Genomic DNA, 110,313 nt, shown 5'->3' on the forward strand with positions numbered 1-110,313 from the left:
CGGGCCGGCAGTGTGGATGACGAGATCGACGCCCAGGTAACCCAGGCCCTGCGCAAGATCCGGCGACTGCGCATCGACGCGCACACCGCGCGCATTGCCGCCCAGCGACTGCGCGAACGCCGTCGCCCGCTCCAGGTCGCGTCCACCGACCAGCAGCTCGATGCCTGCATCCGCTGCCAACGCGCGGCAGATGCGCGCACCGAAGTTGCCGTAGCCGCCGAGCACCAGCGCCTTCATGCCAGGCTCGCCCCCGCGACGTGGCCGCGCGTGAACGCCTCCTCGAAGATCGAGTAGCCCGACCAGTCCGCGTGCGCGAACGACAGGCGCCCCGCGATGACGCTGCCGCGATGCGCATCGTCCGGTGCCGTGCGTTGCGAGCCGATCTCCGCCAGCAGCCCGGGCCGAGGAATCGACATGGCATGGCCGTAGCGCGTGATCTCGATGCGCGAGGCGAGCGAGGGCAGGTCGGGGTGGGGCACCGACAGCTCGGCGAGCAGGTCGTCGCGCCAGCCGGTCCAGGGGCGCTCCAGCAGCAGCTTGCGGCCGTCGGCGGTGTCGTAGCGGCTCGGGCCCAACGGCCGGTACCAGCTCAGCACGGTGCCGCGCGGCGTGGGGTCGAGCGTCTGATGGCGCGCATCGACATACCCGAGGCCGCGCGTGCCGTAGATCACGTTGTCCCAGCTCGGCGCAGCGCCCATGCGGTCGGCCAGCGGGCCGCGCAGGTGAACGTTGGCGACGAGCCACGGCGCATAGCGCACATGCGCGGCGGCGTGCTTCAGCACCTCGGGTGTGTTCTCGACCACGCGCGCGGCAATGAACACCGGCAGCGCGACGATGCAGCGCTCGGCCTGCCAGCGCACCAGCGATTTCGATGCGGCATCCCACGCATCGACCTCAACCCCGCCGCGCAATTCGGCGATGCGCGTGACGACCTGTCCCGTGCGCAGGCGCTCGCCGAGCGGCGCGGCCAGTTGCCTGGTTAACCAGCCGTTGCCTTCTGACCAGGTGAGCACGCCATCGCGCTCGGGGTTCGCATCATTGGCGCTGCCGCTCGGATCGCCGGGCGCATGAAAGCCGTGCCGGCTAGCGAAGTAGTGGATGCCGGCCCACGCCGACACCTGCTCGATGCCCGCGCCGTAGTCGTCGCGGCAGCAGTAGTCGAGGTACCAGCGCAGCTGCGCATCGCTGAAGCCCTCGCTGTCGAGCCAGCGCGAAAAAGCGATGGCATCGAGCGCCAGCAGTTCGGGCGTGACCGCGACCTTGAGCGTCGGAATGGCGAAGTGCGCCGCGTGCTGCAGCGCATCGATGCGCTGCGAGAACTTGCGGTACTGCGCCTGCGTGTCGGCGCCCACGCCATGCACGGGGAGCAGGCCGTCCTGCCATTCGCCGTGGAAGAACAGGCGCTCCTGCGGGCTGTGGCAAAGGGTGCGCTCGTCGTATTCCCAACGGCCCGCCACGCGCTGGCGAAGGCCCAGTTCCTCCAGCAGGTCCTGCACCTCGCGCGCATCGTCGCCGGGCACCGGCAGGTAGTGCGCGCCGAGCGGGCAGGCGATGCCGTTGACCATGCCGCCGCGCGCATTGCCGCCGGCACTGTCTTCGAGTTCGAGCAGGGTGAAGTCGTCGATGCCCGCGAGCCGGAGGGCCCGCGCGGCGGCAAGACCCGCGACACCGCCACCGGCGATCACCACGCGCGTGCGCTTGACGGTCGCGGGCGCCTGGCTCTTGAGTGCGCCGTCGCGCATGGCATGGCCGCGCGCGACATCGATGCCGGTGAAGCCGCCTTCGATGGGCGGCGGCACCTCGCACCCGGCCAGCGCCAGGGCGCCCGCCGCACCCGCCACGCCGAGAAAGTCGCGCCGTTGCATGGTGTCGAAGCTAGTGCGCCATGACCTTGCCCCACTCCTGCTCATAGGTGGTGACGAGGGTCTGGTTCGACAGGCGGTTCACCTCGGCCGGCACGCGCGCCATGTCGAGCGGGAAGTCGAACATCAGAGGCAGCGTCGAGGGCGAGAGGAACCGCAGCCCCGAGGGCAGCGCATAGGGCATCCGGTAGGGCCGGCGGCTCGCGATGATGTAGCCCCATTCGCCGAAGCTCGGCACGTGCGCGTGGTAGGGCGTCGCGCGCAGGCCGACAGACTCGATGGTCGTCGCCACGGTCCAGTAGCTCTTGCGCGCCACCAGCGGCGAGGTGGTCTGGACCACCGCGTACCCGCTGGCCGAAAGGCGCTTTTCGAGCAGCGAATAGAAGCTGTTGGTGTAGAGCTTGCCGATCGCGAAGTTGGTCGGATCGGGAAAGTCGACCACGATCACATCGAACATGTCGCCGGGCTGTTGCAACCACTGGAAGGCATCGGTATTGACGATCTTCACCTTGGGCGACGACAGCGAATGTCCGTTGAGGGCCGCCAGCGTTTCATGCCCGGTGAAGAGCTGGGTCATGTTCGGGTCGAGCTCCACCAGCGTGACCGATTCGACTGAGGGGTACTTCAGGATCTCTCGCACCGCCATGCCGTCGCCGCCGCCGAGCACCGCGACCTTCTTGGGCGCGCCCTGCGCGGCCATCACCGGATGCACCAGCGCTTCGTGATAGCGGTATTCGTCGCGCTCCGAGAACTGCAGGTTGCCGTTCAGGAACAGGCGATGCCCGAGCTGCCCGCGCGTGACCACGATGCGCTGATAGGGCGAGGTGGCGCTGAACACGATGCGGTCTTGATAGAACTTGTCTTCGGCCAGCGTGGTGATGTGGTCGGCCCCCACGAAGGCGCCGATCAGCGCGGCCAGCGCGAGAAAGCAGGCCAGTGCGTGCGCGCCGACACGGCGCAATTCATGGCGAAAGAGCCACAGCGCCCACACCGCGACCGCCGCATTCATGACGCCGAACAGCAGGCCGGTGCGAATCATGCCGAGCTGCGGCACGAGGATGAGCGGAAACGCCACCGACACCGCGAGCGCGCCGAGGTAGTCGAAGGTCAGCACCTGCGACACCAGGTCCTTGAGCACGATGTTGCGCTTCAGGATGCGCATGACCAGCGGGATCTCGAGCCCGACCAGCGTGCCGACGACCATCACGAGCCCGTAGAGCAGCAGGCGGAACGCGCCCGGCACGTAGGCGTTGGCCAGGAACAGGATCGCCGGCAGCGCACCGCCGATCAGCGCCACGAGCAGCTCGATGCGAAGGAAGTGCGCCGGCAGCTGGCGGTCGAAATAGCGCGAGAGCCAGGAGCCCACGCCCATCGCGAACAGGTAGGTGCCGATGATGGTGCTGAACTGCAGCACCGAGTCGCCGAGCAGGTAGGAGCTCAGCGCCGCCGCGCTCAGTTCGTAGACCAGCCCGCAGGCCGCGACCACGAACACGCTGGCGAGCAGGGCGATCTCGACGGGCTGCGGCCCGCGCGCATCGGCTGGGCGCGCGGACACTTCCGCTGGACTGACGGGAGCGTCCATGAATCAGGCGGCCGCCGCCGGGCCGCCCCAAGGCGAGCCGCGCCTCCCCCTCGGGGGGTGGCGAATGACACGTAGCGAAGCGAAGTGCAAAGCCGGGGGGCTAATGAATTGCTGCGGCGACGATGATGCAGATGCCCAGACTCATCGCGGCGACGACCAGGCCCAGTGCCACGTTCTGCTTCTCGACGATCTCGCCCCACAGGTCATAGGGCGTGATCTTGTCGATGATCAGGAAGCAGAGCCAGAAAATCACCACGCCGATCAGCGCGTACACGAGCGATCCGAGGACCACGCCCGGTTTCAGCCATTCAAATCCCATGGGGACCTCCAGTCGTAGTAGTAAGAGACATCACGCGAATCCTTGTCATTTGTGGCCGCCGCCGCTCGAGGAGCCGCCGTACGAGCCGCCCGAGCTGCGGTAGCCGCTCGAGGAACCACCGCGGCCGCTGCAGGTGCTCAGGATGATCAGCAGGATGATGATCACCACGATGATCAGGATGATCGTGCCGCAGCCCATGCCCGAGGCGGCGCTCACCGGCAGCGCGTCGCCGCGCTTGAACATGTCCTTCTTGGCATCGAGCTTGAACGCGGTCGCGACCACGCCGCTGTCCAGCTTGATGCCCGAGGACCAGGTGAGCTCGTTGGCCGAGCGCTCCATCGACAGCAGCGCCGGGCCACTGGCGAAGTCGCGGTTGAAGGTTTTTTGCCCGCGCTCGACCTGCCAGTAGAACTCGCCCGCCACGTAGGTGGTCTCGGCGTTGTAGGCGTACTGCTGCTGGTAGCGCTTGCTCAAGTAAGTGGCGGTGCTGCCGTTCTCGGCCATCACCGGCGCGCCGGTGGTCGGCTTGACCATGCTCCAGCCGTCCTCGGCATCCACCAGGAAGCTGAAGCCGCGCTTCTTGTTGTAGAGCAGGTACTCGTCCCAGCCGAAGTACTCGTCGTCGCCGGGCTCCACGCCCATGCGGTGCTGGAAGCCCACCACCTGCCATTGCGCGCCCTGCAGCTGGCCCATGGTGCCGAGCGCGATGAGCGGGCGCACCGGCTCGTCCTGCGCCGCATGCTTGAGCTCGCCGCCGATGCCCTGCGACAGGTCGATGATGCTGTTGCACGAGCGGCAGGTGATGCTCTTGCTGTCGGCCAGGTTGACGGTGACCGGCGAGCCGCAATTGGGGCAGTTGAAGCTGCGGCCCTTTTCGTCCTTCGCCGATTCGTCCCGCAGGCCGGAGAGCTGCAGGTCTTCCAGCTGCACCGAGCGGCCGAGGTACGCGCTGGGCGTGGCGGTGCCGTAGTCGATGCTGAGCACCAGCCCCTTGTCGCTGCGCAGCTCGACCATCGCGAACGGCCGGCCGAGATCGGGCAGGTGCGGCAGCTCGCCCTGCGCGGAAGTCAGCGCAACCTGCTCGTTCGAGGTGACGGTGTAGCTCTGGCCCGCGAAGGCGCTGGTGGCGCCCACGCGCAGGTCGACCGGCGGCGGCGCGGTGCGCTGCAGGTCGAAGGGCAGCGCGAAGACGTAGGCGCCGTTGTCCTCGCTGAGGATGGCGGTGCGCTCGTCGTCGAGCGCGGCGATCCATTCGGTCCAGCGGCCACCGGGGTAGGTGTATTGCAGCCGGCCGATCAGGGTGAAGGGCTTGTCCTGGATGCGGCCGGTGGCGAAGAGCTGCAACGGGCTGAAGTCGTCGAACAGCTCCGCCATCTTGCCGGTGCGCGCGAGCGTCTCGCCCTGACGCACGACGGTGCTCTGGCAGTAAGGGCAAACCGCGTGCGTCGATTGCGCCGAGCGGAATTCGACCGGTGCGCCGCAGCCGGGGCAGGGCGCGCGGTAGTAGCGTTGGTTGCCGGTTTCCTCAGCCATGGCACCCCACGAAGGCGACGGCTGTTGCTACGGCTGCAGCTGCGGGAAATGCCGTGGAACCGATCACACCGGGCCACAGGCATCGCCCCCTGCAAGGGGGAAGGAGAAGCGACACGAAGTGCGCGAAGCCTGGGGGTTAAACCAGCTTCTTGAGCAGGTCTGCCTTCTTGGCGTCGAACTCTTCTTGCGTAAGGATGCCCTTGGTCTTGAGCTCGCCGAGTTTCTCGAGCGTGGTCATCACGTCGGCCGGGCTCACCACGGCCACGGCGGGTTGCGAAGCTGCTGCCGTATTGGCCGCAGCCGCGGCCGCCGCGTTGGGGCTCAGGCCCTGTGCGAGGTTCTGCGCCAGCACCTGGCCGAGCGCCACGCCGGCGCCCAGGCCCATCGCATCGCCCACGACGCCGCCGCCGTTGGCTGCGCCTTCGGCGAACTTCGGAATCGCCTGTGCCGTCTGGTACTGCATGAACTTGCCCATGTCGTTGCCGACCATGCCCATGCCGATCTTCTGGTCGAGGATCTTCTGCAGCTCTTCGGGCAGCGAGACGTTCTGGACCGTGATGTTCTCGAGCTTGATGCCGATCTTCTCGAACTCGGGCACGAGCTGCGCGGCGAGCGCCTGCGCGAACTGGATCTGGTTGGCCGCGAGGTCGAGGAAAGGCACGCCGCTGGAAGCAATCGCGTTGCTGATGTTCTGCAGCACGAGGCCGCGCAGCTGGCCGTCCAGGTCGGCCACGCTGTAGATGTCGCGCGTGCCGGAGATCTCGGTGTGGAACAGCTTGGCGTCGCCGATGCGGAAGCTGTAGTTGCCGAAGGCCCGCAGGCGCACGGCGCCGAAGTCCTTGTCGCGGATGGTGATCGGCTGGGGCGTGCCCCACTTCTGGTCGACCTGCTGGCGGGTGCTGAAGAAGTAGACGTCGCTCTTGAAGGGAGATTCGAAGAGCTTGTCCCAGTTCTTCAGGTACGTGAGCACGGGCAGCGTCTGCGTCGTGAGCTTGTACATGCCGGGGCCGAACACGTCGGCCACCTTGCCTTCGTTGACGAACACGGCCACCTGCGATTCGCGAACGGTGAGCGAGGCGCCGTTCTGGATTTCCATCTCGGCCATCGGGAAGCGCCAGGCCAGCGTGCCATCGCCGGTCTCGGTCCACTGGATGATGTCGATGAACTGTTTCTTGATGAAATCCATCAGGGCCATGGTTGCTCCTCGTCTTCAGGTGTTTTGTCCGGACCGAGCATATTGCCACATCGTCTTGACAAAGCCCCGTGCTTTTGGTCATGCCGCACCCTGGCCATGCGGCGTATGGCTGGCACAACCGAGGTCTACAATCGGCGCCCCCAGAAGAAGCGCCACCAGGAGCTACGGCACATGTCAGATTCGACCCCCTCGACCTCATCGACTCCCACGCCCGAAGACAAGCGCGCAGAACTGCGCCGTGCCGCCCTCGAGTACCACGAGTTTCCCGTTCCCGGCAAGATCGCCATCGCGGCGACCAAGCAGATGGTCAACCAGCGCGACCTGTCGCTGGCCTACTCGCCCGGCGTGGCCGCGCCCTGCGAGGAAATCGTCAAGGACCCGGCCAACGCCTTCAAGTACACCTCGCGCGGCAATCTCGTGGGCGTCATCAGCAACGGCACCGCGGTGCTCGGCCTGGGCGACATCGGCCCGCTGGCTTCCAAGCCGGTGATGGAAGGCAAGGGCGTTCTCTTCAAGAAATTTGCCGGTGTCGACGTGTTCGACATCGAGATCGACGAGAAGGACCCGGTCAAGCTGGTCGAGATCATCGCCGCGCTGGAGCCGACCTTCGGCGCCATCAACCTGGAAGACATCAAGGCCCCGGACTGCTTCTACGTCGAGCGCGAGCTGCGCAAGCGCATGAAGATCCCGGTGTTCCACGACGACCAGCACGGCACGGCCATCACGGTGGCGGCCGCCATGCTCAACGGCCTGAAGGTGGCCGGCAAGAACATCGCCGAGGTCAAGCTGGTCGCCTCGGGCGCGGGCGCCGCGGCGCTGGCCTGCCTGAACCTGCTGCTCAAGGTGGGCCTCAGGCGCGAGAACGTGTTCGTCACCGACCTGGCCGGCGTGGTCTACGAAGGCCGCACCGAGCTGATGGACGACGACAAGCGCCAGTACATGCAGAAGACCGACATGCGCAAGCTGGCGGAAGTGATCGTCGGCGCCGACGTGTTCCTGGGCCTCTCGGCCGGCGGCGTGCTCAAGCCCGAGATGGTCGCCAAGATGGCGCCGCGCCCCGTGATCTTCGCGCTGGCCAACCCCAACCCCGAGATCAACCCCGAAGACGCCCGCGCGGTGCGCGACGACGTGATCATGGCCACGGGCCGCACCGATTACCCGAACCAGGTCAACAACGTCCTGTGCTTCCCGTACATCTTCCGCGGCGCGCTCGACTCGGGCGCGACCACGATCACCGACGAGATGGAAATCGCCGCGGTGCACGCCATTGCCGACCTGGCGCAGGCCGAGCAGAGCGAGCGCGTCGCTGCCGCCTACGTCGGTGAAAAGCTGTCCTTCGGCCCCGAATACCTGATTCCGAAGCCCTTCGATCCGCGTCTCATGATGAAGATCGCGCCGGCGGTGGCCAAGGCTGCCGAGGAAAGCGGCGTGGCGCTGCGTCCCATCAAGGACATGGACGCCTACCGCGACAAGCTGCAGAACTTCGTCTATGCCTCGGGCACGACGATGAAGCCGATCTTCGAAGCAGCCCGCCGCGCCTCGAAGAAGCGCGTGGCGTACTGCGAAGGCGAGGAAGAACGCGTGCTGCGCGCCGCGCAGATCGTGGTCGACGAAGGCATCGCGCGCCCCACGCTCATCGGCCGTCCGGCCGTCATTGCCCAGCGCATCGAGAAGTTTGGCCTCCGCCTGAAGGAAGAGCTCGACTACGACATCGTCAACGTCGAGCAGGACCACCGCTACCGTGATTTCTGGCAGACCTACCACCGCATGACCGAGCGCAAGGGCCAGACGGTGCAGACCGCCAAGATCGAAATGCGCCGCCGCCTCACGCTGATCGGCGCGATGCTGCTGCACAAGGACGAGGTCGACGGCATGATCTGCGGCACCTGGGGCACCACGCTCATTCACCTGCACTACATCGACCAGGTGATCGGCAAGCGCCCCGGCGGCTGCGAAAGCACCCCGCAGGACGTGCCGGTTTACGCCTGCATGAACGGCCTCTTGCTGCCCGACCGCCAGGTGTTCCTGGTCGACACGCACGTCAACTACGACCCCTCGCCCGAGGAACTGGCCGAGATCACGACGATGGCGGCCGAGGAAATGATGCGCTTCGGCCTGAAGCCGAAGGCAGCGCTGCTGTCGCATTCGAACTTCGGCACCAGCAACGAACCCAGCGCCATCAAGATGCGCAAGACGCTCGACCTCTTGCGCGTTCAGGCGCCCTGGCTCGAAGTGGACGGCGAAATGCACGGCGACGTGGCGCTGGACAGCAAGCAGCGCGCGGTCGTCATGCCGCACAGCGCGCTGGCCGGCGACGCCAATCTGTTGGTTTTTCCGAACATCGACGCTGCCAATATTTCGTACAACCTGCTCAAGACGGCGGCGGGCGGCAACATCGCGATCGGGCCGGTGCTGCTCGGCGCGGCCAAACCTGTGCACATTCTCACGGCCAGCGCGACCGTTCGCCGCATCGTGAACATGACAGCCTTGACAGTGGCTGACGCAAACGCCGAGAGATAGGCCATTTGGCGAGAGTGGTCGCCAACTTAAGACGCCACGTTCGCCCCTCTGGACTGCTCAAACTTTGAGCAGTCGCTTGCTATTTTCGCCAGCGTGGTGCACACTCGCGGGCTTGAATTTGCGGGTTAACCCCAAGGTTGAGCGCAATTCGAAACCCCCCGCTCTTTTCTCCTGTGGTGTCCCATGGCGGCTTACGCCTCGATCACGTCCTCTGTCTCAAAGTTTGCGCTCACCAGCCTGATGCTGTTGGCGTTGACGACGGGGGCCGAGGCCCGCGGATGGTTCGGCGCAGGAAAAACGTCCGCTGAGGAATCGATTGCACTGACCGATCTCCCGGTCCAGGGCCAGCGAACCTATCAGGCCATCTTGAACGGTGGCCCCTTCCGGTACGAAAAGGACGGCACTGTATTTGGCAATCGCGAGCGTCTCCTGCCGCCGGCACGGCGCGGCCACTACCGGGAGTACACGGTGACGACACCGGGCGCTCGCAACCGGGGTGCCCAGCGAATCGTCTGCGGTGGCGAGCAGCGCACGACGCCCGAGGCCTGCTGGTACACGGCAGACCACTATGCAAGTTTCAGACGGATTGCGCCATGAGCGATGAAAACGACCTGAGCGGCGCCCCGAAGCGCCCCGAAGAAATGATGATGACTATGGAAAGACCAGCGGAGATGACCTTATCCCTTCGTGCCGTACGCCCGAACATCGTGCAATCGATCCGCGCGTTCCGCGTGAACGACCTGCAGGACGCCGCCAACGCGGCCGGCCAGCACTTCCTGTACGCCAACCTGGGCAACGCCCAGACCAAGCAGGACGTGCTCGACCTGATCGCCCAGCAGTTCACCTTCCCGGCGCACTTCGGCAAGAACTTCGACGCGCTGTACGACTGCATGACCGATCCGTTGCATAAATCGGGCCCGCAGCCAGGTTTTGTCATCGTGCTCGAGCAGATCCCGGCCAACGCCAAGTTCGACAAGGAAGCGCGCGAGCAGCTGCTCGACATCTTCCGGGACGCTTCGGATTACTGGGGCGACCGCAAGGTCCCCTTCCGGTGCTTCTATTCTTTTCTGTAGCCCGTTCTGCATCTACCAGCCAAGCAGAACGGGCGAACGAGGCTCAGCCGAACGCTGAAACCCTCGATGGCATCGAAGTGAATCCCAACGCAGCCGCAGCAACGGCCGCCGCCAGCACCGAGCCGGCCGGCGAAAAAATGCCGACCGACAAACTGGTCGACGTGTCGCCCCTGGCGTTGCGCATGAGCAGCCCCTTCAACGCAGGGTACTGGCTGGCCGCAGCGTAACCACTGCAGTCCACCCAAAGAAAAAGCCCGTCGTCGACGGGCTTTTTTCATGGGGGAACGGCCTGGGCCAGTGCGACGTATTCAGCCACCGGCACCTCCTCGGCGCGTCGCTGGGGATCGAACTCCCCCTCGAAACCGTGTTCCTCCAGCCACTTGCCCAGCGTGTGGCGCAGGATCTTGCGACGCTGGCTGAAGGCCACCTGCACGATCTCGCCGAGCCGCGCGGCATCGACCGCCGGCGGCTGCGCCAAAGGCACCATCCGCACCACGGCGCTGTCCACGCGCGGCGGCGGATCGAAGCTCTCGGGCGGTACAAACAACACGTTCTCCATGTCGTAGCGCCACTGCAGCATCACGCTCAGCCGGCTGTAGTCCGAGGTGGCGGGCCTGGCCACCATGCGGTCGATCACTTCCTTTTGCAGCATGAAGTGCTGGTCGGTGATCAGGTGGGCAAAGCCCAGCAGGTGGAACAGGATCGGCGTGGAGATGTTGTAGGGCAGGTTGCCCACCACGCGCAGCGGCTTCGGCTCGGCCTTGGCCGCGAGTTCGGCGAAATCCACCTTCAACACATCGGACTCGATGACGTCCAGTTGCGGGTGCTCCCGCAGGCGCTTGGCCAGGTCGCGATCGAGCTCGATGACCGTCAGCCGCCCGAGCCGCTCGACCAGCGGCTGCGTGAGCGCCGCAAGCCCCGGGCCGATCTCGACCATCGCATCGCCGGGCTGCGGCGCGATCTCATGCACGATCGCATCGATGATCCCGCCGTCGGACAGAAAGTGCTGCCCGAACCGCTTCCTGGCGATGTGTGCCATGGATCAGGACTGCGGCGGGTCGCGGTATTCCACGTAGGCGCGTGCGCGCACTTCCTGCACCCAGGTGGTGAAGGCTTCCTCGACGCGCTGCTCGCGCAGCACGGCGCGCGCGGCTTCGCGCTGCTCCGACTGGGTCAGCTTGGAGTCGCGACGGCCGATCACCTGGATCAGGTGCACGCCAAAGCGCGAGACGACCGGGTCGCTGATCTGGCCCGGCGACAGCCGGTCCATGGCTTCCTCGAACTCGGGCACGAACTGGCCGGGGCGCGACCAGCCGAGGTCGCCGCCTTCCTTGGCGCTGGCGTCCTGCGAGTTGTCGCGCGCAAGGCCGGCGAAGTCGGCCGTGCCGGCCTGCACGCGGCGCTTGAATTCCGCCAGCTGCGCCACCGCCTGCGCCGTGGTGCGCTTGGGGTCGTTGAGCAGCAGGATGTGGCGCACCTGGGTCTGCGTCACGGTCGCGTCGAGCGAACCGATCTGCGCCTTGGCCAGGACCTTGAGCACGTGGAAACCGGCGCTGGAACGCACCGGTCCCGCAATGCCGTTCACCGCCGTCGATTGCACGGCGTCGACGAACAGCGGCGGATAGCGGTCGGCGCTGCGCATGCCGATGGCGCCGCCGTTGGCGCGGTCGGGCGAATCGGAGTTCTCGCGCACCAGCTTCTCGAAGTCCTCGCCGGAGCGGGCGCGCTCGGCGAGGCCCTGTGCCTTCTTCTGCGCTGCGGCCACCTGGGCATCGGTGGCGTTCTCGGGCAGGGCGACGAGCACCTGCGCGAGGTTGAGGTTCTGCAAGGCCGCGTTCTTGGTGTTCGAGTTGCGCTGGTCGCGCAGGTACTCGTCGGCCTCGGTGTCGCTGATCTTGACCTTCGACTCGACTTCGCGGTCTCGCAGGCGGGTGAGCAGCAGCTGGTCGCGCAGGTCGTTGCGGAAGTCCGCCAGCGCGATGCCTTCGGCGGCCACGCGGCGGCGCAGCTCGACCAGGCTGATTTCGTTCTGGCGCGCCACGGTCTGCTCGGCCTGGTCGATCGCCACGTCGTCGACCTTGATGCCGCTTTCCTTGGCCAGCTGAAGCTGCGCGCGCTCGACGATCAGGCGCTCGAGCACGAGGCGCGTGAGCTCGCCGCGCGGCACGCGTTCGGCGTCGGGGTTCTCCTTGATGAGGCGCGTCACCCGCGACTGCACGTCGGTGTTGGTGATCGGCTCGGAATTGACCAGCGCGACGATGAATTCAGCCGCCCGCTGCACGGGCGCCGCCGATGGCGAGGCCGGGGCGCGCTGCACCGAAGGGGGCCCCAGGCGCGGACCGGCGCGCATGATGTCCGTGATGCCGCTGCCAGAGCGAAAGCCCTGCGCACCCGACGTTGCGGCCATTGCCGCGAGGCAGCCCAGGGTGATGATGGAACGGATGTGTTTCATGGCGTTGCTCAGTCAGTCGTCTCAGTCGTAATTGGTGAAGCGGCTCGGCGCCTCGCCAGGTTGGCGCAGGGGTTCGTAGCGCTGGATGTTCTGCCGCAGGGCCTGCATCGGGCTGGAGCCGATGCTGGAGAAGCCGACGAATTCGAGCTGGAACATGATGCGGGTGTTCGCCGTCACCTGGCCGGTGGTGATGCGCTGCAGCACCACGCGTCCGATCCAGCAGCAGCCGTCGTACTCGAGGCCGAGCACGCCGTCCGTGAGTTTCTTGTCCTGCAGGTCGTAGTTGAGACGGCCCACCGCATACCAGCGGCCACCGCCCTGACCCTTGCCGGGGCCCAGGTTCTTGCCCTTGTCGCCCCACAGGTCGTTGAGCGGCCATTGCCAGCCCACGTCGATCGACTTGTTGCCGTCGTTCACCGCCGTGGTGTTCGGGTTGGCCAGCAGCGCCGCCTGATAGGCCGCGCTCGGCGCCTGGTAGCGGAACGCCACGCTGAGGTTGTGGTACGGCTCGGGGTTGTAGCGCGCGCTGAGCGCAGCGCGGGTCGACTTGCGCGTGTCGGGGTTGTACTGCACGAGCGCATCCGTGCTCCACTTGGGCGTCCAGTTGATCTGGCCGCCGACGAGGAAGTCGCTCGCGCGGTCGGTCACCGGCAGGCCGCCGGGCAGCGTGACCTTCTGGTCGGCAAAGCGCAGCCGCTGCGCGATGCCGATGCGCGCGGCCTCGACGCCGGTGTCCGGGTCGATCAGGCGCGAACTCACGCCCAGCGTGAGCGCGTTGGTGTCGGAAATACGGTCGCCGCCCGAGAACGCGTTCTCGGTGTAGATCGTCGCGAAGCTGAAGTCGTTGGCGGCCGAGTCGTAGTTCGGCAGCATGCTCTGGTTGCGGTACGGCGTGTAGACGTAGTAGGCGCGCGGCTCCAGCGTCTGGCGGAAGGCGCGGCCGAAGTAGCTGGCGTCGCGCTCGAAGATCAGGCCGCTGTCCAGGCTGAAGGTCGGCACTGTCCGGTTGGACGACGTGCCAAAAAAGTACAGTGCATCCTTGTTGTAGGGCACGCCGTTGACGTACTGCGTATTGCCGATCGTGATCTTGGGGATATCTGTCTGCGGCAGGTAATAGTTGTACGCCGCCGTGTTCAACTGCAGCTTCGGAATGACGAACGTACTCGGCGTGATGAACGGCCGGCTGATCGCGAGGTTCGCCATGGCGCGGTCCCCATCGGGCTGCGACTGCTGGGTGAGGTCGAAACCGGGCTGCCCGCTCAGGATCGAGTTCACGCGGAACCGCGTGTAGTCGAGGTTCAGCGCAACGTCGAAGCCGTGCCAGTCGTACTTGTTGTAGTTGGCCGTGATCTGCGGCATGCGGTCGTACGACGGGACGATCGGCGACAGGTTGTACTGCAGCGTCTGGTAGCGCAGCGTGCGGATCGCACCGCTCCAGTCGTCCTTGCTCCAGTTGAGCGATGCCTCGTTGGGCAGCTGGCGCTGCGCCAGCGTCGGCGTGCGCGTGAAGTCGCGCCAGTAGTCGTTGTCGCTGACGCGGTTGATGTTGATGTTGGCCGACAGCGAATCCAGGCCGAGCGCCTTGGCGTCGAAGTCCTGGTGGTGGTTCGCCCAGATGCCCCAGCGCTTGGTGCTGCCGGGTGCCCGGGTCAGGTCCTTGGCCTGGATTTCTCCCTTGGCCAATTGCTCGAGCTGCGAGGCGCGCAGTTCGTTGTAGCGCTGGCCCACCAGGCGGTCGGCGCCCATCAGGTCCAGGCGGATGCTGCCGCTGTAGTCCTTCTCCAGGTACCGGAACTCGGTGCCCAGGTTGAGGCCCCGCTTGCTCATGATCGTCGGCGTGATCGTGGCGTCGCGGTTGGGCGCGATGTTCCAGTAGTACGGCTGCGAGATCTCGATGCCGTTGGTGTTGTCCACGCCGATGGTGGGCGGCAGGAGGCCGCTCTTGCGCGCGTTCGACAGCGGGAAGCTCACGCTCGGGATCGGCGGCGTGCTGATGCCCATGAAACTCAAGCGCGCGTTGGTGGCCACGCCCTCGTTCTCTTCGGTGTCGGTGGTGATCGTGGCCGCGGTCAGCAACCAGGCCGGCATCCAGCCCGGAAAGTCTTCGCGGCGGCAGGTGGTGTAGGTGGCGCGCCGCGCGACCGAGATGTTGGAGTCGACGAAATCGATGCGCTCCGCTTCGCCATGGCCACCGTTGGCCAGGAACCGGTAGCGCACGTTGTTGAAGAAGCCTTCGAAGGTCTCCAGCTTGAGTTCCAGCTCGGGCCCTTCGTACACGTTGCCGGCCTGGTTGACCCGCACGTTGCCCTTGGCCTTTGCGCGGTCGTCGGGCAGGTAGTACTCGAGCCGGTCGGCGGTGATGGCGACCGGGCCGCGCCGCAGCGTCGCGTTGCCTTCGACCACGGTCTCGAGGTCGGGGCGGCCGGACATGCGGTCGCCGGTGACCAGGCTGGGCAGCTGGCCGCGCTCGGCGGGCGGAATGATTTCGGTGAGCAGCGGGGTGCGCTTGAGCGTGAGCGGGCCGTCGAGGCCGCCGGCAGACTGCGCGAAGGCGCCATGCGCCTGGAGCAGCGCCAGCGACAGCATGGCCAGCTTCAGCGGCGGGCCGGCACGTCGCAGGGCAACACGTCGGCTCATCAAGCCTCCCGCCAGGCCGTTCCGAGGAAAGCCTGCGGCTCCCCCGAGGAGAGCAGCGAGCGCACAAGGTGCCAAGCGTGAGGGCTTTGGGTCGTAGGCATCGGTTCGGAACGAAAGATCGTCGGGGGAGACGGCGCGGCAGGCCGGCGGGTTGCAGGGGCCGGCAGCAACCTCTGCTCGATCGGTGGCCGACCGGAGGAGGTTGCCGCGCCAGGCGGATTTGTAGAATCGATTATCCATGACAGCACCCCCGCCCCCGGCCGCATTGGCCCCACGCCCCGCCGAGACCATTCTCTGGACAGATCCGCAGCGGGCCGAAGTGTTCCGGGGCTGGCTGTCGGGCATTGCCGCCGCGCAGCATCTCCTGCCCGACACGGTGCGCCTCGCCTCGGCCGATGCGAGCTTTCGCCGCTACTTCCGCGTCGACACAACCGTCCCCGGCACGCCGACACGCATCGTGATGGACGCCCCGCCGGACAAGGAGAACAGCGATCCCTTCGTGCAGGTGGCCGGGCTCATGGCCAAGGCCGGCGTGACCGCGCCGCAGGTGCTCGAATGGGACCGCCCGAACGGCTTCCTGCTGCTGGACGACCTGGGCCGCCAGACCATGCTCGAGGTCATCGATCCGGCCCAGCCCGACGCCAGCCGCCCGCTCTACGACCAGGCCATCGACGCGCTGATCCGCTGGCAGCTGGCCTCCCAATCCGGCGTGCTGCCGCCCTACGACCGGGCGCTGCTCGAGCGTGAACTGGCGCTCTTTCCCGAGTGGTACATCGGCCGCCACCGCGGCGTCGCCATCGAAGGCAAGCTGAAAGAGCGGCTCGAACGCAGCTTCAAGCTGATCGTCGAGAGCAACCTGGCCTCGCCCAGCGTCTACGTGCACCGCGACTTCATGCCGCGCAACCTCATGATCGGCAACGGCACGGCGCTCGGCGTGCTTGACTTCCAGGACGCCGTCTACGGCCCCATCACCTACGACATCGCCAGCCTGATGCGCGACGCCTTCCTCAGCTGGGACGAGGAATTCGTGCTCGACATCACCGTGCGCTACTGGCAGGCGGCGCGCAAGGCCGGGCTGCCGGTCGATGAGGATTTCGGCGCCTTCTACCGGGCGGTCGAATGGATGGGTCTGCAGCGCCACCTGAAGGTCGCCGGCATCTTCGCGCGCCTCACGCTGCGCGACGGCAAGCCCCGCTACCTGGCCGACACGCCGCGCTTCATCGCCTACATCCGCGCCACCGCCAGCCGTTACATGGAGCTCACGCCGCTGCTGCGGGTGATCGACGAGGTCGAGGGCACCTCCGCGCTCACGGGCTTTGCCTACGGCCGGGTCTGAAGCCAAGCTTTTTAAAAAAACCGGCCGTGACCCTTTCGCCACGGCTGGATTCTTTGCTCTTTATTTCATAGCATGCCCCGCTTCCACTGTTCCGTGCCGTTGAGCACCGGCGCCGCTTTCGCGCTGCCGCCCGGTGCTGCGCGCCATGTGCAGGTGCTGCGGATGCAGCCCGGCGACGTGCTGACCCTGTTCGACGGCGCGGGCGGCGAATACGAGGCCACGATCGAGCGCATGGGCCGCAGCGACGTCTCGGTGACGGTCGGCACCCATCACGCCATCGAGCGCGAGGCAACGCGCGCGGTGCACCTGGCCGTCGGCATGCCGGCCAACGAGCGCATGGACTGGCTGGTCGAGAAAGCCACGGAGCTGGGCGTCGCGAGCATCCAGCCGCTGGCCACGGCCCATGGCGTGCTGCGTCTTTCAGGCGAGCGCGCCGAGAAGAAGCGGGCGCACTGGGAAGCCATCGCCATCGCGGCGTGCGAGCAGTGCGGCCGCAATCGCGTGCCGGTGATTCATCCGGTGCGGTCGTTCTCTGGCAATTCGGGGTGGATCGACGCGCAGCAGCAAGAGGGCACCGCGGCCCGCTTCGTGTTGAGCCTGGCCGAGGGCACGCAAGGCATTGCCGCAGCCGCTGCGGCACACGCCCCCGGCAACCGCGACGTGCGCGTGTTGAGCGGCCCCGAAGGCGGCCTCAGCGCCGCCGAGGAGCAGGAGGCCATCGCACGTGGCTTCGCGCCGGTCACGCTCGGGTTGCGCGTGCTGCGTGCCGAGACCGCGGCGCTCGCAGCGCTGGTGTCGCTCGGCGGCTCCTGAGAAGAAGCGGGTGTTTTCCGCGACGCGCGCGCGGAAAGGCTGCGGAAGAATGGTCGCTTCGCCCATTCATCACGACCAAGAAGGACCTTCCGCCCATGTCCCGTTCGCTCCGTCTCGCGCCTCTCGCCTCTCTTGTTCTGGCCGCGCTGTGCGCCGCGCATGGCGTTCAAGCCCAGAGCAACGCCGTCGCCCCCACGCCGACGCAGGTCAGCCCTGAGGTCGACAGGACCTACACCCAGCTGATGGCATCGCCCGCGATCCAGAAGCTGCTGGACGCGGTCAAGGCCGACCACGAGCGGGCGGTCGAAGACTTGAAGATGCTGACCGAGATCGAAGCGCCGCCGTTCAAGGAACAGAAGCGCGCCGAGGCTTTTCTCGCACGCATGAAGGCCCTGGGCCTGACAGACGCGAAGATCGATGCCGAAGGCAACGTGGTCGGCCTGCGCAAGGGCACGGGCAACGGCCCGAAGCTGCTCATCTCCGCGCACCTGGACACGGTGTTCCCCTCAGGCACCGACGTGAAAGTGAAGGAGCGCGACGGCCGGCTCCATGCGCCGGGCATTGGAGACGACACGCGCGGCCTCACGGTGCTGTTGTCTTGGCTCAAGGTGCTCAACGACAACAAGATCCAGACCGTGGGCGACCTCCTGATCGTCGGCAACGTCGGCGAAGAAGAACTGGGCAACCTGCGCGGCATCAAGGCGATCTTTCGCGACCACCTGGACATCGACGGCATGGTCGGGCTGGAGCCCTCGCCGGACGGCCATGTGCTGGTGCTCGGCACTGCGAGCCATCGCTACGAGGTCACCTTCAAGGGCCCGGGCGGCCACAGCTTCGGCGCGTTCGGCCAGGTGCCCAGCGCGATCCACGGCATGGGCCGCGCGATTGCGAAGATCGCCGAGGTGCGCACGCCGAGCTTTCCCAAGACCACCTTCACCGTCGGCACCGTGGGCGGCGGCACGTCGGTCAACACCATCGCGCCCGATGCGCGCATGGCCATCGACATCCGATCGGACGACATGGCTTCGCTGCTGGAGACCGAAAAGAAAATCCTCGCGGCCATCGACGAGGCGGTGGTCGAGGAAAACAAGCGCTGGAACGTGACGACGCTGAGCGCGAGCCGCAAGCTGATCGGCGACCGGCCCGGCGGCCGCACCCCGACCGACTCGGTGATCGTCGAGGCGGCCACGCGCTCGAACACCGCCTTCGGCCAGAAGACGCTGCTGCGCGGCGGCAGCACCGACGCCAACGTGCCGATCTCGCTGGGCATCCCGGCCATCATCATCGGGGGCGGCGGAAAGTCCTCCGGTTCCCATGCGCTGAGTGAGTCGATCGACGTGACAGATGCATGGAAAGGCGCGCAGAATTCGCTCGTGACGGTGCTCGGGCTCGTGGGCGTGCAGGGGATCACTCCCGCACTGCTGCCCAAACGCCCGGCACGCATCAAGTAATTTGTCACGTTGCAAGTTCGAAAAGTGGGGCTCCACTTACGGCTTGCGGTCCGTCGCACGGAAAATGCGTCGGTTCTGTCACACACCAAGGAAATGACCATGGGATTGCTCGATTCAGTACTCGGTCAAGTGCTAGGAGGCGCTGCGCAACAGCAGCAACCGCAAGGCGGAGGCATCGGGGGATTGGGAGATCTCGGCGGCCTCGCCGGCGCACTGGGCGGCCTGCTCGCCAACAACGGCGGCCAAGGCGGCCTGGGCGGTCTGGTCTCCAAGTTCGAGCAGGCAGGCATGGGCGATGTCATCGGCTCGTGGATCGGCAAGGGGGACAACCAGCCGGTCTCAGGCGACCAACTGCAAAACGCACTGGGCAGCGACACCATCGCCAGCATCGCCTCCAAGCTCGGCATCAACGCGCAAACGCTGCTGCCCATGCTCGCCACCATGCTGCCCGCGCTCATCGACCAGCTCACGCCCCAAGGCAAGGTGCCGGACCAAGGTCTCGGCAACCATGACGACCTGCTGGGTTCGCTCAGCGGCTTGCTGCAGGGCAAGCAGTCCTGAACGAGGCCTGCCTCATCGGATTCCGGCGCCCGCGAGGGCGCTTTTTTTTGGCTGGCTCTTATCGACTCCTGGCTGGCGCTTGGGCCGCGAATCCCGTAGAACCCCCGCCATGAACCGCAACCTCTGGCTCCTGGCCATCTGTCAGGGCCTCTTCCTGACCAACAACGTCACCTTCATCGCCATCAACGGACTGGTGGGCCTGGGCATTGCGCCGCGCGGCTGGATGGCGACACTGCCGGTGATGGGCTATGTGGTGGGCGGTGCGCTCACCACCGGGCTGGTGGCGCGCACGCAGCAGCGCTTCGGGCGCCGCGGGTCGTTCCAGATCGGGCTGGCCGTGGCGCTGGCGTCCGCGCTGCTGTGCGCGTACGCGGCGATTTCCAGGAACTTCTGGCTGCTGTGCTTCGCCACCGTGGTGGCCGGCTACTACAACGCCAACGCCAATCTCTACCGTTTTGCGGCGGCCGAACTCGCGGCGCCGGAATGGCGCGAGAAGGCGGTGTCGCTGGTGATGGCCGGCGGCCTCATCGGTGCGGTGGCCGGACCGAACCTCGCGTCCGCCACGCGCGAGCTCTTCGCCGTGCCGTTCGCAGGCGCCTACATCGCGCTCGCGGCGGTGGCGCTGCTCTCGATGGCGGTGATGCGCTTCATCGACTTTCCCGCCCCACTGACCCGCCAGCAGGCCCTGGGCGGACGGCCGCTCTCCGAAATCATGCGGCAGCCCGTGTTCATCGTCGCCGCGGCAGCGGGCGCCCTGGGCTTCGGCGTGATGAACCTGCTGATGGCCGCCACGCCGATCGCGATGCAGATCTGCAGCCTGCCGTTTTCCGATGCCGCGCTGGTGCTCGAATGGCATGTGATCGGCATGTTCGCGCCCGGCTTCTTCACCGGCCACCTGATCCGCCGCTTCGGCGCGCTGCCCGTGATGGGCGTGGGGCTCGCGCTGAACTTCGGCTGCATCGCCGTCGCCCTGTCGGGGGTCGAATTGCACCACTTCCTCGTGGCGCTGTGCCTGCTGGGCGTGGGCTGGAATTTCCTCTTCACCGGCAGCACGACGCTTTCGCTCACCGCCTACACCGCCGAGGAGCGCGACCGGGCCCAGGGCGCGCTCAACTTCTGCGTGTTCGCGACGCTGGCGCTGACCTCGTTCGCCTCGGGCGTGCTGGTCACGACCCAAGGCTGGCAGCTTTTGAACTACGGCTCACTGGTGCCGGTGGTGCTGACCGGCGCGGCGCTGCTGTGGCTGGCACAGACGCGGCGACGCTCGTCCGCGGTCTGACGCCGTTCGATCAGGCCGATGGGAACCGCTTGTCGAGCCAGCGCTGCAGCGCGGCGAACACCGGCTCGGCGTCCAGCTCGTTGAAGATCTCGTGGTACAGGGTCTCGAAGCACTGCGCTTCGAGCATTCCGCTGGGCGCAGCGGCAGCAGCGAAAGCGCGGCTCGCGGCGGGCTTCACGAGCCGGTCGTCACCCGCATAGATCAGCAGCGTGAGCACCGGCCAGCGCGCCGCCGCCTGTTGCACCGTGGTGGCGCCTTCGTGCGCCAGGAAACGCGCAAGCCGGCTGCCGATGCGGTCGTGCGTGAGCGGATCGTCGCGATAGGCCTGCACCACGGCGCGGTCGTGCGAAAGAAAGTTGTCGTCCAGCCCATTGCCCACCCGCAGATTGGGCGCGATGCGCGGCAGCACCGCGAGCAGCGCCTTCTGGAACCCGCTCAGGCCCGGATCGAGCCCCGGCGACGAGAGCACCAGGCCGTCGACAGGCCGCACGCCACGCGCCACCAGGCTCGCCGCGACCAGCCCACCGAGGCTGTGGCCCAGCAGCACGATCGGCACCCCGGGGTTCTCGCGGCGTGCATCGTCGATCACCAGTGCGAGGTCGTCGACCAGCCGCAGTTCGCTCGGCAATCCGCCGCGCGCACCGGTCGATTCGCCATGGCCGAAATGGTCGTGCGCCCAGACCGCGAAGCCCCATTCGTGCAGCCGCTTCGCGAGCCCGTGATAGCGCCCCGCATGCTCGCCCAACCCGTGCACCACGACCACCACGGCGCGCGGCGTTCCGGCAACGGGCAACCGGCGCAGAGCCAGCGTCTCGCCACCTGGCGCAGACAGCGGAACGCGCTGCGGCAGCGGCAGCGCGTCGCTCATGGGTGCGACCTTGGCGCTGCGGGCCTTCCCGCCGAGCGGGAGCGAACTTGCCTCGGGCGGCCGGGCGCGGCGCTCAAGCGGCCACCGGCTCCGCGGCGGCGGCGCGGTGCGCGACCGGCAGGGCGGCGATCACCTCGGCCACGGCGGCCGTCAGCTTCTTGGCGTAGGGCACATGCAGGAACTCGTTGGGCCCGTGCGCATTGCTCCTCGGGCCAAGCACGCCGCAGACCATCATCTGTGCCTTCGGAAAACCGGCGCTCAGCATGTTCATCAGCGGGATCGTGCCGCCCTGGCCGATGTAGCCGCAGGACGCGCCGAAATGGGCCCGCGAGGCCTTGTTGAGCGCATCCTCGAACCACGGCGTGATCGTCGGTGCGTTCCAGCCGGTGGCGCCGCCGTTGCTCTCGAAGGTGACGCGCGCCTGGTAGGGCGCGTTGTCTTCCAGCAGCGTCTTGAGGTTCTGCACCGCCTCGGCCGCATCGACCAGCGGCGGCAGGCGCAGCGAGAGCTTGAAGGCGGTGTAGGGGCGCAGCACGTTGCCCGCGTCCTTCAACGCCGGAAAGCCTTCGGCACCGGTGACCGACAGCGTGGGTTTCCAGGTGCGGTTGAGCAGCGCCTCCACCGGATCGGTGGTGGTCGGCAGCGCGAACATCGTCGAGCCGCCGCAGTCGTAGTGCGCCCACGGAAAACGCTTGTAGACCTCCTCGCCGAGGATCGCGGCGGTGGCCTTGGCCTGTGCGAGGCGGTCGGCCGGCACTTCGCAGTGGAAGCTCGCGGGCAGGAGGCGGCCGGTGGCGCTGTCTTCGAGGCGGTCGAGCACCTGCCGCATGATGCGGAAGCTCGAGGGCACGAGGCCGGAGGCGTCGCCCGAGTGAATGCCTTCGGTCAGCACCTCGACCTTGAGCGTGCCGCTGGCCATGCCGCGCAGCGACGTGGTGAGCCACAGCTGGTCGTAATTGCCGGCGCCGGAGTCCAGGCAGATCACCAGCTCGACATTGCCCAGGCGCGGACGCAGCGCGTCGACATACGGCAGCAAGTCGTAGGAGCCGCTTTCCTCGCAGGTCTCGATCAGCCCGACGATGCGCGGATGCGCCACGCCCTGCGCCTTGAGCGCCTGCAGCGCGGCAACGCTCGCGTACACCGCGTAGCCGTCATCGGCGCCGCCGCGGCCGTAGAGCAGGCCGTTCTCGTACTTGGGCGTCCAGGGGCCGAGGTCGTTGCGCCAGCCGGTGAATTCGGGTTGCTTGTCCAGGTGGCCGTACATCAGCACGGTCTCGCCCATGTCGGTGCCGGTGGCCGGCACTTCGAAGAACAGCACCGGGGTGCGGCCTTCGAGGCGAACGATCTCCAGCTTCAGGCCTTCGACCTTCTGGGCCTCGACCCAGGCGGCCGCATTGCGCAGCACGGTCTCCAGGTAGCCGTGGGCCGACCAGTCCTTGTCGAAGCCGGGTGACTTGGCGGGGATGGCGATGTAGTCGGTGAGTTGCCTGACGATGTCGCCGTCCCACTGGGCGGTGACATCGGAGAGGGCGCGCGTCGCGTCGAGCGTGCCGGCAGGCATTTCGCGGTGCAGGGGGGCGTTCATCGGTGGGTTCTCCGCGGGGACGAAAAAATCGCATTTTGCGCCTCGCAGCGACCGCGCGTAGAGTGCGGGCGATCTCAACCCGGAGCGCAATGTGAGCAAGGCAACATCGACTCGGAGCAAGACGAACATCAAGGTCGGCATCGGCGGCTGGACCTACGAACCCTGGCGCGACAACTTCTATCCCAAGGGCCTCGCGCAGGCCAAGGAGTTGAACTACGCGAGCCGCCACGTGAGCGCCATCGAGATCAACGGCACCTACTACAGCACCTTCAAGCCCGAGACCTTCCGCAAGTGGCGCGACGACACGCCGGAAGACTTCGTGTTCTCTATGAAAGCCTCGCGCTTCACGACCAACCGCAAGGTGCTGGCGACCGCGGGCGAATCGATCAAGCGCTTCATCGACAGCGGCGTGAGCGAACTCGGCGACAAGCTCGGGCCGATCGTCTGGCAGTTCATGCCGACCAAGCAGTTCGACGCGGAAGACTTCGAGGCGTTTCTCGCGCTGCTGCCGAAGAAGGAAGGCAGCCGCGTGCTGCGCCACGTGATGGACGTGCGGCACGAGAGCTTCATCACACCCGCGTACAAGGCGCTCGCCAGGAAGCACAAGGTCTCGACCGTGTTCACCGACGCGGACAAGTTTCCGTCGTTCGAGGAGCCCGAAGGCGACGTCGCCTATGCGCGGCTCATGATGGCCGACGCGAAGCTCAAGACGGGTTATGGGCCGAAGGCGCTCGATACCTGGGCCGAGCGCGCACAGGACTGGACCGAATCGCCGAAGAAGCGCGACGTGTTCGTCTACTTCATCAATGGCGCAAAAGAAAGAGCACCGGCCGCGGCCGGTGCATTGCTGGAGCGCCTGGGGTGGAAGCCCCCCGAGGGGGCTTAGGCTGCCGCTTGCAGGGCAGGCTTGGCGCCGAAGCTGATCTCGCCGGAAAGCTGGCCGCCTTCCTCGATCACGATCTTGCCGTAGCGGATCTTGCCGGTGACCTTGCCGGTCGAATGAATCACGAGCTTCTCGCGCACCGTGAGGTTGCCGTCGAAGATGCCGCGGATTTCTGCGATGTCGATTTCGGCCGAACCCTTGAACTCGCCCTGTTCGGCGATCTGCATCAGACGCGAGTCCATGGTCGCTTCGACCAGGCCTTCGACCACGAGCGTGTCGCAATCGGTGATCTCGACGCCCTTGAGCTTGATGTTCGGGCCGACGGTGAGCTTGCTGCCGCCTTCCTTGACGGCGGGTGCTGCTGCCGCTGCGGCGAGGCCACCTTGCTGCGCGGTCAACGAGGAAGGATTGACGGGCGTGCCCGACAGATTGGTGCCCGAACCGACCAGCGGTGCGGGGCGGGATGTCAACGAGTCGGTGTCACGATCGCGCTTGCCGAAGAAGGGGGACTGTGTAGCCAATGGGGAGCTCCTCAAGAAAGGGACTATCGTAAGAACGCACTTACGGCGTGCCGCACTTCATTGCGCAAGAGGCGTAACCGAATAAGACCATGCGCCTCGACAATGGCCTGACAGTAGACCCGAAACGACGGAAGATGACGACCCCCTTGCAAAGCACCGCCACGTCCCCCATTCACCTGGCCGCTGATTCGGCGGTGGGCGACGCCCGCTTCGGCAAGCCGGCCGACGGCTGGCGGCGCGCGTTGTTCTCGGTGATCTTCGAGTCCGAATCGCGGCTGGGCCGCCTGTTCGACCTGATCCTCATCGCCGTGATCGTGACCAGCGTGGCGGTGGTGATCCTCGACAGCGTGCAGGCGATCCACCTGCGCGCGGGCCATGTGTTCGGCGTGCTCGAATGGGTCTTCACCGGGCTCTTCACGCTCGAATACATCGGGCGGCTGGCCTGCGTGAAGCGGCCCCTGCGCTATGCCACCAGCTTCTATGGCGTGATCGACCTGCTCGCGCTGCTGCCGACCTTTCTCGTGGCGCTTGCGCCGGAGTTCGCCTACCTGATCGACGTGCGCATCCTGCGGCTCCTGCGCGTGTTCCGGATCTTCAAGCTGTCGCGTTATTCGGCGGAGTACCGCGCGCTGGTCTCGGCCGTCGCGGCGAGCCGCCGGAAGATCACCGTGTTCGTCGGCTTCGTGATGCTGGTGGTGCTGGTGATGGGCACGCTGATGTACGTGGTCGAAGGGCCGGTGCACGGCTTCACGAGCATTCCGGTGGCGATCTACTGGGCCATCTCGACGATGGCCACGGTGGGTTTCGGCGACCTCGTGCCCAAGACCGACCTGGGCCGCGCGATCGCCTCGGTGATGATGCTGCTGGGCTGGGGCGTGCTCGCCGTGCCCACCGGCATCGTGACGGCCGAGATGGCGCGCCGCGGACCCGACGACGACGTGGTGCCCATGGCCGGGCGCGGCATCCTCGCGATGACGCCGCCGCCTGCCATGCCGCCGCGACGGCTTACGCCGGCTGCCAGACGACGCGCCCTTGCGCAGCATCGTCGAGGCGGACGATGAAGGCGTTCGCCTCGGGCTCGGGGAGCGTGAAGGCGAAGCGCACGTCGTCAGCGTGCTGCACGGCTTCGAGCACCGCACCGACAGCCGCCATCTCGCGCCGCACCAGTCCTTCAAGCGCGTAGGGTACGGCGCAGCGCAGGCTGCGTTGCCGCACCAGCGGCACGAGCGTGGCGCCGAGCAGGGCCTGCGCGATGGCATCGGTGTAGGCGCGGACGAGGCCGCCGGCGCCCAGCTTCACGCCGCCGAAATAGCGCACCACGGTCGCGAGCGAGCCTTCGATCTGTTGATGGCGCAGCACTTCCAGCATGGGGCGACCGGCCGTGCCGCCGGGTTCGCCGTCGTCGTTGGCAGCCGATTGACCGCCCGCCATCAGGGCCCAGCACACGTGCGCAGCCGCGGGATGTTCGGCGCGCAGCGATGCGACGACGGCCAATGCCGTTGCGCGGTCCGCCACCGGCTGCACGCAGCCGATGAACCGGCTCTTCTTGATGACCAGTTCGCTGTGAACCGGTTGCGCCAGCGTGAAGCTCATTGGTGCACCCTTGGCGCTGCGCGCCTTGCCGCCAAGCGGGAGCGAGCTTGCTGGGGGCGGCCCGGCGCGGCGTGCATGCGACGCAGCCCTCCCTCAGCCGCCCCGCTCGAACTTGAAGACCGCCGTGCTGGCGCGCGCGTTCGGCAGCCAGCGCACGTCGCGCCCATCCTGCAGGCCGAAGGCATCGAGCACGCGCAGGTTGTTCTTGCCGGCCAGCACCTCGAAGTCCTTGAACGTGCCCACGCGGATGTTGGGTGTGTCATACCACTGGTAGGGCAGGCGGCGTGTCACCGGCATGCGGCCGCGCGCCACACTCAGGCGATTGGGCCAGTGCGCGAAATTGGGGAAGGCGACGATGCCGATGCGGCCGACGCGCGCGGTCTCGCGCAGCATCACCTCGGCATTGCGCAGGTGCTGCAAGGTGTCGATCTGCAGCACCACGTCGAAGGAGGCGTCGTCGAACATCGCGAGGCCTTCGTCCAGGTTCAGCTGGATCACGTCGACGCCGCGGCGGATGCACTGCAGCACGTTGCCGTCGGCGATTTCCACGCCGTAGCCGGTGCAGCCGCGCTCACGCTGGAGCAGGTCGAGCAGGGCGCCGTCGCCGCAGCCGAGGTCGAGCACGCGCGACCCTTCGGGCACGAGCGCGGCGATCAGTTTCTGGTTGTCGAGGTCGCTCATTGGAATTCCTTCGCGACGCGCTCGAAATACGAGCGCACCACGCCGATGTAGCGCACGTCGTCGAGCAGGAAGGCGTCGTGGCCGTGCGGCGCGTCGATCTCGGCGTAGCTCACGTTGCGGCGGTTGTCGAGCAGCGCCTTCACCAGTTCGCGGCTGCGCGCGGGCGAGAAGCGCCAGTCGGTCTTGAAGCTCACGAGCAGGAACTTGGCCGTGGCCTTCGCGAGCGCGGTGCTGAGCTGGCCGCCGTAGCTGCGCGCGGGGTCGAAGTAATCGAGCGCGCGGGTGATCAAGAGGTAGGTGTTGGCGTCGAAGTACTCGCTGAACTTGTCGCCCTGGTAGCGCAGGTAGCTCTCGATCTGGAACTCGACGTCCTGCGTCGAGTAGCGATAGTCCAGCCCCGCTGCCTCGCCTTCGACGGCGCTGCGCAGGATGCGCCCGAACTTCTCGTTCATCACGTCGTCGCTCAGGTACGTGATGTGGCCGATCATCCGCGCGATGCGAAGGCCCCGCTTGGGGATCACGCCGTGTTCGTAGAAATGGCCGCCGTGGAAATCAGGGTCGGTCACGATGGCACGGCGCGCCACTTCGTTGAAGGCGATGTTCTCGGCCGTGAGGTTGGGGGCGCTGGCCACCACCACGGCGTGGCGCACGCGGTCGGGGTACTGCAGCGTCCACGAGAGCGCCTGCATGCCGCCGAGGCTGCCGCCCATCACGGCCGCGAGCGTCCGGATGCCCAGCGCATCGAGCAGCACGGCTTGCGCATCGACCCAGTCTTCGACCGTGACCACCGGGAAGTCGGCACCGTAGACGCGGCCGGTCGCGGGGTTGACGTGCATCGGGCCGGTCGAGCCGAAGCAGGAGCCGAGGTTGTTGACGCCGATCACGAAGAAGCGGTCGGTGTCGACCGGCTTGCCAGGGCCGACCATGTTGTCCCACCAACCCTCGGAGCGGGCCTGGCCTTCGTAGACACCCGCGACGTGGTGCGAGGCATTCAGCGCATGGCAGACCAGCACCGCGTTGCTTCGGTCGGCATTGAGAGTGCCGTAGGTTTCGTAGGCGAGCGTGTAGTCGCTGATCGATGCACCGCTGCGCAGGGCCAGCGGGCCTGCGAACTGCATCGACTGCGGAGAGACGACCAAAGGAGGTGACGACATGAATGAAAAAACCCGGCCTCGCCAAAAACGAGCCGGGTTCCGGTAGCCGTCTTTAGCTGAATTTATAAAGCGCCCGCAAGCTGTAGCAAATCGGCGCAGGGGGCAGTATATCGCCCCGTCGGATTACCAGCCGACGATCATCACGATGCCCAGCACCAGGAAGATCGCCGCCGAAATGCCGTGCACGAGCTTGATCGGCACGCGCCGCATGATCTTGTCGCCGAGCCACACGACCGGCGCATTGGCCAGCATCATCCCGAGCGTGGTGCCGACGACCACCCACACGTAGTCCTGCGTGAAGCGGGCGGCGAGCATGACGGTGGCGATCTGGGTCTTGTCGCCCATCTCGGCCAGGAAGAACGCGATCAGCGTGGTGCCGAAGACGCCGAAGTGCGAGGCGCCGGGGGCGTCGTCATCGTCGAGCTTGTCGGGAATCAGCATCCAGACGGCCATCGCGATGAACGAGCCGCCGAGGATCCAGCGCAGCACCTCGGGGCCGAGCCAGCGCGTGATGTAGTTGCCGACGGCACCTGCCAGGGCATGGTTGACGATGGTGGCGGCGAAGATGCCGAGGACGATCGGCCAGGGTTTTCTGAACCGGGCGGCCAGAAGAAGGGCCAGGAGCTGGGTCTTGTCGCCCATTTCCGCGAGCGCGACGACGCCCGTTGCTACGAGAAAAGCTTCCATGATGAACGTGGGGTTCCTTGGGCCGAAGGACGCAATTGACCGTGCAACACCTTCGGCCATATTCCCGAAGTTGCACGGTCAAAGGTCTCGCCAGGTGTGTTCACTGCACGCGCCATGTCCTGTGGGGCAGGACAAGTCTGTTGACGCGGGCCCTTCTCGAAAAACGGAAGGCGGCTACTCCCCAATGACGGGGCGGATTGTACCTGTAACGCCAATCACCTCATTCTGTTCAGTAAGCGTGCGCTAGCTTTCGAAGCTTTTGACAAGTGCTACTCCAAGAAGCAATTTCTCGCTTGCTTTTTGGATATTTCACCCATAATGCACGAGCCTCCCTCTTCATTTTGGTCGGGGGGTAGTTCGGTGATCGGTCAGTTTCGCGCGACTCGACGGCTCTCGTTTGAGTGATGCTTTCGGGACTCCATCGCTTTTCTTGATGTGTTTATAGGAGTCCCTTGATGGGCAACAAACTGTACGTCGGCAACCTGCCTTACTCGGTGCGCGACGGTGATCTCGAACAGGCATTCGGGCAGTTCGGCGCAGTGACCAGCGCCAAAGTCATGATGGAACGCGACACCGGTCGCTCGAAGGGCTTCGGCTTCGTCGAGATGGGCAGTGACGCCGAAGCGCAAGCTGCCATCAACGGCATGAATGGCCAGCCCCTGGGCGGCCGCAGCGTCGTCGTCAACGAAGCACGTCCGATGGAAGCACGTCCCCCGCGCAGCGGTGGTGGCGGCTACGGCGGCGGCGGTGGTGGTTATGGCGGCGGTGGTGGCGGAGGCTACGGCGGCGGCGGTGGCGGCTACGGTGGTGGTGGCGATCGCAGCGGCGGCGGCGGCCGTTCCGGTGGTGGCGGCTACGGTGGTGGCGGTGGCCGCTCCGGTGGCGGCGGCGGCGGTGGTGGCGATGGCGGTTTCCGCAGCCCCTACGGCGCAGGCCCCCGTGGCGGTGGCGGCGGTGGTCGCTCCGGCGGTGGCGGTGGCTACGGCGGCGGTGGCAACAGCGGCTACTGAACCCTGCGCGCACAAAGACAAAAGGCTCCTGAAGGAGCCTTTTTCATTGGGGAATCGCCAACCTGGCTTCAGCTTTCGCCGCTGCGTTTCTTGCGTTCGCGGCCTTGCACGGCGCGATCGAGCAGGGCGTTGGGCAGCATGCGCATGATCTTGGCGATCACGCCCATCTGCCAGGGAATCACGCGATAGCTCGTACCCGCCTCGATGGCGCGCAGCGCCTGGTCGGCAAAGTCCTCGGCCTTCATGAGGAAAGGCATGCCGTAGCGGTTGCCCTGCGTGAGCGGCGTGTCGATATAGCCCGGACAGAGCGTGACGACTTCGACGCCGCTCTTGTGCAGCTCGCCGCGCAGGCTCTCGCAGTACGCGACCACGCCGGCCTTGCTCGCGCAGTACGCGCCGTGCCCCGGCAGTCCGCGGATGGCCGCGACGCTCGCGATGCCGACCAGCCGCCCGCTGCCGCGCCGCCGCATCGCCGCCACGAACGGATGGAAAGTGGCCATCAAGCCGACGTTGTTGGTCGCAAAGGTCCGCGCCATCACGTCGATGTCTTCGCGCTCCGCGGTGTCGATGCCCACGCTGATGCCCGCATTGGCGATCACCACGTCGGGCAGGCCCTGGCGTTCGATGCAGGCGGTGCCGGCGGCCACGATGCTGTCCGTCTGCGCCACGTCGGCGCTATAGATCTGGTAGCGGCTCGTGTCCAGTTGACGCCCCGTTGCCCAGGCTTCGATCTCCCCGGTACGCCGGGCAACCAGCGCCAGGCGGTAGCCCGCGTCGTAGAAACTCGCCGCCAGCGCCTGGCCGATGCCGCTCGATGCGCCGGTGATGAAAACCAGCGGGGACGACGGGGTGTTCATGCGTGAGTTTTTTCTTTTCTTCTTCAGCGCGGCTTGCCGCCCGGGGTGGTGGCCGACGGCACCAGCAGCCCGCGCACCCGGCCGGTCAGGTTGGCCACGCCGCTCAGGTTGTCGTAGTCGAGGTTGTCGGCGGTGAACTGGTCGGTGCCGCGGATCAGCGTGACCGGCTGGTTCGACGTCACCCGCTCGGTGTCGAGGTAGGCATGCAGGAATTCGCCGCGGAACTCCAGGCGCGGCGTGGGCTTGCCATTGGCGCCCACGGATGGGTCGCGAATGACGACCGCGTTGCCGAACAGCTGGATCTCGCTGCCGTCCGAATTCGAGATCCCTCGATTGGCCGTCGAGCGTGTCGTGTAGCCCTGCGGCGAGACGGAACGCATGTTCACATCGTCGACTTCGACAGTGTCGGTGTCCGGGTAGTGCCGGCCTTCCTTGCCGTGCAGTTCGCTGCGCAGGTCGCCGTTGGGCAGGAAGTTCTTGATCACGAAGTCGCGCATGAAATAGTCGGGCTCGTGCGTGGGCGCCGCCTTGGCGGTGGGCTCCAGCAGCTTGGGCGCGTTGCGCACCAACCAGTAGGTGCCGAGCGCCACGCCCGCCGTCAAGATGATCGGCAGGTAGATCGTCGCGCGGTCGAGCACGTCGCGCACTCGGTCCCATGCGCTTTTCAATTGATTCATGGGTTCGGGCCTCGCGCGGCGTCGAGCAGGTGGCGGTACTGGCCGCAGGCCGTGAGCAGCAGGTCGCAGAATTCGCGCGCCGCGCCTTCGCCGCCGCGCGCCTGGGTGACGTAGCGCGCGATGCCGCGCACTTCGACGTGCGCATTGGCCGGCGCCGCGGCAAAACCGACACGGGTGAGCACTGGAAGGTCGGGCCAGTCGTCGCCGATGGCTGCGGCCTGCGCCCAGGTGAAGCCGAGTTGCTCGAGCATGGCTTCGGCCGCGGGCAATTTGTCCTCTGTGCCGTAGCGCACATGCTCGATGCCGAGCGCCTCGAGCCGCACGCGCAGCGGCTTGGAATCGCGCCCCGTGATCACGGCCGGCACGATGCCCGCAAGGCGCAGCAGCTTGAGGCCGTAACCGTCCAGGATGCTGAAGCGCTTGAGCGTTTCGCCGTGCTCGGTGAAGTAGACGCCGCCGTCGGTCAGCACGCCATCGATGTCGAAGAAGACGATGCGGACATCCTGTGCGGCGAGCAATGTTTCGGCCTGGAACGCGAGCGGCATCAGATGACCTTCGCGCGCATCAGGTCGTTGATGCTCAGCGCGCCGACGAGGAGGCCCGCCGCGTCGACCACCAGCACGCTGGTGATGCGGTGGTTTTCCATCAGCTCGGCCGCCTCGACGGCCAGTGCATCGGCGCGCAGCGTGCGGGGACCACGGTGCATGACGTCGGCGGCCGTGAGGGCGCGCAGGTCGGCGCCGGTCTCGACCTTCCGGCGCAGGTCGCCGTCGGTAAAGATGCCGATCGCGCGGCCCTCGGCATCGACCACCGCCGTGGCGCCGAGCCCCTTGGAGCTCATCTCGCGCATCAGCTCGCTCAGCGACGCAGTGGGTGCGACGCGCGGCACCTCGGTGCCCGAGCGCATCACGTCGCTCACATGCGTGAGCAGCTTGCGTCCCAGCGCGCCGCCCGGATGCGAGCGCGCGAAGTCCTCGGAGCCGAAGCCGCGCGCATCGAGCAGCGCCACGGCCAGCGCGTCGCCCATCGCCATCTGGGCGGTGGTGCTCGCGGTGGGGGCGAGGTTGAGAGGACAGGCTTCCTTGGAGACGCCCGCGTCGAGCACGATGTCGGCATGGCGCCCGAGCGTCGAATCGGCGCGGCCGGTGATGGCGATCAGCGGAACGCCCTGGCGCTTGACCACGGGCAGGATCACGGTCAGTTCCTCGACCTCGCCGCTGTTGGAGATGGCCAGCACCAGGTCGACCGCCTTGATCATGCCCAGGTCGCCATGGCTGGCCTCGGCCGGATGCACGAACATCGCCGGCGTGCCGGTGGAGGCGAGGGTGGCGGCGATCTTGCGGCCGACGTGGCCGCTCTTGCCCATGCCCATCACGACCACGCGGCCGCGCACTTCGAGGATCTTGCGCACGGCGTCGACGAAGCTGGGGCCGACGCGGGTCTTCAGACCGAGGACGGCTTCGGCTTCGATGTCGAAGGTCAGTCGTGCCCGAGCGAGGATGGCTTCGGGGTCGACCACGGGGGCCGGGGCGGGGCGGGAACTCATTGCCGGATTTTACGGGGCAGAGTGTTGCCCCCACGCTCGGCACTGCGTGTCCTCGCTGCCCCCGGGGGGGGCCGCTCGCGCCTTGGGGCGGCCCGGCGGCGCTCGCATCGTTTCCTTCAGACCGCGCGCGCACGGCTCTTGCTCTAGCATCGGCGCCCATGTCTTCCTTCGATCTCACGCTGTTGTACCTGCTGGCCGCGGTGATCGGCGTGGTGGTCTGCCGGTCGCTCAAGCTGCCGCCGATGCTGGGGTACCTCTCGGCCGGCGTGCTGATCGGACCGCATGCACTGGCGTTGGCGCAGAACTCCGAAGGCATCCGGCACCTGGGCGAATTCGGCGTGGTGTTCCTCATGTTCGTGATCGGGCTCGAGTTCAGCCTGCCCAAGCTGCGGGCGATGCGCAAGCACGTGTTCGGGCTGGGCCTGCTGCAGGTGCTGCTGACGATGGCGATCGCCACGGCCGGCGCCCTCGTCATCGCCACGCAACTGCCGCCGGCCTGGCGCCTGGGTTGGCAGACGGCACTGGCGCTCTCGGGCGCACTCACCATGAGCAGTACCGCCATCGTGGTCAAGCTGATGGCCGAGCGGCTCGAACTCGAGAGCGAACACGGCAAGCGCGTGATGGGCGTGCTGCTGTTCCAGGACTTGGCGGTGGTGCCGCTGCTGGTGCTGATTCCCGCACTCGGCGCACCGCCCGAGGCATTGGCCAAGGCGCTCGGTCTCGCGCTGGTGAAGGCGACCGTGCTGATCGGCCTGCTGCTCTACGGCGGCCCGCGCGTGATGCGCTGGTGGCTCACGCTCGTCGCCCGGCGGCGCAGCGAGGAGCTCTTCATCCTGAACGTGTTGCTGATCACGCTGGGCCTGGCCTGGCTCACGGAGCTGGCCGGCCTGAGCCTCGCGCTGGGCGCATTCATCGCCGGCATGCTGGTCTCGGAGACCGAATACAAGCACCAGGTCGAGACCGACATCCGCCCGTTCCACGACGTGCTGCTGGGGCTCTTCTTCATCACGGTGGGCATGTCGCTCGACTGGCACATCGTGGTCGACCGCTGGCTGCTGGTGGCCGTGCTGCTGCTGGTGCCGCTCTTCTTCAAGCTGGCGCTGGTGACGGTGCTGGCGCGGGTGCTGGGGGCGACCTCGGGCGTGTCGCTGCGCACCGGCCTCTATCTTGCGCAGGCCGGCGAGTTCGGCTTCGTGCTGCTGACGCTCGCGCAAGACCGCAGCCTGCTGCCGCCCTGGCTCGCGAACCCGGTGCTGGCCTCGATGGTGCTGTCGATGCTCGCGACGCCGTTCATCATCATGTACAGCAACGCCATCGTGCGGAAGCTGGTGGCCAGCGACTGGCTGCAGCAGTCGCTGCAGATGACGAGCATCGCGCGCAAGACCATCAACACCGCCAGGCACGTGATCATCTGCGGGTACGGGCGCTGCGGGCAGAACCTGGCGCGCATCCTGGAGCGCGAAGGCATTCCGTACATGGCGCTGGACCTCGACCCCGACCGCGTGCGCCAGGCCGCCGCCGCCGGCGACTCGGTGGTGTTCGGCGACGCGGCGCGGCTGCAGGCGCTGATGGCCGCCGGCCTCGCGCGCGCCAGCGCGGTGGTCGTGACGTATCTCGACGTGCCTGGTGCGATGAAGGTGCTCGCCAACACCCGGGCCCACGCAGCCCATGTGCCGGTGATCGTGCGCACCCAGGACGACCACGACCTCGAGAAATTGCAGGCCGCCGGCGCAACCGAGGTGGTGCCCGAGGCCATCGAAGGTTCGCTGATGCTCGCGAGCCATGCGCTGGCGCTGGTCGGCGTGCCGATGCGGCGCGTGATCCGCGTGGTGCAGGACCAGCGCGACGCGCGCTACAACCTGCTGCGCGGCTACTTCCACGGCGCCGATGACGACACCTCCGACGAGATCGACCACGAGCGGCTCAACAGCTTCACTCTGACCCCCGGCTCTCGTGCCATCGGCCACACCCTCGAGCAACTGGCGCTGGACACGCTGGGCGTGCGCGTCGCCACCCTGCGCCGCCAAGACGGCCAGGCCCGCGTGCCCACCGGCGAGACTGTGCTGACGGATGGCGACACGCTGGTGCTCTCCGGCAAACCCACGGCCCTGGCCATCGCGATCGAGCGTCTTCAAAAGGGCTGACGTCCCCCTTCAGGAATACCGGGGAAACCGGCTTCGCCGGGTCTCAGGCATTGCTCCCGGTAGAAAGTGGGCAAAGCGGACACGGAAGTGCCGCGCCACCTGGAGGCGAACTCGGTACCCGAGCTAATTGACCAGGGTGGGGTTGCGCTTTTCTTCTTCGATGCGCTGCTGGCGCCGCACCGCTTCGCACTGCGCATGGGCCTTGAACTCGGGCTTGAGGCATTGCGTCGCCATGCACTGGGCCTTGGCGATGAAGTTGCGGTCGCCGCACAGGGCCTGCGGCTCGGACGGAGCGGCTGGGGCCGGTGGCGGCGGTGCCGCCGCGGCAGCAGGTGCTGGCGCTTCCGGGGTCGCGGCCTGGGGTACGGCGGTCGCCTGCTTGCGCGGCTTGGCGGCAGGCTTAAGCGCGGCCACCGGCGCAGCGGGCGTCGCTTCCGCCGCGGGGACCTCCGCGGCCGGCGCCTCCGGTGTCGCAGCGGGCTCGGCAGGCGGAGGCTCGGCGGCTGGCGGTGCGGCGACGGCCGGCGTCGGTGCAGGCGCAGCGGCAGGCGGCGGAGGTGCCTCGACCGGCTCGGCCGCCTTGCGCGAGCCATAGCCATACCACCCGGCGACGACCATCACCACCGCGACCACCAGCAGGCCCAGCCAGAGCACGAAGCCGCGCGGACGCAGCGGCGGTTCGGGGGGCTCGGGCGGCCGGGGCACCTTGACCCGCGAGCGCTTCCGCTCGGACCGTCCACCGGAGGGAGATGCCGACGCGGCCGCCTGGCCGGACGCCAGGATCACGGTGCGCTCATCCCCAGGCGCAGCAGCGGGCGCCTTGCCGAAAAAGCTGCGCGAGGACGGCGCAGGCTCGGGCAGATCGAACAGCGGCGCCGGAATCGTCGGCGCCCGCAACTGGGCTGGTGCGGTGGTGGCCCATTCGCGGTCGGCCTGGCCGTCCGGGCTGGGGGGAGGAGGAATACGGCTGGCCGTTGCGGACAGCGTCGTGCCACAGCTCTTGCAGAAATTCGCGCTCTCACGGTTTTCCGTGCTGCAGACCGGACAGATCGAGGCCATGGCTTACTTACTGACTACTCTCGGGATCGAAAACAAAACTTGCTGCGGGTGCGGCCTGCGGATCGGATCTGGCGGCGGGTTCGGTCGCCTTCAGGTCACCGCCACACGCTTGGAACGGTGCGCCATGCGCTTGGCGATCACGGCGCCGAGCGCCATCGCGATCTCCAGTGCCATGTTGGGCTGGCGGTTCGACATTTCGGCAAAGCGGATCGCCGTGAGGCGCCAGACCCGTCCCGCGCCGGTCACGACCACATTGGCCGCGTGCGGCTGGCGCGAGAAGAAAGCGCCTTCGCCCACCACCGAGCCGGGCGTGAGCACGGCAAGGCGCATCTGTTCCTTGCTGCTGACGCGGTGCACGCTGATGGCGCCGCTTTCCACGAAGAACACGGAGCGATCGGGCGTGTTCTGCTCGATCAGCACGTCGCCGACGGCGGTGTCGATGGGCTGCAGGTAACCTGCCACCGTGTCCCATTGCTGGACGGTGAACGTCAACGCAAAAGCGTCGGAGCTCGTGTTTTCCGCGATGGCGCGGCTCAGGTTCTGGATGGACATTTTTTCTTCGACCCCCGCATGTGGGTTGAAGTATCGCGAAGGCCACGCGTTTCGGCTACAAGTGTTTACGTTTCGCCGGGCGACGCGTCGCCATGTGTCGCTATTTCCCGATACAGAAGCGCGAAAAGATGACACCCAGCAGATCGTCGGCGCCGAACTCCCCGGTGATCTCGTTCAGGGCGTTCTGCGCCAGGCGCAGCTCCTCGGCCAGCAGATCGAGCAGCTGGGCCTGAGCCGCAAGGTGGCTCGCGGCCAGCGCGAGGTGCATCTCGACCCGGCCGAGTGCCTGCACATGGCGCGCCCGCGCGAGGTAAACGCCTTCGGGCACCGACTGCCAGCCGGCCATCGCCAGCAACTGGTCGCGCAGGACCTCGATGCCGAGCCCGGTCTTCGCCGACAGCGCGATGCCCCGGGCAGGGGCAACGGACGTCGGCGCGGCGTCCTGCTTGTTCCAGACATCGAGCACCGGCACGCTCGCGGGCAGCTTGCCTTGGAGCCCGCGCAGGATCTCGGCGTCGGCGGCCGCGTAGTCCGGCTGGTCGGCACGCGTCAGGTCGTGCAGGAACAGCACGGCATCGGCGCTTTCGATCTGGCCCCAGGCGCGTGCTACCCCGATCTGTTCGACCTCGTCGCTGCTTTCGCGCAGGCCCGCGGTGTCGGCCACATGCAGCGGAACGCCGTGGATCTGGATCGTCTGCGAGACCACGTCGCGCGTGGTGCCTGCCACCGCGCTCACGATGGCGAGCTCGGCGCCGGCCAGGGCATTGAGCAGGGAGCTCTTGCCCGCATTCGGCTGGCCCGCGATGACGACCTTGATGCCTTCGCGCAGCAGGGCGCCCTGTTTGGCGCGCTGCTGAACGGCGGCGAGTTGCGACTGCAGCTTCGCGAGTTGCCCGGCGGCATCGGCCTTTTGCAGGAAATCGATTTCCTCTTCCGGGAAGTCGAGCGTCGCCTCGACCAGCATCCGCAGGTGGATCAGCGCATCGCGCAGCGTGTGGATCTCGCGCGAGAACTCGCCCGAGAGCGAACGCCCGGCACTGCGCGCGGCGGCCTCGGTGCTGGCGTCGATGAGGTCGGCGATGGCCTCGGCCTGGGCCAGGTCGATCTTGCCGTTGAGGAAGGCGCGCTGGCTGAATTCACCCGGCTCCGCCACACGGAGACCGGCAAGGCGCGGACGCCCGGTCACCGGATCGGCTTCCGCGGCGGCTTCGAGGCAGCGCGCCAGCAGCAACTGCAGCACGACCGTGCCGCCGTGGGCTTGCAGCTCGAGCACGTCTTCGCCGGTAAAGGAGTTCGGCGAAGGAAAGTGGATCGCCAGCCCGTGATCGACCGGCTCGCCATCGGCATCCCGGAACGGCAGATACGTCGCTTCGCGCGGCTTGAGCGCGCGCCCGCAGATCGCATCGATCAACGGCGCCAGCCGGGCGCCGGACACCCGCACGATGCCCACCGCCCCGCGCCCCGAGGCGGTGGCGATGGCGACGATGGGATCGGTGGTGCGGGCAAAGGTCATGGCAAGAGCGCGATTCTTTCAGCAAAAAGGAAAAAGGGCCGCGGATGCGGCCCTTTGCGGTGGCGCCGAAGCACCGGCGCGTATGCGGCTTACTTGCCCAGCACGCCCAGCCGCTTGTTGATGAACCACTGCTGCGCGATCGACAGCACGTTGTTCGTGATCCAGTACAGCACCAGGCCGGCCGGGAAGAAGATGAACATCACGCTGAACGCGAGCGGCATGATCCACATCAGCTTGGCCTGCATCGGATCGGGCGGCGTCGGGTTGAGCCAGGTCTGGAACAGCGACGTGGCCGTCATCACGACCGGCAGGATGTACCAGGGGTCCGGTGCCGAGAGGTCGGTGATCCAGCCGATCCACGGGGCGTGGCGCATTTCGACCGACGACAGCAGCACCCAGTAGAGCGCGATGAACACCGGGATCTGGATCACGATGGGGAAGCAGCCGCCCATCGGATTGACCTTCTCGGTCTTGTAGATCCGCATCATTTCCTGCTGCATCTCTTGCGGCTTGTCTTTGAGCCGCTCGCGCATTTCCATGATCTTGGGGTTGATGGCCTTCATCTTGGCCATGCTGGCGTAGGCCTTGGCATTGAGCCAATAGAAGGCCGCCTTCAGCAGCACCACCAGCGCCACGATTGCCCAGCCCCAGTTGCCCAGGAAGCCGTGCAGCTGGATCAGCAGCCAGTACAGCGGCTTGGAGATGATCGCGAAGATGCCGTAGTCCTTCACCAGGTCCAGGCCCGGGGCGAGGGCTTCGAGCTTCTTTTCTTCCTGGGGACCGGCGAACAGCACGCTGCTCACGGTCTGCGTGGCGCCCGGGGCGATCTTCGGCAGCGTGGCCACCATGGCGACGGTGAAGAGGTTGTCGCCCAGATCCTTCACGCGGAATTCGCGGCGCAGTTGCTCGCTGGCGGGGTCGCCCTTGAGGAGCCAGGCCGACGCGAAGTAGTGCTGCACCATCGCGATCCAGCCGTCGTTGGCGGGCGGCGGCGGTTCGATCTTGCCCTTGGCGATGTCCTTGAAGTCGAGCTTGTGGAACTTCTTCTCGTTGGTGTACGCGGCGGGACCGGTGAAGGTGTTGGTGCCGAACATCGTGCCGGCGGCCACCGTGCCGTGGCGCAGGAGCTGCATGTAGAGCTGCGCGTCGCGCGGCTGGTCGCTCACGTTGGCGACTTCGTGGCGCACGCCGATGGCGTAGTCGCCGCGGTGGAACACGTAGGTCTTGGTGTACTTCAGGCCGCCGACGGGGGCGCTCTCGAAGCTCACTTCCAGCGTGTTCTGGCCGTTGGCCATTTCGCGCGGACCGGCCTTCGGCGTCATCGGCGTCAGGTGGTTGGGGAAGCGGTCACCGGAATCGACCTGGTTCAGGAGACCGGTCTGCGCCACGTAGCGGGTGGCGGGCGAGCCGTTTTCGAACAGCACGACGCGCTTGGTGCGATCTTCCTCGTCGTACTTCTGCAGTTCGAGGTGGTTGACCGTGCCGCCTTCGCTGTCGATGGTGGCCTTGAACAGGTCGGTGGTCACGACGACCTGCTCGCGGGGAGCGGCCGCCGCCGCCTGCGTGGGCACGGCGCCAGCGTTGCCGGTGGTGCCGGACGCGGTTGGTACGCCGTTGCTGGCTGCGGGCGTGGTGCCGGCCGGGGCGGTGGCCACGGCAGCCGGCTTGGTCGACGGCAGGAAGGTCGGCTTGTTGCCGTTGAAGACCTGCCATTGGTCCCACAGCAGTACCAGCGAGAACCCAAAAATCACCCACAGGATCGTGCGGCGGATATCGTTCATGACGAAGACTTCTTGTCGGAGGAGAGAAGAGACGAAAACAGCGAGCCTGACTTGTCAGTGCGACACGGTGATTTCGGTGGAACCGGATCGTGGCCGCCCTGGCACCAGGGCTGGCAGCGCGCGATGCGGTGCAGAGTGAGGTAGCTGCCCTTGAGCGCACCGTGCACCTCCAGCGCCTCGATCGAATACACCGAGCAGGTCGGCGTGAAGCGGCACGACTGGCCGAGCCAGGGGCTCAGCAGCAGGCGGTAGCCCTTCACGAGGCCGATCAGCAGGCGTTTCATGAGGAGGAGGACGGGGAAGAAGAAGGTGCCGACGAGCGCACGGCCCGCGCCAGCAGTTGCTGGAGTTCGGCGCGAACGGCGCCTTTCAGCTTGTCCGAGGACGCGCTCACGAATTCCTTGCGGTCGAAACCCGCCCGCAGCCGCACCACGTGCGCGGCACGGGGCAGGGCCACATCGGGCGCGGCGCTCACGGTATAGATCTGGCGCTTGATGGCGTTGCGCGTGACGGCGCGGCGCGCCCAGCGTTTGGGCACCATGGCACCCAGCCAGACATCGTCGGACGCGAACAGCGGAGCCGCGCTCGATGCGAGATCGAGCGCACAGCGATGCAATGCGAAATGAGCAGTGCGCGCCACGGTGGCACCTGCGAGGACGGCCTGGAATTGCGCGCGGGTCTTGAGCCGCTGCATGGAAACCGAGCCGGACACGCCGTGTGCGCTAGCTGAGGGAGCTGGCGCTGGCGGGTCGGCTGCTGGCAACGGCAGGTGGGTTGCCGTCAGACGGCCAGGCGCTTGCGGCCCTTGGCGCGGCGTGCGTTGATGACGGCACGGCCGCCGCGGGTCTTCATGCGGACCAGAAAGCCGTGGGTACGGGCGCGGCGGACTTTGGATGCTTGGTATGTGCGTTTCATGATGGTTCCTGATTCCCTGATTTCCGCATGCGAAAAGCAGCGGGCGCTGGGGAGCGTGTTTCGGATGGCCCCCGAAAGACGCAATGAGGTTTTCAGGGAAACCCGCAATTATCGCAAACATTCGGCCCCGGAACAATCTTCGACTGGATTTGCGGGCCTTTCGCAGCCGTCCACAGCGTGTGGATAAGGTTTTGACAAGTTAGAATGCCCGGCGCCTTCCAGCAGAGAATATCCACAATACCTATACCAAGAAATGCCCGAGGGATTCACCACTTTTCAAAGCGCCCATGTCGACTGACGGCATCGGCGAAAGCCTCTGGCAGGCCTGCGTCGACCAGCTCGCGCAGGAGCTGTCCGAGCAGCAGTTCAACACCTGGATCAAGCCCCTGACAGCGCAGGTCGCCGACGACCTGTCGCGCATGACGGTGTTCGTGGCGAACCGCTTCAAGCTCGACTGGATTCGTGCCCAGTACGCCGGCAAGATCGCCGCCATGGCCGAGAAGATGTACGGTCAGCCGGTGGCCGTCGAGTTAGCGCTTGCTCCTCGCGAAGCGCCCGTGCGCTCTGCACCCGTGGCCGTGATGACCGAGACCGATGTGCCGCGCGACGTGGCCGGTCCTGGCGAAGAGCCGGCCGCTGCCGGCTTCAAGAACCGCCTCAATTCGGGCCTCACTTTCGACACCCTCGTCGAAGGCACGGCCAACCGCATGGCGCGCGCCGCCGCGATGCACGTGGCCGGGATGCCGGGCCACTTGTACAACCCGCTTTTCATCTACGGCGGTGTCGGTCTGGGCAAGACCCACCTGATGCACGCTGTGGGTAACCGGCTCCTGGCCGACCGCCCCGATTCCAAAGTTCTCTACATCCACGCCGAGCAATTCGTGTCGGATGTGGTCAAAGCCTATCAGCGCAAGACTTTCGATGAGTTCAAGGAGCGGTACCACTCGCTCGACCTGCTGCTGATCGACGATGTGCAGTTCTTCGCCAACAAGGACCGCACGCAGGAAGAATTCTTCAACGCGTTCGAGGCCCTGCTCGCCAAGAAATCGCACATCGTGATGACCAGCGACACCTACCCGAAGGGCCTGGCGGACATCCACGAGCGGCTGGTTTCGCGCTTCGATTCGGGCCTCACGGTGGCCATCGAGCCGCCCGAGCTTGAAATGCGCGTGGCCATTCTTATCAACAAGGCGCGCGCCGAATCGGCCGAAATGCCGGAAGAAGTGGCCTTCTTCGTCGCCAAGAACGTGCGCTCCAACGTGCGCGAACTCGAAGGGGCGTTGCGCAAGATCCTGGCCTACTCGCGCTTCAACCAGAAGGAGATCTCGATCGCCCTGGCGCGCGAGGCGCTGCGCGACCTGCTGTCGATCCAGAACCGGCAGATCTCGGTCGAGAATATCCAGAAGACGGTGGCCGACTACTACAAGATCAAGGTCGCCGACATGTACAGCAAGAAACGCCCGGCCAGCATTGCGCGGCCGCGGCAGATCGCGATGTACCTGGCCAAGGAGCTCACGCAGAAGAGCCTGCCGGAAATCGGCGAGCTGTTCGGCGGGCGCGATCACACGACGGTGCTGCATGCGGTGCGCAAGATCTCGGGCGAGCGCCAGCAGCTCACCGAGCTCAACCAGCAGCTGCACGTCCTCGAACAGACGCTCAAGGGCTGAAGCCGAATGTCATCCGGAATGCCCGTCGCGACAGCGGAGAATGGCGTCTTACAAGCTGATTCAAAGAGATAGAGAAGAGGAAGAAGACATGATCGTTTTGAAGGCAACCCAAGACAAGGTTCTTGCAGCGCTGCAGTCGGTGTCGGGCATCGTCGAGCGGCGCCACACGCTGCCGATCCTGGCGAACGTGCTGATCCGCAAGACCGGCGGCCAGCTCCAGCTGACCACCAGCGACCTCGAGATCCAGATCCGCACCACGGCCGAGCTGGGCGGCGACGAAGGCAACTTCACCACCACCATCGGTGCGCGCAAGCTCATCGACATCCTGCGCACCATGCCGGCCGACCAGACCGTGAGCCTGGAGTCGAGCGCCAGCAAGCTCGTGCTCAAGGGTGGCAAGAGCCGCTTCACGCTGCAGTCGCTGCCCGCCGAAGACTTTCCGCTGGTGCAGGAAGCCGCCAATTTCGGCCCCGTGTTCAGCGTGCCGCAAAAGACGCTGAAGGACCTGCTCTCGCAGGTTTCGTTCGCGATGGCCGTGCATGACATCCGCTACTACCTGAACGGCATCCTCTTCGTGGCCGAAGGCAAGCAGTTGAGCCTGGTGGCCACCGACGGCCACCGCCTGGCGTTCTCTTCGGCCATGCTCGACGTCGAAGTGCCGCGCCAGGAAGTGATCCTGCCGCGCAAGACCGTGCTCGAAATGCAGCGCCTCTTGTCCGACGCCGAAGGCGCCATCGAGATGCAGTTCGCGAACAACCAGGCCAAGTTCAGCTTCGGCGGCATGGAGTTCGTCACCAAGCTGGTCGAGGGCAAGTTCCCCGATTACAACCGCGTGATTCCGAAGAACCACAAGAACACCGTCACGCTCGGCCGCGCGCCGCTTCTGGCCAGCCTGCAGCGCACCGCCATCCTGACCAGCGAGAAGTTCAAGGGCGTGCGCCTGAACATCGAGCCCGGCACGCTGCGCATTGCCTCGAACAATGCCGAGCAGGAAGAAGCCCAGGACGAACTCGACATCGACTACGGCGGCGACGCCATCGAGATCGGCTTCAACGTCACCTACCTGATCGACGCGCTGTCGAACATGGATCAGGACATGGTCAAGCTGGACCTTGCCGACTCCAACAGCTCGGCCTTGTTAACCATCCCCGAGAACGCATCTTTCAAGTACGTCGTGATGCCGATGCGTATCTAGCAGACAGACCACAAAGCGCCTTGCGCAGACAACCCGCGGCCCTCCGCGGGTTTGCGCTTTCAAGAGGCGGCGAAATGAGTTCTTGAGAGCCCGAAAAATCACGTCAATGCCGTGAGAGAGATAGAGGAATATCGAATGAGTGCAGAAGAAAACAAGCCCGAAGTCCCGCACACCGAGCCGGTCTACACGCCTGAAGTCCAGATCGTCGCGCCCGAGGTCATCCTGGCCGACACCAGCTACGGCGAAGGCTCGATCACGATCCTGGAAGGGCTTGAAGCCGTGCGCAAGCGCCCCGGCATGTACATCGGCGACACCTCCGACGGCACGGGCCTGCACCACCTGGTGTTCGAAGTGGTGGACAACTCCATCGACGAAGCGCTCGCGGGCCATTGCGACGACATCGTCGTCACGATCCACAGCGACAACTCCATCTCCGTCACCGACAACGGCCGCGGCATCCCGACCGGCGTGAAGATGGACGACAAGCACGAGCCCAAGCGCTCGGCCGCCGAAATCGCGCTCACCGAACTGCACGCCGGCGGCAAGTTCAACCAGAACAGCTACAAGGTCTCGGGCGGCCTGCACGGCGTGGGCGTGTCCTGCGTGAACGCGCTGAGCGTGAAGCTGCGCCTGATCGTGCGCCGCGAAGGCAAGATCCACGAGCTCGAATTCAGCCGCGGTTTCGTGCAGAACCGCCTGCTCGAAACCGTGAACGGCGTCGAGGTCTCGCCCATGAAGATCATCGGCGACACCGACAAGCGCGGCACCGAAGTTCACTTCCTGCCCGACACGGAAATCTTCAAGGAAAACAACGATTTCCACTACGAGATCCTCTCCAAGCGCCTGCGCGAGCTGAGCTTCCTGAACAACGGCGTGCGCATCCGCCTGCTGGACGAGCGCACCGGCAAGGAAGACGACTTCTCGGGCGCCGGTGGCGTGCGCGGCTTCGTGGAATTCATCAACAAGGGCAAGACCGTCCTGCATCCGAACTCGTTCTATGCGGCGGGCGAGAAGCCGGCCGACACCTACGGCGGCATCCCCGGCACCCACATCGGCGTGGAAGTGGCGATGCAGTGGAACAGCGGCTACAACGAGCAGGTGCTCTGCTTCACCAACAACATCCCGCAGCGTGACGGCGGCACCCACTTGACGGGCCTGCGCGCAGCAATGACGCGGGTCATCAACAAGTACATCGAAGAAAACGAGTTCGCGAAAAAGGCGAAGGTCGAGGTCACCGGCGATGACATGCGCGAAGGCCTGTGCTGCGTGCTGAGCGTGAAGGTGCCCGAGCCCAAGTTCTCCAGCCAGACCAAGGACAAGCTCGTGTCCAGCGAAGTGCGCGCGCCGGTGGAAGACATCGTCGGCCGCCTGCTCACCGACTACCTGCAGGAGCGCCCGAACGACGCCAAGATCATCTGCGGAAAGATCGTCGAAGCCGCCCGTGCCCGCGAAGCGGCGCGCAAGGCCCGCGAAATGACGCGCCGCAAGGGCGTGCTCGACGGCATGGGCCTGCCCGGCAAGCTGGCCGACTGCCAGGAAAAGGACCCCGCCTTGTGCGAGGTCTACCTGGTGGAGGGTGACTCCGCCGGCGGCTCCGCCAAGCAGGGCCGCGACCGGAAGTTCCAGGCCATCCTGCCGCTGCGCGGCAAGATCCTGAACGTCGAAAAAGCGCGCTACGAGAAGCTGCTCACCAGCAACGAAATTCTCACGATGATCACAGCGCTCGGCACCGGCATCGGCCGCGCCGGCGCGACCACCGCGGGCGGCGGCGCGGACGACTTCAACGTCGCCAAGCTGCGCTACCACCGCATCATCATCATGACCGACGCCGACGTCGACGGCGCCCACATCCGCACGCTGCTGCTCACCTTCTTCTACCGGCAGATGCCGGAGCTGGTCGAGCGCGGCCACATCTACATCGCGCAGCCGCCGCTCTACAAGGTGAAGGTCGGCAAGGAAGAGCAGTACCTGAAGGACGGTCCCGCGCTCGACGCGTTCCTCCTGAAGGTGGCGCTGAAGGACGCGCGCATCGAGACCGGCGGCGCAAGTTCGACCACGCTCACCGGCGACACCCTGGCCGAACTGGCGCGCAAGCACCAGGTGGCCGAGGCGGTGATTGCGCGCCTGCGCAACTTCATGGACGCCGAGGCCCTGCGCGCCATCGCCGACGGCGTGGCGCTCGACCTGGACACCACGCCCGCCGCCGAAGCTTCGGCCGTGGCGCTGCAGGCCAAGCTGCGCGAGCTCAACACGACCGGCGTGCCGGCCGAGGTGAGCAACGAGTTCGACGCCCGCACCGACAAGCCGCTGCTGCGCATCAGCCGCCGCCACCACGGCAACATCAAGAGCAGCGTGATCACGCAGGACTTCGTGCACGGCGCCGACTACGCGGCGCTGGCCGAAGCGGCCAACACCTTCCGCGGCTTGCTCAGCACCGAAGGCGCGCTGGTCAAGCGCGGCGAGGGCGAACGCGCCAAGGAAGAAAAGGTCGACGACTTCCGCCAGGCCATGAAGTGGCTGATCAGCGAAGCCGAACGCGCCACCTCGCGCCAGCGCTACAAGGGCCTGGGCGAAATGAACCCCGAGCAGCTGTGGGAAACCACGATGGACCCGACCGTGCGGCGCCTCTTGCGCGTGCAGATCGACGACGCGATCGAGGCGGATCGCGTGTTCACGATGCTGATGGGCGACGAAGTGGAGCCGCGCCGCGAGTTCATCGAGCAGAACGCGCTGCGGGCGGCGAATATCGACGTCTGACGACGACGCCGGCTCGCCGGGTACGGCGCCACTGTGGCGCCGTTACTTTGCCGAAGCAGCGAGCAGCCTCGATATCCACTGCGCAGGGATCGCACCGGGGACCCTGGTGCCGTCATTGAAGATCAGCATCGGCGTGCCTTCGGCCTTGTATCGGCGCCCGAGCTCCATGCCGCGCTGCAAACCGCCCGTGTCGCAACTCTCCGGTGCGTTGGCGGGTGCAATGCCGGCTTCGACCCAGTCGATCCACGCCTTCGACTTTTCCTTGCTGCACCAGATACCGCGCGACTTGCCCTGCGAGTCCGCGCCGAGCACGGGGTAGAGAAACACGTAGACCGTGACGTCGCCGATGGCCTTGAGGTCCTTGTCGACTCGCTTGCAATGGCCGCAGTTCGGATCCGAAAAGACCGCCAGCCTGCGTTTGCCGCTGCCATGCACGATCTTGATCGCGTCGCCCAGGGGCAGCTTGTCGAAATCGAAGCCCTCGATTTTTTCAAAACGCCCTTCGGGCGAACTGTCGTTGGGACCGGCATGGCAAGCGCTCGCCAATGCGAGCGCGCCCAGCGAGCCGAGAACGAGGAGAGGGCGGCGTGAGAGCTTCATGGGCGATAGAGATGGGTAAATAGATCAACGTGATGACAGGCCAGCGTCATGCCAGTTCGGCGCACGGCTTCGCCACAGCACTCGAAGCTGGCCCGGGCCACAGCGCGAGACCGCCTGCCAGGCTCCATGCCTGCGCATGGCCAAGACGACGCAGCGCCTTGGCCGCCTGCGAACTGCGGTTGCCGCTTCGGCAGTAGAACAGCACCGGGGTTCCGGCCGGCAACGACAGCCAGCCGGGCAGCGCGTTGAGCAGGCCCGACAGCGGCACGGCCTCGCAGCGCACATGCGCACCGAACGCCGGCGCATCGCCCAGGCGCTGCTCATAGGGTTCGCGCACGTCCACCAGCACGAGGTCGCGATGCGCCTGTAGCAACTGCTGCACTTCCACGGCATCCATTTCGCTGCGGCCGCAGCCGCTGTCGCCGTCGATCCGTGCTCCGCACGCCAGTGTCTGGTACTCGGTCAGCGCGAGGTTCTTCTCGAGGTCGGCCTTTGCGGCGGCGAACTGCCGGGCGTCTATGTGTCCATGCAGCACCTGGGCCAGCAGCGGCTGGACAGCGCACTCGCCGGCCATGGTGCTCGCGAAGCGGTTGTCGTAGTCATGCCCCGGCAGCAGCAGCGTGCCGGTCCCCACGGTCTGCGCCAGCGTCTTCAGTGAAGGGCCGAACGCCAGCGGCGCGCTTTGGGCGAAGTCGCTGCGCCCGAGGGCCCCGGGCATCACGGTGTCGCCGACGAAGGCCAGGCGCAGGTTCATCTGTGCATCGCGCAGCAAGTAGGCGGTCGAGTCCGCCGTGTGTCCCGGGACGGCCAGCCGGGTCAGCGTCTGCGCCCCGAGATGCAGCGCGTCTACACCCGAAGGCCAGCCGAGTGCATCGACTTCGTCCGGCACAAGAAGCCGAGGGGGCAGGGCAGCGCGCAGCGCGGGGCCCGATGAGACGTGATCGCCGTGGCTGTGCGTATCGAGCACGGCAACCAGCGTGCAGGCCTGGCACAGAAGCAGCTGCGCGATGCGATCCGTCAACTCCGGCAACGGATCGATGACCACGCAGCGCCGGGTATCCGCATCGCCCAGCAGGTAGCAGCACGCACCGTCCACCACAAAGCGCGTCAGGCCGTCGAACCCGTCGCCCGGCCAGGCGTGTTCGGTGGTGGTGTTCATGCAGCTGGCGCGCAGCGACGCACCGCAGACGCCGATGCGCGCGCAGGCTTCGTCGATGAACGCCGCGTCGCTGGCGGGGCCGAACGACAGGCGCACGGCCGAGGTCGTTTGCCACGCCGGCAGTCCCATGGCCTCGAGCACATAGCTCGGCAGTGCCTTGGACGCGCCGCAGGCCGAGCCCCCGCTCACGCGCACATCGGCCGCGTCGAACAGATCCAGCAGGAGCTTCGAATTGAGGCCCGGCACTGAGAAATTGAGCGTCGTGGGCAGGCACAGCTCGGGCGGCGCGTTGAACACCACCCCGGGGAAGGCATCCTCCAGCGCCACGGCGATGCGGTCGCGGTAGGCCGCAAGCGTGCCGCGATCCTGAAAGGTCCGCCCCTCTTCGAGCGCCGCCAGCACCGCACCAAGTGCAGCGATGCCCGACATGTTCTCGGTGCCCGAGCGCAATGCGCCCTCCTGGCCACCGCCTGCCATCAGCGGCGTGAACGGCGCACCGTCGCGCACGTACAGCAGGCCGATGCCCTTGGGGGCGTAGAGCTTGTGTCCGGAGAAGGGGGCGTAGTCGATGCGATGCGTGCCCAGCCGCAGCGGCAGCTTGCCCAGCGCCTGCACGCTGTCGACCATCCAGAGGGCAGGGCTTGCGGACAGCACCTCTGCAATGCCGTCGAGGTCGCTGATGACGCCGGTCTCGTTGTTGGCGGCCATGGTGCAGACCAAGCCGGCGCGGCCGGCATGGGCGCGCAGCCACGCCAGGTCGTGACGGCCATCGCGTCCGACCGGAATGGGCAGCACCTGCAGATCCAGGCCCAGCAGCGCGTTCCAGTGCCTGATCGCCTCCGGCACCGCCTTGTGCTCGGTCGCGCCGTAGAGGAGGCAGTCGACGTCCTTGCGCCCGCGCAGGGCGGTCAGCGCCGAGAGCACGGCCGTCTGGATGCCTTCGGTCGCCCCGCTGACAAAGAGCAACTGCCCCGTGGGCGCGCCAAGCACGCGGCGGGCCCGGGCCCGCACCGCGTCCATCAGGGCCCGCGCCTTCAGGCCCGTGTTGTGGACGCTGCTGGGGTTGCCGAATTCGCTGGCCATCGCCGCAAGGGCCGCGGCGCGTGCTTCAGGCAACACCGGCGTCGTGGCATTGGTGTCGAGATAGATGTCCATTCGGGGATTCGCAGTCGGAGGAGACGGGCGGCAACAGCGCCGCCCACCCGAAGGAGTCTGACGATCCGGGCCTGGAACGCGGTTGCCTTTTGGCCGGCCAATTCCAATAGGATTGGAATCAATTTCTACAGATGGATGAATTTGTGAAACTGGATTCCATAGACCTCAAGATTCTCGACATCCTTCAGCGCGATGCCGAACAGCAGGTGGCGCAGATCGCCGAGCAGGTGGGCCTGTCCGCCACGCCCTGCTGGCGGCGCATCCAGCGCATGAAGGAGGCGGGTGTCATCACGCGCCAGGTGGCCCTGCTCGATCCGCAAAAGATCAATGTGGGCGTGACGGTGTTCGTGTCGGTGCGCACCAGCACGCACACGCAGGAATGGTTCGACCGCTTCACGGCCACGGTCGACGCCATTGCGGAAGTGGTCGAGTTCTACCGGATGAGCGGCGACGTGGACTACCTCCTGCGCGTGGTGGTGCCCGACATCGCCGCCTACGACGCCGTCTACAAGCGATTGATCGCGGGGACCAACCTTCACGACGTCAGCTCGAGCTTTGCGATGCAGGAGCTGAAGCAGACGACCGCCTTGCCGCTCGGTTATGTGCTGTAGGTCGCCATGCACCGCGGCAGGTGCGGGGCATGCACCCGTGCGGGTCGGGTTCAAGACCGTTGCGTCTCAGGGTTTCCGTGAGGTGGGAGGGCGAAACTGGCCGCGATGCCCGTCACACAGCCGTCATCAGCTATTAAAACAATAGCGTTCAACTTCGATTCGAGGATCGTTCCTCGTAAACGCTATATCTAGCCCGACTCTTGCTAAGCAAAATCCTCGACGGATTTCACGTCATGCAAGATCGAGGACAACAAGCAATGAACCCTACGCGTCTCCGGCGGCCCCTGGCCGCTTTGGTACTGGGCGGTACAGCAGCATTCCTCGGCGCCGTTTTGCCGGCCCACGCTTTCTCGAACCCGCCCATCCAGGTGGCGCAGGGCATCGAGTACATGTGCGGCGGTGCAGCCAAGGGCGAAGCCGACTTCATGGAAATGGTGGCGCCGCGCTGGGCCGCGACGATCGAGCTGGGCGTGAGCGACGGCAAGGGCGCGCAGTTCGCGGGCTTCCCGGCCAAGGCCTCGGTCCAGATCCGCCAGAAATACACCGGCCAGGCGGTGATGGACGTGACGACGCAAGCACCCTACATGCTCGCGCGCCTCGATCCGGGTGCCTACGACGTGAACGTCACGCTGGGCGGGCTCACGCTCACCCAGTCGCTGATCGTGATTGCCGGCGTGCCGGCCCGCGCCTCGTTCCTCTGGCCGTCGAACTTCGACATGGCCTCGGTCACGCCGCCGATGCCGCAGACGCAGGCACTGGCGCAGACCTCCGCGGCCCGCTGAGCGAGCCGCCCCCCGCATCACGGCCGCATTCGCGGCCTGTGGTCAGCCTTTTCTAAGTCGTGCGCCGCACATTGGCGGCGTGGCTTTTGCCATCACGACCAGGAAAGGATTCAAGACCATGACCTCCCGTTTTTCCTCTTCTTCGCGCACGCGGCCGCTGGCGGCCTTCGTGTTGTGCGGCGCCGCCCTGCTCGGGGCGCTGTCGTCGGCGCAAGCGGCGGTGAATCCGCCGATCTACATGACGCACGGCGTCGAATACATGAGCGGCGGCATCGGCAGCGACGAGGCGCAGCTGATGGAGACGGTGTCGCCGCGCTGGCCCGCCACCTTCGAATTCGCGGTCAAGGACCACAAGGGCAGCGCCGACTTCGCCGCCGGCGTGCACGTCACGGTGCGCGACAGCAGCGGCGTCGCACTGCTCGACAACGTGGTGTCGGGCGGCCCCTTCATGGTGGCGCGGCTGGAGCCGGGCACCTATGAAGTCGAGGCGCGCATCGGCGGCCAGACGCTCAAGCAATCGCTCACTGTGCCGCACGGCGCTTCGGCCAAGGCCATCTTCGAATGGCCGGCGGGCACCGACATGGCGTCGGCCGGCACGCGCACGGTGCAGTGACGCGGCGGCGCCGGCTGCCGGATCGATTCGCCAAAGCCGTGAAATTCTGATGCTCGTCAAGCCACGGTGCCCGCTATCCGGGCGTCGTGCGCTATAGAAAAAATAGCGAGCGCGGCGCCTTCGGGCATCTTGAATGCGCGGCATGCGCCTTGCAGGTGGTGTATCCCGGGCAATGCCCGAACCCATTGCCCCGATGCCGATCCGCCCCCTGAGCGCCTTGACCGCGCTGTTGCACGTCTACATCGCGCTGCGCCTCGTGCCTGCGCTGGCCACGCTCACGCCCGCGTGGCCGCTGGCGCTGGTGCTGCTGGTGGTGTCGGCGCTCACGATCCCGCTGCCTTTCGTCTCGCGCCGTATTGCGTCCAATGCCTCGATGGGCGAGGTGCTCAAGTGGGTCGGCCTGATCAGCATGGGCTGGTTCTCGTCGATGTTCGTGCTGACGCTGCTGCGCGATGCCGGCCTGCTGCTCGCCTGGCTGGCGGGCGCGCTGGGCTTTGTGCAGGTGCGCTGGAATGCGCTCTTGCCGTGGAGCGCGCTGGCGGTGCTGGCAATGGCTACGGGCACTTCGCTCGTGGGCTTCATCAACGCGCGCCGCACCGCGGGCGTGAAGCGCGTCGAGGTGCCGATCCGCGGGCTGCCGACGGCGCTCGAGGGCTTCACGATCGCTCAACTCAGCGACATCCACGTCGGGCCGACGATCCGCAGCGCCTACATCCAGCGCATCGTCGACGCGGTGAACCGGCTGGGCGCCGACGCCATCGCGATCACTGGCGACCTCGTGGACGGCACGGTGCCCGAGCTGCGCGAACACATCGCGCCGCTCGCGGGACTGCGCGCGCGCCACGGCACCTTCGTGGTCACGGGCAACCACGAGTACTACGCGGGCGCTCACGCCTGGATCGACGAGCTGCGCCGGCTCGGCCTCAAGGTGCTGCTCAACGAGCACGTGGTGTTGCAGACCCGCAATGTGCGCGGCGCGCAGACCGATGAAGAACTCTTCGAAAGCGCGCTGGTGCTGGCCGGCGTGACCGACTTCACCGCCGGGCACTTCGATGCGGCGCATGCGAGCGACCCGCACCTGGCGCTGTTCGATGCACCGCCGCTGGTGCACACGCGTGTGCTGCTGGCGCACCAGCCGCGCAGCGCGACGGTGGCGGCCGCGGCGGGCTACCAGTTGCAGCTGTCGGGCCACACGCACGGCGGCCAGTTCTTTCCGTGGAACCTGTTCGTGCCGATGCAGCAGCCCTTCACGGCGGGCCTGCACCGGCTGCACGACATGTGGATCTATGTGAGCCGGGGCACCGGCTACTGGGGACCGCCGAAGCGCTTTGGCGCGCCTTCGGAAATCACGCTCTTGACGTTGGTGCCCGCCGCGCGGGCCTGAAGGCGCCGCGCTTCTTTCCCATCAGGATTGCAGTTGAGCCAGCCGCCGTGCGTTCGACGTGGCTGCGGCGTGAATCGGCTTGAGCCCTTCGCGCGCGATGCGGACGGCAACGCCGGAGAGCTGGCTGGCCGCGTTCGCTGTGCGGGCCGCGGTCTGCACGAAGGCATCGCTGCGCGCCGCCGCCTGCGCGGGGGTGACGCTGCCGGCCATCGAGAAGAAGGCCGTCGTGCCCTGGAGCCATTGCTGCAGCGCCTTGTTGGCCAGCGAGAAATGGCTGCTGTGCCACTGCTTGACCATCGCGATGCCCGATTCGCTCGCCGCGGCGAGCTTCTCGTGCCCCATCAGCTGGAATTCCGCGAGATCGTCCGCGGTGGGGGTGAGGCCGGCTTTGGCGATGCGCTCGGTCCGCATGCGGATCACCGAGCCGGAGGACAGCAGCATCTCGTTGGTCTTGAGGGCCAGGTCGAGCCACTGCATGAGCGGATGGGCCAGACGGGCGGTGGAACTGAGAGATGACATGTGGGGCCGATGCGTGAGGGGAGGAGAACCCACTATAGGCCTCGACCGTTTCGATTGCCGCAGTGCAACAACCATTGATCTGCATTCTTGTTGAACAAGTCCTACCTTGGGATGTGGAAATTACGTGCCGAGCCCCCGGCGGGTGCCATGGAAAGTAAATATGTAGCTTTCTCTCGCAATCCGCATCGGACGCTCACAACATGAAAAAATCGAATCCTTGCGCTCCCCTCCGGGCCGCCGTGTTCGCAGGCCTCCTGGGCTTGCTGGGCACGGCGGCCCACGCTTTTGGCGACGACACCCGTGGCTTCTACATCGACGGTGGCCACGCGCGGCACGGCGAAAAAGGCGATACCAACTCGGTCAGCGTCGGCATGACGGTGCCGTGGTCGTTCAGCGAACGGGCACCGGGAAGCCCGCTTTCCTCGTACCTCGACTTCTACGTGAGCAACTGGCATGCGCGTCCCTTGGACGACGGCCCGCGCAATTTCGTCCAGATCGGCGCGATCTACACCTTGCGCTACCGCTTCGGCGACGGCGCATCGCCCTGGTTCGCCGAAGGCGGCGTCGGCGCGACCTTGATGGACCACGTCTACCGCACGCCCGACCGCAGCTTCAGCACGGCCTTCCAGTTCACCGAGGTGCTCGGCATCGGGCGCAGCTTCGGCGACAACGGTGCGCACGAGATCTCGCTGCGGGTGCAGCACGTTTCGAACGGCGGCATCAAGAAGCCCAACCCGGGCGAGACCTTCCTGCGCCTGCGCTACACGTATCACTTCTGAGAGCTAGGGTAGACGACGGCGACGGCGCGCGCGCATCTCCATGACCAGGTAGGCGCCCAGCGCAACCGCCAGCGGCAGCAGGTAATAAAGCCCCCGGTACGCCAGCAGCGCCCCCAGCAGCGTGGCTTCGGGCACCTGGTACGACAGCAGCGCGACGAACACCGCCTCCAGCACGCCGAGCCCCGCCGGCACATGCGTGACGACGCCGGCCACCGCCGCCACCAGCAGCACCGCGAGCACGTGCGGATAGCCGACCTGGCCCTGCAGCAGCAGCCAGATCACGCCGCCCATCAGCGACCAGTTCAGGCACGACATCGCCAGCTGCAGCAGCGCCATCGCGAGCCCCGGCGTCTTGAACGCATGGCCGCGCACGCGCCACACGCGCCCCGCCGAGAAAGCGCACAGCGCCAAGTAACCCGCCGACACCGCCAGCAGCACCGCGCCGAGCACGCGCAGGCCGCCGCTCCCGATCTTCCATTCCGGCGGCAGCGCCATCGGCCAGAAGCAGAAGGCCGCGCCGGCCACCACCAGATAGCCGAGCCAGTTGGTCAGCATGCTGAAGCCCAGCACGCGGGTGATGGTCTCGCCGCCCAGGCCCAGGCGCGAATAGAGCCGGTAGCGAAAGGCCACGCCGCCGACCAGCGAGCCGAAATTCAGGTTGAAGGCGTAGCTGATGAAGGTCACGCCCATCACGGTGCCGGCGCCGAGCTTGTGCCGCGTGAGGTGCCGGCCGAGCAGGTCGTAGGTGCTGTAGAGCACGAAACTGCAGGCGGCCAGCGCGCCGGCCGCCAGGAGCGTGGTCGCGGGCAGCGCGCGGATCGCCTCGAGCACCTCGCCCCAGTCGATGGCGCGCGCCTGGTTCACCAGCAGCCAGGCGACGAGCCCGAAGAAGCCCCACACGACCACCCTGCGGGCCCAGGGCCACCAGGACTGGCGAGCGAGTGCCATCGTGGTCATGAGCTCATGCCGCTTCCGTCGGCGTGGCGCCGCCGGCGTGCTCGTTGTTCTTCTCGTTTTTCTGCCGTTCGGCAAGATCCGTTGCCTCCGCGGGCGTCAGGCGCGGCGCGTGGCGCGGCAGGCGGTCCAGCCACGCGGGATACCAGCGCAAGAAGTGAAAGATGAAGAAGCTGCGCACCAGCCGCCATCCGCTCCACTCGCTCGCGAGGTCCGCCGTGTCGATCTGCTTGCAGCTGTGCTGCATGAGCTGGTCCATGCGCTGCCACAGCACCTCGTTGAAGGCCTTGTCGCGCACGATGACGTTGGCTTCGAGATTGAGCGACAGGCTCAGCGGATCGAGGTTGCTCGAGCCCACCGTGCTCCAGCGATCGTCCATCAGCGCGACCTTGCCGTGCAGCGGCCGGTCGCAGTACTCGTAGATGCGCACGCCCGCGTGCAGCAGGTGGTGGTACAGCATGCTCGCGGCCGTCTTCACGATCGGCATGTCGGGCTCGCCCTGCAGGATGAGCCGCACGTCCACGCCGCGGCGCGCCGCGCGCCGCAACTCCTTGATGAGCCGGTAGCCCGGAAAGAAGTACGCGTTGGCGATCACGATGCGCCCGCGCGCCGAGCGGATTGCGGCGCGGTAGTGGCGCTCGATGTCGTTGGTGTGGCGGCGGTTGTCGCGCGTGACGAACATCGCGTCGGCTTCGCCCGCCGTGCGCTGGCGCACCGATGGCGCCTGCTTCAGCCGCCGCCGGAACCAGCCCGCGCCCTTGCCGCCGACGGCGATGGCGCGCAGCACGAACTGGTGGATCTCCGCCACGATCGGGCCCGCGAGCTCCACCGCGTAGTCCTGCTTGGCCTTCGGACCGAAGTCGAGCAGGTGGTCCGCGGAATAGTTGATGCCGCCGACAAAACCGCGCTCCCCATCGACCACCACGATCTTGCGGTGCATGCGGCGGAACACGTTCAGCCGCTGTCCCAGGAAGCGCTGGCCGGGGTCGAACACCCGCACCTTGACACCCACCGAGGTCAGCCCCTCGATGAATTCGCGCGAGAGATCGGGCGAGCCGAAGCCGTCGATCATCAGGTCGACCTTGGCGCCACGCTGCGCCGCTTCGCGCAGCGCCGCATGCAGCGCCAAGCCCACCTTGTCCTCGAACAGGATGAAGGTCTCGACGATCACTTCGCGCTGCGCTCCGCGGATCGCGTCGAACACGCGCGGAAAGAATTCCTCGCCGTTCTCGAGCAGCTCGATGCGATTCCCGCCGACCCAATGGTTGCCGTTGCTCATGGTGCAGCCCGCTTCAGAGATCGATGTCCGCCACCAGCGGGGCGTGGTCCGAGAGGTGCGACCACGGCCTGCGCGGCAGCACCACCGGCGCGTGCACGCCGGCATTGCGCACGTAGATGCGGTCCAGCGCCAGCACCGGGAAGCGCGAGGGAAACGTCCTCGCGGCCCGGCCGTTGGCATGCACGAACACCTCGCGCAGCGCGGCGCCTTTTTCCAGCACCTCGTGCGCGCGGCCGCGCCAGTCGTTGAAGTCGCCCGCGACGATCAGCGGCGCATCGGCCGGCACTTCGTCGCGCACGATGTGGCAGAGCAGTTCGAGCTGCTGCTGGCGGTGCGCCTCGGCCAACCCCAGGTGCGCGCAGATCACATGCACGTCGATCGTGCGGCCCGGCAGGCGCAGCACGCAGTGCAAGAGGCCGCGCTTCTCGGGGCCGCTCACCGACACGTCGTGGTTGCGGAAATGCACGATCGGAAACTTCGACAGCACCGCGTTGCCGTGATGGCCCTTCGGGTACACGGCGTTGCGGCCGTAGGCGAACTGCGGCCACATGGTGTCGGCCAGGAATTCGTAGTGCGGTGCCTCCGGCCAGTTGCTCACCTTGCGCGAATGGCGCGAGTGCGTGCCCAGCACTTCCTGCAGGAACACCACGTCGGCGCCGACTGTCCGCACGGCTTCCCGCAACTCGGGAAGGATGAACTTGCGGTTGAGCGCGGTGAAGCCCTTGTGGGTGTTCACCGTCATGACCTTCAGCGAGGTCGGTGCGGGCGCGGCGGCAGCGGTTGGAATCGGGGAGGAAGACATCGGTTCTGGCGTTGTACGTGGCCGCGCCGGGCCCGCCTGTAGGAACGCGCCACCTTCTTCCGTGCCTTTCGCGCGCGGGCGGCGGGCTCCTACAGCCGGGACTGCCCCACCCCGACACGCCCGGCGCGAAGGGCCTCCTACGGTGATTTCAGGGCTGCGAGAAGGCGGCCCAAGGTTCTCCATCCATCACTCTCGAGAGACAAGCAAAAGGAACTCACCATGAAGCAGCAGACCACTATTTTTCGGGGCACGGTGCTCGCCGTGCTGATGGCCGCGGCCGGCGGCGCGATGGCCCAGGCGACGTCCATTCCCGCGCAGCCCGATCCGTCGGTCGGCGGGCAGGCCAGCACGATGACGCCGGCTGGCGTGGCCAATCCGCCGCAGCGCCCAGACAACTCGATGCCCGCCTCCCGCGAGGCCGTGAAGGCCGAGGCGCGCGCGCAGAACCGCAACAACGCCAACAGCATGGTGCCCAAGGGCGAGGCGACGACCACGGTCAACCACCAGCCCAATGCCATGCCACGGCCGACCGGGGAGCAGTCCCGCGCCGAAGTCAGCCAGCAGGCGCGCAAGGTCAAGCCGCAGTTCGGGCAGAAGGGCGAGCGTCCGGAAGTGCCGACCAATCCGACCGAGAAGACCGGTACGCCGCAGTAACGCGCTCGTCCGGCAAGAAAAAGCCCGCAAAGCTCGAAGCGCTGCGGGCTTTTTTTCATGACCTGCCGTCACCGGCGGGTTGGCGACTCAGCTCTTGGCGGGCGCCGTGTCATGCGGGCCACCGTGGCCGCCATGCCCGCGGTGGAAACGGCCACCGGCATGCACCGTTTCGGCATCGAAGGTCTTCTGCTGCTCGGGCGTCAGCGCGGCATAGAAGGCCTTGGTGGCCTCGGCGCGCTTGGCGAACATCGCGCTGCGTTCGGCATGGCGGGCCTGCATGCGTTCCAGGCGCTCGGGCGTGGTCAGCTTGGCGAACTCGGCGCGGTCCATGCGCTGCGGACGGGCACCGGCCGGCGGCTGGTTGGCCGTGGTGTAGGTGGTCCACGCGCTTTCCTGCGCGGCGGTCAGCTTGAGCTTGTCCTTCAGCGCGGCCAGGCGCTTGGCACGGTGCTCCTTCATGCGCTCCATACGCTGGGCCGGGTCCATGCGCTTGTGCTGCGCCTTGGGGGCGGCGGTGGTGTCGGCCTGGGCCACGGCAGCGGCGGGCGCCGCGGGGGTGGTGGTTGCGGCCGGCGCTTGTGCGAAGGCACCCGAAGAGGCGAGGGCGGCGGAGCCCAGCAGGCTCGCCCAGACGATGCGTTGGCGAAGAGAAATCATGAAAAGTGCTTCCTTTCGAAGAAGCCCGCCGCCGATGGGCAGCAGGTGAAGCGAAGTGTGGAAGACCTCTGTATCGCCTCCGTTAGCCCGAAGTGAGCTTGCGTAAAGAATGGTGAATCGCACCCTCGCGCACAGCGGCTCAGCCGAGCTGGCCATTCTGGAAGTCGTGCACCGCCTGCTTCACTTCCTCCTGCGTGTTCATCACGAACGGTCCGTACTGCGCGATCGGTTCGTGCAGCGGCCGGCCCGCGATGAGCAGCGCGCGCGCCGGGCTGTGGTTGGTGGCGCCCGCGCGCAGCACCACGCCGTCGCTGCCCGCATCGTTGGCAAGGATCGCCATGCGGCGTGTCGGCACTTCGCTGCCCGCGATCCAGAGCGACTCGCGGAACACGTAGACCAGCGCGTTGTGGTCCGCCGGCAGCGGCTGCGCGAACTCGGCGCCCGGCGGCAGCGTGACGTCCAGGTAAAGCGGCTCGGTGTGCGCGCGCAGCACCGCGCCTTCGATGCCGTGGCTCGTGCCGGCGATCACGCGCACGTGCACGCCTTCGGCGGTGGTGTATTCGGGAATTTCTTCGCTCTGGATGTCGCGGTACCAGGGCTCGCGCATCTTGTCCTTGGCGGGCAGGTTGAGCCAGAGCTGAAAGCCTTCCATGAGGCCTTCCTCCTGCTCGGGCAGTTCGCTGTGCACGAGGCCGCGGCCGGCGGTCATCCATTGCACGCCGCCGTTCTCGAGCAGCCCTTCGTGGCCGGCGCTGTCGCGGTGTCGCATGCGGCCCGCGATCATGTAGGTGACGGTTTCGAAGCCGCGGTGCGGATGGTTCGGAAAGCCGCCGATGTAGTCGCCCGGGTTGTCGCTGCCGAAGGCATCGAGCATCAGGTACGGATCGAGCCGTTTCTGCAACGGCTGCTGCAGCACGCGGGTGAGTTTGACGCCGTCGCCGTCGCTGGTGGAGACACCGGCCACGATGTGGTCGAGGCCGCGGGGCGCGACAACGGGTTCGGTGGGGTGGTTGGCGTTTTTCTTCATGCGGCCCATGGTGTCACTAACCCGCTGACCGCACCACCGGTGGGGATGAGCGCGGGCTCCGCGAGAAGATCGGGGACGCAAGGCCCGCCGCCTGCTTACGTGCGCTCTTCTCCGAACCAGTTGCCATGAAAGCCGACCGGCACGCGGTGCGGCAGCGACGCCGTGCAGACCGGTCCCTTGGCGATCGCGCACGCATCGAAGATCACGAGATCGCTGGTGTTGGTCGCGCCGCGCCACACGGTCGCGAGCAGCCAGCCGTCGCCTTCTTCCGCATCGGGCGAACGGGGCACGAAGACGCCTTCCGACACCACGTCGGGCGCAGGGAACATGTACATGTCGCGCCCGGCCTCGGTCTTGGGCCTCGTGAGGTCGATGTGCAGCAGGCCCGCATAGAGGCGCGGCGACCCGCCGGGCGCCGCTTCGGCGTGGCACGCATACCAGCCGTGGCGGTAGGGCAGGCCGGCGAAGCGATCGTCCATGCGCGGGAATTCGCCCGGGATTTCCGCGAGCCGCGTCCGTGTGAACTCATGCGACGGGTTCGACAGGTCGAACTGCCAGCGCACCAGCCAGCTCGGCGACGGCACGTCGCTGGCGGGCGAGCCGTCGGGCTTCGGAAAAAGGGGCGGCGTGTCGAACTGGAACACGTCGGCAAACAGGCTGCCGTCGGCCTCCCAGGCGTTCATGACGTGGAACGCATAGCAGCTCGGGCCTCGCCACCAGACGATGTCGGCCGTGCTGCCGTCGCGCGGCATCAGGCCGACGCGGGTGCCGTGTTCGGGCTCCCAGGCGTAGGGCGGTCGGCCGCTCTGGGCACGCTCCAGGCTGGCGGTGAGCGGCATGACGGGGAACATCACGTAGCGGTCGGTCGCCATGAAGTCGTGGACCATGCTGGCGTAGGGCGCCTCGAAATGCTCGAAGCGCGTGACGCGGCCCTCGGGCGAGATCACACCGAAGCTCATGCCGTTCGAGAGGCGCGTCGGCGTGCCATAGCCAAAGAACAGCAGCTCGCCGGTGCGCGGATCGGTCTTCGGGTGGGCGGTGAAACTGCCGCTCAGGGCGCCGTCGAAATCGGTGGCGCCCAGGGTGGCGAGCGTGGGCAATTCGAAGCCGATCGGCAGATGCGCCTCCTCGAGCGCGAGCAGGCGGCCGGCATGGGCGATCACGTTGGTGTTGCCGGTGCCGTCGTGCTTCGGCGGAGGTCCGTCGCCGACCGTCGCCTTCTGGAAGCTGCTGGTCAGGTCCCGCCCTTCGGTGGCGGCTCGCCAGAGGTCGGTGCGCAGCCAGCGATTGCGGTAGTGCACCTGGCCGTCGGCCAGGGTGAACGAATGCAGCATGCCGTCGCCCGCGAACCAGTGCGCCTTGGGGTCCGGCACCACCGGGTTCGGGCCGTTGCGCACCAGCGTGCCGCGAAGACCCTCGGGCAGGGTGCCTTGCAGGGGCAGCGGGCCGAGCGCCGTTTCGAAATCGATCGGGCCCATGTTGGGCGGCGGGGCATTGCGGGGAAGGGTGATGTCGTTCATCGGGGCTCCTGGGTTCGAGGGGAGATCGCCCGATATCTTGCGGCATCCGCGCTCCCTTCGAACCCCACAAAACACCCAGGGAGGGGCCGGGCCGTCTTTCCGTCCAACACCGCGGAACCGGCTCTGCCGGGCCGCAGGTATTGCCCCCGGTAGGGGAAAAGCGACGCAGCACGAAGTGCGCGCAGCCTCGGGACGAGCCTTACCTGGGCCACTGCTGGCGCTGCCAGTAGCGGTATTGCCAGTGCGTTTGAAAACCGGCGCGCCGATAGAGCGACAGCGCCGGATGATTCTGCGCATCGACCTGCAGGAACACCCGCTCGAACCCCTTCGTCAACGCCGCTTGCGCCAGGCCGGCCAGCACGCGCCCCGCCAGTCCCCGGCCCCGGTGCGCCTTGTCGGTCCGCATGCCGTGCACGCTGGCCCAGCCATGTCCGAAAGCCATCGCACCTGCGGCCACCGTGCGGCCGTTTTCGCGCACGCTGGCATAGAGCGAGCCCTTGGCGCGGGCCAGCGCACGCACGCGATGGGCGCCGTCCACCGGATCGAAGCCCTCGCCGAGAAACAGCGCCGCCCAGGCGTCGTCGGGTGCGCGGTCGACATCGGCCAATGCGCCGGCACCGGCACCAGTTCCCGCGGCCGCGACTTGCCGCATCTGCCGCACCGTTCCGATCTGCACGCAGGTGGGGTTGTCTTCGACGTAGTGCCGCCGCTCCAACTCGGCCCGCAGGCTGTCGAAGCACTCGGCGTCGGCCAGCCGCAGCGCCGGCACGACCTGGCGGCTGTCGTAGCGGTCCTCGATGCGATCGAGCGTGCCGGCGTCCACCGCGCTGCGGTGCAGGGGAACCGCCGACCTCGCGCGCTTGACGGTGCCGCCGTCGAAGGGCAGCAGCCAGCCGTCCAGTTCTTCTGACGCCTCGGGCGACACCGCCGCGACAGTGGCGCGCTCGATGGCCTCGATGTCGGCAATGCTCGGCGCTGTGGTCATTGGATGTTGGCTTCCGGTGGGGTGTACTTGGCGGCCGCCACGCTCTTGAGCAGTGCCTCTCGCTGGTTGCGGCTGATGCCGCGCACGCTTTCGGCGACCCACTTGGTGCGGTCCGAGTCGATGTGTCCGTCGCGCCGCCATTGCTCGAGCACGGCTTGCGGCTTGTGCAGCATCGCGGCGAGCCAGACGGCCTGTGCGGGCTCCAGCGTGCGCGCGCTGCGCTTGAAGTAGCGCCGCGCCGCCGCCTCGGCGCCGCAGATGTTGCCGCCCCAGGGCGCGTTGTCCAGATAGAGCTGCAGGATGCGGGCCTTGCCCAGCGTCTGCTCCATCTCGACCGCGTAGAGCATTTCGCGCAGCTTGCGCTCGGCCGTGCGGTCGCTGCCGGTCACCAGCAGCTTGGCGAGTTGCTGCGTGAGCGTGCTGCCGCCGCGCTTGGTCTGGCCTTCCTTCTGGTTGTTGTCGATCGACGCGAGGATCTCGGTGATGTCGTAGCCCGCGTGCGTGAAGAAGCGCTGGTCCTCCGCCGCGATGACGGCACGCGCGAGCCAGCTGTCGTTGGCCAGCTTGGCGGACGGGCCGCAACTGGTGCGCGCCCCGAGCATCGCCTCGGTGCCCAACCCCTGGACGGTGAACTGGCTGATGACGGGCTGCACCGCGAAAGTGGCTTCGGGCAAGACCAGCTGGGCGCTCAATGCGAGCGTGCCGCCGATGCGCGCGCGCTGAAGCTCGGGCAGCGTGGGCACCAGCACCGCATACCAGCGCGCGATGGGCGCATCCTGGACCTTGGCGGCGAGATGCAGGTTCTTCGGGGCGAGGCGGCCTTCCCACGTGCCCTGGAGCATGTCCGTCTCGGTGGTCCGGGGCGTGGCTTCGAACGTGCCGGTCAGGGTGTTGCCGTCGCGCCGAACGGTGGCGACCAGGCGCTCGACCTTGAGCGGCTGCGTGCCGAGCGCCGGCACCTCGATGCTGCAAGGTTCGCAGCGCATTTCCTGCAGGCCGGCCGCCTCTTTCCAGCTGAAGCGCACGGTGCCGAAACGGGTGTCGAGCGAATGGCCGTCCAGCCGCGGCGCGAACCACGGCGACGTGGCCAGCCGCATGGCCGTCGGCACGCCGATCTCGAAATCGAGCGGGCCGGCCTTCACCGACGTGCTCCATTCGCCCGCCGCCGGTGCCAGCGCGATCTTGACTATCAAAAAGATAGCTACAAACGCTGTCAACACGAGGGCCAGCAGCCCGAAAAGCACAAATCGCAGGGTCTTCTTCACAAACACGCTCTCACATCGGTCTCGCCACCGTGACGGCTTGCCACGGACCGGTCGACTGTCCACTGGCCGCCGACCAATACCAGGCTGAAGTGTCGGTGAAAGCCGTGCCTTGGGCATCGACGATGCGCTCGCAAACCCGGAACTTTTGCGCGCCGTGCCGTTGCGCAACAAAACAGCGCCACAAACGCTCCTGCGCGTCGCGTTCCAGCCGCGCCTGTTGGATGCGGTAGCCGAGCGCGCGGTAGCAGTCCGCGGCCGGATGGAGCATGCGGGTGGGCTGCTTCACCTCGCGCATCACGAGCGTCTGGGTGCCGTCCGTCATGCGTCCGATGGCGCCGGGGAAGCGGTCGGCGAAACGCTGCTCGACTTCGCTCAATGCGAGCGGGCGCAACGGAACTCCGTCCCACTGGCTCGGCCACTCGTGCGAGACGGCCATCGCTTCGGGCGTGGCCGGTGCCCGCAGCGCCGCCGCGGTCGACCACAACATGCACAGCAGCATCGCCAGCGCGAAGGCCGTCTTGTGGCCGATGCGGTTGATGAAATGGTTGGCGAACCAGCGCTCAAAGAACGGTGTCGACATGGCGGCCTCCTTGTGTGGTGATAAGGCCCTGAATGGGGTGATCGGCCGGCTCCGGCACGGTGCGTGCAGGCACCATCAGGCGGGCGATGCAGCCGCACACGGACGCCAGCACGACCAGGCCCAGCGCGTTGTGCGCCCACGGCGCCAATGCATGGCCCGCGCCTTCGGACGCGATGAGCACGCTGTTGCGCACGATGTTGCCGGCCAGCACCAGCAGGCCGACCATCGGCAGGCGTCGCAGGAACGCCTTGTCGCTGCGGCGCGCCCACAGCGCGACGGCACAGGCGGCGAAGTAGCCCAGCCACACCATCTGCACGCCGGAGCAGGGCGCATCGACGATCACCAGGCGGCCATCGACCATCAGGCTCGTGCCTTCGCGCACCACGTCGAAACCCGGCGCGAGCAACCAGCGGCTGGCCTCGGCCGTCACCACGCGCAGCGGATAGCCCGCATAGAACTGCAGCGACGACAGCAGCGGCAGAGCGAGCACCGCGAGTCCCACCACCGGCAGCGCGGCGACGCGCCTCGGCAGAAAAGCCAGCAAGCCACAGGCCAGTGCCAGCACCGCCACCAATCCTGCCGCCAGCGGCGGCAGCGCCGGCACGACACCGAGCCCCGCGCGCAGCACCGTGGCAAGCACGGTGCCCACGCCCGCCAGCGCCAGCCAGCCCAGCCGCGGCGAAGCGCGCAACTCGCGCCGGCATTGCCACGCCAACGCAGCCAGTGCAACCAATGCCACCAGACCCAGTGGATCGTCGGAGCCGTCGCGCATGCGCTGGACCATCCACGCCCAGGTGGGTGCGAGCGCGGCGAACTGCAGCGCAAGCCAGGCGGCGGCCGGCGTGCGGTCGATGTGAATGCCCCAGTCCACGATGCGCGGATGACGGTGGGCGAGCGTTGCCAGAGACATGTTTTTCTTCCCGCTCGTTCAGGAGGTGAACCGGCGCGCGTCGTTGCGGCGCGCACGACGGCGCAGCATGGCGAGCATCGACAGCACGACGGCAATGGCGCCGAGCGTTTCGGGTTCGGGCGTGCTGGGCACCTCGGCGCCCAACGCCGGGATTGCAAGGTCGCTCACGCCTTGGGGCATCGGCAGCGGCTGGTTCACATCGACGCTGTTCTGCGGCGCCAGGTTGCGCACCACCTTGTCGACCGCGATGAAGCTCGTGTACTGCGTGAGCAGGCTGTACTTCAGGCCCAGCTCGGTGATGCGCTCCTTGAAGGCCGCGCCGCCTTCGAGCGTTTCCTGGTCGCTCAGGCTCTGGATGCGATGGCGTGCCCACAGCGTGCGCAGGGCCGCGGTGTCCAGGCGGGTGCGGTCGTCGATGCGCACCTCCTGGCGGTACGGGCCGCTCGCGCTCCGGCCTTCGATGATCACGCGGCCCTTGGGGTCGCCACGCCATTTGCCGAACACGATCACCGGGCGCTCGCCGAGCACGTCGGGCAGTGCTTGCGGTTCCACGTCGTACACGTCGAGGCCGCCGAAAGTGGCCTTCACACTGGTGAGCACCGGCGACTCCACCATGCGGCGAAAGCGCGCGGCCTGCTCCGGGGCCTGAACAGGGTCGGTGATGATGAACGGCTCGCCCATGCCGGCGCGTGCAATGCCTTCCATCAGGCTGCGGTTCACGGAAGAACCGATGCCGAAGGCGAACACGTTGGCCTTGGAGAGGTTGTTGCGCACCAGGTCGAAGGCTTCGCGCTCGACCGTCACGTAGCCGTCGGTCACCACGACAACGGTGCGCGACACGTTCTCTTCCTTCGGCTCGGCATAGACGCGCTTCAACGCAGGGATCAGCTCGGTGCTGCCGCTGCCGCTGTAGTTCTTGATCGTCGCGAGCGCCTGCTCGATGTTGGCGCGCGTGGCCGGCACCGACTTCGGCGAGAGCATCTTGTTGCTGCCCGAGAAGAGCAGCACGTTGAAGGTGTCGCTCGGGCGCAGGCCGCCGATCAGGCGTTCGAGCACCGTCTTGGCGGTGTCGAGCGGAAAGCCATGCATCGAGCCCGAGATGTCGACCACGAAGATGTAGTCGCGCGGAGAAATCGCGCTGGCGGCCACGGCCTTCGGGGGCTCGACCATCGCGAGGAAGAAGTTCTCGGCGTTCTCGCCCTGGCCCTTGTAGAGCATCAGGCCCGATTCGATTTTCTCGCCCGCGAGCCGATAGTCGAGCACGAAGTCGCGGTTGTCGGCAGGGCGGCCATCGGCCACGAGTGCGATATCGGCATGCTGGTCTTCGTCGCTCTTCTTCACGTCGATGGCGTGGGTGGTCGAGCGCACTTCCTTCAGGCCCATCGGCGTGTCGATGGTGGCCTTCAGCTTGAAGCTGGTGCTCGGTGCGACGCCCGCGTGCAGCGTGGGTTGCGCAGCCCACTTGGCTTGTGCGTTTTCCGATTGCGGACTGTTGTAGCGCGGTCCGACCACGGTCGGGAACACGAACTCATAGTTGCCCGATTGCGGCACCAGGAGCTCGGTGTAGCGCAGCTCCACCTTCACGTCGTCGCCGGGCAGGATGTTGGCGACGTTCATCTGGAACACGTTCGGCAGATGCTGCTCAAGCAGCGCGGCGGTCTTGCCTTCTTTCTTGGCAGTGTCGTATTCGATCTGCGCTTGCTTCTTCTCGCGGATCTGCGCGGTGATCAGGCGATCAGCCAACCGGACGTTGAGGCCGCTCACGGCAGCCTTGGTCGAACCGGGGAACACGTATTTGGCCTCGATCGCGCGCTGGCCTTCGTTGCGGTAGGTCTGCGTGACCGTGACATCGGCGATCACGCCCGAGATCTTCACGGCGACTTCCGTGCCCTTGAGCGGCAGGCGGTCGACCGAAGGGTCGTCGCTCTTGACGAAGAAATAGGGGCTCTCGGTCTTCAGGCGCGGTCCGGCAGGCGCTTCCTGCGCATGCACCGGGCGCAGGCCCATGGCGATGAAGCCCGCGGTCGCCAGGCTCACGGTGGCGAGCCAGAGCCAGCGGCCGGGGCGTGGGGTGGTGGTGGCATCCATGGCGGGGGTCCTTGTCCGTGCGAACTTGCACGGCCGCAACTTTCTTTGCCGCACGAGAAGGCAGTTGGAAGGCTCGTTGAAGTCACCGGCCACGAACGCCGCGCTGTGTGAAGCCTGTGTGAAGTGACCCCGCACCGGCGCTTCACACAAGCTTCGGATCGCGCAGGGAGCATCGCGGCTCCGCCACCGAAGAGGAGAAAAAATCATGCTTCAGTTCCTGAAGGCACTTCAGACATCCGTGCTGGCCAAGGTGGCCGGCCTGTTCTTCCTGACGCTGCTGCTTTGCATTCCGCTCGCGGAGATCGACTCGATCAACAACGCACGCGGCGAGAGCCAGCGCGAAGCCGCCCAGGAACTCGCCGCCACCTATGCCAGCAGCCAGACCATGATCGGTCCGCTGTTGCTGGTTCCGTATGTCGAGCGCTGGATGGAGCCGCTGCGCGATGCGCAAGGCAAGGTGATCGGCCAGGAGCAGCGCAGCAAGGAAATGGTCCATGCGGTGTTTCCCGACAAGCTGCACATCGAAGGCTCGATGACGCCGCAGGAGCGTTATCGCGGCATCTTCAAGATTCCGTTCTATACGCTCAACGCCGCGCTGAGCGGTGGTTTCACGGCTTTCGATCCCAAGGTCCTGCCTCACAGCGAGACCGACTCGAAGATCGAGTTCAAGGCGCCTTTCATCGCCTTCAACGTGAGCGACCTGCGCGGCCTCGACGGCTCGCCGGCGCTGGTGATGGGCGGCGAGGCGCTGCGTTTCAAGCAACGCGTGCCGGGCCTTGCCGACAACGCCTGGTTCGCCGATGGCATCCATGCGCCGATCACTGGTGCCGCACTCGCCGCATGGCAGGCCAACACCCCGCTGACCTTCGAGATGAAGCTTGGCCTGGTCGGCCAGGACACCCTCGCCATTGCGCCCATCGCCGACAACACCACCGCGCGCCTCACCTCGCCCTGGGCGCACCCCAGCTTCGGTGGCCGCTTTCTCGCTGCGCAGCGCAACGTGACGCCACAGGGCTTCGATGCGCAATGGCGCATCTCGTCGCTCGTGACCTCGGCGCGCGAACAGGTACGCGCCGGACTCTCCGGCCGCGTCGATGGCAGCGACGCAGCCGCGACGGCAAGCAGCGCCCGTCCGCAACGCAATCTCGGTCCGCTGCAGACCTTCGACGTGTCGCTCGCGCAGCCGATCAACGTCTATTCGATGAGCACGCGCGCCGGCAAGTACGGCATGCTCTTCATCGGCCTGGTGCTGATGGCGGCCTTCATGTTCGAACTGTTCCGCAAGTTGCGCCTGCACCCGATCCAGTACGGCCTGGTCGGTCTTTCGATCGCGCTGTTCTTCCTGCTGCTGCTCGCGCTGTCCGAGAAGTTCGCGTTCTGGATCGCCTATGCGGGCGCAGCCAGCGCAAGCGTCGCACTGCTCGCCGTGTACTTCAGCGCCGTGCTCGGCGGCTGGCGGCGCGGCTTGTCGTTCGGTGCCTTCATCGCGCTGTTGTATGGCGCGCTCTATGGGCTGCTCGCCTCCGAAAGCAATGCGCTGCTGCTCGGCGCGCTGCTGATCTTCGGCATGCTGTCCGCGCTGATGCTGGTGACGCGCAAGGTCGACTGGTATGCGCTGTCGCGGCGCGCCGAACCTGCGGTACCCGCAGCACAAGGCGCATGAAACGCCTGCGGTTCGCGCTCGGCGCCCTCGGCTGGCTGGTGCTGGCAGCACTGTGGTTCTGGTCCTGGCACCTGAAGGACCCGCATCTGCGCTTCATGCGTGCATGGGAGTTGCCGGTCCTGCTGGGTGCGCTGGGTGTGAGTGCGGTGATCGCATGGTGCTTCGGCCGCCGCGCACTGCGGCCCGTGTCGCTGGGCCTGGTGTTTGCCGCGCTGCTCACCGCCCTCGGAAATGAAGCGGTGAGCCTGCATCGCCGTGCCGAGGTGCCCGCTTCATCCGGCCCTGTGGCGCAGATGCTCGGTGCCCATTTCATGGTCGGCTACGACGATGCGAAAGACCTGCACGAGCTCGCTCGCAAGGGCTTGATCGGCGGCGTGTTCATCACGGGCCGCAATGTGAAGGGACGCACGGCCATCGAGTTGCGCAAGGAGATCGACGACTTGCAGACGCTGCGCCGCGAAGCCGGCCTGCCTCCGCTGATCGTCGCGACAGATCAAGAGGGCGGCGCCGTGTCGCGCCTCTCGCCTCTGATCGAACGCCAGCCCGGCCTCTCCACGCTCATCGACGCCGACGTGCCCGAGGCCGAACTTGCACAGCGCGCCCACGCCTACGGCGCGCAGCAAGGCCGCTCGCTTGCCGCGCTCGGCATCACGCTCAACTTCAGCCCCGTGGTCGACCTGCGCACCGGACGCGCGCCGGGCCGGTGGGACTTCCACACCCGCATCGACGAACGCGCCATCTCGGCCGATCCCGCACTCACCGCGCAGGTGGCGCTCGCTTACGAGCAAGGCCTCGAGTCGGCTGGCGTGCGCGGCACGCTCAAGCACTTTCCCGGACTCGGCGACGTGACCGAAGACACGCACCACTTCGCCGCGACACTGCGCACGCCTGTGGCCCGACTTGCAACACATGACTGGAAGCCGTTTCAAGACGTGTCGAAAAACTCGAACGCCGCGATCATGCTCGGCCATGTGCTCGTTCCGGAACTCGATGCGGTCTATCCGGCCTCTTTCTCGCGCAAAATCGTGCAGCAGCTGATTCGCGGCGAGTGGGGCTACCAGGGCCTGCTCGTCACCGACGATCTGACGATGGGCGCGGCCTACAACCGCGGGCTGTGCGATGCCACGGTCCGCGCCCTCGATGCCGGTGTGGACCTGGTGTTGATCGCCTTCGACCACGACAAGTATTTCGACGCCATGCATTGCGCGCAACAGGCCGCGCAGCGCGGCGCACTCGACCTGCCGATGCTGGAACGCAGCGGCGCCCGCCGGCTCCAACCCCTTCGCTAGCCACTTTCCTTATGTTCAAACGTTCAAGCCCCTCCCGATCCGACGACGGCGCCATGCCGGACGAACGCAGCGCCCGCTGGAAACTCATCGGCAAATGGAGCGCCATCGTGGCGGGCTCCGGCGCGCTGGTGGTGCTGGTCGCATCCATCGTCGCGGTGGTCGCCATCTATCCGAAGCTGCCCGACATTTCCGAGCTCGCCGACTACCGGCCCAAGCTGCCGCTGCGCGTGTACTCGACCGAGGGCACGCTGATCGGCGAATTCGGCGAAGAGCGCCGCAACCTCACGCCCTTCGCAAGCATCCCCAAGGTCATGAAAGATGCGGTGCTGGCAGTGGAGGACGCACGCTTCTACGATCACGGCGGCGTCGACTACAAGGGCTTCATGCGCGCCGCGGTGGCCAGCCTCAAGGGCGGCCGGAAGCAAGGCGCCTCGACCATCACGATGCAGGTGGCGCGCAACGTCTACCTGAGTTCGGAGCGCACGCTCAGCCGCAAGACCTACGAGATCATGCTGGCCTTCCGCCTGGAGCAACAGCTCACGAAGGACCAGATCCTGGAGATCTACCTGAACCAGATCTACCTGGGCAATCGTGCCTACGGTTTCGCTGCCGCATCCGAGGCTTATTTCGGCAAGCCCCTGCAGAACGTGACCATCGCCGAAGCCGCGATGCTCGCCGGTCTGCCCAAGGCCCCCGGTGCGAACAACCCGGTGGCGAACCCGCGCCGCGCGCGCGCGCGGCAGCTCTATGTGATCGACCGCATGCAGGAGACCGGCTTCATCACCGCCGAGCAGGCGGCCGAGGCGAAGAAGGAAGAACTGCACCTGCGCGATGCGGCCGACCCGAACCGCCTGCATGCCGAGTACGTCGCAGAAACCGTGCGGCAGATGATGTACGCGCAGTACGGCGACAGCATCTACACCAGCGGCATGAAGGTCTACACCTCGCTGGTCGCTGCCGACCAGGCGGCGGCCTACAAATCGCTGCGCAAGGGCATCATGGATTACGAGCGGCGCCAGGTCTATCGCGGGCCCGAGAAGTTCGTGGATCTGCCGACCGAGCAGAAGGAAGTCGATGAGGCCGTCGACGACGCGCTTGCAGAGCATCCCGACAACGGCGACGTGATCGCCGCCGTCGTGCTCGATGCCAACGCGAAGGAAATCAGCGCTGTGCGCGCCAACGGCGAAGCGATCCAGATCACAGGCGAAGGCCTGAGGCCCGCGCAGTCGGGCCTCGCAGCCAAGGCACCGCCCAACATCAAGATCCGCCGCGGCGCGGTGATCCGCGTGGCGAAGACGCCGAAGGGCACCTGGGAGATCACGCAGCTGCCCGAAGTGGAAGGCGCATTCATCGCGATGGACCCGCGCAGCGGCGCGATCAAGGCCTTGGTGGGCGGTTTCGATTTCGGCAAGAACAAGTTCAATCACGTGACGCAGGCCTGGCGCCAGCCGGGTTCGAGCTTCAAGCCATTCATCTATTCGGCGGCGCTCGAAAAAGGCTTCACGCCCGCCACCGTGGTGAACGACGCACCGCTGTACTTCGATGCCAGCGCCAACGGCGGCCAGCCCTGGGAGCCGAAGAATTTCGAAGGCACGTACGAAGGCCCGATGCCGCTGCGCACCGCGTTGATGAAATCCAAGAACCTGGTGACGCTGCGCGTGCTGCAGTCGATCGGCGCGCCCTATGCGCAGGACTGGGTCACCAAGTTCGGCTTCGACAAGGACAAGCAACCCGCCAACCTGCCGATGGGCCTGGGCGCGGGATCGGTCACGCCGATGCAGATGGCCGTGGGCTACTCGGTGTTCGCCAACGGCGGCTACCGCGTCAATCCGTACCTGGTCACCCGCATCACCGACATGAAGGACAAGGTCATCATGGAAACCGAGCCGCCGGTGCTCGACGAAGCGCGGCGCGCCATTCCTGCGCGCAACGCCTTCGTCATGGACTCGCTGCTGCAAAGCGTGGTGAAGGGCGGCACCGCTTTCAAGGCGCACCAGGCCTTGAAGCGCGACGACCTCTACGGCAAGACCGGCACCACCAACGATTCCTTCGACACCTGGTTCGCGGGCTTCCAGCCCACGCGCGTGGGCATCGCATGGATCGGCTACGACACGCCTCGCCAGCTCGGCGTGCGCGGCGAAACCGGCGGCAGCCTGAGCCTGCCGATCTGGATCGGCTACATGCAATCGGCGCTGCAGGGCGTGCCGGTGACGCAGCCGGCCGAACCGCCCGGTGTGGTGAACATCGACGGCGAGTGGTACTTCGACGACTTCACGCCGGGCCACAACGTGGCGAGCCTGGGCCTGGAGAACGCCGAGCAGGCGCCGCCGCCGGTGGAAGAGCTCACCGGCGCACCGATCGGGGCACCACCGCCGCCTGAAGAGCGCAACCGCATCCTCGATTTCTTCAGGTAGCAGGCGGCGAACGAAGGGAACAGGGAGGCCGCCGGGTCTCTACACTCGGCGCAGTCCCTCCCTCCCTTTGGCCGAACGCATTCATGGAAATCCTCACGCTGGTGGCGCTGCTTCTTGTCGGCGCCTACATCCTCAAGTCCAGAGACCAGCGCCAGCGTATCGCGCTGCTGGGAGGCCACCTCGGCCAGTACCAGATCGAAAAGCTCATGGAGAGCCTGACCCAGGGGTACCTGCGTTGCCTCGGCGAGGATGATCCCGAACGCCGCCAGCAGATCTGGAGCCTGCTCGACACCACCGAGGAAAAGCTCTCGGCGCAGTTCGACGGCTTCGCTGCCGGATTCGCGCGCCTCCCCGAGGCCGACACGCGTGTGAGCAAGCTGCCCATCGCCATTCCCTACGCGCACAAGCTGTTCCCGGCCGCGACCTTCGACCTGCGCGAAGCACTGAACATCCATGCACGCGGCATTGCCGGCGTGATGAAGAACGCGTCGAACCGTCCTGCCAAGTCCAAGGCCTTCACCATGTCGGCCGAGCTGTTCCTGATGCAGCACACCTGCCACTGGTTCTGCAAGTCGAAGACGGTGGCGTCGGCGCGCATGCTGGCGCGGCACCAGACTTCGTACGAGCAGCTGCTCGATGCGGTGAGCCCCGAGACGCGCCGCGCATACGGCACCCTGACGGGTCAGTGATGTGACAACAGCGGCAGCGTGAGCGTCGCCACCGCGCCGCCGCGCGTCGCATTGCCAAGCTCGATGCGCCCACGGTGCAGTGCGGCGATTTCCTTCACGAACGCGAGCCCCAGCCCCGTGCTTTTCTTCTGGCTGTGCGGCCGCGCGAGCGAATAGAACTTCTGGAAGACCTTTTCCTGCGCGTAGTCCGGAATACCCGGTCCGTGGTCGCGCACGCTCACGCGCGCGAGCTTCGACGTGGTCTCCAGCGCCAGCAGCACTTCGCTGCCCTGCGGTGAAAAATCGATCGCGTTGTCCAGCAGGTTGCTGATCGCGCGGCGCAGCAGGAACGGGTCGCCCTCCGTGCTGGCTTCGGTGCGGATGTTCACCAGGAGACGAATGTTCCGCTTGGCCGCCGCGGGCTGCGCGCTGATGGCGATGTCGTCGATCAGCGAAGCCAGCGGCACGGGCTCGGTGCGCTCCAGCGCGCGCCGCGTTTCGAGCGCGGTGAGTTCCATCATGCGGTCGACGATTTCCTGGATGCGCTGCGTCTCGCGCTCGATGTTCTTGAGGAACCGCTCGCGCTCCGCATGCGGCATCGACGGCTCCTGCAGGAGCTCGGCGGCGCCGCGGATCGCCGAGAGCGGGCTCTTCACTTCGTGGGTGAAGGTCTGCACGTAGTCGGCGACGTAGTTGCGGCCCGTCAGCGCATCGCGCATTTCGCTGAAGCCGGTGCGCACCGCATCGACCGCGCGCCGCGCCATGCGCGAAAAGCTCAAGGTGCGCTGCGCCCGCACCCAGGTCCAGTAGTCCGAGATCAACCCGAAGGGCCGCACCAGCCAGACCGAGACGATCACCGCCAGCAGCAACAGCGCCAGGCCCGAACCCACGCCGACCCACAGCGTGCGGGCCCGCGCGTCTTCCACGAACTGGCCGAAGCTCTGAACCGGCTTGCCGACGCTGACCATGCCGACGATCTCGTTGTTCCAGCGGATCGGTGCGCCCACGTACATCACCGAAGTGCGCGGATCGCCGTCGACATCGCGCGAAGTGCGCGCACCGTAGAGGCCGGCGAGCGTGCGGCTCACGTCGCTCCATTGCGAGTAGTCGGCGCCCAGGTGCCTGCCGAGCGAATCGAACATCACGCGGCCACCGCGGTCGGTCACGTAGACGCGCAGTTCCACCTGGCTCTTGTGCAGGTTGTAGATCTGCGCCGAGAACTCGCGCGCGTAGACCGTGCGGAACAGCGGCTCCAGCCGCGCGGTGTTGATCGCGCCGGCGATCACGTCCTGCTCCACCAGGCTGGCCATGAGCTGCGAGGTCTCGACCAGCGACTCCTCGGCCGATTCGCGGTAGCGCGGATCGATGTCCGACACCACGCGATAAAGCAGGAAGGCAATGCCCGCCGTGTAGATCAGCAGGATGCCGATGAAGATCCGCGTGCGTCTTGTCAAAGCCTGGCTCTCCCCCAGGCTTGCCCACTCCGTGTGGCCTCCAACCCCCTCGCCGGGGGCAATACCTGCGGCCCGGCAAAGCCGGTTCCGCGGTATTCCCCGAAAAGGCAGACCCGGGCCGGTGTCATGCCTTTGATGGCAGTTCTTCGTTCAAGGCGTAGCCGGTGCCGCGCAGCGTGCGGATCGGCTCCACGTCGGGCGCCACCGCCTTGAGCTTGGCGCGCAGCGTCTTGATGTGCGCGTCGACCGTGCGATCGAAGCTGTCGCTGGCGTCGTCCCAGACGTGTTCGAGCAATTCGTCGCGCGTGAAGACGCGGCCGGGCCGCTGCACCAGCAGCCGGAGAAGGCCGTATTCGTAGCGCGAGAGCTCCAGGAGCCGGCCGTAATAGCGGATCTGCATGCGCTCGTTGTCGAGCGCGAAGGGCATTGGCGGGGTCTGCGGGGCCGCTGGAGGCACCGGGGGCGAATTTTGAGGGGGTACCCCGTTTCCGGGCACTGCGGCCGTTCCCGGGCCTCCAGAGCTGTTGCGCGTGCTGCGCCGAAGGATCGTGCGGACCCGGGCAACCAGTTCGCGTGGCGAGAACGGCTTGGCGATGTAGTCGTCGGCGCCCAGTTCCAGGCCCACGACACGGTCGATTTCGTCGCTGCGCGCGGTGAGAAACAGCATCGGGATCTCCGGCCCGCCTTGCGACTGGTTCAGCGCTCTCAGGCGCTTGAAGAGCTCGAAACCATTGAGATCGGGCAGTCCGATGTCCAGGATGGCCAGCGCCGGCGGTTCCTGCGCGAACTGCGCGATCGCTTCTTCGGCGGTGGCGCACCAGACCGGCGTGAAGCCGTCGCTCTTCAGGACGTATTGCAGGGTGTCGGCGATGCCCGATTCGTCTTCGGCGATCAGGATCCGGGGTTTGAAGCTCATCCGCGAATGTTAGCGAGGGGAAAGAAGGACGGCGGGCCCGCTTTCTCGCCCGAGGCGCCGGGGACCGGCGCGGCCTTTCGCGGCTTTTTTTTGGCGCGGCGCTCTTTGTGTCTTCTATTTCTTATTCTTCTTATTCAAATTAGTAGTAGTAGATAAGGGAAGCGCTCTTCTGTGGACAGGGCACTTTTTTCGTTATACGACAAGGACTTGTCATTGCTCTGTCACTGTGCGCAGCTGCGCTTTCGGGATGTACCCGCAAAAGGGACAACATTGGGTAACCTGTCCGCCCTGTGGATAACCCATGGCTTGTGCCAAAACTCTCCCCAGAGTTGTCCTTTGACAGTCCCCGGAAAATCTGCGAAAGGCGGTTTTCGGTCCAGAAAATCCAGTGCCTCTTATTTGTGCAATATGTAGATTTCCCTTTGAAATCAACCACTTGCCACACCCCTACACAGAAGTGCCGACGTTATCCACAGAGTTGCCCAAGTTTTGCGGGGACAACGCGAGAGGAACCTTCGAGTCCTTGGGCGACCCAACGCCGTCCTTCACATTGCAAAAAATTTCGAACATGACACCTTCAGAAACCAAGGCCATCGTGACCCTGAGCCTGCTGGCTGCCTTTGTCGATGGCGAGAAACACGAGCGTGAGCGCGCCGAGATCAAACGCATTGCGGAGGGCCTGTCGCAAGCCGACGGGCTGAACCTGCCAACGCTCTATCAGGACGTGCTGATGAAGCGCGTATCGCTGGCTTCGGTGGCGGGGGAGCTGTCCAGCAACGAATCGAAGCAGCTCGCCTATGAAATGGCGGTGTGCGTGTGCGACGCCGACGGCGCGCAGTCGGAAGCGGAGCGCATGTTCCTGATGGACGTGCGCACCTCGCTCGGCCTGGATGCCTCGGCGGCGCGGTTCTCGCAGCAGGCTGAAGAAATTGCCGCGGTGCCCGTGGCTGCGGCAGCAGGAACCGCAGTGACAGCGGTGGCCGCCCCCAACACGCCCGACAGCGCCGAACTCGACAAGTCGATCCTCAATGCCGCCATCCTCAACGGTGCGCTCGAACTGCTGCCCGAGACGCTCTCGACCATGGCGATCATTCCGCTGCAGATGAAGCTGGTCTACCGCATCGGCCAGGCACATGGCTACCAGCTCGACAGCGGCCACATCAAGGATTTCCTGGCCACCGTGGGTGTGGGCCTGACCTCGCAGTACCTGGAACAAGCCGGGCGCAAGCTGCTCGGTGGCCTGCTCGGAAAGGTGGGCGGTGGTTTGCTGCGTGGCCTTGGCAACCAGGCCGTGAGCTCGGGCATGAGCTTCGCCTCGACCTATGCGCTCGGCCATGTGGCCAAGCGCTACTACGCCGGCGGCCGCACGCTCTCGACGCAGATGCTCAAGGACGCGTTCTCGGGCGTGGTGAAGGAAGGGCAGAGCCTGCAGACGCAATATCTGCCGGCCATCCAGGAGAAGGCCCGCACGCTGGACGCGGGCAAGGTGCTCTCGCTGGTGCGAGGCGCCTGAAACAGGCTCTCCCCCAGGCTTCGCGCACTGCGTGTCGCTTCTCCAACCCCCTCACCGGGGGCAACACCAGCGGCCCGGCAAAGCCGGTTCCGCGGTGTTTCTGGACGAGAGAACTGGCTAAACCTTGCTCAGGTCGTCGAGGATCGGGCAGTCGGGGCGCGCATCGCCATGACAGCAATGCACGAGGTGCGCGAGCGTGTTGCGCATCGACTGCATGTCCGCGATGCGCTGCTCCAGCTCTCCCAGATGTTTCTCTGCAATCCGCTTGACGCTCGAACTCGCGCGCCGGCGGTTGTGCCAGAGGCCCACCAGCTCGGCGATTTCTTCCATCGAAAAGCCGAGGTCGCGTGAGCGCTTGATGAAGCGCAGCGTGTGCACATCGGCCTCGCCGTACTGGCGGTAGCCGCTGTCGGTGCGCGCCACCGCCGGCAGGAGGCCCAGCCCCTCGTAGTGCCGGACCATGCGCGCCGACACGCCCGACAGGCGCGCGGCTTCGCCGATGGCGACCTGGCCCGTCATCATTGAACGGCGTAGCCTGCGTTCTCGATCGCGGCCACGATGTCCTTGCGCGGCTGCTCGCTCAGTACGTCGACATGGCCGGTTTCAAGGTCTACCGTGACCTGCGCTTCGGGATCGACCGTCTGCACCGCGTTCTGCACTGCGTTGACGCAGTGGCCGCAGCTCATGCCCGAGACCTGGAATTTCTGGCTCATCGTTCTGACTCCTTGTTGGGTGGATGGATGAAGGGTTGAATGAAACGAGCCGCCAGTTTGAACCCTCTCACGATGTCAACGTCCAGCGAAGGGGCACTTCCAATTCGGGCTTGACCTTGCCATGGTGTGAGGCTTTAGTCTTCGGCACATGGAAACCTTGCAGCAACATCCTTTGGCCGCCACTGCCACGCTGGACCTCTCGGTCGGTGGCATGACCTGCGCTTCGTGCGTGATGCGCGTGGAGCGCGCCCTCAAGAACGTGCCTGGCGTGCAGGACGTCAGCGTGAACCTCGCCACCGAGTCGGCCCGCGTGGTGACCACCAGTGCCGAAGACATGGACGCACGCCTGCGGCGTGCCGTGCGGGCGGCAGGCTACGAACCGCGTGCCGCAAGCACCGCGGCCGACGAGGCGGCGGCCTTGTCACCATGGCATGGTTTCGGCCCGGTGGCCATTGGCCTCGCGCTGTCGATTCCGTTGCTGGCACCCATGCTCGGCGATCCCTTCGGGCAGGACTGGATGCTGCCGCCCTGGCTGCAGTTGCTGCTTGCCGCACCGGTCCAGTTCTGGCTCGGTGCGCGTTTCTATCGCGCGGGCTGGCATGCGGCCAAGGCCCTCACCGGCAACATGGACCTGCTGGTGGCGCTCGGCACCAGCGCGGCGTTCGGCCTGTCACTCTGGCTGTGGTGGCGCTCGGCCACTGGCGAGCATGCGGGTCACGGCGAGATGCCGCACCTGTACTTCGAAGCCGCGGCGGTGGTGATCACGCTGGTGCTGCTCGGAAAGTGGCTCGAGGCGCGTGCCAAGCGCCAGGCGACTTCCGCAATTCGCGCGTTGCAGCAACTGCGCCCGGAAGTAGCGCACCTGGTGGGCGCGCGCGGCGAAAGCGACGTGCCGCTCGCCGAGGTGATGGTGGGCGACCGCCTCGCCGTGCGTCCCGGCGAGCGCGTACCGGCCGATGCGCGCGTGATCGAAGGGCAGTCCGAGGTCGACGAGTCGATGCTCACCGGCGAACCGCTGCCGGTGGCCAAGGGACCTGGCGATGCGCTCACGGGCGGCGCGGTCAACGGCGACGGCCGGATGGTGATCGAAGTGAAGGCGGTCGGCGCCGAGAGCGTGCTGGCACGCATCATCCGGCTGGTCGAGGACGCACAGGCCGCCAAGGCGCCGATCCAGCGGTTGGTGGACAAGGTCGCGGCCGTGTTCGTGCCGGTGGTGCTGGTGATTGCGCTGATCACGTTGGCGGGTTGGCTGATTGCGGGCGCGGGCATCGAAACTGCGTTGATCCATGCGGTCGCCGTGCTTGTCATCGCCTGCCCGTGTGCGCTGGGCCTCGCCACGCCGGTCGCGGTGATGGCTGGCACCGGCGTGGCCGCGCGGCACGGCATCCTGATCAAGGATGCGCGTTCGTTGGAGATTGCACACCGCGTCGACACCGTGGCCTTCGACAAGACCGGTACGCTGACCTTGGGCCGCCCCGTGCTCACTGCATTGCTGCCGGTTGCAGGCACCGAGGCCACGAAAGACCAATTGCTCGCCACCGCCGCCAGTCTTCAGGGCGGCAGCGAACATCCGCTCGCCCGTGCCGTGCTTGTCGCCGCGGCGGAACGCGGCGTGCAGGCGCCGCCTCTAGGTGCAATGCAGGCCATGCCGGGCCGTGGTGTTCGCGGCGAAGTGGATGGCGCCACCTGGGCCATCGCGAGCCTGCGCTGGTGCAGGGAACTCGACGCGATGCCCGCGGAAGCCGAGATCGAAAAACTGCAGGCGCAAGGCGCCACGGTGTCGGCGCTGCTGCGTTTCGATGAAGCTGGCGCAGCGCGCGTGCAGGCCTTGCTGGCCTTCGCCGACGAACCCAAGCCGCAAGCCGCCGAGGCCATCCGCACGCTGCGTGCGCGAGGCTTGCGCGTGGTGATGATCTCCGGTGACAACCTGCGCGCGGCGCAGGCCATGGCGACGCGGCTCGGCATTGCGATCGAGGATGTGCGTGCCGATGTGCTTCCCGCCGACAAGGCAGCACAGGTCAGCGCGTTGCGTCGCGATGGCCATGTCGTGGCGATGGTCGGCGATGGCGCCAACGATGCGCCCGCGCTCGCTGCGGCCGACGTGGGCATCGCGATGGCACCCTCGGGCGGCGGCACCGACGTGGCGATGGAAGCAGCCGGCATCACGCTGATGCGCGGCGACCTCGCGCTGGTGGCCCAGGCGTTCGAGCTTTCTGCTCGCACGGTGGCGAAGATCCGGCAGAACCTGTTCTGGGCCTTTGCCTACAACGTGGCCGGCATTCCGCTCGCGGCCTTCGGCTTGCTGAGTCCGGTGGTGGCCGGTGCCGCGATGGCGCTGTCGAGCGTGAGCGTGATGGCGAACGCGCTGCTGCTGCGCCGCTGGAAGCCTTGATCTGCTCTCTTCAGTCGAACAGCAGCGCCATCACGTGGTCGTCGATGGGCTCCGCATCGCCGGCCCGCTTGTAGAACTTGCGCAGCGTGCCTTCGCGCTGGAAGCCCAGCTTCTCGTAGAAGCGCAGGCCCGGCGCGTTGTCGCTTTCGACGCAGAGTTCGATGCGCTTGACGCCGGCAGCCTTCAGTTCGTCGATCGCCTGGCTCACCATCGCGAGCGCCACGCCTTTCCCGTGCAATGTGGGATCGACGGCCAGCGTGCCCAGGCTAGCCACATGCTGCACCCGACCCGGATAGCGCGTGGCGCGGTAGAAGCCGGCGATCCGGCCGTCCAGTTCGTAGACGAAGAAGCGTTCGCTCCCGACCATCTCCTGGTAGATGGGGCGAAAGTCCTCGAGCGGCATCGGGTCGTAGCTGAGGTAGGGCACGACCTTCTCGTGCATGTAGAGCGTGAAGACGGCGTGGAGGTCTTCGAGCGTGGCGAGCCTGCGCATGGGTGTAAGTCTCGAAACGATGGAAGCGCCGAGCTTACATACGGCGCTTCAAGCCAGGAGCGCCACCGAGAACGCCAGCAGTGCGCATTGCACACACCAGGCCCATCGCAGGCGGATGCGTGAATCGAGCACGGCGCCGATGGTCCAAAACCCTGCGACGGCCAGCGCGAGGAGTTCGAGGCCGGTGCGGAATGCGAGGTCGTCGGCGCCCCACAGAAAGGCGAGCGTCACGCCGATCCATCCGATGAAGTGGATCGATGCCGAGACGACCTGCACACGGGTCAACGCCGGATCGTGGATGTGCATCGCCTCATCGAGCGAGAACGGCGCCTCCGGAAAGCGCGCCGCCACATCGGCCGGCCGCCAGCCCGGCGGCTTGAACCACACCGCAAGCTTGTCGCGCCATCTGCGCGTATGCCAGCTGTCGCGCACCAGCGGCGCATAGGGCCCGAGGATGGCCCGCAGCGGATCGAAATTAGCCAGCGCCTTGCGCGTGCCATAGACAGCGCGCTCGTTCTCTTCGGCGAAGGTGCCGAACATCCGGTCCCACACCACGAGCATGCCGCCGTAGTTGCGGTCCACATACCCGTCGTTCACCGCGTGGTGCACGCGATGGTTCGAGGGCGAGGAGAACACGCGGTCGAACCAGCCGAGCTTGCCGATGTGCTCGGTGTGGATCCAGAACTGGTAGACCAGCACGATGAGCCCCGCGATGCCGAACTGCTCGGGCGGCACGCCGACCACCGCCATCGGCAGGTAGAAGGCCCAGCCCAGGAAGGCGACCATGCTCTCCTGCCGCAGCGCGGTCGAGAAGTTGAACTGCTGGCTCTGGTGGTGCACCGAGTGCGCGGCCCAGAACACCGCCGACTCGTGCCCCGCGCGGTGCAGCCAGTAGTCGCAGAAGTCGAACAGCAGCACCGCGACGATCCAGCCGATGGCGCCGTCCCAGAAGGCGGGCCGCGTCCAGATCGCGACGACCGGGTAGACCATCGCGTACAGGCCGATCTGGAAGAGCTGCGTGCACACCGCGAGCGCCTGGCTCAGCAGGCCCTGGCTCAGGCTGCCGAGCGTGTCGCTGAAGCGGTAGGTGTTGCGGCGCTTGAACCAGCCCCAGGCGAATTCGCACGCCATGAGCAGCGCGAACACGGGCACGACGAGAACGACCAGCCGATGCACCGCGTCCTGTTCTTCAGCAAGCCTTCAGCGAATCTTCAGCGATCCGGCGCGTCCGATGCATCGGAAGAGAGGCCGGCCACGATCACCGCGTTGGTGCCGCCGAAAGCGAAGGAGTTGGAGAGCGCATAGCGGATGCCTTTGGCTTCGCGCGCTTCGCCGCGCACGAAGTCGAGATCGAAAGCAGCGTCGGGTGCCTGCAGGTTGGCGATGGGCGGCAAGGCTTCGCGCGCCAGTGCACGCAGCGCGGCAATGAGTTCGATGGCGCCGCCGCCGCCGAGCACATGGCCGTGGATCGCCTTGGTGGCGCTCACCGGCGTGCCATTGCCGAACACTTCGCGGATCGATGCAGCCTCGGCCGCATCGCCGGCCGACGTGGCGGTGCCGTGCGCGTTGATGTGGCCGATGTCCGAGGCCTCGATGCCGGCATCGCGCAGCGCAGCGCGCATGGCGCGCACCTGGCCGGCCGAGTCGGGGTTCGTGATGTGCGTGCCGTCGCAGTTGGTGGCGTAGCCGGCGAGCACAAAGGGCGCAGCTTTCGCACCGCGCGCCCGAGCATGCGCTTCGGATTCGATCACCAGCGCGGCGGCGCCTTCGCCGATGGCAAAGCCGGCGCGGTCGCCGGAGAAAGGCCGGCAGGCGGACGAGGGCGCATCGGCCGGTGGCGGTGCCATCACGCGCATCGCGTGCCAGCTGGCCATCACGCCGGGTGTGAGCATGGCGTCGTGGCCTCCGACGATGGCGACGTCGATCCAGCCGCCGCGAATCGCGCGCATCGCCTCGCCGATGGCCACGGCCGAGGAGGCGCAGGCGCACGCGTAGGCAATGGCCGAGCCGCGTGCGCCGAAGTGCAGTGCGAGCTCCGCGACCGCCGCATTGGGCATCACGGTGAGCACGGTCGTCGGGCGCATGCGCTTCTGTTCGCCGTAGAGCGCGCTGGTCGTGGTGTCGAAGGCGCCCGCGCCCGCGAGCCCGCTGCCCCAGAAGATGCCCAGCCGTTCGGGGTCGACGCTGTCGGCACCGAGCCCGGCCTGTGCGGCCGCATCCTGCGCGGCGGCCAGCGCCATGGCCGTGCCACGGTCCAGCGGCAGGCGCGAGGTGCTGCGCACGCCGTTCGAATCGAAATCGCAGGCGGCCACGGCGAGCGACATCGGGTCCATGCCTTTGATCTCGAGCGTCTGCGCGCGCACGGCCGAGCGGCCGGCGAACAGCGCCTCGTCGAAGGCTTCGACGGTGCGGCCGATGGGCGTGACGAAGCCCATGCCGCTCACGCGCACAGGCGCCGATGCGGCACGCGCTGCGGACGCAGCCAGCACGGCGTGGGCGGCACCGCTGCTCATGCGTGGGCCGTTTCGGCGGCGGGGCTGGCCGCGCCGCTGCTTTCGGTGTCGATCACCTCGCACAGGCGCTGCAGCGTGATGCCGGCTTCGCGCGGGTCGAGCCGGTCCTCCGGAATGCGCAGATGGAAGGCGTCTTCCACCGCGAAGACGAACTCCATCAGTGCGAGCGAATCGAGGCCGAGGTCGGTCAGCACCGTGGCCGGCGAGATGGCGCTGCGATCGACCTTGAAGTCGGCTTCCAGGATCGTCGCGATGCTGTTGAAGGTGGGCGAGGAGGACATGGGCTGTGTTCCTTTCAGGTGTGTTCGTTCGGGCGAACTCATGCGTACAGGGGATGCTCGGGCATCGTGCCATGCGCTACCGCATCGGCGAATGACACTGTTTCGCGCACGACCTGTTGACGGTCGTTGTCTATCGTGATCATGTGGTAGCTGTTGGCCACGACCACGGTGCGGAATGCGCGGCAGCGCAGGCCGCGCGCGAGGATGTCCAGGTTGGCCACGCTGGCCACCTCGTCCTGCTGGGCATGCAGGGCGAGCACGTTGTCGCACTGCACGGCGTTCAGGTTGCGCCGCACATGGCGGATCAACCGGTCGTGTTCGCGCAGGTGCCCCACGCCAAGCACCGAGCAGCCCGCGCGCGAGATCTTGCGGTGGCGCAGCTCGCGCTCGATCCAGGCGCGCACGCGCTCGTTCTTCACGCCATAGGGCGGCCGTTCGCGGTATTGCCAGAGGCGACCCAGCGGCGTGTAGAAGGCGAGCGGCAGCAGGAACTGGGTGCGCGGAATCGCCCAGCCGTCGAAGCGCAGCGTGGTCGACATGAGCACCAGCGCATCGACGTCGCGGCCGCAGCGGATGGCCGCGCCCAGCGCGAGCGAGGAACCGGCGGAAATGCCGACCAGCATCACCCGGTCGTGCTGCCTGCGCAGCGCCTTCACCTGGGCCTGGATGGCGTCGAGCCAGCGTTCGTATGGTGCGGCGTGTTGCATCGGCGCGCCGGCATCGAACGAGTAGCCATCGATCGGCAGCGGGTGTGCCGCATACCCCCTGGCGCGCAATGCCGATTGCACGGTCAGCAACTCGTCAGGCGTGCTGCATAAACCATGCAGCAGGATCACCGCGGTGCGTTGCACCTCGGGGGGAACCAGGCTCAGCTGATCGGAGGCGTCACGTGCGCTCATCGTGCGGCGCAGGCCATGAAAATGGCCCGTGTTTCATGCTGCTGTCGTATGCTCATGCAACGACTATCGTGTGGAGCTACTGACCGGCCCCTGACCCATCCATTCAGCAACCCTTCACACTTCCACACCCCCAACCACCATGCGAATCCTGCTTGTCGAAGATGACGCCGTCCTGCGCGATGTGATGCTGCGCAGCCTGGCGGACGCGGGCCATCGGGTCGACGTGTCGACCAACGTCGAAGACGCCGACCACCTCTGGCGCGTGCAACCCTTCGATGCGGTGCTGCTCGACCTCAACCTGCCGGCGACGGCAAGCCCCACGAGCGGTCTTGCGAGCGGCCTCACCGCACTGCGACAGGCACGCGCGCGTGGCGACCGCACACCGGTGCTCGTGCTCACCGCGCGCGGCCGCACCGAGGAGCGCATTGCAGGCCTGGATGCAGGTGCCGACGATTACCTGGGCAAGCCCTTCGATCTCGCCGAAGTCGAAGCGCGCCTGCGTGCGCTGGTGCGACGCGCGAAGGGCACCGAAGACATCGTGCTGCTCGGCCAGCTCAAGCTCGACCGCAAGGCGCGCCGCTTCTCCACCGCGGGCGGCCCGCTCGATCTGCCCGCGCGCGAGTTCGAGGTGCTGTGGGAACTGATGAGCCCGCCCGGTCGCACGGTCAGCAAGCGGGCGCTGTCCGACAAGCTCTCCAGCTTCGACGAGTCGCTGGGCGACAACGCGCTCGAAGCCTTCATCTCGCGGCTGCGCAAGAAGTTGCTGGGCACCGGTGCGAGCATCCGCACGCTGCGCGGCATCGGCTACCTGCTCGAAGCCGAGGTGTGACGGACAACACCGTTGCCCCGATCGCGCCGTCGCTCACGCGGCGGGTCCTGCGCAATGTGCTGGTGCCGCTGGCACTCACGTGGATGCTCGGCGCGGTGATCGCGCTGGTCATCGCCAACTACTTTTCCGAACAGGCCTTCGACCGCGGCATGCTCGACGATGCCTATGCGCTGTCGGCCAACGTGCAGGCGGGGGAACGTGGCATCGAGTTGCTGCTCACGCCGCGCGAAGTGGCCACGGTGCTTTTCGACCAGATCGACACGGTCCACTTCTCGGTGCAGCGGCTCGACGGCACGCTGATTTCGGGCGAATCGGAATTGCAGGCGCCGCTGCCCGTGAGCGGCGCGCGCTACCGTTTCTCCGACGTGACCTACCAGGGCAAGCCGATGCGCGCGGTGACGCTCGAGCACGACGCCGAGCCCGGCATCTCCATGCCTTACCGCGTGGTGATTGCGCAGACCACGCTGAGCCGCACCGCGCTCGTGCGGCAACTGCTCGGCTTTGCACTGGCGCCGCAGATCCTGCTCCTGGTGCTGCTGGCCGTGTGGCTCTGGCATGGCATTCGCAGCGACCTGCGCCCGCTCGGCGACCTGCAGCGTGCGCTCGACCGGCGCGACGTGCGCGATCTGTCCCCGGTGGCAGTGGCGCAGACCTCGCGCGAACTGCAGCGTTTGGGCAATGCGGTCAATTCGCTGTTCGAGCGGCTGGGCCACAGCGTGCAGGCGCAGCGCGAGTTCGTGGGCAACGTGGCACACGAGCTGCGCACGCCGCTCGCGGGCATCCGCGCGCTGGCCGAGTACGGCCTCGCGCAGCACGACACGACCGTCTGGCGCGAGCAACTGGAGCGCGTGTCGGAGCGCCAGGCGCGCGCGAGCCACCTGATCGACCAGTTGCTCGCACTCGCGCTGGCCGAGGAGGCGCGCACGAGCCTCGCCCGCGAGCCGGTGCGCCTCGATGTACTGGCCGAGCAGACCGTGCTGCGGCATCTCGCGCGTGCGGATGCGCGGGGCGTGGACCTCGGTGCGCGCGGGCTGGACGACGGCGTGGTCGTGATGGCGAACGAAGCATTGGTCGAAGGCATCCTGGACAACCTGATCGACAACGCGCTGCGCTATGGCGGCCGCACGATCACGGTGGAGCTTGCAGGGCGCACGCTGAGCGTGATCGACGATGGACCCGGCATCCCGCTCGAGGCGCAGCGCGACCTGATGCAGCGGTGGGCACAGGGCCCTGCCGGGCAGAAGCTGGGACAGGGCTCGGGGCTGGGGCTGTCGATCGTGTCGCGTTATGCGGAGTTGCTGGGTGCCGAGTTGCGGCTCGAAGCGGCCGAGCCCATGGGCTTGCGTGTGAGCGTGGCGTTCGGCGAGGCGGTGTAGGCCTGTCTTGCGCCTTCTCCTCCCCAGGAAGGGAAGGGGAGGGGAGAAAAGCCGGCTACAGCGGTGTGCCCTGGTGGAACGCCATGCGCCATTTGCCACGCCGCAGTCGCCACAGTGAACTGCGAAGCGAATCGGCTGCGGGGCGCTCCGGTATCGCGGCACGGTGCGCGCGGTAGGTGACCAGCGCGATGTCGGGCGCCATGCGCTGCACGCGGAATTCCGAGATCGTTCGCTCCGAGAAGGCTTCGTCGCGCAGCGCGTCGATGATCGCGGGTCGCGTCCATTCCGTGCCCGACACACCAAGCTCGCGGAAGTCGTCGTCGAGCAGTTCTTCGAGCTGCGCAGCATTCGCTCGCACCTCGCGCAGATGCAGCGCGCCTTCGAGCTTCAGCAGCAGCGCGTCGAGGTTGTCGGCCGGCGCGGCCTCGTAGAGCTCGAGCGGAAGACCGTCGGGATCGGCGAAGAAGGTGAAGCGCCGGCCCGTGTACTCGTCGACACGCAGCGGCTCGACCGCGATGCCTTGTGCCGCGAGTTCATCGGCTGCGGCCTGCACGTCGTGCACTTCGAAGGACAGGTGTCGCAGCCCCTGCGCCTCGGGCCGCGTGGGGCGTGCGGGTGCTTCGGGAAACGAGAACAGCTCGATCTGCGAGCCGTCGGGCAGCGCCAGATCGAGCTTGTACGAAGCGCGCGCGGCGCGGTAGTTCTCGGCAACGATGCGCAGGCCGAGCACCTCGGTGTAGAAGCGCTTCGAGCGTGCGTAGTCGGCGCAGATGATGGCGACGTGGTGAATGCGGGCGAGCTGCATGGCGGTCACTTCTTCAAGAGCTTGCGCAGGAAGACGCGGGTGCGCTCTGCCAAGGCGAGGCGCTTGTATTCGACGTAGCCGATGCGTTCGTAGAGCGCGCGGTTCTCGGTCATCTTCTCGTTGGAGAAGAGATGGATCGAGTCGTGGCCTTGCCGCAATGCCTCGCGCTCCGCCAGTTCCAGCAGCGCGCGGCCGACGCCGGTGCCCTGGTGTTCGGGCCGCACCGCGATCACGTCGACCAGGAAGCCTTCGTCGGTGACATCGAGCACCAGCGCCGCAATGACTTCGTCCTGCTGCGTGGCGACCCAGACCTGTGCGTTCGCGATGGCGGCGCCGTAGTCCTTGGTCATCGGAATCGGCGTGAGGCCGAGGCGCGGGATGTAGTGGCGGAAGGCCTCGATGGCGCAGGCGGCGACCGATGCCGCATCGCTCGCATTGGCGCGCCGGAGGGTCCACGCGGTGCCCTGGTTCACGCGCTGAACTCCACCTCGCCCTCGATCTCGACCGGGATGTTGAACGGCAGCTCTGCCATGCCCACGGCGCTGCGCGCGTGTGCGCCGATGTCGGGTCCGAAGAGTTCGAGGATGAGGTCCGAGAAGCCGTTGATCACCGCGGGTTGCTTGTCGAAGCCGGGCGCCGAGGCGACCATGCCGAACACGCGTGTCCAGGCGGTGATGCGATCAAGATCGCCGAGGGCACGTTGCAGGCTGCCGAGCATCGCGAGGGCCGTGAGGCGTGCCGATGCATAGCCCTGCTCGACGGTCACCTCGCGGCCCAACTTGCCGAGCGGCGCGGCGATGGTGCCGTCGGCATTGAGCGGGCCGTGGCCCGAGACGATCGCGCGGTGGCCGATGAGCCGCACGAACTGGAAGGGCAACACGACGCCAGGCGGCGGCGTCACTGTCGGGGGAAGAACGAGGCCGAGTGCGGCCAGTCGTTGCTCGATGCGGGCCATGGCGTTTCTCTCCTGTGGCGGACACGAAAAGTCCGCCGCATCTTGCCACGGCCCCCCGTGGATCAGCCCAGTGCCGGGTAGTCCGTGTAGCCCTTGGCGCCACCGCCGTACATGGTGGCCTTGTCGAGCTCGTTCAGCGGTGCGTTCTCGCGCAGGCGCCGCACGAGGTCGGGGTTGGAAATGAAGGGCTTGCCGAAGGCCACGAGGTCGTCGCCTTCCTTCACGGCTTCGTCGGCCAGCGGCTTGTCGTAGCCGTTGTTGACCATCCATGCGCCCTTGCCGCCGGCCTGGCGGTACGCGGCCTTGAGGGCTTCGTAGTCGAAGGGGCGGTCCTCGATCTCGCGCGGGCCGCCGGTGGCGCCTTCGATGATGTGGATATAGGCGAGGTTCAGTTGAGCAAGCTGTTTCACCACATAGGTGAAGAGCGGCTGCGGGTCGCTGTCGTGCACGTCGTTGGCGGGCGTGACGGGCGACAGGCGGATGCCGGTCTTGCCGCCGCCGACGGCATCGACCACGGCGCGTGTGACTTCGAGCAGGAGGCGTGCGCGGTTCTCGATGGAGCCGCCGTAGTCGTCGGTGCGCTTGTTGCTGCCGTTCTTCAGGAACTGGTCGAGCAGGTAGCCGTTGGCGCCGTGCACTTCGACGCCGTCGAAGCCGGCGGTTTCCACCGCGCTGCGTGCCGCGACCGCATAGGCGTGGACGATGCCCGGCAGTTCACCGGCGTCGAGCGCGCGCGGCTCGGAGGTTTCCACGAAGGTCGGCACGCCGTCCTTGATGAGCACGGTCTTGGTCTTGGCGGTGATGGCCGAGGGAGCGACGGGCTTTCCGCCATCGGGTTGCAGTTCGGTGTGCGAGACGCGGCCCACGTGCCAGAGCTGCACGACGATCTTTCCGCCCTTGGCATGCACCGCTTCGGTCACGCGCTTCCAAGAATCGAGCTGTTCGGTGCCATAGAGGCCGGGCACATCGGAATAGCCCTGGCCCTGGTGGCTGATGGCGGTGGCCTCGGTGATCAGCAGGCCGGCGGTGGCGCGCTGGGCGTAGTAGGTGGCGGCCATCTCGGGCGGCACGGCGTTGGGCGAGCGATTGCGCGTCAGCGGCGCCATCACGATGCGGTTGGCGAGCTTCAGGTCGCCGGCCTGTACGGGGTCGAAAAGGGTGGTCATCGTGAAAGAGGGGTTGAAACAGAGAGGCGCAAGGCTAAGCGCCCGGCCTCAACCCTGCTGTCACACGGTTGTCCCGATTGGTGCTAGTACCCTCAGGACAGAAGGGCCAGCAGCGCGGTGCTCACGCGCACCGGCACCGCGAGCAGGATCTGCCCCATGCCCTTGCCCAGCGGGTCGTTGCGCAGCGACGCCATGCCGCCGCCGCCCAGCGCTTCTTCGCAGACGAAGTTGAAGGCATCGATGCCGGGCACCTCGTGGCGCGTGACGCGGCCCTTGACCAGGTGCGCGAGCCACTCGGCCACGCGCGCTTCGGTGAGTTGGTCGCGCAGCAGCGGCAGCAGGGCGGGGTGGCGCGCGATGACACCGATGTTCGAGATGTCGCCCTTGTCGCCGCTGCGGGCCCAGGCGAGGCGAATGAGGGGCACGTCGACGGTGCCTGTGGTCTCGGGTGCCGTTTGGTGTTGCGAGGCGCTGGCGGGCCGGGGCGCGGGCATGTCGGCCGCTGCGGGCGCAAGCGTGCGCGGCACATCGATGCGTTGCCCTTCGATGCTCACGCTCGCCTCCACCAGCGACTTGTCGAGCAGGAAGGCGTACTGCCGGATCGACGGCGACACCGAAGCCCGCCCGCCGCCCGCGCCCGTGGTGCCTGGAGACCACGAGGTGCCGGCCGGCGCCACCTCGCGCGCGAACAATTCGAGCGCTTCCTTGCGCGGATGCGTCACCGCGAGCCGGAGCACCACCTCGCGCGCCTGCAGCACCTGTGCATTCGCATGCGGGCCGTAGCAGGACTCCGCACCGAGCGTCTCGATGTGCGTGGCGCTGTAGGGGCCGAAGCCGAGCTGCGCGAAGAGTTCGCCGGTGCGCGCAAGGATCGCTTCGCCCGTGCGCCGCGCCTTCGCGGCCGCATCGAAGCCCACGATGGTGAGCTGCGCCGCGGTCTTGAAGCCATCGACATGCGTGGCGCTGACCTTGTAGCTCGCGGTCGGTGCGCGGCCGCGCGCGCCGTGCACGCGCACGCGGTGCTCGCCGGCCTGTTCGATGCGCACCTGCGTGAAGTCGGCCGTCACGTCGGGCAGCAGGTAGGCCGCCGGATCGCCGATTTCATAGAGCATCTGCTCGCCGACCACCGCGGGCACGAGCTTGCCGCCGGTGCCCGCGGGCTTGGTGACGACGAAGCTGCCGTCGGCGCCGCATTCGACGATCGGGTAGCCGATGTGAGGCCAGTCGGGCACGCTGTCCCAGTCGGTGTGCAGGCCGCCGGTGGCCTGGCAGCCGCATTCGATGATGTGGCCCGCGAGGCTGCCCGCTGCAAGCAGGTCGTGGTCGCCGGGCTGCCACTTGAACTCATGCATCAGCACGCCGAGCGTCACGGCCGAGTCGACGCAGCGGCCGGTGATGACGACCTGCGCGCCCGCATCGAGCGCCGCCTGGATGGGCTGCGCGCCAAGGTATGCGTTGGCGGTGAGCACGCGTTCGGGCAGCGCGGCGCCGCTCTGCAGTTCGCGCACGGGCGGCTGCGCCTGGCGCAGTTGTGGCAGCAGTGCGGACACGTCGTCGCCGCTCACCACCGCGATCTTCAGTTCGATGCCTTGCTCTTTCGCGAGCGCGGCCAACGCATCGGCGCAGCCTTGCGGATTCACGCCGCCCGCGTTGCTCACCACGCGAATGCCCTGTTTCACGACGTCCTTGAGCACCGACTTCATCGCGACCGAAACGAAGTCGGTCGCATAGCCCAGCTCCGGCTTCTTGAGTCGCGCGCCCGCGAGGATCGACATGGTGAGTTCGGCGAGGTAGTCGAACACGAGGTAGTCGATCTGCCCGCTGGCCACGAGCTGCGGCGCGCCCACGCTGCTGTCGCCCCAGAAGCCCGAGGCGCCGCCGATGCGGACGATGCGTTCGTTGTCGATGCCGGTGTTGCTGCTGCTCATCGGCCGCTCCATTGCGGCTTGCGCTTCTCGCGGAAGGCGAGCTGGCCTTCGGCCGCATCTTCGGTGAGCGCGAAGAGGCCGATCTGGCTTTCGGTGAACGCCATCGATTCCTCGAAGGCCATCGCCTCGATCTTCTTCATCGTGTAGAGGCCGCGGCGGATGGCGGCGGGCGACTTGTCGAGCATGCGGCCGAGCAGCCACGCGACGCTCTCGTCCACGTCGTCGCTCGTGTGGTTGATCAGTCCGAGCTTGAATGCCTCTGCCGCGGTGATGGGCTCGCCGGTGATGCACATCTCGGCCAGCACGCGGCGCGGCAGCAGGCCGTCGAGCACGCTGAGCACCTGCGCGGGAAAGAGGCCGACCTTCACCTCGGGCAGGCCGAACACGGCGCTGTTGCTCGCCACCGCCATGTCGCACATCGCCATGATCCCCATGCCGCCCGCCATGCAGGCGCCGTTCACGCGCGCGATGAGCGGCACGGTCGACTGGCGTGCCTGGCGGAAGAGGTTGGCAAAGCCCTGGTAGGGCTCGGCGTAGTCGAACTTGAAGGAGGTGCCGCTCTGCAGGTCGGCGCCGGCGCAGAAGGCACGCGTGCCGGTGCCGGTGATGACGACGGCGCGCACTGCCGCGTCGGCGTTGGCGCGTGCCAGCGCATCGGACAGGCCGGCGAGCACGGCGGCGTTGATCGCATTGCGCCGCTCCTGGCGGTCGATGGTGAGCCACATGACGGGCCCGCGCATCTCTTCGCGCAGTTCGGCGGTGGGAGGGGTTTTGGCCATGGCGCTGGGTTCCTTCGGTGGTCTTCTGGAGTTGCTGCCCGTAGCGTGACGCGAAAAAAAAGCCGCATCGTGCGGCTTGTGGCTGAAGCGGCCCGGGTTTTCCCGTAGAGGGCCCGGCCGCTTCGCTGCTTCTGTGTGCTTCGGTTTACTTCAGCAGGCCTTCGGCCTTCATTGCTTCCTGCACCGCCGGACGGGCGGCCACGCGTGCATGCCAGGCCTGCACGTTGGCGAAGGCCGAGATGTCCACGCCGGTCGGCTTGGTCCAGTTGGTCACGGTGAACAGGTAGCCGTCGGCCACGCTGAAGTGCTCGCCCATCAGGTACTGCTTGTCGGCGAGCTGGCCGTCGAGCCATTCGTAGCGCGACTTGAGCTTGTCCTTGAAGATGGTCTTGGCTTCTTCGGGCATGTTGGGGTTGAACAGCGGGCTGTAGCCCTTGTGGATCTCGGTGCCGATGAAGGTGAGCCACTCCTGCAGGCGGTAGCGTTGCAGCGTGCCGGCGGAGGGCGCGAGGTTCTTGGTGGGTGCAAGGTCGGCGATGTATTGCACGATGGCCGGGCCTTCGCGCAGGCGCGTGCCGTCGTCCAGTTCGAGCATTGGCACGTAGCCCAGCGGGTTGATGCCGTAGTAGTCGGTGCCGTCCTGCAGCTTGTGGCTCTTGGTGCTGGCCATCACCGGTTCGAAGGCGAGGCCCGCTTCGTGCAGCGCGATGTGGGGAGAAAGGGAACAGGCACCGGGCGAGTAATACAGCTTCATTCGAAATGACTCCAAGGGAAATGGATGTGGATGGCGAGGTTGATCTTTATGGGAAACCGCCGGGGATGCTAGCGGGTTTGGCGGCATCGCGTTTTTGTCCTACGGTGGCTTGGGGCCGGTGACTATCAAGGGGGCGAAGCGCGCTTTCTAAGCTCCCCCGCACGGTGGGCGAGGCCTGCTGCAAGGAGTTTCGGATGTTGAAGTACGCGATCATTTTTGCGGTCATCTCCCTGGTGGCCGGCCTGCTCGGCTTCGGTGGCGTGGCTGCGGGAGCGGCCGGTATCGCCAAGTTGCTGTTCGGCCTGTTCCTCGTTTTGGCCGTGCTGTTCGTGGTGCTCGCCGCGCTGGGCGTGGGCGCGGTGAAAAAGGCGCTGGACTGATGCAGCGTCCGAAGACGAAGTGGCCGCAGGCGCGGTCGCTCGACATGCTGCTGCAGAGCCCCGCGCACCGCGTGGTGCGGGTGTTGCTCGTGACGCAGGCGCATTGGCAATTGCCTGAATACCGCTCGCGACGACGACGGGCCTGAAGAAGCTTCTCATGCACATCTCCCAGATCGACGCGCAACTCGACTACGAGGTCACTGCGCCCGCGCACATGCTGCTCAACATCGAAGCCGCACGCGCCGGCGCCCAGGCCGTGGTCGAAGAAACATTGACCATCGAACCGCCGACCGAGATGCAGGTTTTCTGCGACGAAGGCAGCGGCAATCGCTTCATTCGCTTCGATGCGAAGCCGGGGCCGCTGAAGATCGGCTACAGGGCGACGGTGCAGCGCTCGCACGTCCACGTGCCGCCAGACCTCTGCGAGGTGCCGGTCAACGAAGTGCCCGACGAGGTGCTGCACTACATGATGCCGACGCGCTATTGCGAGTCGGACCTGATGTCTCGCTGCGCGCAGCAGCTCTTCGGCGAACTGCCGCCGGGCATCGGCCGCGTGCAGGCGATCGTCGACTGGATTCATGAAAGCATCGCCTACGAGCCCGGCAGCACCGACTCGACCACGACCGCGCGCGAAGTGTTCGTGGAACGCGCGGGCGTGTGCCGCGACTTCGCGCACCTGGGCATCACCTTCTGCCGCGCGCTCAACATTCCGGCGCGGCTGGTGGTGGGCTATGTGTGGTTCGATGAGCCGCCGCAGGATTTCCACGCGGTGTTCGAAGCCTGGCTCGGCGGGCAGTGGGTGCTGTTCGATCCGACGCGCATGGCACCGGTCGACCGGCTGGTTCGGGTGGGCACGGGGCGCGATGCGAAGGACGTGGCGTTCTGCACGATCTTCGGCGCGGTGCGCATGACGGACAAGAAACTCGTGGTGCGGGAGCTGCAGGACGAAAGCGTTGCGCCGCCGGCTGCGCCGGCGCCGAGCGGTACGCTGGTGGGTATCGAAAAGCCGGTGCCGGTGTCGCAATTGGCGGAAACTGGCGGCTGATAACAATAGTTTGCTATTAAATACATAGCAAAAGACCCAGCATTCACGGGCGAATTGAGCGGTTTGGCATCGGCCTCTAGCTTGCCCACACAACAGGCGCAAGACGGTGCCGCCGATTAAAATTGGCGCCCCTTTTGCGCAGCGCACGCGTCTCAGTAGTGCGCCCCTCTTTCAAATGCTGTACCCCGAAGAATTCGATGTGATCGTCGTCGGCGGTGGCCATGCCGGCACCGAAGCCGCGCTCGCCGCCGCGCGCATGGGCGCCAAGACGCTGCTGCTCTCCCACAACATCGAGACGCTGGGACAGATGAGCTGCAACCCGTCGATCGGTGGCATCGGCAAGGGGCATCTCGTGAAAGAGGTGGATGCGCTCGGTGGCGCGATGGCGATTGCCACCGATGAAGCCGGCATCCAGTTCCGCATTCTCAATTCGAGCAAGGGCCCGGCCGTGCGTGCGACCCGCGCCCAGGCCGACCGCGTGCTGTACAAGGCCGCGATCCGCCATCGTCTGGAAAACCAGCCGAATCTGAGCCTGTTCCAGCAAGCGGTCGATGACCTGATGGTGGAGGGTGATCGCGTGGTCGGCGCCGTGACGCAGGTGGGCATTGCTTTCCGCGCACGCACCGTGGTGCTGACCGCGGGCACTTTTCTCGATGGCCGCATCCATGTGGGCCTCGACAACTACCAGGCCGGGCGCGCGGGCGATCCGCCGGCCATCAGCCTGTCGGCGCGGCTCAAGGAACTGAAGCTGCCGCAGGGCCGCCTCAAGACCGGTACGCCGCCGCGGCTCGATGGCCGCAGCATCGATTTTTCAAAGTGCACCGAGCAGCCCGGCGACGGCATGCCGGGCGGGGCAGGGCCGATGCCGGTGTTCAGCTTCATGGGCCGCACCGACATGCATCCGCGGCAAATGGCTTGCTGGATCACCCACACCAACGCACGCACGCACGACATCATTCGCTCGGGTTTCGACCGCAGCCCGATGTTCACCGGGAAGATCGACGGCGTCGGTCCGCGCTACTGCCCGAGCGTGGAAGACAAGATCAACCGCTTCGCCGACAAGGAAAGCCACCAGATCTTTCTCGAGCCCGAAGGCCTGACGACCAACGAGTACTACCCGAACGGAATCTCGACCAGCCTGCCGTTCGACATCCAGTACCAGCTCGTGCGCTCGATGCAGGGGCTGGAAAACGCCCACATCCTGCGGCCGGGCTATGCGATCGAGTACGACTACTTCGATCCGCGTGAACTCAAGAGCAGCTTCGAGACGCGCTCGGTCAAGGGCCTGTTCTTTGCCGGACAGATCAACGGCACGACCGGCTACGAAGAGGCGGCCGCTCAAGGATTGTTCGCCGGCATCAATGCCGCACTGCAATGCCGTGGCGAAGACGCCTGGCTGCCGCGCCGCGACGAGGCCTACCTGGGCGTGCTGGTCGACGACCTGATCACCAAGGGCGTGACCGAGCCGTACCGCATGTTCACCAGCCGCGCCGAGTTCCGCCTGCAGCTGCGCGAGGACAACGCCGACATGCGCCTGACCGAAGCAGGGCGCAAGCTGGGCCTGGTGGACGATGCGCGCTGGGATGCGTTCAGTCGAAAGCGCGACGCTGTTTCACGTGAAACAGAGCGGCTCAAGTCGATCTGGGTGAATCCGCGCAACCTACCGGCGGCGGAGTCCGAGCGTGTGCTCGGCAAGGCCATCGAGCACGAATACAACCTGGCTGACCTGCTGCGTCGGCCCGATGTGAACTACGAAACGCTGATGTCGCTGGACGGCGGGAAGTACAGCGCCAGCTCGGCCTTGAGCGAAACCGAGATCGAGCAGATCGAGATCTCGGCCAAGTACTCCGGCTACATCGAACGTCAGCATGACGAAGTGGAGCGCGCCGCTCACTTCGAGAACCTGCGCTTGCCGGCTGATTTCGACTACGGACAGGTCAAAGCGCTGAGCTTTGAAGTGCGCCAGAAGCTGGACAAGCACCGGCCAGAAACCTTGGGGCTTGCCTCGCGCATCTCCGGCGTGACGCCCGCAGCCATCTCGCTCCTGATGATCCATCTGCGCAAGGGCGGCCACAAAGCCTTCGCCCGTGACGCCGCCACGGAAGCAGCCACCGAGCCGCAGTCCGCCGAATGAGCGCGCCGATCGATACGCTGCGCACTGGCGCGGCAGCGCTCGGCGTCGCCCTGTCCGACCGGCAGGGCGAGCAGTTGCTGGCCTACGGCACGCTGATGCTCAAGTGGAACAAGGTCTACAACCTGACGGCGGTGCGCGATCCGGCAGGCGTGATGACGCACCATCTGCTCGACAGCCTCGCGGTGATCGCACCGCTGCAGCGCCAATATCCGGAGCAGGGCAGGTTGCTCGATGTGGGTTCGGGTGCTGGCTTGCCCGGCGTGATCATCGCGATCATGCGTCCGGACATCGACGTGAGTTGCCTGGACGCGGTCGCCAAGAAAGCCGCCTTCGTCCAACAGGTGGCAGCTGAACTGGAGTTGCCCAATCTCCGTGGATTGCATGCGCGAGTCGAATTGCTGGAAGGTAGCTACAACGTCATCAGCTCGCGCGCCTTCGCTTCGCTGCCGGATTTCTTCAATGGCTCGAAGCATCTGCTGGCAGCGGATGGTGTCTGGCTTGCCATGAAGGGCAAGATGCCCAGCGACGAGCTTGCCGTTCTGCCGCCAGAAGTGGCTGTGTTTCACGTGGAACAACTGACGGTTCCGGGCCTCGATGCCGAGCGCTGCATCGTCTGGGCACGCGAAGAGCCCGTCTGATCCCGTAAAAGATGCGCCGCCGCCGGCAAAAGCCGCTGGCCGAACGGCCCTCCGCGCGCCGGCCTCGCTTAGACTCGACGCCTCCCCTTGGCTCTCTTCTTCGAGGCAAATTCCATGTTTGGCATCGCTGACTACGGCGCTTTTGTCGCCGCCATCATCCTGTTCCTCCTGATTCCCGGTCCGGGCAATCTCGCGCTGATCACCTCGACCAGCAAAGGCGGAATTCGCGGTGGGTTGGCCGCGACCACGGGCGTGATCGTCGGCGATCAATGCCTTTTGTGGGCTGCGGTGGCTGGCGTGTCGGCGGTTCTGGCTGCTTATCCGGCCGCGTTCAAGGCGGTGCAATGGCTGGGCGCTGCCTACCTGGCGTGGCTCGGCTTCAAGATGCTGCTCGCCAAGCCGGGTTCGGCGCCGATCCTCAACATCAAGCCGGGCCACTTTTTCCGCCAGGCATTCATGATCACCTTGCTGAACCCGAAGGCCATCGTGTTCTATATGGCGTTCTTCCCGCTGTTCGTCGATCCGGCGCGGCATCAAGGTCTGATCACTTTCGGTGCGATGGCAGTGACGATCGCGGCATTGACCTTCCTCTACGGCCTGACCTCGACGCTGCTCACGCACTTCCTGGCCGAGCGCATCCGGGCCAATCGCCGCATTTCCGGCACGCTCGAAAAGCTGGCCGGCGTTTTCCTGATCGCCTTTGGCGTCAAGCTCGCGATCTCGCGCTGACCGATCTTCTGAACTGACATGGCCAAGATTTTCTGTATTGCCAACCAAAAGGGCGGCGTCGGCAAGACCACCACCACCGTCAACCTCGCGGCCGGACTGGCCAAGGTGGGGCAGCGGGTGCTGATGATCGACCTCGATCCCCAGGGCAATGCGACCATGGGTTCAGGCATCGACAAGCGCGAGCTGGAGCTGACCGTGTACGACGTGCTGCTCGAATCGGCTTCCGTTGCCGAGGCGCGCGTCAAGGCCGACAAGCTGGTGGAAGGCGGTTGCGGCTACGACGTGCTGGGCGCCAACCGCGAACTGGCCGGCGCCGAAGTGGAAATGGTGGCGCTCGACCGCCGCGAAAAGCGCCTTCGCACCGCGCTCGCCGCCGTCGGCGCCGAGTATGACTTCGTGCTGATCGACTGCCCGCCGAGCCTGAGCCTGCTCACGCTCAACGGGTTGTGTGCCGCCCACGGCGTGATCGTGCCGATGCAGTGCGAGTACTTCGCGCTCGAAGGGCTGACCGACCTGGTCAACACCATCAAGCAGGTGCATGCCAACCTCAACAAGAACCTGCAGATCATCGGCCTGCTGCGCGTGATGTTCGATCCGCGCATCACGCTGCAGCAGCAGGTGAGCGAGCAGCTGAAGTCCCACTTCGGCGACAAGGTGTTCGACACGGTGATCCCGCGCAATGTGCGACTTGCCGAGGCGCCGAGCTACGGCCTGCCGGGCGTGGTGTTCGATCCGGCGGCCCGAGGCAGCCAGGCTTTTATCGCCTTTGCGCAGGAGCTGGTCGAGAAGCTGCCGCCCGCGAGCGCTTTCGCTTCCGGTGCTGTCGCGCCGCCGATTGCCCCGGTCGATCGCATCGCGCCTGATCTCGCCATTCCCGAAGACGTGCTGGCCCCCGCGCCCGTATCCGACTCCGCCCCCGAAAAGAGCCTCTGACACCTGCCCCGAATCGGCATGGTGCTATCAAGTTCGTAGCAAATGACAGTTTCCCGCATCCTGTTGCTGCCGGGTTGGCAGAACAGTGGCCCCGGCCATTGGCAGACCATTTGGGAGTCGATCCATGGCGATCGCCGCGTCGATCAGCATGAATGGATGCGACCGCTGCGCGGCGACTGGTCCGCACGGCTCGAGGAAGAAGTGCTGGCGGCTCCCGGTCCGGTGGCTTTCGCCGCGCACAGCCTCGGCTGCATCCTCGTCGCCGCCTGGGCCGCGCATTCGCGCAACACGCACAAGGTGCGCGGCGCATTGCTGGTGGCGCCCGGCGACCTGGAGCGCGACGATTTGCGCCAGCTGATTCCCGGCTGGGCACCGATCGTGCGCCAGCCGCTGCCGTTCCCGGCGGTGCTGATCGCCGCCAACGACGACCCTTACTGTGAGGCTTCGCGCTCGCAGCAACTGGCCCAGGACTGGGGCGCACGCTTCGTCGACGCCGGCAAGGGCGGTCACCTGAACGCCGAATCCGGCTTGGGCGACTGGCCCGAGGGCCGGCAACTCCTGAACGACATTTCGAAAGACAAGAACTGATGGCGACCAAGAAACCCAAGGGCCTCGGCCGCGGACTCGAAGCGCTGCTCGGCCCGACGGCCGCGCCCGCTGCCGACCATGGCAATTCGGGAACGGACGAGGGCGCCGCGCCGCCGAACCCGACCACGCTGATGCTCGACCAGATGGTGGCCGGCGTCTACCAGCCGCGCACCCGCATGGACGAAGGTGCGCTCTACGAGCTGGCCGAGAGCATCAAGGTGCAGGGCATCATGCAGCCGATCCTGGTGCGCCGGCTCGATGCCGAATCGGCGGCCGCCAAGAACGCCGAATACGAAATCATCGCGGGCGAACGGCGCTTCCGCGCCGCCAAGCTCGCGGGCCTGGACAGCGTGCCAGTGCTGGTGCGCGACGTGCCCAACGAGGCTGCGGCAGCCATGTCGCTGATCGAGAACATCCAGCGCGAAGACTTGAACCCGCTTGAAGAGGCCCAAGGCCTGCAACGTCTGGTCGCCGAGTTTGGGCTCACTCACGAAATGGCGGCCCAGGCCGTCGGCCGCTCGCGCAGCGCAGCCAGCAACCTGCTGCGCCTGCTGAACCTGGCTGAACCCGCGCAGCAGATGCTGATGGCCGGCGACATCGACATGGGCCACGCCCGCGCGCTGCTCTCGCTGGATCGCGGCACGCAGATCACCGCAGCCAACCAGATTGCCGCCAAGAAGATGTCCGTGCGCGAGGCCGAGGCGCTGGTGAAGAAGCTCGCGGCCGAGTTCACCTTGACGCCGTCCCGTCGCGGCAACGCCGGGGAGAAGTCGCGTGACCTGCAGCGCGTGGAAGAAGAGCTGGCCGACCTGCTCACCGCCGAGGTCGAGGTTCGCATCAAGAAGCGCACGAAACGCGGCGAAAGCGGCGAGCTGGCGATCCATTTCGGCTCGATCGAAGCGCTCAACGGATTGATCGATCGCATCCGCCGAACGGCCTAGTTTTGAAATCGGGGCGTGTCGTTCGTCCGATTGATAACTGCAATCCTTTACGCGTATCCTCCTGCTGGATTTGTTAACCAATGTCTCTGAAATACGAGGGAGCCTGCTCATGAAGTTCACCAAATTTCCGCTTGCGGCCATTGCCGTGGGCGCTCTTCTCCTGACCGGTTGCGCGACCACCGACATGCAAATGGGCAGCCAGTCGGCCAAGACCATGGCCACCGGCAGCGCCGCGGGCTCCTCCACCGCCGGCGAGAGCAGCCAGCTCGAGCGCTGCGAATCGCCGCTCGGCACGGTCTCGCTGATCGAGAACCAGAGCGCGGGCTGGTACACCATCCTCACCGGCGAATACCGCCTGCCGCCTACTGCAAATCTGTTGCGTTTGCTGGTGCAGCAGTCGAACTGCTTCATCGTGGTCGAGCGCGGTGCGGCCGGCATGAACGCCATGACGCGCGAGCGCGCACTGCAGCAGTCGGGTGAAATGCGCGGCGGCAGCAACTTCGGCCGCGGCCAGATGGTCGCCTCCGACTACGGCCTGTCCCCCGAGATCGTGTTCAGCAACAGCGATGCCGGCGGCATCGGCGGCGCGCTCGGCGGCCTCGTGGGCGGCGGCCGTGGCCGCGCGCTCGCAGCCATCGGCGGCAGCATGCAGACCAAGGAAGCCAGCGCGCTCCTGACCCTCATCGACAACCGCTCGGGCGTGCAGGTCGCAGCCTCCGAAGGCAGCGCCTCCAAGACCGACTTCGGCGCCTTCGGTGGACTGGCCGGCCGCAGCGGCGCGGGCGGCCTCGGCGGCTACACCAACACGGCGCAGGGCAAGGTGATTGCCGCTGCTTTCATGGACGCCTTCAACCAGATGGTTCGTTCGCTGCGCAACTACAAGGCGCAGACCGTGCGCGGCCAGGGCCTCGGCGGTGGCGGTCGTCTGGGCGTGGATGGCGGTGCTGCACCGTCACAGACCTATGTGCCGCCGGAACAGGCACCGGCACGCCGCCGCAAGTAAGCAAGAAACGCTGGCCTTCGGGCCATGAAAAAGCCCGGGGCTCTTGCGAGCCGCCGGGCTTTTTACATGCGATCGGGATCGATCAGAGGCTGAAGATCTTGCCGGGATTCATGATGTTCTTCGGATCGAGCGCACGCTTGATCGTGCGCATCATGTCGATCGCGCCGACACCCGCCTCGGTGACGAGGAAGTCCATCTTGTGCAGCCCCACGCCGTGCTCGCCGGTGCAGGTGCCTTCGAGCGCCAGCGCGCGGGTCACCAGCTTGTGGTTGAGCTCCTCGGCCTTTACGCGCTCTTCGGGAATGTTCGGGTCCAGCAGATAACCGAAGTGGAAATTGCCGTCGCCCACGTGGCCGACGAGGAAGTAGGGGATGCCGCTCGCATCCGCTTCGGCCACCGAGTCGAGCAGGCAATCGGCCAGGCGCGAGATCGGCACGCAGGTGTCGGTGGAAATCACGCGGCAGCCCGGGCGCGACTGCACCGCCGCGAAGTAGCTGTTGTGCCGCGCGGTCCAGAGCCGCGTGCGTTCTTCCGGCGTGCTGGCCCATTCGAAGGCGTTGCCGCCGTGGCCGCTCGCGAGCTCCTGCACCGTCTCGGCCTGTTCCTTCACGCCGGCGGGCGAACCGTGGAATTCCATCAGCAGCATCGGCTCTTCGCGCAGGTCGAGCTTGGCGTAGGCGTTCACCATGCGCACTGTGTTCACGTCGATCAGTTCCACGCGCGCGATCGGCACGCCGAGCTGGATCGTCTCGATGGTGGTGCGCACCGCGGCCTCGATGCTCGGGAACGAGCAGATCGCGGCCGACACGGCTTCGGGCAGCGGGTAGATGCGCAGCGTGACTTCGGTGACCACGCCCAGCGTGCCTTCGCTGCCGACCATGAGGCGCGTGAGGTCGTAGCCCGCCGACGACTTCTTCGCGCGCGTGCCGGTGCGGATGACTTCACCCGCGGCCGTCACCACTTCGAGCGCCAGCACGTTCTCGCGCATGGTGCCGTAGCGCACCGCGTTCGTGCCGCTCGCGCGCGTGGCCGTCATGCCGCCGATGGAGGCGTCCGCGCCCGGATCGATGGGGAAGAACAGGCCCGTGCTCTTGATCTCTTCGTTGAGCTGCTTGCGCGTGACGCCGGGCTGCACCGTCACCGTGAGGTCGTCGGCGTTGATCGACAGCACCTTGTTCATGCGCGACACGTCGATGCTGATGCCGCCCTGCACCGCCAGGAGGTGACCTTCGAGCGAGGAGCCGACGCCGAAGGGAATGACCGGCACGCTGTGCTCGCTCGCGAGCTTGACGGCATCGGCCACGTCCTGCGTGCTCTCGGCAAACACCACGGCCGAGGGTGGTGGCGCATCGAACGAGGACTCGTCGCGCCCGTGCTGCGTGCGCACCGCCATCGCCGTGGAACAGTTGGCGCCGAAGCGGGCCTTGAGCCCGTCGATCAGGCTGGCCGGGACGTCGCGCAGATGAAGCTCCGGCATCAGGTGCGAGGTTTGGGTCGGGGCGTTCATCGGGAGTCTCCTGACGGGTGAGGGGGATCGGTCATTTTACGGAGCGAGCACCATAATGCGCTTCGGAAAAAATGATGAACCCCACGACCCTCAGCGCCCTCGCGGCCTTCCCCTCGCAACTGGAGGCCCACTACGCAGCCATTCCCGAGGCCTTCAGGCACTGGGCGCCCCCCTCGTGGGAGGGCGTGCCCAGCGAGGCCTTCACTGCCATCGAGCAACTCTGCCATGTGCGCGACATCGAGATCGAGGGCTACCACGTGCGCTTGAGGCGCACCCTCACCGAGAACCGCCCGACGCTGGCCTCGATCGACAGCGAACCGCTTGCCATCGAACGCAACTACGGCGCTGCCGATGCAAAGCAGGTGCTGGCCGATTTCCGACTCGCACGCGTGCAGACGATGGAGATCGTCTCGGGCCTGACCGATGCGCAACTGGCTCGCACAGCCGTCTTCGAAGGCTACGGCCCGCTCACGATGCGCAGCCTCATCCACTACCTCTGCAGCCACGACCAGCAGCATCTGGCGGGTCTGCAATGGCTGGCCGGCAAGATCGACGCATCGACGGTCCCCGCATAAACAAAGGACAGAGGAGCACCCATGGGCAACCGACTTTCCCAGATCGCCACCCGCACCGGCGACGACGGCACCACAGGCCTCGGCGACAACACCCGCGTGCCCAAGGACCATCTGCGCGTGCACGCGATGGGCGACGTGGACGAACTCAACTCGCAGATCGGCGTGCTGCTGTGCGAGCCCATGCCCGAGGCCGTGCGCGAGCTGCTGGTCGATGTGCAGCATCAGCTCTTCAACCTCGGTGGCGAACTCTCGATGCCCGGTTTCACGCTGCTCAAGCCCGAAGCGCTGCTGCAGCTGGACAACGCACTGGCCGACCACAACGCCGCCTTGCCGCGCCTGGCCGAATTCATCCTGCCGGCCGGCACGCGCGCCGCCTCGCTCGCGCATGTGTGCCGCACCGTGGCGCGGCGCGCCGAGCGCGCGGTGGTGGCGCTCGGTGCCACTGCGGAACTCAACGACGCATTGCGCCAATATCTCAACCGGCTCAGCGACCTGCTCTTCGTGCTCGCGCGCGTGCTCAACCGCATGGATGGCGGAGACGACGTGTACTGGAAGAGCGAGCGCATGGCGCGTGCCGCAGCCGCCCATGCTGCTGAAGCCAACGACGAAGAAGGAAGCCCGTCATGAAGATGCCTACCCATACCTTTGTGCTCGCAGCAGCGTTCCTCTTGCTGCCGACTGCAGCCGTCCACGCGCAGAGCGCAGACAACCCACCCAAGGCAGAGCGCGCGCACACGCTCAAGCCGCCGCCGCGAAACAGCAAGGTGGTGAGCGGTGTGCAGCGTGGAACCAACGCCGCCGGGCGCGGCATCGACCGCGCGGAAGACGCGACGCGACGTGGCGTCAACAACGTGTCGGCCCGCGCCAGCCGTCCGGTGCGCAATGTGGGCGAGGCCTTCGGGCGCAAGCTGGCGCCAGGTTCGAGTGGCCGTGCCGCCCCGCCGCCTGTGGGGCCACAAGGCAGCGCGCCCTGACGGCTTGTCTTATTCAGGGCGAAGCCTGGGTCGACCTGCTGCAGGCCGTCGCCTGAGCCTCGTCAGCGCCAGCCCGCGGCCTTGAGCTGGTCCGCAAGGAGCTGCGCGACCTTCGCGTAGCCCTCTGCATTGGCGTGGATGCGGTCGGAGCGCAGCGACGCATTCGACAGCACGCTCGAATACACATTGGCGACGAGCAGCGCCTGTCCCGACTTCGCGACTTCTTCGTAGAACGGCGCGTCGCTGAGCGAGCCGACGAACGCGCGCATCGCGTCGGGCGCAGGCGTGGCCAGCAGCGCGACATGCGGCGTATGTTCGCGCGCCTCTTTCACGAGCGCCGCGATGTTGTCGCGGGTGGCCGAGGCCGACACGCCGCGCAGCATGTCGTTGCCGCCGATGCCGATCAGGATCGCGTCGTAGCTGCCCGCAGCCAGCAGCGACGGCAGGCGCTGCAATGCGCCGGCCGAGGTGTCGCCGTTGACGCCCGCGTTCTCGACCTGCCAGCCGGTGATCTCGCCCAGCTTCACGGGCCAGGACGCGTCCGGCGATGCGCCGTAGCCGAAGGTGAGGCTGTCGCCGATGGCCAGCACGCGGGCATCGGATTTGAGCGCAGCGGCGGAGGACTTGCGCTTGCCGCAGGCGGCCAGGACAGCCGCGGCCGGCACGCCGCACATCAGGTGGAGGAGGTGTCGTCGCTTCATGGAGCGCGCAGCTTAAACGCGGGCGGCGCGCCCGCCGGCATTGACCCTTTGCTTGCTCGGAAAGTGCATAAGCCTCTCCGTTTTTGTTCGTTCCCCGACTGGGGGCCGCGGCGAAGAATCGTTGCCCTGCACGTTCATTCATCACCGGGTACTCCATGCACATGCCGCTGCTCAATCGCCATCGTTTTCTGCGCCATGTGGTCGCACTCTCCGCTGTGTTGCTGGCCACGCCCTTCGCGGCCCTTGCCGCGCCCGCTGCCGGCGAGCCGGTGTGGTTCGGCGTGAGCGGCCCGCTCACCGGGCAGAACGCGCAGTACGGCGCGCAGTGGAAGGCGGGCTTCGACCTCGCGCTCGAACACATCAACGCACAGGGCGGCATTCACGGCCGGCCGCTCGCCTACAGCTTCGAAGACAGCCAGAGCGATCCGCGCCAGTCGGTGGCCATCGCGCAGAAGCTGGTGAACGACAAGCGCGTGCTCATCGAGCTCGGCGACTTCTCGAGCCCCGCCTCGATGGCCGCCTCGCCGATCTACCAGCGCGCAGGTCTCGTGCAACTGGGCTTCACCAACTCGCACCCTGACTTCACCAAGGGCGGCGACTACATCTGGAGCCCGTCGATCAGCCAGGCCGATGCGCAGCCGCTGCTGGCCGACCTTGCGGTGAAGACGCTGGGCTTCAAGCGCATCGCGGTGCTCTACCTCAACACCGACTGGGGCCGCACCAGCAAGGACGTGCTCGTGAAGGCCGCGCAGGAGCGCGGTGCGCAGCTCGCCATCGCTGAGGGCTACCAGCCCGACGAGAAGGACTTCCGCTCGACGCTGGTACGCGTGCGCGATGCCAACCCCGACGGGCTGGTGCTGATTTCCTACTACCCCGACGGCGCGCTCATCGCGGGCCAGGTGCGCAGCGTGGGGCTCAAGCAACCGATCGCGGCCGTGGGCTCGGTGTACTCGCCGAAGTTCATCGAGCTCGGCGGTGCGGCTGTGAACGGCATCCACACCAACACCGCCTTCTTCCCCGAGGAGCCGCGCGCCGAGGTGCAGGAGTTCGTGAAAAGCTTCCGCGCCAGGTACAGCAAGGAGCCCGACGCCTTCAACGCCTACGCCTACGACGCCGTGGTGTACGCCGCCGCCGCGCTGCGCCAGGCCGGCCCGAAGGCCGACCGCAAGGCCGTGCGCGATGCGTTCTACAAGATCAAGGACGTGCCCAGCGTCATCTTCGGCAAGGCCAGCTTCGACGCGCAGACGCGCCGCGTGATCGGCGTGAAGAGCGTGAACCTGGTGGTCAAGGACGGCAAGTGGGCGCAGATCGACGAGAAGGCAGGGGCGGTGGCGCTGGCCAAATGAGCTTCACCTCGTTCTTCGACTACACGGTCAACGGCCTGATCATCGGCAACATCTATGCGTTGCTGGCGGTCGGGCTCGCGCTGATCTTCGGGGTTTCGCATCTCATCAACTTCGCGCACGGCTCGGTCTACACCGTCGGCGCATACATCGGCTGGGCGAGCATCACGTACCTGCATACGCCGCTGCCCGTGACCATCGCGCTGGTGGTGCTGGGCTCGGGTGCGTTGGGCATGTTGATCGAGCGCGTGGGGCTGCGGCCGCTGCAGGGCGCGGCGCGCATTGCGCCGCTGCTGGCCACCATCGGCATCAGCTTCGTGCTCGACATCCTCGTGCAGCTGGTCTTCAGCCCCGATCCGCGCTCGCTGCCCACGCAGCTGCCTGACTGGCGCCTCAAGATCGGCACCGGCACCATCGGCGCGCTCGACCTCTTGATCGCGGGCATCGGCATCGCAAGTGCGGCGGTGCTGTTCGTCTTCCTGCGTTTCACGAAGCTCGGCTGGGCCGTGCGCGCCACCGCGCAGGACCGCGATGCGGCGCAGCAGATGGGCGTGGACGTCGACCGCGTGAACCAGACCGTATTCGCCATCGCCGCCGCGCTGGGCGGGCTCTCGGGCCTGCTGGTGGGCATGTACTACAACAACATCAGCCCGGCGATGAGCTTCCAGGCGACGCTCAAGGGCGTGGTGGCCACTGTCGTCGGTGGCGTGGGCAATGTGCCGGGCGCCATCGTCGGCAGCCTGCTGCTGGGGCTGATCGAGAGCTATGGCGTGGCGATCCTCGGCACGCCCTACCGCAACCTCTTCGCGTTCGCGCTGCTGCTGGTCATCCTCGTGTGGAAGCCGAACGGCCTTTTCGGCCGCAAGCGCGCGCTGCCGCCCGAGCCGCTGACCGGCACCTTCATCGCGCCGAGCAAGCCGTGGCATGTGCCGCGCAGGTTGTTGCTCGCGCTCTTCGCCGCGGCGGTCGCGCTGCCGTTTTTCGATCCATCGCCGTATCTCCTGCAGACGCTCACCAATGCGTGGCTCTATGCCGCGCTCGCGCTGAGCCTCACGCTGGTCGCGGGCACCATTGGGCAGATCTCGCTCGGCCATGCGGGGCTGCTGGCCATCGGCGCGTATGCGTCGTCGCTGCTGGTGCTCGACCTGCACCTGCCGGTGGGCACGGGCATCGTGCTCGCGGGCATCCTCACTTCGCTGATCGGCACCGCGCTGATCTTTCCGGCGTTCCGCTTGCGCGGCCACTACGTGTCGATCGCCACGCTGGGCATCGGCGAGATCGTGGCGCTCACCATCCTCAACTGGGAAAGCCTCACGCGCGGGCCCATCGGCGTCTCGGGCATTCCGCCGCTCTCGCTGTTCGGTCGCGATGCGTCGTCGAACGAAGCGATCTACTGGGCGTCGTTCGGCGCGATGGTGCTGCTGGCCCTGCTGCAGTGGCGCCTGTTGCGCTCGCACCTGGGTCGCACCTTCCGCGCCGTGCGCGAGGACGAGGTGGCCGCCCGCGCCTACGGCGTGAGCCCCGATCGTTACAAGGCGCTGGCCTTCGGCTTCGGCGGCTTCGCGGCGGGCGTGAGCGGCGCCTTCACCGCGCACATGTACTCGTACATCAACCACGAGACCTTCGGCTCGCAGATCTCGATCCTCGCGCTCACGATGGTGATCCTCGGCGGGCTCGGAAACATCAGCGGCGCATTGCTCGGCGCGGTCGCGCTCGTGAGCCTGCCGGAGCTGTTCCGCGTGACGGCCGAGTACCGGATGCTGATCTACGGCGGTGCGCTGCTTCTTTTGATCCGCTTTCGCCCGCAAGGTCTGCTGGGCACTGTCTGAAAGACCAAACACCATGAGCCACTTGAACGACTACCTCGCCGAGAAGCGCGCTGCCGTGCTGGCACGCAATGCCGCCGTCGAAGCGGGCACCGCGCAGCCCGTGCAACTCAAGGCGAGCGTGAAGGCCGAGGGCCGCAGCGGCGTGCGGCGCCTGCGCATCCGCGAGCACCAGGTCATCAGCGACAGCCCGCCCGATTTCGCGGGCTACAACCTGGGCCCCAGTTCGCCCGAGCTGCAGCTCGGCGTGCTTGGCACCTGCGTCACGCACATCTTCCTGATCCAGGCAGCAGAACGGCAGGTGCCGCTCGAAAGCCTCGAGGTCGAAGTGACCGGCCTCATCGATCCGCGCGGCGGCAAGCCCGGCTACGAGAAGACGCCGATCTGGCCGCACGAGATCGGCTACACGGTGCACATCGATTCGCCCGCGAGCCGCGAAGAGATCGACGCGTTGTTCGAAGCGGTGGAGCGCAACTGCCCGATCCTCAACCTGCTGCGCAATCCGCAGACGATTCGCGCCGAGGTGAAGCTCGTCAATTCCAAGGCGGAAGCGGCGAACGCGCCACGGGAAGCGGGCGATGCCATCGCTGCTTGAGATCCAGGGCCTCACGCGCCGCTTCGGCGGGTTGACTGCGGTGAACGCGGTCGACCTGCAGGTGGGCGAGGGCGAGCTGCTGAGCGTGATCGGGCCGAACGGAGCAGGGAAGACCACGCTCTTCAATCTCGTGACCGGCCTCGACCGCCCCGATGGCGGGCTGGTGCTGTTCGACGGACAGGACATCACCGGCCTGCCTGCGCAGCAGCTCGCACAACGTGGCCTCGCGCGCACCTTCCAGCATGGCCGCGTGTTCGCGAATCTCTCGGTGCTCGATAACGTGCTGGTCGGCGCGCACACGCGCCTGCGCGCCGTGAAACCGCGCGTCGGCGGCGTGCCGGGCCTGGGTGCGCTGGCCGAACTGGCCCTCGCGCTGGTGCAGCCTTCCGCCGTGCGGCGCGAAGAAGAGGCGCTGCGCCAGGACGCGCTCGAGATCATCGCGCTCTTCGGCGAACGGCTCGCACCGCGCATCGACCATCCCGCGTACAGCCTCTCGTATGCCAATCGCCGCCGCGTCGAGATCGCACGTGCGCTCGCACTCAAGCCGCGTCTGTTGCTGCTCGACGAACCCACGGCCGGCATGAACGAGAGCGAAACGGCGGAAATGCTGGAGATCATTCGCGGCCTCAAGTCGCGCGGCCAGACGATCCTTTTGATTGAGCACAAGCTGGACCTCGTGATGCAGTTGTCGGACCGCGTGGCCGTGCTGGATGACGGTCACAAGATCGCCGAAGGCCTGCCCGACGAAGTGCGCAACGACCCCGCAGTGATCGAGGCGTACCTGGGCCATCGCCACGTCGGAGAGACACAGGCGGTGCCCGCATGATCGCCACCGTCGCCCGCACGGGGCTTCCTCCTTCGTCGCTCTGGGGCGAAGGCCGCGACGAAGGATTGCCTGAGCGCGCCACGGCGCCGCTTGCATCCATCGACACGAAGCAGCCGCTGCTCCAGCTTCGCAAGGTCAACAGCTTCTACGGCCCGGTGCAGGCGCACTTCGACCTCGACATCGAAGTGCGCAAGGGCCAGATCGTGAGCCTGCTCGGCGGCAACGCAAGCGGCAAGTCGACCACGATGAAGATCGTGCTCGGCCTGCTCAAGCCGCGCTCGGGCGAAGTCAACTTCAATGGCGAATCGATGCTCGGCCTCGGCACGCCGCAGATCATCCGCAAGGGCATCGGCTCGGTGCCCGAGGCGCGCCGGCTGTTCCCCGCGATGAGCGTGCGCGAGAACCTCTTGATGGGCGCCTACGCGCGCAGCGACCGCAAGGCCGTGGCCGAAGACTTGGAGCGCATGCTCGAGCTGTTCCCGCGCGTGGCCGAGCGCATCGAGTTCCAGGCCGGCACGCTCTCGGGCGGCGAGCAGCAGATGGTGGCGATGGCACGCGCGCTCATGGGCCGGCCGCAGCTCATCTGCATGGACGAGCCGACGATGGGCCTGTCGCCGCTGTATGTCGACAAGGTGCTCGAGCTCATCGCGCGCATCAACGGCCAGGGCGTCTCGGTCTTCATGGTCGAGCAGAACGCGAGCCTCGCGCTGCAGATCGCGCATCACGGCTACGTGCTGCAGACCGGGCGCATCGTGCTCTCGGGGCCGGCGCGCGAGCTGCTGGCCGATGCGCGCATTCGCGATGCCTACCTCGGCGGCGAGGGCGCTGCCCGCACCGCCTCCTGAACCAACGAACGCACACACGAACGCAAAAGGGAGACCACACGCCATGACCTTGAAACTCGACCATATCGTGATCGCGGTGCACGACCTCGAACGCACCATCGCCGACTACGGCGCGCTGGGTTTCCACGTGGTGCGCGGCGGCGCCCATCCGGGCCGCGCCACGCACAACGCGCTGGTGGTGTTCGAGGACGGCAGCTACCTCGAGCTGATCGCCTGGCGCGAACCGTCGCCCACCGAGCGCTGGTGGCAGTTGCTGCAGCGGCACGGCGAAGGCATCGTCGATTTCGCGCTGCTGCCGCGCAACACCGCAGCCACCGTGGCCGATGCGAAGGCGCGCGGCCTTGCGCTC

General features: G+C 66.8%; 108 protein-coding genes and 1 riboswitch (2 of these 109 cut by a window edge). Of the genes, 49 read left to right on the plus strand and 59 right to left on the minus strand.

What is annotated here, in order from left to right:
- From J2W23_RS17660 to J2W23_RS17685, 6 genes are all read right to left on the minus strand, one after another.
- On the minus strand, positions 1–237 hold the start of the coding sequence (locus tag J2W23_RS17660) for a saccharopine dehydrogenase family protein (protein ID WP_307649640.1). It extends 882 nt beyond the left edge of the window; only the first 237 of its 1,119 coding nucleotides appear in the window; the start codon lies at positions 235–237; its stop codon lies beyond the left edge, outside the window.
- Entirely contained in the window at positions 234–1,865 is a 1,632-nt protein-coding gene (locus J2W23_RS17665) for an FAD-dependent oxidoreductase (RefSeq protein ID WP_307649641.1), read from the minus strand. Before J2W23_RS17665 ends, J2W23_RS17660 begins: the two co-directional genes overlap by 4 nt.
- Positions 1,866–1,875: 10 nt before the next feature.
- Positions 1,876–3,444 carry a polyamine aminopropyltransferase gene (locus J2W23_RS17670; protein ID WP_307649642.1) on the minus strand — a complete coding sequence of 523 codons (1,569 nt, stop codon included), beginning with the start codon at positions 3,442–3,444 and terminating at the stop codon, positions 1,876–1,878.
- Positions 3,445–3,544: 100 nt separating this feature from the next.
- Positions 3,545–3,763, minus strand: coding sequence for a DUF350 domain-containing protein (locus J2W23_RS17675; RefSeq protein ID WP_093055038.1), 219 nt, complete (start codon positions 3,761–3,763; stop codon positions 3,545–3,547).
- Between the two features lie 45 nt (positions 3,764–3,808).
- Positions 3,809–5,296, minus strand: a complete 1,488-nt coding sequence (locus J2W23_RS17680) for a DUF4178 domain-containing protein (protein ID WP_176661160.1) — start codon at positions 5,294–5,296, stop codon at positions 3,809–3,811.
- 136 nt (positions 5,297–5,432) lie between these two features.
- Complete coding sequence (locus J2W23_RS17685; protein ID WP_176661159.1) at positions 5,433–6,491, minus strand: SPFH domain-containing protein; 1,059 nt, start codon at positions 6,489–6,491, stop codon at positions 5,433–5,435.
- Positions 6,492–6,662: 171 nt separating this feature from the next.
- Here J2W23_RS17685 and J2W23_RS17690 point away from each other — a divergent pair, with 171 nt between their 5' ends.
- From J2W23_RS17690 to J2W23_RS17705, 4 genes are all read left to right on the plus strand, one after another.
- Positions 6,663–9,011 carry an NADP-dependent malic enzyme gene (locus J2W23_RS17690; RefSeq protein ID WP_307649643.1) on the plus strand — a complete coding sequence of 783 codons (2,349 nt, stop codon included), beginning with the start codon at positions 6,663–6,665 and terminating at the stop codon, positions 9,009–9,011.
- Positions 9,012–9,194: 183 nt separating this feature from the next.
- The gene (locus J2W23_RS17695; protein WP_176661157.1) at positions 9,195–9,608 is read left to right on the plus strand and encodes a ribonuclease domain-containing protein; all 414 of its coding nucleotides are present in this window, start codon (positions 9,195–9,197) and stop codon (positions 9,606–9,608) included.
- A gap of 50 nt (positions 9,609–9,658) precedes the next feature.
- Positions 9,659–10,084 (plus strand): barstar family protein, encoded by a 426-nt coding sequence (locus J2W23_RS17700; RefSeq protein ID WP_086011111.1) that lies wholly within the window; start codon positions 9,659–9,661, stop codon positions 10,082–10,084.
- 77 nt (positions 10,085–10,161) lie between these two features.
- Complete coding sequence (locus J2W23_RS17705) at positions 10,162–10,311, plus strand: hypothetical protein (protein WP_176660962.1); 150 nt, start codon at positions 10,162–10,164, stop codon at positions 10,309–10,311.
- A 47-nt stretch (positions 10,312–10,358) separates the two neighbouring features.
- On the opposite strand, the gene rsmA is transcribed toward J2W23_RS17705, so the two are convergent.
- Genes rsmA through J2W23_RS17720 form a run of 3 tightly spaced genes read right to left on the minus strand, consistent with a single transcriptional unit; the run spans position 10,359 to position 15,173 of the window.
- Positions 10,359–11,123 carry a 16S rRNA (adenine(1518)-N(6)/adenine(1519)-N(6))-dimethyltransferase RsmA gene (gene rsmA / locus J2W23_RS17710; protein WP_307649644.1) on the minus strand — a complete coding sequence of 255 codons (765 nt, stop codon included), beginning with the start codon at positions 11,121–11,123 and terminating at the stop codon, positions 10,359–10,361.
- A gap of 3 nt (positions 11,124–11,126) precedes the next feature.
- Positions 11,127–12,536, minus strand: coding sequence for a peptidylprolyl isomerase (locus J2W23_RS17715; protein WP_307649645.1), 1,410 nt, complete (start codon positions 12,534–12,536; stop codon positions 11,127–11,129).
- 21 nt (positions 12,537–12,557) lie between these two features.
- Positions 12,558–15,173 (minus strand): LPS-assembly protein LptD, encoded by a 2,616-nt coding sequence (locus J2W23_RS17720; RefSeq protein WP_307649646.1) that lies wholly within the window; start codon positions 15,171–15,173, stop codon positions 12,558–12,560.
- Positions 15,174–15,411: 238 nt separating this feature from the next.
- Here J2W23_RS17720 and J2W23_RS17725 point away from each other — a divergent pair, with 238 nt between their 5' ends.
- From J2W23_RS17725 to J2W23_RS17745, 5 genes are all read left to right on the plus strand, one after another.
- Positions 15,412–16,509 carry an aminoglycoside phosphotransferase family protein gene (locus J2W23_RS17725; protein WP_307649647.1) on the plus strand — a complete coding sequence of 366 codons (1,098 nt, stop codon included), beginning with the start codon at positions 15,412–15,414 and terminating at the stop codon, positions 16,507–16,509.
- A 72-nt stretch (positions 16,510–16,581) separates the two neighbouring features.
- Entirely contained in the window at positions 16,582–17,322 is a 741-nt protein-coding gene (locus J2W23_RS17730; protein ID WP_307649648.1) for a 16S rRNA (uracil(1498)-N(3))-methyltransferase, read from the plus strand.
- A 95-nt stretch (positions 17,323–17,417) separates the two neighbouring features.
- The gene (locus tag J2W23_RS17735) at positions 17,418–18,773 is read left to right on the plus strand and encodes a M20/M25/M40 family metallo-hydrolase (RefSeq protein ID WP_307649649.1); all 1,356 of its coding nucleotides are present in this window, start codon (positions 17,418–17,420) and stop codon (positions 18,771–18,773) included.
- 99 nt (positions 18,774–18,872) lie between these two features.
- Positions 18,873–19,334 (plus strand): YidB family protein, encoded by a 462-nt coding sequence (locus J2W23_RS17740; RefSeq protein WP_218104770.1) that lies wholly within the window; start codon positions 18,873–18,875, stop codon positions 19,332–19,334.
- A 109-nt stretch (positions 19,335–19,443) separates the two neighbouring features.
- Positions 19,444–20,613: an MFS transporter gene (locus J2W23_RS17745; protein WP_176661149.1), complete on the plus strand. Its 1,170-nt coding sequence runs from the start codon at positions 19,444–19,446 to the stop codon at positions 20,611–20,613.
- 10 nt (positions 20,614–20,623) lie between these two features.
- Here the strand turns inward: J2W23_RS17745 and J2W23_RS17750 are convergent, their stop codons facing one another.
- Positions 20,624–21,481, minus strand: a complete 858-nt coding sequence (locus J2W23_RS17750; protein ID WP_307649650.1) for an alpha/beta hydrolase — start codon at positions 21,479–21,481, stop codon at positions 20,624–20,626.
- 73 nt (positions 21,482–21,554) lie between these two features.
- A complete protein-coding gene (locus J2W23_RS17755) occupies positions 21,555–23,066 on the minus strand; it encodes a M20 family metallopeptidase (RefSeq protein ID WP_176661147.1) in 1,512 nt (503 codons plus the stop codon).
- A 91-nt stretch (positions 23,067–23,157) separates the two neighbouring features.
- Here J2W23_RS17755 and J2W23_RS17760 point away from each other — a divergent pair, with 91 nt between their 5' ends.
- The gene (locus tag J2W23_RS17760) at positions 23,158–23,952 is read left to right on the plus strand and encodes a DUF72 domain-containing protein (protein ID WP_307649651.1); all 795 of its coding nucleotides are present in this window, start codon (positions 23,158–23,160) and stop codon (positions 23,950–23,952) included.
- Here the strand turns inward: J2W23_RS17760 and J2W23_RS17765 are convergent.
- Positions 23,949–24,470: a bactofilin family protein gene (locus J2W23_RS17765; protein WP_307649652.1), complete on the minus strand. Its 522-nt coding sequence runs from the start codon at positions 24,468–24,470 to the stop codon at positions 23,949–23,951. The genes J2W23_RS17760 and J2W23_RS17765 overlap by 4 nt on opposite strands.
- A 134-nt stretch (positions 24,471–24,604) precedes the next feature.
- Here J2W23_RS17765 and J2W23_RS17770 point away from each other — a divergent pair, with 134 nt between their 5' ends.
- On the plus strand, positions 24,605–25,531 hold the full coding sequence (locus tag J2W23_RS17770) for an ion transporter (RefSeq protein WP_307649653.1): 927 nt from the start codon (positions 24,605–24,607) through the stop codon (positions 25,529–25,531).
- On the opposite strand, the gene J2W23_RS17775 is transcribed toward J2W23_RS17770, so the two are convergent.
- From J2W23_RS17775 to J2W23_RS17790, 4 genes are all read right to left on the minus strand, one after another.
- Positions 25,476–26,063, minus strand: a complete 588-nt coding sequence (locus J2W23_RS17775) for an IMPACT family protein (protein WP_307649654.1) — start codon at positions 26,061–26,063, stop codon at positions 25,476–25,478. The genes J2W23_RS17770 and J2W23_RS17775 overlap by 56 nt on opposite strands.
- Before the next feature lie 93 nt (positions 26,064–26,156).
- On the minus strand, positions 26,157–26,744 hold the full coding sequence (gene metW, locus J2W23_RS17780; protein ID WP_176661142.1) for a methionine biosynthesis protein MetW: 588 nt from the start codon (positions 26,742–26,744) through the stop codon (positions 26,157–26,159).
- A complete protein-coding gene (metX, locus tag J2W23_RS17785) occupies positions 26,741–27,898 on the minus strand; it encodes a homoserine O-succinyltransferase MetX (protein WP_307649655.1) in 1,158 nt (385 codons plus the stop codon). The genes metW and metX overlap by 4 nt, the downstream gene beginning before the upstream one ends.
- A 123-nt stretch (positions 27,899–28,021) precedes the next feature.
- Positions 28,022–28,585: a TMEM165/GDT1 family protein gene (locus J2W23_RS17790; protein WP_307649656.1), complete on the minus strand. Its 564-nt coding sequence runs from the start codon at positions 28,583–28,585 to the stop codon at positions 28,022–28,024.
- Between the two features lie 9 nt (positions 28,586–28,594).
- Positions 28,595–28,780, minus strand: a riboswitch (yybP-ykoY riboswitch).
- Between the two features lie 260 nt (positions 28,781–29,040).
- Between J2W23_RS17790 and J2W23_RS17795 the strand changes: the two genes are divergently transcribed.
- Entirely contained in the window at positions 29,041–29,595 is a 555-nt protein-coding gene (locus tag J2W23_RS17795) for an RNA recognition motif domain-containing protein (RefSeq protein ID WP_307649658.1), read from the plus strand.
- A 68-nt stretch (positions 29,596–29,663) separates the two neighbouring features.
- Here the strand turns inward: J2W23_RS17795 and J2W23_RS17800 are convergent, their stop codons facing one another.
- Genes J2W23_RS17800 through J2W23_RS17815 form a run of 4 tightly spaced genes read right to left on the minus strand, consistent with a single transcriptional unit; the run spans position 29,664 to position 32,675 of the window.
- Positions 29,664–30,452, minus strand: coding sequence for an SDR family oxidoreductase (locus tag J2W23_RS17800; RefSeq protein WP_176661138.1), 789 nt, complete (start codon positions 30,450–30,452; stop codon positions 29,664–29,666).
- A 23-nt stretch (positions 30,453–30,475) separates the two neighbouring features.
- A complete protein-coding gene (lptC, locus tag J2W23_RS17805; protein ID WP_307649659.1) occupies positions 30,476–31,129 on the minus strand; it encodes an LPS export ABC transporter periplasmic protein LptC in 654 nt (217 codons plus the stop codon).
- The gene (locus J2W23_RS17810) at positions 31,126–31,674 is read right to left on the minus strand and encodes a KdsC family phosphatase (protein ID WP_176661136.1); all 549 of its coding nucleotides are present in this window, start codon (positions 31,672–31,674) and stop codon (positions 31,126–31,128) included. Before J2W23_RS17810 ends, lptC begins: the two co-directional genes overlap by 4 nt.
- Positions 31,674–32,675 carry a KpsF/GutQ family sugar-phosphate isomerase gene (locus J2W23_RS17815; RefSeq protein WP_176661135.1) on the minus strand — a complete coding sequence of 334 codons (1,002 nt, stop codon included), beginning with the start codon at positions 32,673–32,675 and terminating at the stop codon, positions 31,674–31,676. Before J2W23_RS17815 ends, J2W23_RS17810 begins: the two co-directional genes overlap by 1 nt.
- A 158-nt stretch (positions 32,676–32,833) precedes the next feature.
- Here J2W23_RS17815 and J2W23_RS17820 point away from each other — a divergent pair, with 158 nt between their 5' ends.
- Positions 32,834–34,819, plus strand: a complete 1,986-nt coding sequence (locus J2W23_RS17820) for a monovalent cation:proton antiporter family protein (RefSeq protein WP_176661134.1) — start codon at positions 32,834–32,836, stop codon at positions 34,817–34,819.
- Between the two features lie 123 nt (positions 34,820–34,942).
- Here the strand turns inward: J2W23_RS17820 and J2W23_RS17825 are convergent, their stop codons facing one another.
- The 7 genes from J2W23_RS17825 to rpmH form a co-directional block, all read right to left on the minus strand.
- Positions 34,943–35,878, minus strand: a complete 936-nt coding sequence (locus J2W23_RS17825; RefSeq protein WP_307649660.1) for a zinc-ribbon domain-containing protein — start codon at positions 35,876–35,878, stop codon at positions 34,943–34,945.
- 90 nt (positions 35,879–35,968) lie between these two features.
- Positions 35,969–36,430, minus strand: coding sequence for a Crp/Fnr family transcriptional regulator (locus J2W23_RS17830; protein ID WP_307649661.1), 462 nt, complete (start codon positions 36,428–36,430; stop codon positions 35,969–35,971).
- Positions 36,431–36,530: 100 nt separating this feature from the next.
- Positions 36,531–37,943: a tRNA uridine-5-carboxymethylaminomethyl(34) synthesis GTPase MnmE gene (gene mnmE / locus J2W23_RS17835; RefSeq protein ID WP_307649662.1), complete on the minus strand. Its 1,413-nt coding sequence runs from the start codon at positions 37,941–37,943 to the stop codon at positions 36,531–36,533.
- A gap of 89 nt (positions 37,944–38,032) precedes the next feature.
- On the minus strand, positions 38,033–39,724 hold the full coding sequence (yidC, locus tag J2W23_RS17840) for a membrane protein insertase YidC (RefSeq protein WP_307649663.1): 1,692 nt from the start codon (positions 39,722–39,724) through the stop codon (positions 38,033–38,035).
- Positions 39,721–40,008 carry a membrane protein insertion efficiency factor YidD gene (yidD, locus tag J2W23_RS17845; protein WP_013544365.1) on the minus strand — a complete coding sequence of 96 codons (288 nt, stop codon included), beginning with the start codon at positions 40,006–40,008 and terminating at the stop codon, positions 39,721–39,723. Before yidD ends, yidC begins: the two co-directional genes overlap by 4 nt.
- Positions 40,005–40,418 (minus strand): ribonuclease P protein component, encoded by a 414-nt coding sequence (locus tag J2W23_RS17850; RefSeq protein ID WP_307649801.1) that lies wholly within the window; start codon positions 40,416–40,418, stop codon positions 40,005–40,007. The genes yidD and J2W23_RS17850 overlap by 4 nt, the downstream gene beginning before the upstream one ends.
- Positions 40,419–40,504: 86 nt before the next feature.
- Positions 40,505–40,639 (minus strand): 50S ribosomal protein L34, encoded by a 135-nt coding sequence (rpmH, locus tag J2W23_RS17855; protein ID WP_007834827.1) that lies wholly within the window; start codon positions 40,637–40,639, stop codon positions 40,505–40,507.
- A gap of 287 nt (positions 40,640–40,926) precedes the next feature.
- On the opposite strand from rpmH, the gene dnaA reads away from it, so the two are divergent.
- The 3 genes from dnaA to gyrB all read left to right on the plus strand — a co-directional run bounded on the left by dnaA (position 40,927) and on the right by gyrB (position 46,258).
- Positions 40,927–42,306, plus strand: coding sequence for a chromosomal replication initiator protein DnaA (gene dnaA, locus J2W23_RS17860; RefSeq protein WP_042577248.1), 1,380 nt, complete (start codon positions 40,927–40,929; stop codon positions 42,304–42,306).
- A gap of 88 nt (positions 42,307–42,394) precedes the next feature.
- On the plus strand, positions 42,395–43,501 hold the full coding sequence (gene dnaN, locus J2W23_RS17865) for a DNA polymerase III subunit beta (RefSeq protein WP_013538472.1): 1,107 nt from the start codon (positions 42,395–42,397) through the stop codon (positions 43,499–43,501).
- Positions 43,502–43,636: 135 nt separating this feature from the next.
- Positions 43,637–46,258 carry a DNA topoisomerase (ATP-hydrolyzing) subunit B gene (gene gyrB, locus J2W23_RS17870; RefSeq protein WP_176661128.1) on the plus strand — a complete coding sequence of 874 codons (2,622 nt, stop codon included), beginning with the start codon at positions 43,637–43,639 and terminating at the stop codon, positions 46,256–46,258.
- A gap of 42 nt (positions 46,259–46,300) precedes the next feature.
- Here gyrB and J2W23_RS17875 read toward each other — a convergent pair whose 3' ends face one another.
- Both J2W23_RS17875 and J2W23_RS17880 read right to left on the minus strand, forming a co-directional pair.
- Entirely contained in the window at positions 46,301–46,858 is a 558-nt protein-coding gene (locus J2W23_RS17875; protein WP_307649664.1) for a DsbC family protein, read from the minus strand.
- Between the two features lie 46 nt (positions 46,859–46,904).
- The gene (locus J2W23_RS17880; protein WP_307649665.1) at positions 46,905–49,172 is read right to left on the minus strand and encodes an aminotransferase class V-fold PLP-dependent enzyme; all 2,268 of its coding nucleotides are present in this window, start codon (positions 49,170–49,172) and stop codon (positions 46,905–46,907) included.
- A 131-nt stretch (positions 49,173–49,303) separates the two neighbouring features.
- Here J2W23_RS17880 and J2W23_RS17885 point away from each other — a divergent pair, with 131 nt between their 5' ends.
- The 4 genes from J2W23_RS17885 (at position 49,304) to J2W23_RS17900 (ending at position 52,562) form a co-directional block, all read left to right on the plus strand.
- Positions 49,304–49,783: an Lrp/AsnC family transcriptional regulator gene (locus J2W23_RS17885; RefSeq protein ID WP_373423952.1), complete on the plus strand. Its 480-nt coding sequence runs from the start codon at positions 49,304–49,306 to the stop codon at positions 49,781–49,783.
- A 257-nt stretch (positions 49,784–50,040) separates the two neighbouring features.
- Entirely contained in the window at positions 50,041–50,565 is a 525-nt protein-coding gene (locus J2W23_RS17890; protein WP_176661125.1) for a hypothetical protein, read from the plus strand.
- Between the two features lie 118 nt (positions 50,566–50,683).
- Positions 50,684–51,178, plus strand: coding sequence for a hypothetical protein (locus J2W23_RS17895; RefSeq protein ID WP_176661124.1), 495 nt, complete (start codon positions 50,684–50,686; stop codon positions 51,176–51,178).
- A gap of 133 nt (positions 51,179–51,311) precedes the next feature.
- Positions 51,312–52,562: a metallophosphoesterase gene (locus J2W23_RS17900; protein WP_176661123.1), complete on the plus strand. Its 1,251-nt coding sequence runs from the start codon at positions 51,312–51,314 to the stop codon at positions 52,560–52,562.
- Between the two features lie 21 nt (positions 52,563–52,583).
- On the opposite strand, the gene J2W23_RS17905 is transcribed toward J2W23_RS17900, so the two are convergent.
- On the minus strand, positions 52,584–53,081 hold the full coding sequence (locus J2W23_RS17905; RefSeq protein WP_307649666.1) for a polyhydroxyalkanoate granule-associated phasin: 498 nt from the start codon (positions 53,079–53,081) through the stop codon (positions 52,584–52,586).
- Positions 53,082–53,281: 200 nt separating this feature from the next.
- Here J2W23_RS17905 and J2W23_RS17910 point away from each other — a divergent pair, with 200 nt between their 5' ends.
- Entirely contained in the window at positions 53,282–53,860 is a 579-nt protein-coding gene (locus tag J2W23_RS17910) for an acyloxyacyl hydrolase (RefSeq protein ID WP_307649667.1), read from the plus strand.
- Positions 53,861–53,863: 3 nt separating this feature from the next.
- Here the strand turns inward: J2W23_RS17910 and J2W23_RS17915 are convergent, their stop codons facing one another.
- From J2W23_RS17915 to J2W23_RS17925, 3 genes are read right to left on the minus strand one after another with little or no spacing between them, the layout of a single operon-like run.
- The gene (locus J2W23_RS17915) at positions 53,864–54,817 is read right to left on the minus strand and encodes a lysylphosphatidylglycerol synthase domain-containing protein (RefSeq protein ID WP_307649668.1); all 954 of its coding nucleotides are present in this window, start codon (positions 54,815–54,817) and stop codon (positions 53,864–53,866) included.
- A gap of 4 nt (positions 54,818–54,821) precedes the next feature.
- Positions 54,822–56,093 carry a cardiolipin synthase ClsB gene (gene clsB, locus J2W23_RS17920; protein ID WP_176661119.1) on the minus strand — a complete coding sequence of 424 codons (1,272 nt, stop codon included), beginning with the start codon at positions 56,091–56,093 and terminating at the stop codon, positions 54,822–54,824.
- Positions 56,094–56,106: 13 nt separating this feature from the next.
- Entirely contained in the window at positions 56,107–56,895 is a 789-nt protein-coding gene (locus J2W23_RS17925; protein ID WP_176661118.1) for an endonuclease/exonuclease/phosphatase family protein, read from the minus strand.
- Between the two features lie 219 nt (positions 56,896–57,114).
- On the opposite strand from J2W23_RS17925, the gene J2W23_RS17930 reads away from it, so the two are divergent.
- Positions 57,115–57,549, plus strand: a complete 435-nt coding sequence (locus J2W23_RS17930; RefSeq protein ID WP_176661117.1) for a serine/threonine protein kinase — start codon at positions 57,115–57,117, stop codon at positions 57,547–57,549.
- A gap of 87 nt (positions 57,550–57,636) precedes the next feature.
- Here the strand turns inward: J2W23_RS17930 and J2W23_RS17935 are convergent, their stop codons facing one another.
- From J2W23_RS17935 to J2W23_RS17970, 8 genes are all read right to left on the minus strand, one after another.
- Complete coding sequence (locus J2W23_RS17935) at positions 57,637–58,206, minus strand: Spy/CpxP family protein refolding chaperone (RefSeq protein WP_176661116.1); 570 nt, start codon at positions 58,204–58,206, stop codon at positions 57,637–57,639.
- Between the two features lie 139 nt (positions 58,207–58,345).
- On the minus strand, positions 58,346–59,242 hold the full coding sequence (locus tag J2W23_RS17940) for a pirin family protein (protein WP_176661115.1): 897 nt from the start codon (positions 59,240–59,242) through the stop codon (positions 58,346–58,348).
- 86 nt (positions 59,243–59,328) lie between these two features.
- Positions 59,329–60,753 carry a carotenoid oxygenase family protein gene (locus J2W23_RS17945; RefSeq protein ID WP_307649669.1) on the minus strand — a complete coding sequence of 475 codons (1,425 nt, stop codon included), beginning with the start codon at positions 60,751–60,753 and terminating at the stop codon, positions 59,329–59,331.
- A gap of 199 nt (positions 60,754–60,952) precedes the next feature.
- Positions 60,953–61,738, minus strand: coding sequence for a GNAT family N-acetyltransferase (locus J2W23_RS17950; RefSeq protein ID WP_307649670.1), 786 nt, complete (start codon positions 61,736–61,738; stop codon positions 60,953–60,955).
- Positions 61,735–62,931, minus strand: coding sequence for a biosynthetic peptidoglycan transglycosylase (locus J2W23_RS17955; RefSeq protein ID WP_307649671.1), 1,197 nt, complete (start codon positions 62,929–62,931; stop codon positions 61,735–61,737). Before J2W23_RS17955 ends, J2W23_RS17950 begins: the two co-directional genes overlap by 4 nt.
- An 82-nt stretch (positions 62,932–63,013) precedes the next feature.
- Complete coding sequence (locus J2W23_RS17960; RefSeq protein WP_176661111.1) at positions 63,014–63,583, minus strand: hypothetical protein; 570 nt, start codon at positions 63,581–63,583, stop codon at positions 63,014–63,016.
- Positions 63,564–64,493: an exosortase Q gene (gene xrtQ / locus J2W23_RS17965; RefSeq protein WP_307649672.1), complete on the minus strand. Its 930-nt coding sequence runs from the start codon at positions 64,491–64,493 to the stop codon at positions 63,564–63,566. The genes J2W23_RS17960 and xrtQ overlap by 20 nt, the downstream gene beginning before the upstream one ends.
- Before the next feature lie 18 nt (positions 64,494–64,511).
- Positions 64,512–66,581, minus strand: coding sequence for a VIT and vWA domain-containing protein (locus tag J2W23_RS17970; RefSeq protein WP_307649673.1), 2,070 nt, complete (start codon positions 66,579–66,581; stop codon positions 64,512–64,514).
- A gap of 205 nt (positions 66,582–66,786) precedes the next feature.
- Between J2W23_RS17970 and creD the strand changes: the two genes are divergently transcribed.
- The 4 genes from creD (at position 66,787) to J2W23_RS17990 (ending at position 72,636) form a co-directional block, all read left to right on the plus strand.
- Positions 66,787–68,244, plus strand: a complete 1,458-nt coding sequence (gene creD, locus J2W23_RS17975) for a cell envelope integrity protein CreD (protein WP_307649674.1) — start codon at positions 66,787–66,789, stop codon at positions 68,242–68,244.
- Positions 68,241–69,533: a glycoside hydrolase family 3 N-terminal domain-containing protein gene (locus J2W23_RS17980; protein WP_307649675.1), complete on the plus strand. Its 1,293-nt coding sequence runs from the start codon at positions 68,241–68,243 to the stop codon at positions 69,531–69,533. The genes creD and J2W23_RS17980 overlap by 4 nt, the downstream gene beginning before the upstream one ends.
- Positions 69,534–69,586: 53 nt before the next feature.
- A complete protein-coding gene (locus tag J2W23_RS17985) occupies positions 69,587–71,947 on the plus strand; it encodes a penicillin-binding protein 1A (RefSeq protein ID WP_307649676.1) in 2,361 nt (786 codons plus the stop codon).
- A gap of 83 nt (positions 71,948–72,030) precedes the next feature.
- Positions 72,031–72,636 carry a hypothetical protein gene (locus J2W23_RS17990; RefSeq protein ID WP_176661105.1) on the plus strand — a complete coding sequence of 202 codons (606 nt, stop codon included), beginning with the start codon at positions 72,031–72,033 and terminating at the stop codon, positions 72,634–72,636.
- On the opposite strand, the gene creC is transcribed toward J2W23_RS17990, so the two are convergent.
- Both creC and creB read right to left on the minus strand, forming a co-directional pair.
- On the minus strand, positions 72,630–74,069 hold the full coding sequence (gene creC, locus J2W23_RS17995) for a two-component system sensor histidine kinase CreC (RefSeq protein ID WP_307649677.1): 1,440 nt from the start codon (positions 74,067–74,069) through the stop codon (positions 72,630–72,632). The two genes, J2W23_RS17990 and creC, sit on opposite strands and share 7 nt — an antisense overlap.
- A 124-nt stretch (positions 74,070–74,193) precedes the next feature.
- The gene (creB, locus tag J2W23_RS18000) at positions 74,194–74,985 is read right to left on the minus strand and encodes a two-component system response regulator CreB (RefSeq protein ID WP_307649678.1); all 792 of its coding nucleotides are present in this window, start codon (positions 74,983–74,985) and stop codon (positions 74,194–74,196) included.
- A 568-nt stretch (positions 74,986–75,553) separates the two neighbouring features.
- Between creB and J2W23_RS18005 the strand changes: the two genes are divergently transcribed.
- Entirely contained in the window at positions 75,554–76,498 is a 945-nt protein-coding gene (locus J2W23_RS18005) for a YcjF family protein (RefSeq protein ID WP_176661102.1), read from the plus strand.
- A gap of 117 nt (positions 76,499–76,615) precedes the next feature.
- Here J2W23_RS18005 and cueR read toward each other — a convergent pair whose 3' ends face one another.
- Together cueR and J2W23_RS18015 are read right to left on the minus strand one after the other, a co-directional pair.
- On the minus strand, positions 76,616–77,020 hold the full coding sequence (cueR, locus tag J2W23_RS18010) for a Cu(I)-responsive transcriptional regulator (protein WP_373423953.1): 405 nt from the start codon (positions 77,018–77,020) through the stop codon (positions 76,616–76,618).
- Positions 77,017–77,211 carry a heavy-metal-associated domain-containing protein gene (locus tag J2W23_RS18015; RefSeq protein WP_013538502.1) on the minus strand — a complete coding sequence of 65 codons (195 nt, stop codon included), beginning with the start codon at positions 77,209–77,211 and terminating at the stop codon, positions 77,017–77,019. Before J2W23_RS18015 ends, cueR begins: the two co-directional genes overlap by 4 nt.
- A 148-nt stretch (positions 77,212–77,359) precedes the next feature.
- Between J2W23_RS18015 and J2W23_RS18020 the strand changes: the two genes are divergently transcribed.
- Complete coding sequence (locus J2W23_RS18020) at positions 77,360–79,603, plus strand: heavy metal translocating P-type ATPase (protein WP_307649679.1); 2,244 nt, start codon at positions 77,360–77,362, stop codon at positions 79,601–79,603.
- Positions 79,604–79,613: 10 nt separating this feature from the next.
- Here the strand turns inward: J2W23_RS18020 and J2W23_RS18025 are convergent, their stop codons facing one another.
- The 5 genes from J2W23_RS18025 to J2W23_RS18045 are packed head-to-tail and all read right to left on the minus strand — an operon-like array spanning position 79,614 to position 83,789.
- Entirely contained in the window at positions 79,614–80,096 is a 483-nt protein-coding gene (locus J2W23_RS18025) for a GNAT family N-acetyltransferase (RefSeq protein WP_307649680.1), read from the minus strand.
- A 48-nt stretch (positions 80,097–80,144) separates the two neighbouring features.
- The gene (locus tag J2W23_RS18030) at positions 80,145–81,272 is read right to left on the minus strand and encodes a sterol desaturase family protein (protein ID WP_307649681.1); all 1,128 of its coding nucleotides are present in this window, start codon (positions 81,270–81,272) and stop codon (positions 80,145–80,147) included.
- Positions 81,273–81,307: 35 nt separating this feature from the next.
- Positions 81,308–82,609 carry a beta-ketoacyl-[acyl-carrier-protein] synthase family protein gene (locus tag J2W23_RS18035; RefSeq protein ID WP_307649682.1) on the minus strand — a complete coding sequence of 434 codons (1,302 nt, stop codon included), beginning with the start codon at positions 82,607–82,609 and terminating at the stop codon, positions 81,308–81,310.
- Positions 82,606–82,890, minus strand: coding sequence for an acyl carrier protein (locus tag J2W23_RS18040; protein ID WP_307649683.1), 285 nt, complete (start codon positions 82,888–82,890; stop codon positions 82,606–82,608). Before J2W23_RS18040 ends, J2W23_RS18035 begins: the two co-directional genes overlap by 4 nt.
- A 38-nt stretch (positions 82,891–82,928) precedes the next feature.
- On the minus strand, positions 82,929–83,789 hold the full coding sequence (locus J2W23_RS18045; protein ID WP_176661096.1) for an alpha/beta hydrolase: 861 nt from the start codon (positions 83,787–83,789) through the stop codon (positions 82,929–82,931).
- Between the two features lie 139 nt (positions 83,790–83,928).
- Here J2W23_RS18045 and J2W23_RS18050 point away from each other — a divergent pair, with 139 nt between their 5' ends.
- Positions 83,929–84,618, plus strand: coding sequence for a response regulator transcription factor (locus J2W23_RS18050; RefSeq protein ID WP_013538509.1), 690 nt, complete (start codon positions 83,929–83,931; stop codon positions 84,616–84,618).
- A complete protein-coding gene (locus tag J2W23_RS18055) occupies positions 84,615–85,994 on the plus strand; it encodes a sensor histidine kinase (protein ID WP_307649684.1) in 1,380 nt (459 codons plus the stop codon). Before J2W23_RS18050 ends, J2W23_RS18055 begins: the two co-directional genes overlap by 4 nt.
- A 55-nt stretch (positions 85,995–86,049) precedes the next feature.
- On the opposite strand, the gene gloA2 is transcribed toward J2W23_RS18055, so the two are convergent.
- From gloA2 to gstA, 7 genes are all read right to left on the minus strand, one after another.
- Positions 86,050–86,799, minus strand: coding sequence for an SMU1112c/YaeR family gloxylase I-like metalloprotein (gene gloA2, locus J2W23_RS18060; RefSeq protein WP_307649685.1), 750 nt, complete (start codon positions 86,797–86,799; stop codon positions 86,050–86,052).
- Positions 86,800–86,804: 5 nt separating this feature from the next.
- Positions 86,805–87,272, minus strand: a complete 468-nt coding sequence (locus tag J2W23_RS18065; RefSeq protein WP_307649686.1) for a GNAT family N-acetyltransferase — start codon at positions 87,270–87,272, stop codon at positions 86,805–86,807.
- Positions 87,269–87,754 (minus strand): RidA family protein, encoded by a 486-nt coding sequence (locus tag J2W23_RS18070; RefSeq protein ID WP_176661092.1) that lies wholly within the window; start codon positions 87,752–87,754, stop codon positions 87,269–87,271. The genes J2W23_RS18065 and J2W23_RS18070 overlap by 4 nt, the downstream gene beginning before the upstream one ends.
- 62 nt (positions 87,755–87,816) lie before the next feature.
- Positions 87,817–88,920: an alkene reductase gene (locus J2W23_RS18075; protein ID WP_176661091.1), complete on the minus strand. Its 1,104-nt coding sequence runs from the start codon at positions 88,918–88,920 to the stop codon at positions 87,817–87,819.
- A 92-nt stretch (positions 88,921–89,012) separates the two neighbouring features.
- The gene (locus J2W23_RS18080) at positions 89,013–90,848 is read right to left on the minus strand and encodes an acyclic terpene utilization AtuA family protein (RefSeq protein ID WP_307649687.1); all 1,836 of its coding nucleotides are present in this window, start codon (positions 90,846–90,848) and stop codon (positions 89,013–89,015) included.
- Positions 90,845–91,627: an enoyl-CoA hydratase/isomerase family protein gene (locus J2W23_RS18085; protein ID WP_307649688.1), complete on the minus strand. Its 783-nt coding sequence runs from the start codon at positions 91,625–91,627 to the stop codon at positions 90,845–90,847. The genes J2W23_RS18080 and J2W23_RS18085 overlap by 4 nt, the downstream gene beginning before the upstream one ends.
- Positions 91,628–91,772: 145 nt before the next feature.
- Positions 91,773–92,381 carry a glutathione transferase GstA gene (gene gstA / locus J2W23_RS18090; RefSeq protein ID WP_307649689.1) on the minus strand — a complete coding sequence of 203 codons (609 nt, stop codon included), beginning with the start codon at positions 92,379–92,381 and terminating at the stop codon, positions 91,773–91,775.
- 194 nt (positions 92,382–92,575) lie between these two features.
- On the opposite strand from gstA, the gene J2W23_RS18095 reads away from it, so the two are divergent.
- The 10 genes from J2W23_RS18095 to J2W23_RS18140 all read left to right on the plus strand — a co-directional run bounded on the left by J2W23_RS18095 (position 92,576) and on the right by J2W23_RS18140 (position 100,772).
- Complete coding sequence (locus tag J2W23_RS18095; protein WP_013538518.1) at positions 92,576–92,761, plus strand: DUF1328 family protein; 186 nt, start codon at positions 92,576–92,578, stop codon at positions 92,759–92,761.
- A complete protein-coding gene (locus tag J2W23_RS18100; RefSeq protein ID WP_176661087.1) occupies positions 92,761–92,907 on the plus strand; it encodes a hypothetical protein in 147 nt (48 codons plus the stop codon). The genes J2W23_RS18095 and J2W23_RS18100 overlap by 1 nt, the downstream gene beginning before the upstream one ends.
- 11 nt (positions 92,908–92,918) lie before the next feature.
- The gene (locus tag J2W23_RS18105) at positions 92,919–93,806 is read left to right on the plus strand and encodes a transglutaminase-like domain-containing protein (RefSeq protein ID WP_307649690.1); all 888 of its coding nucleotides are present in this window, start codon (positions 92,919–92,921) and stop codon (positions 93,804–93,806) included.
- Positions 93,807–93,981: 175 nt separating this feature from the next.
- On the plus strand, positions 93,982–95,940 hold the full coding sequence (gene mnmG, locus J2W23_RS18110) for a tRNA uridine-5-carboxymethylaminomethyl(34) synthesis enzyme MnmG (protein ID WP_307649691.1): 1,959 nt from the start codon (positions 93,982–93,984) through the stop codon (positions 95,938–95,940).
- Positions 95,937–96,578 (plus strand): 16S rRNA (guanine(527)-N(7))-methyltransferase RsmG, encoded by a 642-nt coding sequence (gene rsmG, locus J2W23_RS18115; protein WP_307649692.1) that lies wholly within the window; start codon positions 95,937–95,939, stop codon positions 96,576–96,578. The genes mnmG and rsmG overlap by 4 nt, the downstream gene beginning before the upstream one ends.
- Positions 96,579–96,692: 114 nt before the next feature.
- On the plus strand, positions 96,693–97,307 hold the full coding sequence (locus J2W23_RS18120) for a LysE family transporter (protein ID WP_307649803.1): 615 nt from the start codon (positions 96,693–96,695) through the stop codon (positions 97,305–97,307).
- 18 nt (positions 97,308–97,325) lie between these two features.
- Positions 97,326–98,240, plus strand: coding sequence for a ParA family protein (locus J2W23_RS18125; RefSeq protein WP_307649693.1), 915 nt, complete (start codon positions 97,326–97,328; stop codon positions 98,238–98,240).
- A gap of 42 nt (positions 98,241–98,282) precedes the next feature.
- On the plus strand, positions 98,283–98,828 hold the full coding sequence (locus J2W23_RS18130) for an RBBP9/YdeN family alpha/beta hydrolase (RefSeq protein WP_307649694.1): 546 nt from the start codon (positions 98,283–98,285) through the stop codon (positions 98,826–98,828).
- Positions 98,828–99,769 carry a ParB/RepB/Spo0J family partition protein gene (locus J2W23_RS18135; protein ID WP_307649695.1) on the plus strand — a complete coding sequence of 314 codons (942 nt, stop codon included), beginning with the start codon at positions 98,828–98,830 and terminating at the stop codon, positions 99,767–99,769. Before J2W23_RS18130 ends, J2W23_RS18135 begins: the two co-directional genes overlap by 1 nt.
- A 109-nt stretch (positions 99,770–99,878) precedes the next feature.
- The gene (locus J2W23_RS18140) at positions 99,879–100,772 is read left to right on the plus strand and encodes a CsgG/HfaB family protein (RefSeq protein ID WP_176661079.1); all 894 of its coding nucleotides are present in this window, start codon (positions 99,879–99,881) and stop codon (positions 100,770–100,772) included.
- Between the two features lie 82 nt (positions 100,773–100,854).
- Here J2W23_RS18140 and J2W23_RS18145 read toward each other — a convergent pair whose 3' ends face one another.
- Positions 100,855–102,279 (minus strand): FAD-binding oxidoreductase, encoded by a 1,425-nt coding sequence (locus tag J2W23_RS18145; protein WP_307649696.1) that lies wholly within the window; start codon positions 102,277–102,279, stop codon positions 100,855–100,857.
- A 74-nt stretch (positions 102,280–102,353) separates the two neighbouring features.
- On the opposite strand from J2W23_RS18145, the gene J2W23_RS18150 reads away from it, so the two are divergent.
- From J2W23_RS18150 to J2W23_RS18160, 3 genes are read left to right on the plus strand one after another with little or no spacing between them, the layout of a single operon-like run.
- Positions 102,354–102,854, plus strand: a complete 501-nt coding sequence (locus J2W23_RS18150; RefSeq protein WP_307649697.1) for a DinB family protein — start codon at positions 102,354–102,356, stop codon at positions 102,852–102,854.
- Between the two features lie 21 nt (positions 102,855–102,875).
- Entirely contained in the window at positions 102,876–103,481 is a 606-nt protein-coding gene (locus J2W23_RS18155; RefSeq protein ID WP_307649698.1) for a cob(I)yrinic acid a,c-diamide adenosyltransferase, read from the plus strand.
- Positions 103,478–103,828, plus strand: a complete 351-nt coding sequence (locus J2W23_RS18160) for a hypothetical protein (protein WP_176661075.1) — start codon at positions 103,478–103,480, stop codon at positions 103,826–103,828. The genes J2W23_RS18155 and J2W23_RS18160 overlap by 4 nt, the downstream gene beginning before the upstream one ends.
- Positions 103,829–103,890: 62 nt before the next feature.
- Here the strand turns inward: J2W23_RS18160 and J2W23_RS18165 are convergent, their stop codons facing one another.
- Positions 103,891–104,529, minus strand: coding sequence for a GDSL-type esterase/lipase family protein (locus tag J2W23_RS18165; protein WP_307649699.1), 639 nt, complete (start codon positions 104,527–104,529; stop codon positions 103,891–103,893).
- 161 nt (positions 104,530–104,690) lie between these two features.
- Between J2W23_RS18165 and J2W23_RS18170 the strand changes: the two genes are divergently transcribed.
- The 6 genes in view from J2W23_RS18170 to J2W23_RS18195 are tightly spaced (at most 43 nt apart) and all read left to right on the plus strand, a layout consistent with a single transcriptional unit that may run on beyond the window.
- Positions 104,691–105,875: an ABC transporter substrate-binding protein gene (locus tag J2W23_RS18170; RefSeq protein ID WP_307649700.1), complete on the plus strand. Its 1,185-nt coding sequence runs from the start codon at positions 104,691–104,693 to the stop codon at positions 105,873–105,875.
- Positions 105,872–107,701: an ABC transporter permease gene (locus J2W23_RS18175; protein ID WP_307649701.1), complete on the plus strand. Its 1,830-nt coding sequence runs from the start codon at positions 105,872–105,874 to the stop codon at positions 107,699–107,701. Before J2W23_RS18170 ends, J2W23_RS18175 begins: the two co-directional genes overlap by 4 nt.
- Positions 107,702–107,714: 13 nt before the next feature.
- The gene (locus tag J2W23_RS18180) at positions 107,715–108,293 is read left to right on the plus strand and encodes an OsmC family protein (protein ID WP_307649702.1); all 579 of its coding nucleotides are present in this window, start codon (positions 107,715–107,717) and stop codon (positions 108,291–108,293) included.
- On the plus strand, positions 108,277–109,119 hold the full coding sequence (locus J2W23_RS18185) for an ABC transporter ATP-binding protein (RefSeq protein ID WP_307649703.1): 843 nt from the start codon (positions 108,277–108,279) through the stop codon (positions 109,117–109,119). The genes J2W23_RS18180 and J2W23_RS18185 overlap by 17 nt, the downstream gene beginning before the upstream one ends.
- Positions 109,116–109,964 carry an ABC transporter ATP-binding protein gene (locus J2W23_RS18190; protein WP_307649704.1) on the plus strand — a complete coding sequence of 283 codons (849 nt, stop codon included), beginning with the start codon at positions 109,116–109,118 and terminating at the stop codon, positions 109,962–109,964. Before J2W23_RS18185 ends, J2W23_RS18190 begins: the two co-directional genes overlap by 4 nt.
- A gap of 43 nt (positions 109,965–110,007) precedes the next feature.
- On the plus strand, positions 110,008–110,313 hold the beginning of the coding sequence (locus J2W23_RS18195; protein ID WP_307649705.1) for a VOC family protein. 585 nt of this gene lie beyond the right edge of the window; 306 of the gene's 891 nt are visible here — the first part of the coding sequence; the start codon lies at positions 110,008–110,010; its stop codon lies off the right edge, out of view.

The sequence above is a fragment of the Variovorax boronicumulans genome, from assembly GCF_030812215.1.
GTDB lineage: Bacteria > Pseudomonadota > Gammaproteobacteria > Burkholderiales > Burkholderiaceae_C > Variovorax > Variovorax boronicumulans_C.

Bases quoted from the DNA above. Each gene is read 5' to 3' on its own strand.
- J2W23_RS17665 (WP_307649641.1), bottom strand. From the start codon at position 1,865: ATGCAACGGCGCGACTTTCTCGGCGTGGCGGGTGCGGCGGGCGCCCTG.
- J2W23_RS17670 (WP_307649642.1), bottom strand. From the start codon at position 3,444: ATGGACGCTCCCGTCAGTCCAGCGGAAGTGTCCGCGCGCCCAGCCGAT.
- J2W23_RS17675 (WP_093055038.1), bottom strand. From the start codon at position 3,763: ATGGGATTTGAATGGCTGAAACCGGGCGTGGTCCTCGGATCGCTCGTG.
- J2W23_RS17680 (WP_176661160.1), bottom strand. From the start codon at position 5,296: ATGGCTGAGGAAACCGGCAACCAACGCTACTACCGCGCGCCCTGCCCC.
- J2W23_RS17685 (WP_176661159.1), bottom strand. From the start codon at position 6,491: ATGGCCCTGATGGATTTCATCAAGAAACAGTTCATCGACATCATCCAG.
- J2W23_RS17690 (WP_307649643.1), top strand. From the start codon at position 6,663: ATGTCAGATTCGACCCCCTCGACCTCATCGACTCCCACGCCCGAAGAC.
- J2W23_RS17695 (WP_176661157.1), top strand. From the start codon at position 9,195: ATGGCGGCTTACGCCTCGATCACGTCCTCTGTCTCAAAGTTTGCGCTC.
- J2W23_RS17700 (WP_086011111.1), top strand. From the start codon at position 9,659: ATGACTATGGAAAGACCAGCGGAGATGACCTTATCCCTTCGTGCCGTA.
- rsmA (WP_307649644.1), bottom strand. From the start codon at position 11,123: ATGGCACACATCGCCAGGAAGCGGTTCGGGCAGCACTTTCTGTCCGAC.
- J2W23_RS17715 (WP_307649645.1), bottom strand. From the start codon at position 12,536: ATGAAACACATCCGTTCCATCATCACCCTGGGCTGCCTCGCGGCAATG.
- J2W23_RS17720 (WP_307649646.1), bottom strand. From the start codon at position 15,173: ATGAGCCGACGTGTTGCCCTGCGACGTGCCGGCCCGCCGCTGAAGCTG.
- J2W23_RS17725 (WP_307649647.1), top strand. From the start codon at position 15,412: ATGACAGCACCCCCGCCCCCGGCCGCATTGGCCCCACGCCCCGCCGAG.
- J2W23_RS17730 (WP_307649648.1), top strand. From the start codon at position 16,582: ATGCCCCGCTTCCACTGTTCCGTGCCGTTGAGCACCGGCGCCGCTTTC.
- J2W23_RS17735 (WP_307649649.1), top strand. From the start codon at position 17,418: ATGTCCCGTTCGCTCCGTCTCGCGCCTCTCGCCTCTCTTGTTCTGGCC.
- J2W23_RS17740 (WP_218104770.1), top strand. From the start codon at position 18,873: ATGGGATTGCTCGATTCAGTACTCGGTCAAGTGCTAGGAGGCGCTGCG.
- J2W23_RS17745 (WP_176661149.1), top strand. From the start codon at position 19,444: ATGAACCGCAACCTCTGGCTCCTGGCCATCTGTCAGGGCCTCTTCCTG.
- J2W23_RS17750 (WP_307649650.1), bottom strand. From the start codon at position 21,481: ATGAGCGACGCGCTGCCGCTGCCGCAGCGCGTTCCGCTGTCTGCGCCA.
- J2W23_RS17755 (WP_176661147.1), bottom strand. From the start codon at position 23,066: ATGAACGCCCCCCTGCACCGCGAAATGCCTGCCGGCACGCTCGACGCG.
- J2W23_RS17770 (WP_307649653.1), top strand. From the start codon at position 24,605: ATGACGACCCCCTTGCAAAGCACCGCCACGTCCCCCATTCACCTGGCC.
- J2W23_RS17775 (WP_307649654.1), bottom strand. From the start codon at position 26,063: ATGAGCTTCACGCTGGCGCAACCGGTTCACAGCGAACTGGTCATCAAG.
- metW (WP_176661142.1), bottom strand. From the start codon at position 26,744: ATGAGCGACCTCGACAACCAGAAACTGATCGCCGCGCTCGTGCCCGAA.
- metX (WP_307649655.1), bottom strand. From the start codon at position 27,898: ATGTCGTCACCTCCTTTGGTCGTCTCTCCGCAGTCGATGCAGTTCGCA.
- J2W23_RS17790 (WP_307649656.1), bottom strand. From the start codon at position 28,585: ATGGAAGCTTTTCTCGTAGCAACGGGCGTCGTCGCGCTCGCGGAAATG.
- J2W23_RS17795 (WP_307649658.1), top strand. From the start codon at position 29,041: ATGGGCAACAAACTGTACGTCGGCAACCTGCCTTACTCGGTGCGCGAC.
- J2W23_RS17800 (WP_176661138.1), bottom strand. From the start codon at position 30,452: ATGAACACCCCGTCGTCCCCGCTGGTTTTCATCACCGGCGCATCGAGC.
- lptC (WP_307649659.1), bottom strand. From the start codon at position 31,129: ATGAATCAATTGAAAAGCGCATGGGACCGAGTGCGCGACGTGCTCGAC.
- J2W23_RS17810 (WP_176661136.1), bottom strand. From the start codon at position 31,674: ATGCCGCTCGCGTTCCAGGCCGAAACATTGCTCGCCGCACAGGATGTC.
- J2W23_RS17815 (WP_176661135.1), bottom strand. From the start codon at position 32,675: ATGAGTTCCCGCCCCGCCCCGGCCCCCGTGGTCGACCCCGAAGCCATC.
- J2W23_RS17820 (WP_176661134.1), top strand. From the start codon at position 32,834: ATGTCTTCCTTCGATCTCACGCTGTTGTACCTGCTGGCCGCGGTGATC.
- J2W23_RS17825 (WP_307649660.1), bottom strand. From the start codon at position 35,878: ATGGCCTCGATCTGTCCGGTCTGCAGCACGGAAAACCGTGAGAGCGCG.
- J2W23_RS17830 (WP_307649661.1), bottom strand. From the start codon at position 36,430: ATGTCCATCCAGAACCTGAGCCGCGCCATCGCGGAAAACACGAGCTCC.
- mnmE (WP_307649662.1), bottom strand. From the start codon at position 37,943: ATGACCTTTGCCCGCACCACCGATCCCATCGTCGCCATCGCCACCGCC.
- yidC (WP_307649663.1), bottom strand. From the start codon at position 39,724: ATGAACGATATCCGCCGCACGATCCTGTGGGTGATTTTTGGGTTCTCG.
- yidD (WP_013544365.1), bottom strand. From the start codon at position 40,008: ATGAAACGCCTGCTGATCGGCCTCGTGAAGGGCTACCGCCTGCTGCTG.
- J2W23_RS17850 (WP_307649801.1), bottom strand. From the start codon at position 40,418: ATGCAGCGGCTCAAGACCCGCGCGCAATTCCAGGCCGTCCTCGCAGGT.
- rpmH (WP_007834827.1), bottom strand. From the start codon at position 40,639: ATGAAACGCACATACCAAGCATCCAAAGTCCGCCGCGCCCGTACCCAC.
- dnaA (WP_042577248.1), top strand. From the start codon at position 40,927: ATGTCGACTGACGGCATCGGCGAAAGCCTCTGGCAGGCCTGCGTCGAC.
- dnaN (WP_013538472.1), top strand. From the start codon at position 42,395: ATGATCGTTTTGAAGGCAACCCAAGACAAGGTTCTTGCAGCGCTGCAG.
- gyrB (WP_176661128.1), top strand. From the start codon at position 43,637: ATGAGTGCAGAAGAAAACAAGCCCGAAGTCCCGCACACCGAGCCGGTC.
- J2W23_RS17875 (WP_307649664.1), bottom strand. From the start codon at position 46,858: ATGAAGCTCTCACGCCGCCCTCTCCTCGTTCTCGGCTCGCTGGGCGCG.
- J2W23_RS17880 (WP_307649665.1), bottom strand. From the start codon at position 49,172: ATGGACATCTATCTCGACACCAATGCCACGACGCCGGTGTTGCCTGAA.
- J2W23_RS17885 (WP_373423952.1), top strand. From the start codon at position 49,304: ATGGATGAATTTGTGAAACTGGATTCCATAGACCTCAAGATTCTCGAC.
- J2W23_RS17890 (WP_176661125.1), top strand. From the start codon at position 50,041: ATGAACCCTACGCGTCTCCGGCGGCCCCTGGCCGCTTTGGTACTGGGC.
- J2W23_RS17895 (WP_176661124.1), top strand. From the start codon at position 50,684: ATGACCTCCCGTTTTTCCTCTTCTTCGCGCACGCGGCCGCTGGCGGCC.
- J2W23_RS17900 (WP_176661123.1), top strand. From the start codon at position 51,312: ATGCGCGGCATGCGCCTTGCAGGTGGTGTATCCCGGGCAATGCCCGAA.
- J2W23_RS17905 (WP_307649666.1), bottom strand. From the start codon at position 53,081: ATGTCATCTCTCAGTTCCACCGCCCGTCTGGCCCATCCGCTCATGCAG.
- J2W23_RS17910 (WP_307649667.1), top strand. From the start codon at position 53,282: ATGAAAAAATCGAATCCTTGCGCTCCCCTCCGGGCCGCCGTGTTCGCA.
- J2W23_RS17915 (WP_307649668.1), bottom strand. From the start codon at position 54,817: ATGACCACGATGGCACTCGCTCGCCAGTCCTGGTGGCCCTGGGCCCGC.
- clsB (WP_176661119.1), bottom strand. From the start codon at position 56,093: ATGAGCAACGGCAACCATTGGGTCGGCGGGAATCGCATCGAGCTGCTC.
- J2W23_RS17925 (WP_176661118.1), bottom strand. From the start codon at position 56,895: ATGTCTTCCTCCCCGATTCCAACCGCTGCCGCCGCGCCCGCACCGACC.
- J2W23_RS17930 (WP_176661117.1), top strand. From the start codon at position 57,115: ATGAAGCAGCAGACCACTATTTTTCGGGGCACGGTGCTCGCCGTGCTG.
- J2W23_RS17935 (WP_176661116.1), bottom strand. From the start codon at position 58,206: ATGATTTCTCTTCGCCAACGCATCGTCTGGGCGAGCCTGCTGGGCTCC.
- J2W23_RS17940 (WP_176661115.1), bottom strand. From the start codon at position 59,242: ATGGGCCGCATGAAGAAAAACGCCAACCACCCCACCGAACCCGTTGTC.
- J2W23_RS17945 (WP_307649669.1), bottom strand. From the start codon at position 60,753: ATGAACGACATCACCCTTCCCCGCAATGCCCCGCCGCCCAACATGGGC.
- J2W23_RS17950 (WP_307649670.1), bottom strand. From the start codon at position 61,738: ATGACCACAGCGCCGAGCATTGCCGACATCGAGGCCATCGAGCGCGCC.
- J2W23_RS17960 (WP_176661111.1), bottom strand. From the start codon at position 63,583: ATGTCGACACCGTTCTTTGAGCGCTGGTTCGCCAACCATTTCATCAAC.
- xrtQ (WP_307649672.1), bottom strand. From the start codon at position 64,493: ATGTCTCTGGCAACGCTCGCCCACCGTCATCCGCGCATCGTGGACTGG.
- J2W23_RS17970 (WP_307649673.1), bottom strand. From the start codon at position 66,581: ATGGATGCCACCACCACCCCACGCCCCGGCCGCTGGCTCTGGCTCGCC.
- creD (WP_307649674.1), top strand. From the start codon at position 66,787: ATGCTTCAGTTCCTGAAGGCACTTCAGACATCCGTGCTGGCCAAGGTG.
- J2W23_RS17980 (WP_307649675.1), top strand. From the start codon at position 68,241: ATGAAACGCCTGCGGTTCGCGCTCGGCGCCCTCGGCTGGCTGGTGCTG.
- J2W23_RS17985 (WP_307649676.1), top strand. From the start codon at position 69,587: ATGCCGGACGAACGCAGCGCCCGCTGGAAACTCATCGGCAAATGGAGC.
- J2W23_RS17990 (WP_176661105.1), top strand. From the start codon at position 72,031: ATGGAAATCCTCACGCTGGTGGCGCTGCTTCTTGTCGGCGCCTACATC.
- creB (WP_307649678.1), bottom strand. From the start codon at position 74,985: ATGAGCTTCAAACCCCGGATCCTGATCGCCGAAGACGAATCGGGCATC.
- J2W23_RS18005 (WP_176661102.1), top strand. From the start codon at position 75,554: ATGACACCTTCAGAAACCAAGGCCATCGTGACCCTGAGCCTGCTGGCT.
- cueR (WP_373423953.1), bottom strand. From the start codon at position 77,020: ATGATGACGGGCCAGGTCGCCATCGGCGAAGCCGCGCGCCTGTCGGGC.
- J2W23_RS18015 (WP_013538502.1), bottom strand. From the start codon at position 77,211: ATGAGCCAGAAATTCCAGGTCTCGGGCATGAGCTGCGGCCACTGCGTC.
- J2W23_RS18020 (WP_307649679.1), top strand. From the start codon at position 77,360: ATGGAAACCTTGCAGCAACATCCTTTGGCCGCCACTGCCACGCTGGAC.
- J2W23_RS18025 (WP_307649680.1), bottom strand. From the start codon at position 80,096: ATGCGCAGGCTCGCCACGCTCGAAGACCTCCACGCCGTCTTCACGCTC.
- J2W23_RS18035 (WP_307649682.1), bottom strand. From the start codon at position 82,609: ATGAGCAGCGGTGCCGCCCACGCCGTGCTGGCTGCGTCCGCAGCGCGT.
- J2W23_RS18040 (WP_307649683.1), bottom strand. From the start codon at position 82,890: ATGTCCTCCTCGCCCACCTTCAACAGCATCGCGACGATCCTGGAAGCC.
- J2W23_RS18045 (WP_176661096.1), bottom strand. From the start codon at position 83,789: ATGAGCGCACGTGACGCCTCCGATCAGCTGAGCCTGGTTCCCCCCGAG.
- J2W23_RS18050 (WP_013538509.1), top strand. From the start codon at position 83,929: ATGCGAATCCTGCTTGTCGAAGATGACGCCGTCCTGCGCGATGTGATG.
- gloA2 (WP_307649685.1), bottom strand. From the start codon at position 86,799: ATGCAGCTCGCCCGCATTCACCACGTCGCCATCATCTGCGCCGACTAC.
- J2W23_RS18070 (WP_176661092.1), bottom strand. From the start codon at position 87,754: ATGGCCCGCATCGAGCAACGACTGGCCGCACTCGGCCTCGTTCTTCCC.
- J2W23_RS18075 (WP_176661091.1), bottom strand. From the start codon at position 88,920: ATGACCACCCTTTTCGACCCCGTACAGGCCGGCGACCTGAAGCTCGCC.
- J2W23_RS18080 (WP_307649687.1), bottom strand. From the start codon at position 90,848: ATGAGCAGCAGCAACACCGGCATCGACAACGAACGCATCGTCCGCATC.
- J2W23_RS18085 (WP_307649688.1), bottom strand. From the start codon at position 91,627: ATGGCCAAAACCCCTCCCACCGCCGAACTGCGCGAAGAGATGCGCGGG.
- gstA (WP_307649689.1), bottom strand. From the start codon at position 92,381: ATGAAGCTGTATTACTCGCCCGGTGCCTGTTCCCTTTCTCCCCACATC.
- J2W23_RS18095 (WP_013538518.1), top strand. From the start codon at position 92,576: ATGTTGAAGTACGCGATCATTTTTGCGGTCATCTCCCTGGTGGCCGGC.
- J2W23_RS18100 (WP_176661087.1), top strand. From the start codon at position 92,761: ATGCAGCGTCCGAAGACGAAGTGGCCGCAGGCGCGGTCGCTCGACATG.
- J2W23_RS18105 (WP_307649690.1), top strand. From the start codon at position 92,919: ATGCACATCTCCCAGATCGACGCGCAACTCGACTACGAGGTCACTGCG.
- mnmG (WP_307649691.1), top strand. From the start codon at position 93,982: ATGCTGTACCCCGAAGAATTCGATGTGATCGTCGTCGGCGGTGGCCAT.
- rsmG (WP_307649692.1), top strand. From the start codon at position 95,937: ATGAGCGCGCCGATCGATACGCTGCGCACTGGCGCGGCAGCGCTCGGC.
- J2W23_RS18120 (WP_307649803.1), top strand. From the start codon at position 96,693: ATGTTTGGCATCGCTGACTACGGCGCTTTTGTCGCCGCCATCATCCTG.
- J2W23_RS18125 (WP_307649693.1), top strand. From the start codon at position 97,326: ATGGCCAAGATTTTCTGTATTGCCAACCAAAAGGGCGGCGTCGGCAAG.
- J2W23_RS18130 (WP_307649694.1), top strand. From the start codon at position 98,283: ATGACAGTTTCCCGCATCCTGTTGCTGCCGGGTTGGCAGAACAGTGGC.
- J2W23_RS18135 (WP_307649695.1), top strand. From the start codon at position 98,828: ATGGCGACCAAGAAACCCAAGGGCCTCGGCCGCGGACTCGAAGCGCTG.
- J2W23_RS18140 (WP_176661079.1), top strand. From the start codon at position 99,879: ATGAAGTTCACCAAATTTCCGCTTGCGGCCATTGCCGTGGGCGCTCTT.
- J2W23_RS18145 (WP_307649696.1), bottom strand. From the start codon at position 102,279: ATGAACGCCCCGACCCAAACCTCGCACCTGATGCCGGAGCTTCATCTG.
- J2W23_RS18150 (WP_307649697.1), top strand. From the start codon at position 102,354: ATGAACCCCACGACCCTCAGCGCCCTCGCGGCCTTCCCCTCGCAACTG.
- J2W23_RS18155 (WP_307649698.1), top strand. From the start codon at position 102,876: ATGGGCAACCGACTTTCCCAGATCGCCACCCGCACCGGCGACGACGGC.
- J2W23_RS18160 (WP_176661075.1), top strand. From the start codon at position 103,478: ATGAAGATGCCTACCCATACCTTTGTGCTCGCAGCAGCGTTCCTCTTG.
- J2W23_RS18165 (WP_307649699.1), bottom strand. From the start codon at position 104,529: ATGAAGCGACGACACCTCCTCCACCTGATGTGCGGCGTGCCGGCCGCG.
- J2W23_RS18170 (WP_307649700.1), top strand. From the start codon at position 104,691: ATGCCGCTGCTCAATCGCCATCGTTTTCTGCGCCATGTGGTCGCACTC.
- J2W23_RS18175 (WP_307649701.1), top strand. From the start codon at position 105,872: ATGAGCTTCACCTCGTTCTTCGACTACACGGTCAACGGCCTGATCATC.
- J2W23_RS18180 (WP_307649702.1), top strand. From the start codon at position 107,715: ATGAGCCACTTGAACGACTACCTCGCCGAGAAGCGCGCTGCCGTGCTG.
- J2W23_RS18185 (WP_307649703.1), top strand. From the start codon at position 108,277: ATGCCATCGCTGCTTGAGATCCAGGGCCTCACGCGCCGCTTCGGCGGG.
- J2W23_RS18190 (WP_307649704.1), top strand. From the start codon at position 109,116: ATGATCGCCACCGTCGCCCGCACGGGGCTTCCTCCTTCGTCGCTCTGG.